This is a genomic window from Oscillospiraceae bacterium, from assembly GCA_025757985.1.
GTDB lineage: Bacteria > Bacillota > Clostridia > Oscillospirales > Ruminococcaceae > Gemmiger.
Genome location: CP107210.1, coordinates 2,874,128 through 2,989,470, shown reverse-complemented (window position 1 = coordinate 2,989,470; position 115,343 = coordinate 2,874,128). Strand labels below are relative to the sequence as shown.

The window sequence follows — 115,343 nt, the reverse complement described above, 5'->3', positions numbered from 1 at the left end:
TATATTCAATGCGCTCGCTTTCATATTGCATATACAGCACCTCCATTGTAGCTTACTTATATTATACTCATATTTTCATGATTTTCAATAGGCCGGAGTGAAAATTCATCTTTTATTCACTCGCTGTTGTGAAAATCACTTTTACTTCAACTCGTTTCCCTTCCGCACTTGCATTTCTGCAAGAAACGCGGGAGGGCTTTTTTGATTTCTTGCAATACCTCCTGATTTTTTCGGTCTAAGGCTTTTTCTCCGTATATTCAGTTGACAAAAAAATTTGTCGGAAATATTGAAAGGAGAAATATAGGCTATATAATAGTTGCAGAAGTGAAAAATCTCTCTTAATTGTCAATGATGCTGGTCATGCAGAAAGCTATAGCAAAGATCCTGACACTTATGAAAAAACGGTTAAAGAATTCATTCAAAAACATCTGTAAAAATGGACATGACTGTGGTATATGCGGTTGTCAAGCAAGGAACAAAAAAATTTACAAAAAAATAAGCCCTACAAGGGTTTCAGTCGGTTCCGAACCGATCTGAGCCTTGTAGGGCTTACTTGCGCTCTATACGTTCTTTTCTTGATTATGATTATGCTCCATGGGCATCCATTCTGTTACGCGGCGGATTAACTCTTCTAAATTTAACCGCCCGCTCAGGTGTGGTTTCAGGGCAATCCGCATCAAACGTGATTGGCATTTTCTTTGCCGCTTCCAGTTCTGCGAGTTCTTCTTTTGTAAATGCAAGTTCCTGTTTCAGTTCCATAGACATTTCACTCGTTTTTACCATAATAAAGCCCCCTTTCAAATTCGGTAGCCATTCGTGCCGAAATCAATCTTGTCACATCTGTTTTTGTACCGCTTTCTTCAATTCTTACTCGTTCAGTATTTTCAGATTCTTCACGTTGCGGAATCGGTATTGAAGTAGTGCCTGGAACCGCCCGCGATGACCAGTTTTTTATCCGTCTTGACATTCTTGAAAGCCTCGACCAGATATCGAATGCCCTTCTCCGGCACCAGACGCCCGAGGAACAATATGTAGGAGTCTTTTTTCAGCCCAAACTTATCTGTAATCAGTTTTGCTTCCCGAATCTCTGGCCTATTCACACCATTGGGGATGAAGTGAGTTTCTCTGTCATAGGTTTCCTTGAAATAGTCCTGCACGCCTTTGCTCAGAACAATGACCTCGTCCGCATATTTCACAGCGTTCTTTTCGCCTTGGTGGATAAATTTAGAGCCAAGTCCTGATTGCCATTTCTCGCGCTGCCAATCAATGCCATGGACGGTAACTACAACTCTTTTCCCAAACATCTTCGGCAGCCATGCAAAGAACGCCGGCCCTTCGGCATGGATGTGCACCACATCGTATTTTCCAAATGCACTATAAAGTGCCGCAAATGCGGAGGAGCTGACTGCCGCAAGTCCCCCTGATGTCAAGATAGGGACAAAAAATTTCTCAAAAAAGCAAAAAAAATAAGCCCCACAAGGCTTTTCTGACAATTCTTTGAATCATCAGAGCCTTGTAGGGCTATCCGTTATCTTATGCTATTTTGTTTTCACACTGCCTGTAATGGGGTGTTCTCCATTGTTTCCTTAAACTGCTCAACTGTCATTTTCGCTTTTGCCGCAGCACGCTCCAGCGGTAAATCACCCTCTCGAACAAGCTGAACCAGCATCCGAATCTCGCCAATTCCGATGCCTTCGATTCTGCCTTCCTGACGGCCTTCTTCACGACCTTCGGCTCTTACGCCTTGACTAAGATTGCACACTTCAAGCACCTCTCTTTCCAGTTCTTCGCTCATTGCAACGCCAAACTCTTCTTCCAGAATCTTCTTTTTCTCAGAACCTGATCTTGTGGAAGATAGCAGCACTTCCATAAATTTCAGGATCGAAATTCATTTTAATCTCAAACCCATCCCGGAGGTGGAACAGGTCACTGCCTGACCTGTCCCGCCGGGACGGTTCTCTTAACAACACCATATAGATTTTTTGTACGCCGCCGCCCGCCATCGAGCAGAGTTTTTACACCTAATTGGGGATGAAACAGCTCATGAGCGGTGGCGGCGTGATCCTCATCGGTACGCAGCTGATTCCTCTGCTCTCTGGTCTGTTCGGCTAAGCACCCGCGATAGGAGGTACTCCCGCCATTGTTCGATAATATCTTTGCAGCCATCGAAAAATGGATGCGGGAACTTCTGACAGGAATGGTGGAGTCCAACATGAGTACGATGTTCACGGATGTCAATGAAAAGACAAGTGAGATCGCGGCTCAGGTTGGACGCACTCCACAAAACTGGAACAGCAGCGTTTTCAGTATGATTCAGAACTTATCAGAGTCGGTGGTGGTTCCGATTGCCGGAATCATCATCACTCTGGTACTCTGCTATGAGCTGATCTCGATGCTGACCGAGCGAAACAACCTGCATGATGTAGATACATGGATACAGGTTATCGTAAAGAGCCTTGGATTCACGCAGAAATTCCGGGCTGAAAATGATATTTTTGCTGTTGAACTTTTCTCTTACACTTGCCGTATAGCCCACAGGAATCGTGGACTTGATAACCATGATGGCGTTTGGGTTATATTCCATAACCAACTTGATTACAGCTTCAACCGCAGACGTATCAAAGTGCTGGGTCTTGCTGTCATAGTTAGTAGGAGCCGCAATCACAACAAAATCCGCATCGCTATATGCTGCCTTTGCATCCAGCGTTGCGGTTAAATTCAAGTCCTTTTCTGCCAAGTATTTTTCAATATAATCATCCTGAATCGGAGATTTCTTGTTGTTAATCATATCGACCTTAGCCTGCACAATATCGACTGCAACCACCTGATGGTGCTGCGCGAACAGCACTCCCAACGAAAGACCTACATATCCCGTGCCGGCCACAGCGATTTTATAATTTTTCATAGTTCTGTTCTCCCTCACTAATTTTTTATTTGACAAAACAGCAAACAAGCCCACGGCGGATCACTCAATGGCAATCCACCGTAGGCTCGATTCGTTCTCCTTAATTTTTTACTTGCTGCTCATTTTGTGGGTCAAAACAGAGCTGCACCAAAACCTCCCACCTATAACCTCTGGATTTCAGCTTCTCCGCAGCCTGTCAGCAAATAAACACTTTTGTTGAACGAGTCGAGCCGTTGAAACACTTTATTTATCGTGGTTTTTCTTGGTTGACCCTATGCGGTTGTCAAGCAAGGAACAAAAAAATTTACAAAAAAAAATAAGCCCTACAAGGGTTTCAGTCGGTTCCGAACCGATCTGAGCCTTGTAGGGCTTACTTGCGCTCTATACGTTCTTTTCTTGATTGTGATTATGCTCCATGGGCATCCATTCTGTTACGCGGCGGATTAACTCTTCTAAATTTAACCGCCCGCTCAGGTGTGGTTTCAGGGCAATCCGCATCAAACGTGATTGGCATTTTCTTTGCCGCTTCCAGTTCTGCGAGTTCTTCTTTTGTAAATGCAAGTTCCTGTTTCAGTTCCATAGACATTTCACTCGTTTTTACCATAATAAAGCCCCCTTTCAAATTCGGTAGCCATTCGTGCCGAAATCAATCTTGTCACATCTGTTTTTGTACCGCTTTCTTCAATTCTTACTCGTTCAGTATAGATTTGTCCATATTGCTCTTTCTTGGCATCATGCCGTCCTTTAAATCGATGACTTTTTTCTGCTGGCAATCCCTTTGCCTCTCATTGTCTTCACTTCTTCAAGGTAATAGTCACCATGATAGAATTTAGAAACATCCATATCAAGAGCTTCAATTACTCGGCACGCCAAGCCAAAAGAAGAAGTCAAAATGTTTCTTTCCCCAGATTCCAGCCTTTGATATTGACGTAATGTTATTTTTGCGCGATCAGCAACCTCTTGTTGCGTCAGCCTTAATATTTGTCGTTTTTCCGATAAGACAGCCGCTGCCGTTGGAATTATCGTTTGAAAGCCATCTAAAATTCCGGCACTCATAGTATTAGCTCCCTTCATCACGTCCATTTGGACGTATTATACGACCAAATGGACGTGATGTCAAGTTGTACACTTTTGAGGCGAGAGGGCACTTTGTTCATCTTTTTCAAGCGAAATGATAACTGCATTTTTCTCGGCATCATACCGTCCTTTAAACTGATGGTCTTTTCCTGCCGCCAGACCATTTGCTTCCAGCAACACCTGAATGAACTGTATTCCGTTAATCATCATCCGACACTGCCCATCGGTCAGTAGCTTGTCCGGGACCTTAAAGGACATGGGATGCTCCGCAGCACACGGCGTGATTGCAATAGACTTCCGATCTTTCCTCTGCAAAACGCAGATATAGGCCGGACTTCCAAGAATACGGATAACATCTTTCCCAACATTCATTCTCCGGCTTTCCGCCGGAATTGTCACTCGCAGGTTCATAACTCGCCCAGAATTCATGTCGGCATTCCTCTCCCGTCAGACTCATAACTCGATTGCTGCATATTCACAGATTGTTCCGACAAATGGGGTAGCACTGTATTTTCCGGTGGTTCGCTTTTCTGTCTCATTGGTGGCTTCGGCGCTGTATTCTCTTCCTGCACAGGCTCATCCAATACCGCAGAGCCCTGATACCCAATAAAATCCTCGAACAGGTTCATCTGATGACCAGCGATGTAATCATTATAAGATTTCCCGATCCGATCCTTATAGACATCCGGGAAGAACTTTATCTGTTTCTTCTTCATCTCACCAGTAAGCGGGTCCGTGTATTCCTGTGGTTTCGGGGTGAACATGATTGCTTCTTCCAAATCGAACAACATACAAAGGCCCTGATCCGAGTTCGCTACCCGTCCGAGTATCTTATAGCGGCATTCTCGGTTCCAACTCATAATTTTGAAGATATTTTCCACAAATTCCAAAGAGGTAATATCCTTATTCACCCAGTTTTCGTCCTTCTGTCTTGCCCATTCAACAGATGCACTGTCCTCTTCCGGGCACATGATCAGCGCAAGCCGCTTCTTGTTTGGATGCAGAATTGGAAGAACATACTTAATTCCTTCAAAAAGACGGATACAGGCCATATTGAATTTCATAACGCCATACTTTATGCTCACTGCTGGCTTATTCAGCATGGAAAATTGTGTACGCGGCGGCAACTCATAGCCATCGAACTTTTCGTACTCCAGTTCTCTTTTATGTTCTTTCCGTATCTGTGCAAGTTCACGAATCAAGGAGATTTCCCGAACGCTCAGTTCCTGCGCCCTGCTTTTTTCTTCCATTCTATAAGTTCCTCCTACATCGACATCAAAAGGTCATCCAGTTCACGTTGAACTTCATTTCTGCTTGGAATTGCACCAATCATGGGATTTTCTACGACTTGGCCGGATTCCATCACATCACTAACTGTAATGCTCTGAACCCATTTACTCCGATATAACCGGCATTTCAGATTCATCGAACAATTTTCTTGTTCATACTGATTTTTCCCAGTCAAAATCCGGGACTCATCTAATTCAAAAATCAGAAATTTTGCATTTCCCTGACCCCGGCAGATACCACGGCACTGATAGCGGCAATTCCTTCTCCAGTTCAATGTTTGGAAGACCAGTCCAGAAAATGCTCTGGCTGAAAAAGCACTATGAACGTCATTGTCATCTCTCCAGCGCATCGTCGTTGAACAGCCATGATCGCTCTTTCGCAAAATCACGACCTGCAGAATAGGGTGATAGAGCAATTCCACATACTCGCAGTCGTCCAACCGGGTGTGGCAAGCCTTGCTGAAACGGATTCCATTTTTAGAAATCGTCATAACCGGACTGCTCTGGTTGATAAAGCAAGCACCTGAAACCGTCATATATTCAGATTGAAGTGCCTTTCCCAGTATTGCCCCAGCCCTCATCTCTGCTATATCGTTCAGTTTCATCACTTCTTCCGGCAGATAGGTGCTCAGGCAAAGGCTGCGGATGCTTTCGGCATTGATACCGTTCCAGTTCGGATGGATACCCACAAAGCCTTTCAATGTTCCCTGCTGGATCACCACAATATCCTGCACACCGCACTTCTTCCTGCTGGATGCCACCAGATGTGCAGCCCGTGCAATTTCCGGCGAAACGATTGCTTCGTGATGTTCTGGAACGTAGGCAGAGCAGCGATTCCCGTTATTCTTTGTAACTTTGCCCAACTTGTAGTCCACCACGATGCTCTTCCGGGCTTCCAGATCACCCCAGCGACGTTCGTTTTTCATGATGTTTGCCACCATCATGCCATTCCACTCCTGCTTGCCACGCAGGGTGCTACGCTTCTTCTGCGTCAGCACTGCCGCAATTTGATCGCAGTTATAACCATAGATAAACGCCAGAAAGATAAAACGCACCGTCTTTGCTTCTTCCGGCTCAATTACCAACTGTCCATCTTTGGTATGCCGATACCCCATCAGGTCGGCCACCGGGTACTGGCCTGTCATAATGCGCTGGTCATACGAAAGGATCATGCGGCGGCTCTTATTGCCCGATTCCCAGTCTGCCAAAAGAGCCTGAATGTCAAGACTGTATTGACTGCTTGGATTCAGCGTGTAGATGTTTTCCGTTTCAAAGTACACGCCAATGGGATGTGCCGGGTGCATGGTTTTCAGGGCCGCGATCTGCGTCATGCAATCTGAAAAATTCCGAGCAAAACGTGAAATGCTGGCACAGATAATCAAATCCATCTTCTGGTCTTTGGCATCTCGCATCATGCGTTTAAACGCATCGCGTTTCCGCAGCGATGTGCCGGATTTTCCTTCATCGCTGTAAATGTCCTGCAAATTCCAGTTTTCCGTTTCTGCAATCTTTTTGGTGTAATATAGAGTCTGGTTTTCAATTGAAGAAATCTGTTCTTCGCTAGAGGTACTGACACGGGTATAAACCGCCACACGCTTCAGGTCGCTGTCGTAAATAGATGGGGTTGGTTTTGCCGGGCGAAAATAATCTTTTGCCGTTTTCTCGTAGTGATCTGTCTGCTTATGGATTCTGTCACGAATCTCTGCTTTTCGCCTTTCAGATTCCAGATGTCGGCTCTGCCAATCTGCCCCACTCGGCAGCACCTCAACGTATTCTGCTGGGATGTATTCTGCATTCATTTTTTATTAGCCTTTGTTATTTCATTTTCCAGTCGTGCTCTCCACTCAAAATAGTCTTTCCTGCGGATTGATGTGTATTTTTCAGCCAATTCTTTTAGACTCCGCCGCTGGTTATCAACATCAAGAATAGTGTCGATTCTTTGATCGTCATCGTCTGTGACAATGTCCACTCGCATCGGCAAGTCAAACAGATATTTCAGCAGGAAACAAAAATCACAGGTATTTGCTGCAAGGTAGGCTCTTGTCTGTGAGAAAACTAGATTGACAACACCATTTTTGCAATTTTTGAGCAGATGCACCATTTCCGGGCGTTTGTAAATTTCCTTATTCCCGGTGATATCGATGTAAACACCAATCAGCCTTTTATCGGCATCATCCCTGAATTTTTCGGCATAATAGGAACTATGATAGGCTACTGCTGCATCTTTGGAGCGTTCCCACAGTTTTGCAAGTTTCACATAGCCACCGACCTTATACTTGCGATCCATTCATAGCACCTTCTTCCGGCTGAACGCTCCAATACCATTTCCGCTTTTTCTGATAGCAGTGGATTCCCATTTCTGTTTTTACCATCCGCGCAACTCGTTTGCTGACACCCTCATTGTCCAGACGGCAATAAATTTCATTCGCGCTCATATCACCTTTTTCAAGAAAATGCTTAATCCAATAGACCGCTTTTTGCTGTTCCGATTCAAATTCGGGTTTTCTATCTGGTTTCTGATTTTCAAAAGATTGCGGCCTGCATTCCAGCCACTGAAAGCCCTTGTCGGCGGAAATGGAAAAACGGATGTCTTCTGCCGTAGGCGCAAGACTGTTTTTGATTTGATGTACGATTCTTATATCAGGATTCTCGGTATCTCGCTCCACCTGCAGGACGCTTCGTGCTGCTGCCACAACATCAATACTGCCAAGACTGCGGTACAGCCCTTTGGAGCCTTCTTTTTTGTTGAGGTGGCCAATCAGAACGATGGCACAGTCATAGCCAGCAGCCCACATTCCAAGACGGCGCATCAGTTTTCGTGCCCTGCCGGCAATCTGCAAATCCGAATCACTGCCAAGATAAGCTTGAATCGGGTCAATCACGACCAATCGCGGTCGAAATTCAATGATTGCCTGACGGATACGCTCATCATCCAATGTAAGGCCGTTATAAACTTCTTCATTGATGAAAGCAATCTTCCTGCAGTCTGCTCCGCAGCGTTCCAGACGGGGCTTAATCGTGTCTGAAACGCCATCCTCTGAGCACTGATAAATCACTTTTTGCGGCGCACCAATTTTGCATCCGTCCGGGGTCTTACCTCCTGTTGAAAGTTCCGCAATCAGATTCATCATCATAGTGGATTTCCCATCACCGGGATCACCTTGAAGCAGTGTGATTTTCCCGATTGCGATAAACGGATACCACAACCACCGTACATCCGTTGACTGAACTTCGCTATACAGTGTCAGCAGCCGTTCCATTTCGTTTTCCCCACTTTATTTTCGCAGCTTGATTTCATGTTTTTATTATACTCTTTTCAGATGATTTTTTCTGTAAACCACCTGTTTACACGTGCTCCAGAATGTAAACAGGTGGTTTACATTTTGCTTTCAGAATACACGATTGATGAGGGTGAACACTTATGTACTCTGAACTCTTTATTCTCTTCTTGTTATTACGACTAAAAGCGTAAATAATGGTAATGTCTTATGCGGGCGTAAGAAAGGAATGTTTTCTATGTCCGTTAATCGCATTGCTTTAGGTAAACGAATCAGTTTTTATCGTTTAAAGTTCAGCATGACTCAGGAAAAGCTTGCCGATTTGACCAACTGTAGTCGTGAATATATTGCCTATCTTGAAAACGGAGTCAAGACCCCCAGTTTGCCAATCTTGGTTGATCTCGCCAATGCTCTACATATTTCTGTCGATGCGTTACTGGTTGACAGTCTCGATTATTCTCTTTCTTCCTCTGATTCCGATTTACATCGCCTCTTATTAGACTGCAACGAAACTGAGCAGGAAATTATTATCCGCACGGCGAGGGAGTTAAAGGCCACTCTTGTCAGCCTTGGAATTTAACATCCATCCGTATTAAAATCACAAAATAAAAAGGCCCGCATAAGCCGCAGACGCACCCTCGAATCATCTTGGGTGCTGTCTGTGGTTTATGCGGGCAGTTATTGTGTTAGCTTATTCTCTTACTATCAAGCAGGCATATTATTGCTGCGTTCGCTCCGCTTCATTCCCATAAAAGGAGGGACAGAAGCACGGCTCAACCCTTTCTCATGGGCTTTCATTAACTGATACTCGTGCGTAGCCACTGCATCAATAAATTCACGCTGCTTCGGTGTTGCATGGTAATAATCTGTTTTAAAGCGTTTGCATACGCCAAATAAAACATTCAAATATTCCATTGTATCATTGCTCATAGGAGCAACCTGCAGTTCAAGTTCTTGATCTTTCATACTGAACCCTCCAATCTTTAAGATAAGTAGGTACTGAAAATTTCTTGTGCGCCTTCATCAGCTAGCATAAGCAGCTTTGGGCCTCCCGAATGTGGCTGAAAAATCGGAACTGCATGAAAATCTTTGATGTAGTGATCATATAGTTCATCTGTTTTTGCTTCAAAGGTAACAATGCCGCCATGCCCACTATCAATTGACAATTGAATACCATAAGCAATCATCATTCGGCCAATACCTGCGTATTTACGCACTGTGCTAATTGTCGGATTACTCTCAGGATGCGCTTCAATATTCGCAATAAAAACTGATATTCCGTGATCATCTTCCCGATATGCACCCAATGCTACAATTTCGCCAGCATCTGTTTTCGCTACATACTTTTCTAGCTTTGGATCGCGGATAAATTCACTCGTCCAATCAGATTGCCACTTTTCCTTTGTAGAGGTCAGGTCTTCGTTGGTTGCCGATTCAATATCGATCTCAATCTGTTTTCCGGTCGCAGTTTCTACCACATAGTACTGGAGAACCATTTCCTCCACACTCCCTTCTATAGCTATTGTAGCATGAACTTTCCAAAAACGCAAATATCATTTCTTACCCTGTTTCGTAACTTTTCAATGTGTCCTCAAATGTAAAACGAATTTTCACGCGCTCATCGTTGAAAACCTCAATGCGGTCAATAAAGGTTCCCACCACATTCTGCGACAGATGCATCACATCGCCAACTTCTCCCACCGTATTCATCACGGCTTGCAAACTATCCGTATCCTTTTTCACAGGCTGGAAAATTTGATCTTTTTCGGTACGAAGTCGTTGAATCTGCTCCATTCTTTCATCTTCCTGCACTCTGTAGGCATCTCTCTGCCGGATGAATTCTTCCTTGCTCATATTTCCGTCGGCATACTGCTCATACAGTGCAACACGAAGTTTTACGAGCTCTGCCTTTTCTGCACTCAGCTTTTCTTCCTGCCGTTCCAGTGCGGAAAAACAGATCAACGCTTTGCGTTCCCGTTCGTGCAGGATTTCCAGTATATGCTCCGCCTGCTTTATCTGCACTGTCAGCGCGTTTCGGACAATCTCTTCCAGCAATTTCTCAGAGATCGGGATTCGCTTGCAGGGACTGTCCACCGCTGTGGCTGAGAATCTGCAGTTAAACGAGGGGCCAAGCTTCTTGAGAACACGATATTTCATCAATTTCCGGCAATAGCCACAGTAGACCTTTCCCTTCAGCGGATACTGGCGTTTTGTGTAGTTCCCTGCCTGATGATTTCCATGCTGCAGCATAATGACCTTTTGCGCCTGTGCAAATTCTTCTGGGGTCACAATAGCGGCATGGCTGTCCTCGATTCGTATCTGCTGTTCCAAGGGAGCGCGCAGGGCCCGATGTTTGCACGGAACAGGCATAATGAATTTCGCGCCCACGTAGGTTCCCTTATACTTCTCATTTTTCAATATATGGTAAACCATTCCGCTTGTCCAGTGGCTGCGCTGCAAGTCCCATGCTTTCTGCTCGCTGTACACATGGTTTTCCGACACATGATACACTGCCGGGGTTGGAATCTGCTTTTCATTCAGGATTTTTGCGATGGTCCCCGTCCTGTTTCCCTGCAATGCCAGTTCAAAAATCAGGCGCACATACTGGCTGGCTACCGGGTCTAGGATCAGCTTATGGCAGTCATTCAGGTCCGGCAGGAATCCAAACGGGCGGTATCCTCCGAGATACATTCCTTTTTTCTGCATCACATGGTCGGCTGCCGCGATTTTAGCAGAAAGGTCTCGGCTGTAGGATGCGTTGATGATGTTCTTAATGGCTACTTCCAGTCCGCGTACATCGTTTCCGATCTGCATTCCACTGTCATAACCATCGTTGACAGAGATAAAGCGTACGCCCAACAGTGGGAAGATGCGCTCCATATAATCGCCCGCCTCAATGTAATCACGGGCAAATCGGGAAAAATCCTTTACGATAATCGTTTTTATCTTGCCATCCTGTGCGTCCTGAATCAGCCGCTGAAACGCCGGGCGGCTTGTGGAGGTACCGGAGTAGCCATCGTCCACATACTCCTGACGCGGCTCTGCGGCCAGTTCCGGGCGAGCCATGATGTACCCCTCTACCAGTCCGCGCTGGCCCTGAATGCTGTTGCTCTCAGCCTTATCAGCACCCACATCCTCGTCCGCAAGAGAAAGCCGGTAATAGGTTCCGATCATCTGCTGCTCACCGCCTTTCAAACGTGTAGATCAATTCTGCCTTTACGATTTCTGCTGCACGATTTTCCAGATTTCTCATACGGCGTACCCACTCCATCTGATTTTCTTCTTTCAGTTTTTCCGATACGCCCTCCCGCTGGCTCAGCTGCTCGATCAAAACCTCATATCGTTCCACTGCCTGCTCTTCCACATTTGCTATAACAGTATCCAGTTTTCCGCTCAGCAGCAAGCTCTGGTAATAGGCCGGTTTTCGCAGTTTCAGGTACGCCTTGTGCAGCATCCCCCAGCGGCCAATCGGACGGGTCCGTAGCAGTTTCAAGGCTGGCAGATAATAATCACCCACCAAAACATATTTCATTCCTGTCCGGGCATCATAGATTTTTTCTTTCATTGTCTGTCCTCCTTTTTCGTTAGAACGCAAATTCCGTGTAAGTATTTTTCTTGTGATCCACTTCAATTTTCTTTACATACTGCTGCAGATTATCTGCCGTTAAAAGAACCTCTGTGTTGCCTGCGTTTTGCTTTTTCTGCTGCAATTCTTCTTGAACAACGACCAGTTCTTTCTCTCTTTCAGATTTTGTCTGCTTCAGTAATACGATTTCATTTTCTACACCTTGCTTCAGTTCCAGAAATTTCTCCTTTGAAAGTTTTCCGAGAACATACTGCTCATAGCCGCTGCGCTTCTGCGATTCCAGCCGAACGATATTGCCCGACACCTGTTCCATTTCACGGCTCAATGCAACTTTCTTTATTTCAAGGTTGCTTTTTCCCGAATTCTTCTGCATCAGCTTTTTCAAGTTCTTATGTTCTTCTAACCGCTGGTACAGTTCCTTATGGATGCCGTTCCAGAGGTCTTTCTCTGAGATGGAAACACGGCAAAATTTACAGTAAAAATACAGCGAGCCATCCCTTTGCCAATGGCAAACCAGCTTTTCTCCGCACTCTTTGCAAAATATCCGGCCTTTGAAGATGTTCGGATTGTTCTTTCTGCGCTGTTTGCACCATGTTTTCCGTTCCTCCCTGACCGCTTGCTCAGCTTCCCGCAACGCGGAAACTTCATCAAACAGTTCCCAGCTGATAATCGCCGGATGGTTGTCCGGCACCATCCGCCAGCTTTCCCGTGGATTTTCTCCGATTTTTCGATACGTTTCATCGTAGGCGATGCGGTTATACACCATGGTTCCTGTGTAGATTGGATTTTCCAGCACCTTTGTCACGAAAACAGTCTGCCATGCTGGGTCCTTTACCCGCAAGGTGTTTTTCAGGTATCCCAGCTGACAGCGGCGTGTAAAAGGTGTCTGGATTCCCTGCGCAGACAGCTTCTTTGCAATCTCGCGCTCTTTCATGCCGGATTTCTTCCAGAGAAAAATCCGAACTACCACATCGCTGACTTCCTCATCCAGAACCAAATGATTCTTCTGATCCTTTTTGTAGCCAAATGGAACCGGGGTATAGATTTCTCCTCGTGCTTCCTTGGAACGAAAGCACGACTGAATCTTCTGGGACAGGTCTTTCGAGTACATTTCGTTGATCATGCTCTTGATCGGCACCAGCATCCCATCCCGGCTCTGGCTGTTCAAGCTGTCATAATTATCGTTGATGGCTATAAATCTTACGCCAAACAGTGGAAACACTTGCTCCAGATACTGACCTGTTTCCACGAAATTACGACCCAGTCGGGAGAAGTCCTTTACCACAATGCAGTTGACTTTCCGCTCCTGCAGTGCTTTCAACAGCCGTTCAAATTCCGGGCGGTCAAAGTTCATCCCTGTGCACCGCTTGTCCGCAAACACATCCAGCAGCATCAGATCATCCCGATGGTTGATATACTCTTTGATATAAGAAATCTGCACTTCCAGCGATTCCGTATCCCGAAGTACATCATCAAAATCGGACAGTCGTGCGTAAATTGCGGTTTTCCAGATACGGTGCGGTGCGTTTTCCGCTTCCCGCTGCGCCGCACTTACCTTCTTGCTTACTCTTGCCATAAGTCACAGCCTCCTTTTAAGCAGACACTTCACGCTGCCCCATCTGCTTTTGATGCAGTTCTTCCAGCAGGTCCGCAATTTCATCGTGGAATCGGAACGTAATTTCTACTCGATTGCCCTCATACACTTCGATTTTCTCAATCAGTTCCACGACCATCGGACGGGTGATCTCTTCCAGTTTCCGATACTTACGGTACACGTCCAGAAATGGATACGCATTCGGGGCAGTCTGTAAATTTCGCTGTTCCGCTTCCAGTTCTGTGATTTTGTGGTCATACTCTTCAATCCGCTTGCTGTACAGTTCGTTGTAGTTCAGAAAATCCTCCCGTGTGAGGATTTCCTCTGCGTAATCCCCATACAATTTTTCCTTAATGCCCTGGGTATGGGCCTTTTCTGCAGTCAGCTGCCGAATCTGCCGTTCGATACGCCGCACACGGTAGGGTTCCTGCTGGGCCTGCCGGATGCTTTCTACAAACTCTGCTTCCTCCATCACGATCTGGATCTGCATCTGGAGCGCATTCCGCACAATGTTATAGAGCTTTTCATCCCGTAGGTTATGGCTCGTGCAGCTGCCCTTGTTCTGCTTGCTGCCGGAGCACTGATAATAGATATACCGCTTTCCCTTATAGCTGGCCGACCTGCGCACCAGCCGGCTGCCGCAGTCCCCACAGTAGAGAAAGCCTGCAAACAGGGCCACCGTTTCGGCATCGTTCGGCCTGCGTGTTTCGGTTTCCAGAATCCGCTGCACCAGTTCAAACTTCTCTGCCGGAATGATTGCTTCATGGGTGTTGTCCACGATTACCCAGTCCCGCATCGGCACGTTCATTTTCTTTTTGGAGCGATAGTCCAGTCTCCTTGTCTTTCCCTGCACCAGTTTTCCGATATAGACCTCGTTGTGCAGAATGCGGTCCACCGCCTTGGCAGACCACGGCGGCTCATCGCTCTTGCGGAAGTGCAGGCTCAGCTTTGCACCGCTCTGCAGCTTTCGTGCAGCTGGGGACGGTACCATTTTCGCATTCAAACGATTTGCGATGCTCTGATTATTCATGCCACTGATCTTCCAGCGGAAAATATCTTGCACTGTTTCCGCTGCCAGTTCGTCCACGATCAGCTTGGTATGATTGCCGGGGTCCTTCTGGTATCCATACGCTGCAAAGCTCCCCACAAAATCGCCGCGCTTCCGCTTTACCGCAAGCTGACTCTTGATTTTGACGGAAATATCCCGGCAGTAGGCATCGTTGAGCAAGTTCCGCATCGGAACCATGATGGAATCGCTGGTCTTCCACGCAGATTGGCTGTCATAATTATCCGTCACTGCAATCAGCCGGACCCGCATGACCGGGAAAATACGTTCCAGATAGCGTCCCACTTCAATATAGTTTCGCCCGAATCGGGATAAATCTTTGACCAGAATGCAGTTGATGGTTCCTTGCTCCAGCTCCCTGAACAGGTTTTGGAACGCAGGCCGTTCAAAGTTCGAGCCGGAGTAACCATCGTCCACAAACTCATCCACGATGCACAGTTCCGGGTGGTCTATGGCATAGGCTTCCAGTAGTGTGCGCTGGTTTGCAATGCTGTCGCTCTCTGTCTTATCGCCATCCTCACGAGACAAGCGCAAGTACAAGGCTGTACGGTATCGGGTTGTATTTTGCTGTGTTCTCTTCTGCAAATTCATATCAGGGTATAACAAAAGCCTTCCACCTCCTTAACGAATCGGCAATACTGTTCGTCAGAGAAGCGAAAGGCTCCACATTTTCTATGTAGAACAAGCCTACCGAGCAAGTTCTGCTCAGTTTGCACATTCCTATTTTCTTACCCGTAAACAGCTTACCAGAATCATCATCTTTTGTCCAGTGCTTTATCGCATTAAAGTGTGAAATTTTTCTGCGTGTTTTTTCAGCAGCTTGCCGAAAGTTTCTCTGCCTTTTCAGCTGGCCGATTGAAAACACCTGCCAATGCACTCAGACAGTGTACTGCTCCCTCTCGGTGCGAAATTCAGCTTCACAATAATTCCGTTGTCCAGATAGCAATAAGGATTTCGGACCTTATCCAGCAGATTTTTCAGCCTTTCCTCCTGCGGCAGTCCGTGTTCCACTGCATCCTGCGGCAGTTCCTCCAGTTCAGACTGTTCAATCGTGCGAATGTCCCGGTTCTTCATCTGGTGGACCTGCTCCAGCCAATTCATTCTGCCGTTTTCTTTCAATCGCGTTCCTCCAATTCAAGCCAGAAGTGTTTTCAGCAAGTTCAATTTTGCCTGTCCTATATCCTTTCTCATGCTGGGGCCTGTGCAGGCAATCGGGGTACACAGTTCCAGCAGACGGTCATAGATACGGGCGTGTGCGGTATCCTGCGGATTCTTCAACTCCGTCAGGGTCAGGTTCGTGGTAACGATCAGTGGTTTCCTGCTGCGGTAACGGCTGTCGATAATGTTGTAAATCTGCTCCAGCGCATATTCCGTGTCCCGCTCCATGCCGAAATCGTCAATGACAAGCAACGGATAGCCGCAGAGCCTGTCCACGACTTCATTCCGCCCGGAAAAGGCGTTATTCAGTTCATTCATGATTCGGGCAAAATTCGTCATGCAGACGGCCACTTCCTGTTCCATCAGGGCATTGGCAATGCAACCCGCCATAAAACTCTTGCCTGTACCAACACCGCCCCAGAGCAGCAGCCCCACATTCTTTTCCCGCATTTCCGGCCAGTGGGCCACATACCGCTGTGCCAGCTGCATCTGTGGATTTTGCCCGTGATCGTCTGCAAATGTCCAGTGCTGCATCGCCCAGTCGGTAAAACCCTGCAGCTTCAGCCGCTGCACTTTCTCGTAATGCATCCTTGCACGTTCTTCTTTCTCTTGCTTTTCCCTTGTAGCCTGCCTGCACCGGCATTCAGCCGGATGGCGGTCACGCCCAAACAGTTTTTTGCCATTCGGAAAGAACGCTTCCTTGGGAGTTTTGCAGCTGCCGCAGTACAGCAGCCCATCTTCTGCAACATAGTCCTGCGGTTCCATAGAGATCGTCATAAGCCTGTCCATCGCTGTCTGGATCGTTTCCGTCATAAACTTTCCTCCTTGTTGTAGGTATAGTCCGGGATGCCTGCTCCCGGTTTCTGTTGTCTTTTCTTCCGTGCTGACCAGCTACGCAGGGTCGCCGCATGGTCTGCGTACTTCCTGCCTGTAGACTGCATATAGATTGAAAGGTCATCAATCAGGGAATCTAACTCTGCAATTTCCATTTTCAGTTCTGAATAATCTTCCAGATAGACATTCCGATAACGCCCATATGCTTCTTTGGTTCTACTCAGTTGGTTCAATCTTAGGTTGTTCTTATTTATTTGGTTCGATGTGCAGTTTTGCGCAATCGTATTGCTCACTTTTGAGCAATCAGGCTGCTCATTTTTGACCATCTCGACTGCGCATTTCTGCGCAGTCCGGGGAACGCCGAGAAATATCTGGTTTGGCTTGGAAAAGCCATTGGACCGCCGTTCGATCAGCCGTGCGGCTTCCAGTTCCCGCAGGGCACGGGTGACACTGGAAATGCTGCTCTGAAGATCTTCCGCCAGCCCTGCCAACGGATAGAGCACATATGCCCGGCCCTGCACATCCACCCAGCCATTCTTCTGCGAAAGGGTCATGCGGTCCAGCAGCAAAACATATGTTAGCCGCGCTGTATGGGACAGGCTCATCTGCAGCAGAAATTTCGGATAAGGAAAATACGCGGGCAGTGGGGTTTGTGCCTTGATGTACTCTTTACTCAAACTTCCTCCTAATCGTTTTCAAAAGTCCTTGCCAAATGGGAAAGTCCTGCATGGGCTTACACATCCGGCAGGGTTCCGGGGTGCGGGGTGGAAGACCCTGCTGATTACAGGCTCATATCATAGCTGCGCTTCTTACGTTTCGGTTGACGTACGCGCGGTTCCTGTCGAGCCTGCTCCTGCCTTGCCTTTTCGCGGACTTTGGTCTCCCACTCGCGTTTCCATGCAAGGTCGGATTTCATCTCATTGGTTTTTCGGAAGATGCTGTACACATTATCCGATGCAATTTCCAGACGCTTGGATTCTTCCCGCAAGGGAGCATATGCCTTTTTCCTCTCCGCGATTTCTTTGGTCAGTTCTTCTTTCCGTTTTTTTAAAGATTTCAGCGATGGCAGCTTTCCATCGTTTTCTTCCCGGAAGTATTTCACGGATTCTGCATAGGCATCCAATTCCTTGGAATGCTCTGCACGGAATTTTTTCTTGAGAATTGCTTTCGTAAATTGCTGCTGAACCTCTTTTGTAGAAAGGTACTGCCCCGCATAATGAATCTGTTCATTGATTTTGTACAGTTCATCCTCTGCCTGTGACAGTCGTTCATACGCTGCCTGCGCATTGGCCTGCGCAGTTTTACACAGATTGTTCAGTTCTGTCAGGTCGTTGATGTTATTCTCCTGTACCCATACCAGCGTTTCAGCCATTTTCTGCAAATTGCTGATAGAACTCTGGCGGAAGTTATCACTATTGCTCTTCATGGTCAGACGGTACACGCCGATGGTCACAGACTTCTCCTGCTTCTCATCGTATTCGTTGTCCTCGTCATAGCCGTAGTAACCAGCCAGCTTCAGAACACGGTCGGCGATGAAGTCTTTACGGGTACGGTTGGATTCCACAATAGCTTCAATCAGATTTTCTGGCACGTCTGCATAGTTTGCCAGCAGCTGCTTGGTATCTTTCGGAAGGCAGTATCCGCCGCCCGATGTCAAGTCTTGGACAACTTTTTTCACAAATAAATTTGAAAAATCGCAAAAAAATAAGCCCTACAAGGTTTTCAGTCGGTTCCGAACCGATCTGAGCCTTGTAGGGCTTAACTGTTTTCTCTATATGATTTTATCTTAGACTGCCTGCAGTGGAGTGTTTTCCATCACTTTCTTAAACTGCTCCACTGTCATTTTTGCCTTTTCAGCGGCACGTTCCATTTTTAAATCGCCGTCTCGAACAAGCTGCACCAGCATCCGCATCTCACCAATGCTAATGCCTTCTTCTCTGCCTTCGGCCTTTACGCCCTGACTAAGGTTACACATAACAAGCACCTCTCTTTCCAGATCTTCGTTCATTGCAACGCCAAATTCTTCTTCAAGAATTTCCTTTTTCTCAGTAGCTGCTCTGGATGAAGAGAGCAGCACATCCATAAATTTCACAATACCTGTATAGTTTTCTGTACCCGACTCTCCCAGACAAATCGTTACAACGCTCATCAAATCATAGTTTTCTGATTTTTCAACAGCATTTCCAATCAACTGCTCTGGCCGAATGGAATAACGAATCAGAGTATTCTGAAACTCTTTAGTTGGATGTGTACAAACCCAGATAGAGTACACTTTTCGGATTTTCCCATACTCTGAGTTCGTGAATATCGGGCCGTGCTGTGCAGAGATCATTCTGCTGCAATAATAGATTGCACGCTTCGTCAAAGGGTACCCCGGATTAAAAGCGGTCTGCGCTTCTACATTGATAATAAGACGTATCACATCTTTCTGTTCAGCAGAACCTTCTGATGCTGGTGCGATTGCATCGAACCGAACATCATAATTGATGGTTCCCTCAGTCAGCGTAGAATCCTCATTATTGCTACCAGCAATTACGTCAGAAGTTTTCTTGGGTCTGTTTGTATCATCAACATGAACGCCAACTGTACCCACTTCTGGAGTTCCTTCGATATACTTCTCTGCAATTTCGTCTACGGAGCAGGCGCTGTACTCATTCACGCAGTTCTTCATAATCTGCGCCAGAATCTGTTTGTTGGCCAGCAGCTTCTTGGCAGCCTTATCATAACTCAAATCGTATTCCGTCTGCGTTATCGCATGAGCAAGCTGATTTTCCATCGGCATTCACTTCCTTACAGCAGGGTCAACAGGAGCATATACTATCCCTATTGTGCTTTCATCTTACCATAAAACACCTTGCATATCAAGCAGGCAGATGTAAACTTTTCAGCATAGATTTGTCCATATTGCCCATTCTGATTTGAATTCAGGCCAGCAAAATATTTCAATAGTGCCACACCTGTATTCCAGATTTTTCCGTCTTTTCTAACATTCCCGTTCATCTTTTTCAAGCGATATGATAACTGCGTTTTTCTCAGCTTCATACCTTCCCTTAAACTGATAGTCTTTCCCTGCAGCAAGACCATTTGCCTCTAATAACGCCTGGACGAACTGTACTCCATTGATCCTCATCCGGCACTGTCCGTCGGTCAGCAGCCTGTCCGGGACCTTAAAGGACATTGGATGTTCGGCAGCACATGGCGTAATTGCAATAGACTGCCGATCTTTCCTCTGCAAAATGCAAATATAGGCCGGACTTCCAAGAATACGGATAACATCTTTCCCCACATTCATTCTCCGACTTTCCGCCGGAATCGTCACCAGCAAATTCATAATTCGCTCAGAACTCATGTTGGCATTCCTCTCTCAGCAATCTCACCGCTCTGCTGTTCTATACTTTCAGACTGTTTTGCTAAATCCGGCAGTAATATATTTTCAGAGATTTCGCTTTCTTGGGACATCGACTCTTTTGAAAATGAATCTTCCTCCCGTACTGGCTCATCCAATACTGCTGACCCCTGATATCCAATAAAATCCTCAAACATGTTCATCTGATGATCTGCAATGTAGTCATTATAAGATTTTCCGATGCGATTCCTATAAGTATCCGGGAAGAATTTCATCTGTTTTTTCTTCATTTCGCCAGTAAGCGGGTCCGCATATTCCTGTGGCTTCGGTGTGAACATGATTGCTTCTTCCAGATCGAACAACATACAAAGGCCCTGATCTGAATTAGCCACTCGTCCAAGCACTTTATAACGGCATTCCCGATTCCAGTTCATGAGCCTGAAGATATTTTCTACAAATTCCAATGATGTAATATCCTTATTCACCCAGTTTTCGCCTTTCTGTCGTGCCCATTCAACAGACGCGCTGTCCTCTTCCGGGCACATAATCAACGCAAGCCGCTTCTTATTAGGGTGCAAAATCGGAAGGACATACTTGATTCCTTCAAAAAGCCGAATGCACGCCATATTAAATTTCATAACACCATATTTTATGCTTACTGCTGGCTTATTCAGCATGGAAAACTGGGTGCGCGGCGGAAGTTCATAGCCATCGAACTTTTCGTACTCCAGTTCTCTTTTATGTTCTTTCCGTATCTGTGCAAGTTCACGAATCAAGGAGATTTCCCGAACGCTCAGTTCCTGCGCCCTGCTTTGTTCTTCCATTCTATAAGTTCCTCCTACATCGACATCAAAAGATCATCCAGTTCACGTTGAACTTCATTTCTGCTTGGAATTGCACCAATCATGGGATTTTCTACGACTTGACCAGATTCCATCACATCACTAACTGTAATGCTCTGAACCCATTTACTCCGATATAACCGGCATTTCAGATTCATCGAACAATTTTCTTGTTCATACTGATTTTTCCCAGTCAAAATCCGGGATTCATCTAATTCAAAAATCAGAAATTTTGCATTTCCCTGACCCCGGCAGATACCACGGCACTGGTAACGGCAATTCATTTTCCAGTTCAACGTTTGAAGAATCAGGCCAGAAAACGCTCTGGCTGAAAAGGCACTATGGACGTCATTGTCATCTCTCCAGTGCATCGCTGTTGAAAAGCCGTGATTGCTCTTTCGCAAAATCACGACCTGCAGAATCGGATGATAGAGCAGTTCCACATACTCGCAGTCGTCCAACCGGCTATGGCAGGCCTTGCTGAAACGGATTCCATTTTTAGAAATCGTCATAACCGGGCTACTCTGGTTGATAAAGCAAGTACCTGAAACCGTCATATATTCAGATTGAAGTGCCTTTCCCAGTGTTGCCCCAGCCCTCATCTCTGCTATATCGTTCAGTTTCATCACCTCTTCCGGCAGATAGGTGCTCAGGCAAAGGCTGCGGATACTTTCAGCATTGATGCCGCTCCAGTTCGGATGGATGCCCACAAAGCCTTTCAATGCTCCCTGCCGGATTACCACAATATCCTGCACCCCGCACTTTTTGCTGCTGGATGCCACAAGATGTGCAGCTCGTGCGATTTCTGGGGAAACAATCGCTTCGTGATGTTCCGGGACATAGGCAGAGCAGCGATTGCCGTTATTCTTCGTGACCTTGCCCAGTTTGTAATCTACCACAATGCTCTTCCTAGCTTCCAGATCACCCCAGCGGCGTTCATTTTTCATGATGTTTGCCACCATCATGCCGTTCCACTCCTGCCTACCGCGCAGGGTGCTGCGCTTTTTCTGTGTCAGCACTGCCGCGATCTGATCGTAGTTATAGCCCTGGATAAACGCCAGAAAAATAAACCGCACCGTCTTTGCTTCTTCCGGCTCAATTACCAACCGTCCATCCTTCGTATGCCGATATCCCATCAGGTCGGCCACCGGGTACTGGCCTGTCATAATACGCTGGTCATACGAAAGGATCATCCGGCGACTCTTGTTGCCCGATTCCCAATCTGCCAGAAGTGCTTGAATGTCCAAACTATATTGGCTGCTTGGATTCAGCGTGTAGATGTTTTCAGTTTCAAAGTACACGCCAATGGGATGTGCCGGGTGCATGGTTTTCAATGCTGCAATCTGCGTCATACAATCCGAAAAATTTCGCGCAAACCGCGAAATGCTGGCACAGATAATCAAGTCCATCTTCTGGTCTTTGGCATCTCGCATCATGCGCTTAAACGCATCCCGTTTCCGCAGTGAAGTACCCGATTTTCCTTCATCGCTGTAAATATCCTGCAAATTCCAGTTTTCCGTTTCTGCAATCTTTTTGGTGTAATATAGAGTCTGGTTTTCAATGGAAGAAATCTGTTCTTCGCTGGAAGTGCTGACACGGGCATAAACCGCCACACGCTTCAGGTCGCTGTCGTAAATCGACGGTGTCGGTTTCGCCGGACGAAAGTAATCTTTTGCCGTTTTCTGCCCCTGTTCTGTCTGCTTATGGATTCTGTCACGAATCTCTGCTTTTCGCCTTTCAGATTCCAGATGTCGGCTCTGCCAGTCTGCCCCACTCGGCAGCACTTCAAGGTTTTCTACCGGAATACACTCTACGTCTTTTGGATTATACTGTCCTTCCACGTTCATTTTTTTCAGCCTTTGTCATTTCATGTTCCAGTCGGATTCTCCACTCAAGATAATCTTTCCTTCGGATCGATGTATATTTTTCAGCCAAATCTTTCAGGCTCTGCCGCTGGTTATCAACGTCAAGAATGGTGTCGATTCTCTGGTCATCATCGTCTGTAACAATATCCACTCGCATCGGCAAGTCAAACAGATATTTCAGCAAAAAACAGAAATCACAGGTATTTGCTGCAAGATAGGCCCTTGTCTGCGAGAAAATCAGATTTATGGAACCATTTTTGCAATCTTTGAGTAGATGCACCATTTCCGGGCGTTTATAAATTTCCTTATTCCCTGTGATGTCAATATAAACACCAACCAGCTTTTTATCGCTATCAGTTTTAAACTTTTCAGCATAGTAGGAACTGTGATAGGCTACTGCTGCATCCTTAGAGCGCTCCCACAATTTTGCAAGTTTCACATAGCCGCCAACTTTATACCTGTGGTCCATTCACAGCACCTTCTTCCGGCTGAACACTCCAATACCATCTCCGCTTTTTCTGGTAGCAGTGGATTCCCATTTCTGTTTTTACCATCCGTGCCACTCGTTTGCTGACACCCTCATTGTCCAGACGGCAATAAATTTCATTCGCGCTCATATCGCCTTTTTCAAGAAAATGCTTAATCCAATAGACCGCTTTTTGCTGTTCCGATTCAAATTCGGGTTTTCTATCTGGTTTCTGATTTTCAAAAGATTGCGGCCTGCATTCCAGCCACTGAAAGCCCTTGTCGGCGGAAATGGAAAAACGGATGTCTTCTGCCGTAGGCGCAAGACTGTTTTTGATTTGATGTACGATTCTTATATCAGGGTTCTCTGTATCCCGTTCCACCTGCAGGACACTTCGTGCTGCTGCCACAACATCAATGCTTCCCAAACTGCGGTACAACCCTTTGGAACCTTCTTTTTTATTAAGGTGGCCAATCAGAACGATGGCGCAGTCGTAGCCAGCAGCCCACATTCCAAGACGGCGCATGAGTTTCCGTGCCCTGCCTGCAATCTGCAAATCCGAATCGCTGCCAAGATAAGCCTGAATCGGGTCGATCACAACCAATCGCGGTCGAAATTCAATGATTGCCTGACGGATGCGCTCATCGTCCAATGTAAGGCCGTTATAAACTTCTTCGTTGATGAAAGCAATCTTCTTACAGTCTGCTCCGCAGCGTTCCAAACGGGGCTTAATCGTGTCTGAAACACCATCCTCTGAGCACTGATAAATCACTTTTTGCGGCGTACCAATTTTGCATCCGTCCGGGGTCTTACCTCCTGTTGAAAGTTCCGCAATCAGATTCATCATCATGGTAGATTTTCCATCGCCGGGATCACCCTGCAGAAGTGTGATTTTCCCGATTGCAATAAAGGGATACCACAGCCACCGTACATCCGTTGACTGAACTTCGCTATACAGTGTCAGCAGCCGTTCCATTTCATTTTCCCCACTTTAGTTTCACAGTTTGATTTCATGCTTTTATTATACGCTTGTCAGATGTTTTTTTCTGTAAGCCACCAGTTTACATGTGCATCGAAATGTAAACCAGTAGTTTACATTTCGCTCTCAGAATACACGACTGCTAGAGGTGTACCCACCGAATTCTGAGCTATGCATTTGGCTTTTTTCTATTGTTATAGTGCTAAAAATCAAAAATAATAGTATTAACTTATGTGGGCATTTGAAAGGAATGTTTTGTATCCACCCCGTTGAAGATGACCTGTAACTTATCTTCTCTGCAGATTCTCCGATCTAACGCAGACCGCTTCTCGGCATCCGAAATGCAGATAATCTTATCACAGAATGGTGCAGCCACCCTTTCAATAGCCGTGTACATTGCCTTTTTTCTTGCCGAGCATCGCATATTAAACGCCCACCCATGTGGATTATATACGCAGTGATTCTTCAGACCAATATCTGCGACACGAGCAATTGCTCCGGCTTTGCTGGAATGAGCATATACGATATCAGGGTTATATTTCCTTATCAGTTTTCTAACAGCTTTAATTGCCTTTAAGTCACTCGCCCCAATGGCTCTGGTCATTTCGATCTGTTCAAAAGAATCAACCAATCCTCTATAATCTTCCTCACGGAAATCCTGTGAGCAAACCAGTATATTCTCAAATTTTTCCTTATCCAAATACTTGAGAAGCATTCGGATGTAGCGATCCACGCCACCTGCAGCCTGTGCCACATGTAGTATTCTGATTTTATTCTTCCTCATCCCTCAATGCTCCCCACTGCTTTATTTATTGTCAACCAAATAAGTTCCGAACCCAGTTTGTTTTATTGCACGACAGCAAGCCTGTATACAGATTGCAGCAACAATCTATACGCAGGCTCGCCTTCGTACCTCCTTATTCTGTTTTCTGCTCTATCAGCTTTCGCTGTGGTGGGTTAAGTATAGAGCGCAACCAGAAGCCATTAGCACCTGAAATCACGCTGGCCGTAACGCACCATGACAGGCAGAAACAGGTTGAGGTGAAAAGGTCAAGCCGCGTAAACCCGCATGAAATCAGGCTTTTCTCTGGTTGCCCATATGCGGTTGTCAAGTAAGGAACAAAAATTTTTGTAAATAAATAAGCCCTACAAGGTTTTCAAATCGGTTTTGAACCAATTTGATCCTTGTAGGGCTTATCTCTTAATTTTTATGGACGAAGACCCTTTACAAGAGTCTGAAATTCCTGTTCTGTATCCACAAAGTGGTAAGGCGCATACTCACCATACGCTGTTGGTCTGCTGATTGTTACAAGCTGTACTCCCTTATATCCAACCTCTCTGTTCAATTCTCTTTTTAATTCCACCAGATGCTTCCCATGCGTTGTTTTTAGAGCAAAACAACCATGCGCATTACGATCTTTTGCTACCAAATAGCACATTATTCAGCACCTCCTTAAATTCATGTTCATTCCGAATCAATCCATTTTCATACTTTTCACGCATTATCTTCCCTGTTTCCACGGGATAACTCTTTTTATACAGATAATCGTGAAGCCAGTTATTTAATTGCCTATCAAACAACGTATTAAATTGGATTTCTATGGGGTAATGTCTTCCACTTTTCTGATAGTACACATGGACACCCCTGTAACCATCATCCACTGCCTTTCCTTTTGCCATATCAGCAATCCGGAACGGTGAAAACTCTTCTTCTAATATTTGATCGTAGCTATCACAAAAAGCCCGGAAGCCCAGAATATCATTAAACACTTTTCGTGTCTGATGATCCGGATAGTAACGATCATACTTCAAAAGTATAGAATCCAAGCTCTTAACCCTGTAGTCTAGCGCAATATTAGAAAGGATTTCCTGTTCATCCAACCACTCAGTCATCGAAATCAGTTCAGCAATTAACAAATCCTTATCAAAATAATGCAAGTTCTTCTTCAACGGAATTTCCAAATGCGACTCAAATGATAGTGCATCTAAAATTCCCACCGATAAGCCATTCATTTTCAGCAATTGCTCATTCATAGAGATGCCTCACTGCTTATTAGGATTCTTATTGTTATCGGTTTTCAACTAATTGAGCCTCGTATAGCCTATCTGCTTATTCGATATAGTTTTAGTGACCAGCTGTTCTTAGCAGCCTTATCATCACTCGAATTATACTTCGTCTAAGTTATCGCATAAGCAAGCTGGTTTTCCATCAGCATTCACTTCTCAGCAACAGGTTCAACGGGAGTGTACACTCTCCCTATTGTGCTTCCATCTTACCATAAAACGCTTTGCATATCAAGCTTGCAGATGTAAACTTTTCGGCATAGATTTGTCCATATTGCTCTTTTTTCGGCATCATGCCGTCATTTAAATTGATGTTTTCCCCTGTCACCAAATCATTTGCCTTCAATAGTTTTCAATTCTTCAAGGTAATAGTCACCATGATAGAATTTAGAAACATCCATATCAAGAGCTTCAATTACCCGACAGGCCAAGCCAAAAGAGGAAGTCAAAATATTTCTTTCCCCAGATTCCAGCCTTTGATATTGACGTAAAGTTATATCGGCTCGATCAGCAACTTCTTGTTGCGTCATCCTTAATATTTGTCGTCTTTCCGATAAGACAGCCGCTGCCGTTGGAATTATCGTTTGAAAGCCATCTAAAATTCCGGCACTCATAGTATTAGCTCCCTTCATCACGTCCATTTGGACGTATTATACGCCCAAGTGGACGTGATGTCAAGTTGTACACTTTTGAGGCGAGAGGGCACTTTGTTCATCTTTTTCAAGCGAAATGATAACTGCATTTTTCTCGGCATCATACCGTCCTTTAAACTGATGGTCTTTTCCTGCCGCCAGACCATTTGCTTCCAGCAACACCTGAATGAACTGTATTCCGTTAATCATCATCCGACACTGCCCATCGGTCAGTAGCTTGTCCGGGACCTTAAAGGACATGGGATGCTCCGCAGCACACGGCGTGATTGCAATAGCCTTCCGATCTTTCCTCTGCAAAACGCAGATATAGGCTGGACTTCCAAGAACACGAATAACATCTTTTCCCACGTTCATCCTCCGACTTTCAGCCGGAATTGTCACCAGCAAATTCATAATTCGTCCCGAATTCATGTCTGCATTCCTCTCTCAGCAATCTCATTGCCTGATTGTTGTACGTTTTCAAGCTGTTCCGGTAAATCTGGCGAAGGTATATTTTCAGATTCTTCACGTTGTGGAATCGGTATTGAAGTAGTGCCTGCTTCCCGTTCGGGCTCATCCAATACAGTAGAACTCTGATACCCAATGAAGTCCTCAAACATGTTCATCTGATGATCTGCAATGTAGTCATTATAAGATTTTCCGATACGGTTCTTATAGGCATCCGGGAAGAATTTCATCTGCTTTTTCTTCATTTCACCAGTAAGCGGATCTGTATATTCCTGTGGCTTCGGGGTGAACATGATTGCTTCTTCCAAATCAAACAACATACAAAGACCCTGATCTGAATTAGCCACCCGTCCAAGCACTTTATAACGGCATTCCCGATTCCAGTTCATGAGCCTGAAGATATTTTCCACAAATTCCAATGATGTAATATCCTTATTCACCCAGTTTTCGTCCTTCTGCCGTGCCCATTCAACAGATGCGCTGTCCTCTTCTGGGCACATAATCAGCGCAAGCCGCTTCTTGTTTGGGTGCAGAATCGGAAGAACATACTTGATTCCTTCAAAAAGCCGGATGCAGGCCATATTAAATTTCATAACGCCATACTTTATGCTCACTGCTGGCTTATTCAGCATGGAAAATTGTGTACGCGGCGGAAGTTCATAGCCATCGAACTTTTCGTACTCCAGTTCTCTTTTATGTTCTTTCCGTATCTGTGCAAGTTCACGAATCAAGGAGATTTCCCGAACGCTCAGTTCCTGCGTCCTGCTTTTTTCTTCCATTCTATAAGTTCCTCCTACATCGACATCAAAAGATCATCCAGTTCACGTTGAACTTCATTTCTGCTTGGAATTGCACCAATCATGGGATTTTCTACGACTTGGCCGGATTCCATCACATCACGGGCCGTAATGCTCTGAACCCACTTATGCCGATACAGCCGGCATTCCAGGTTCATCGCGTATCCATCAGCCTGTTCATAATGATTTTTCCCAATCAAAATCCGAGACTCATCCAACTCAAAGAGCAGGAATTTTGCGTTTTCCCGTTCCTGGCAGATACCACGGCACTGATAGCGGCAATTCATTTTCCAGTTCAATGTTTGGAAGACCAGTCCAGAAAATGCTCTGGCTGAAAAGGCACTATGGACGTCATTGTTGTCTCGCCAGTGCATCGCCGTTGAAGAGCCATAATCGCTCTTTCGCAAAATCACGACCTGCAGAATCGGATGATAGAGCAGTTCCACATATTCGCAGTTGTCCAGCCGGGTGTGGCAAGCCTTGCTGAAACGGATTCCATTTTTTGAGATTGTCATAACCGGGCTGCTCTGGTTGATAAAGCAAGTACCTGAAACCGTCAGATAATCAGATGACAATGCCATATCCGACTTCTTTCCAAACCGCATTTCCGTCATATCGTTCAGTTCGGCCACTTCTTCCGGCAGATAGGCATTCAGGCAGAGGCTGCGGATGCTTTCGGCATTGATACCGTTCCAGTTCGGATGAATACCCACAAAGCCTTTCAATGCTCCCTGCCGGATTACCACAATATCCTGCACCCCGCACTTTTTGCTGCTGGATGCCACAAGATGTGCAGCTCGTGCGATTTCTGGGGAAACAATCGCTTCGTGATGTTCCGGGACATAGGCAGAGCAGCGATTGCCGTTATTCTTCGTGACCTTGCCCAGTTTGTAATCTACCACAATGCTCTTCCTAGCTTCCAGATCACCCCAGCGGCGTTCATTTTTCATAATGTTTGCCACCATCATGCCGTTCCACTCCTGCCTACCGCGCAGGGTGCTGCGCTTTTTCTGTGTCAGCACTGCCGCGATCTGATCGTAGTTATAGCCCTGGATAAACGCCAGAAAAATAAACCGCACCGTCTTTGCTTCTTCCGGCTCAATTACCAACCGTCCATCCTTCGTATGCCGATATCCCATCAGGTCGGCCACCGGGTACTGGCCTGTCATAATACGCTGGTCATACGAAAGGATCATCCGGCGACTCTTGTTGCCCGATTCCCAATCTGCCAGAAGTGCTTGAATGTCCAAACTATATTGGCTGCTTGGATTCAGCGTGTAGATGTTTTCAGTTTCAAAGTACACGCCAATGGGATGTGCCGGGTGCATGGTTTTCAATGCTGCAATCTGCGTCATACAATCCGAAAAATTTCGCGCAAACCGCGAAATGCTGGCACAGATAATCAAGTCCATCTTCTGGTCTTTGGCATCTCGCATCATGCGCTTAAACGCATCCCGTTTCCGCAGTGAAGTACCCGATTTTCCTTCATCGCTGTAAATATCCTGCAAATTCCAGTTTTCCGTTTCTGCAATCTTTTTGGTGTAATATAGAGTCTGGTTTTCAATGGAAGAAATCTGTTCTTCGCTGGAAGTGCTGACACGGGCATAAACCGCCACACGCTTCAGGTCGCTGTCGTAAATCGACGGTGTCGGTTTTGCCGGACGAAAGTAATCTTTTGCCGTTTTCTGCCCCTGTTCTGTCTGCTTATGGATTCTGTCACGAATCTCTGCTTTTCGCCTTTCAGATTCCAGATGTCGGCTCTGCCAATCCGCCCCACTCGGCAGCACTTCAACGTTTTCTGCTGGGATGTATTCTGCGTTCATTTCTTTTCAGCCTTTGTCATTTCATGTTCCAGTCGGATTCTCCACTCAAGATAATTTTTCCTTCGGATCGATGTATATTTTTCAGCCAATTCTTTCAGACTCTGCCGCTGGCTATCAACGTCAAGAATAGTGTCAATTCTCTGGTCGTCATCATCTGTAACAATGTCCACCCGCATCAGCAAATCAAACAGATATTTCAGCAAAAAACAGAAATCGCAGGTGTTTGCTGCAAGGTAGGCTCTTGTCTGCGAGAAAATCAGATTGACTTTTCCTTTTTTGCAGTCTTGAAGCAGATGCACCATTTCCGGGCGTTTATAAATTTCCTTATTCCCTGTGATGTCAATATAGACACCAACCAGCCTTTTATCCGCATCATCCCTAAACTTTTCAGCATAGTAGGAACTGTGATAGGCTACTGCTGCATCCTTAGAGCGTTCCCACAGTTTTGCAAGTTTCACATAGCCACCAACCTTATACTTGCGGTCCATTCATAGCACCTTCTTCCAGCTGAACACTCCAATACCATCTCCGCTTCTTCTGGTAGCAGTGGATTCCCATTTCCGTTTTTACCATCCGCGCCACTCGTTTGCTGACACCCTCATTGTCCAGACGGCAATAAATTTCATTTGCGCTCATATCGCCTTTTTCAAGGAAATGCTTGATCCAGTAGGCAGCTTTCTGTTGCTCTGTATCAAATTTAGGTTCGGCGTCCGGCTGTTGTTTTTCAAAAAGCTGTGGCCTGCATTCCAGCCATCGAAAGCCCTTGTCGGCAGAAATGGAAAAGCGGATGTCTTCTGCCGTAGGCGCAAGACTGTTTTTGATTTGATGTACGATTCTTATATCAGGATTCTCGGTATCTCGCTCCACCTGCAGGACGCTTCGTGCTGCTGCCACAACATCAATACTGCCAAGGCTGCGGTACAGCCCTTTGGAGCCTTCTTTTTTGTTAAGGTGTCCAATCAGAACGATGGCACAGTCGTAACCAGCAGCCCACATTCCAAGGCGGCGCATGAGTTTCCGCGCCCTGCCTGCGATTTGCAAATCCGAATCGCTGCCAAGATAAGCCTGAATCGGATCGATCACGACCAATCGAGGCCGAAATTCAATGATTGCCTGACGGATGCGCTCATCGTCCAATGTAAGGCCATTATAGACTTCTTCATTGATGAAAGCGATCTTCCTGCAGTCTGCTCCACAGCGTTCCAGACGGGGCTTTATCGTGTCTGAAACGCCATCCTCCGAGCACTGATAAATCACTTTTTGCGGTGTACCGATTTTACAACCGTCCGGGGTCTTACCTCCTGTTGAAAGTTCGGCAATCAGATTTATCATCATAGTAGATTTTCCATCGCCAGGATCACCCTGTAGCAGTGTGATTTTCCCTATCGCAATAAACGGATACCATAACCACCGTACATCCGTTGATTGAACTTCGCTATACAGTGTCAGCAGCCGTTCCATTTCGTTTTCCCCACTTTATTTTCGCAGCTTAATTTCATGCTTTTATTATACTCTTATCAGATGATTTTTTCTGTGAACCAGCAGTTCACTTGTTGCTCAAAATGTGAACTGTTGGTTCACATTTTGGTCTCAGAAGCCATCTCTGCTAGAGGGAAAAAATAAGAATTCTGACTTCTATGCAAATTGCCTATTTGGTTCCTCTTGATTCATTTCTCTATAAGTCAAATAATTAAAGTATCTTATGCGGGCATTTGAAAGGAAGATCACTATATGTCCGTAAATCGTACTTCTCTAGGAAAACGAATCAGCTTCTACCGTTCAAAATCGAATCTGACGCAAGAAGTTCTTGCCGCAAAAGTCAACTGCAGTCGTGAATACATTGTCCAAATCGAAAATGGCACAAAGGTTCCAAGCCTTTCTGTTCTTGTCAAAATTGCCAACACGTTATCCGTTTCCGCGGATGAGCTTTTGCTCGACTGTCTTGAATATTCATCTTCCTCTGCAAACTCTGAAATTCATCGCTTGCTGTTGGACTGTAATGAAACTGAACAGACTGTCATTATCCGCACGGCAAAGGAGTTAAAGGCCACTCTTGTCAGCCTTGGAGTTTAACATTATTTCGCAGTAAAAAGCACAAAATAAAACGGCCCGCATAAGCTGCAGACGCACCCTCGAATTCTCCTGGGTGCTGTCTGTGGTTTACGCGAGCCTTCGATTTTTTGCTTCTGAAATTCTGTATTTACCTTAAATCAAGAAATCGCTGCACTTACTTTTCCTCATAACTGTTCAATGCATCCTCAAATGTAAAGCGAATTTTCACGCGTTCATCGTTGAAAACCTCAATGCGGTCAATAAAGGTTTCTACCACATTCTGTGATAAGTGCATCACATCGCCTGCTTCTTCTACAGTACTCATGACAGTCTGCAAATGATCGGTGTCCCTCTTCACAGGCTGAAAGACTTGATTTTTCTCGGTACGCAGCCGTTGGATCTGCTCCATCCGTTCATCTTCCTGCACTCGGTAAGCATCTCTCTGTCGGATGAACTCTTCCTTACTCATGTTTCCATCAGCATACTGCTCATACAGTGCAACACGAAGTTTTACGATCTCTGCCTTTTCTGCACTCAGCTTTTCTTCCTGCCGTTCTAGTGTGGAAAAGCAGATTAAGGCTTTGCGTTCCCGTTCGTGCAGGATTTCCAGTATATGTTCCGCCTGCTTTATCTGCGCTGTCAACGCATTTCGGACGATATGTTCCAGCAGTTCCTCGGAGATCGGGATTCGCTTGCAAGGGCTGTCCACCGCAGTGGCCGAAAATCTGCAGTTAAAAGATGGTCCGAGTTTCTTGAGAACACGATATTTCATCAGTTTCTGGCAGTAGCCGCAGTAGACCTTGCCTTTCAGCGGATACTGGTGTTTTGTGTAGTTCCCGGTCTGATGATTCCCGTGCTGCAGCATAATAACCTTTTGTGCCTGCTCAAATTCTTCCGTGGTCACAATGGCGGCATGGCTGTCCTCAATTCGTACCTGCTGTTCCAAGGGAGCGCGCAGAACCCGATGCTTACAGGGAACCGGCATAATGAATTTCGCGCCCACATAGGTGCCCTTATACTTCTCATTTTTCAGAACATGATAAACCGTCCCGCTTGTCCAATGGCTGCGCTGCAAGTCCCATGCTTTCTGCTCGCTGTACACATGATTTTCCGCCACGTGATACGCTGCCGGAGTTGGAATCTGCTTTTCGTTCAGGATTTTTGCGATGGTGCCTGTTCTGTTGCCCTGCAATGCCAGTTCAAAAATCAGGCGCACATACTGGCTGGCTACCGGGTCAAGGATCAGCTTATGGCAGTCGTTCGGGTCCGGCAGGAATCCGAATGGGCGGTATCCTCCGAGATACATTCCTTTCTTCTGCATCACATGGTCGGCTGCTGCGATTTTAGCGGAAAGGTCCCGGCTGTAGGATGCGTTGATGATGTTCTTGATGGCTACTTCCAGTCCGCGCACATCGTTTCCGGCCTGCATCCCACTGTCATACCCATCGTTGACGGAGATGAAGCGAACGCCCAGCAACGGGAAGATGCGCTCCATATAATCGCCTGCTTCAATATAGTCACGGGCGAACCGGGAAAAGTCCTTTACGATAATCGTTTTTATCTTGCCATCCTGTGCATCCTGAATCAGCCGCTGAAATGCAGGACGGCTTGTAGATGTGCCGGAGTAGCCATCGTCAACGTACTCCTGACGCGGCTCTGCAGCCAGTTCCGGGTGAGCTATGATGTACCCCTCTACCAGTCCGCGCTGGCCCTGAATGCTGTTGCTCTCAGCCTTATCAGCACCCACATCCTCGTCCGCAAGAGAAAGCCGGTAATAGGTTCCGATCATCTGCTGCTCACCGCCTTTCAAACGTGTAGATCAATTCTGCCTTTACGATTTCTGCTGCACGATTTTCCAGATTTCTCATACGGCGTACCCACTCCATCTGATTTTCTTCTTTCAGTTTTTCCGAAATGTTCTCCCTCTGGCTCATCTGCTCGATCAAAACCTCATATCGTTCTGCTGCCTGTTTTTCCACGTCTGCCAAAACAGTATCCAGTTTTCCACTCAGCAGCAGGCTCTGATAATAGGCTGGTTTTCGCAGTTTCAGGTACGCCTTGTGCAGCATTCCCCAGCGGCCAACCGGACGAGTCTGTAGCAGCTTCAAGGCTGGCAGGTAATAATCATCAACCAAAACATATTCCAGCCCAGTCCGGGCATCATAGATTTTCTCTTTCATTGCTTTGCTCTCCTTTTTCATCACAGTAAAAATTCCGCGTGAGTAATTTTCCTGCGGTCCACTTCAATTTTCTTTACATACTGCTGCAGATTGTCTGCCGTTAAAAGGACTTCGGTGTTTCCTGCGATCTGCTTTTTCTGCCGCAATTCTTCTTGAATCAACGCAAGTTCTTTCTCTTTTTTGGATTTTTCCTGTTTTTGTTCTACGATTTCATTTTCCAAGTTCTGCTTTAATTCCAAGAATTTCTCTTTTGAAAGTTTTCCGAGGACATACTGCTCATAGCCGCTGCGCTTCTGCGATTCCATCCGAACGATATTGCCCGACACCTGTTCCATTTCACGGCTCAATGCAACTTTCTTTGTTTCAAGGTTGCTATTTCCCGAATTCTTCTGTATCAGCTTTTTCAAATTCTTATGTTCTTCCATCCGCTGGTGCAGTTCCTTATGGATGCCGTTCCAGAGGTCTTTCTCTGAGATGGAAACATGGCAGAATTTACAGTAAAAATACAGTGAACCATCACTTTGCCAATGGCAAACCAGCTTTTCGCTGCACTTTTTGCAAAATATTCTGCCTTTGAAAATATTCGGATTATTCTCTCTGCGCTGTCTGCACCACTTTTTCCGCTCATCCCTGATCGCTTGCTCAGTTTCTCGCACTGCGAAAACTTCATCAAACAGTTCCCAGCTGATAATTGCCGGGTGACTGTCCGGCACCATCCGCCAGTCTTCTCGTGGATTTTCTCCGATTTTTCGATACATTTCATCGTAGGCGATGCGGTTATACACCATGGTTCCCGTGTAGACCGGATTTTCCAGAACCTTTGTCACGAAAGCTGGCTGCCATGCAGGGCCCTTTACCCGTGAGGTATTTCTCATATAACCCAACTGACAACGGCGTATAAAAGGTGTTGGGATTCCCTGAGCAGACAGCTTCTTTGCAATCTCACGCTCTTTCATGCCGGATTTCTTCAAGAGGAAAATCCGCATCACCACATCGCTGACTTCCTCATCCAGAACCAAATGATTCTGCTGATTTCTCTTGTAACCGAACGGAACCGGGGTATAGATTTCTCCCCGCGCTTCCTTGGAGCGAAAGCACGACTGGATCTTCTGGGACAGGTCTTTCGAGTACATCTCATTGATCATGCTCTTGATCGGCACCAGCATCCCATCCCGGTTCTGGCTGTTCAGGCTGTCATAGTTATCGTTGATGGCTATAAATCTTACGCCGAACAGCGGAAACACCTGTTCCAGATACTGGCCTGTTTCCACGAAATTGCGGCCCAAACGCGAGAAGTCCTTTACCACGATGCAGTCGATTTTCCGCTCCTGCAGTGCTTTCAGCAACCGCTCAAATTCCGGGCGGTCAAAGTTCATCCCTGTGCACCGCTTGTCCGCAAACACATCCAGCAGCATCAGATCATCCCGGTGGTTGATATACTCTTTGATGTAAGAAATCTGCACTTCCAGCGATTCCGTATCCCGAAGTACATCATCAAAATCGGACAGTCGTGCGTAAATTGTGGTTTTCCAGATACGGTGCGGTGCGTTCTCCGCTTCCCGCTGCGCCGCACTTACCTTCTTTCTTACTCTTGCCATATGTCCAGCCTCTCCTTTCATGCAGATACTTCACGCTGCCCCATCTTCTTTTGATGCAGTTCTTCCAGCAGGTCCGCAATTTCATCCTGGAATCGGAACGTAATTTCTACCCGATTGCCCTCATAGACTTCGATTTTCTCAATCAGTTCCACGACCATCGGACGGGTGATCTCTTCCAGTTTCCGATACTTACGGTACACGTCCAGAAATGGATACGCATTCGGGGCAGTCTGCAGATTTTTCTGTTCCGTTTCCAGTTCTGTGATTTTACGGTCATACTCTTCGATTCGCTTGCTGTACAGTTCGTTGTAGTTCAGAAAATCCTCCCGTGTGAGGATTTCGTCTGCATAATCCCCGTACAGTTTTTCCTTAATGCCCTGGGTATGGGCCTTTTCTGCTGTCAGCTGCCGAATCTGCCGTTCGATGCGCCGCACACGATATGGTTCCTGCTGGGCCTGCCGGATGCTTTCCACAAACTCGGCTTCTTCCATCACGATTTGAATCTGCATCTGAAGCGCGTTCCGCACGACGTTATAGAGTTTTTCATCCCGCAGATTATGGCTCGTGCAGCTGCCCTTGTTCTGCTTGCTGCCGGAGCACTGATAATAGATATACCGCTTTCCTTTATAGCTGGCCGACCTGCGCACTAGCCGGCTGCCGCAGTCCCCACAGTAGAGAAAGCCTGCAAACAGGGCCACCGTTTCGGCATCGTTCGGCCTGCGAGTTTCGGTTTCCAGAATCCGCCGCACCAGCTCAAACTGCTCTGCCGGAATGATTGCTTCATGGGTGTTGTCCACGATTACCCAGTCCCGCATCGGCACGTTCATTTTCTTTTTGGAGCGATAGTCCAGTCTCCTTGTCTTTCCCTGCACCAGTTTTCCGATATAGACCTCGTTGTGCAGAATGCGGTCCACCGCCTTGGCAGACCACGGCGGCTCATCGCTCTTGCGGAAATGCAGGCTCAGCTTTGCACCGCTCTGTAGCTTTCGCGCAGCCGGGGACGGCACCTTTTTCGCATTCAATCGGTCTGCGATGCTCTGATTATTCATGCCACTGATCTTCCAGCGGAAAATATCTTGCACTGTTTCCGCTGCCAGTTCGTCCACAATCAGTTTGGTATGATTGCTGGGGTCCTTCTGGTATCCATAGGTTGCAAAACTTCCCACAAAATCACCGCGTTTCCGCTTGACCGCAAGCTGACTTTTGATCTTGACGGAAATATCCCGGCAGTAGGCATCATTGAGCAAATTCCGCATCGGGACCATGATGGAATCGCTGGTCTTCCACGCAGATTGACTGTCATAGTTGTCTGTCGCAGCAATCAGCCGGACCCGCATGACCGGGAAAATCCGTTCCAGATAGCGTCCCACTTCAATATAGTTTCGCCCGAATCGGGATAAATCTTTGACCAGAATGCAGTTGATGGTTCCTTGCTCCAGCTCCTGAAACAGCCTTTGAAACGCAGGCCGCTCAAAGTTCGAGCCGGAGTAGCCATCGTCCACAAACTCATCCACGATGCACAGTTCCGGGTGGTCTGCAGTATAGGCTTCCAGCAGGGTACGCTGGTTTGCAATACTGTCGCTCTCTGTCTTATCGCCATCTTCACGGGATAAACGCAAATACAAAGCTGTACGATAACGAGTTGAATTTTGCTGCGGTTTCTTCTGCGAATAGATATCAGGGTATAACAAAAGCCTTCCACCTCCTTAACGAATCGGCAATACTGTTCGTCAGAGAAGCGAAAGGCTCCACATTTTCTATGTAGAACAAGCCCACCGAGCAAGTTCTGCTCAGTTGGCACATTCCTATTTTCTTACCCACAAACAGCTTACCAGAATCATCATCTTTTGTCCAGTGCTTTATCGCATTAAAGTGTGAAATTTTTCTGCGTGCTTTTTCAGCAGCTCGCCGAAAGTTTCTCTGCCTTTTCAACTGGCAGACTGAAAGCACCTGCCAATGCGCTCAGATAGTGTGCTGCTCCCTCTTGGTGCAAAATTCAGCTTTACAATAATTCCATTGTCCAGATAGCAGTAAGGATTTCGGACCTTATCCAGCAGATTTTTCAGCCTTTCCTCCTGTGGCAGTCCGTGTCCCACTGCATCCTGCGGCAGTTTCTCCAGTTCAGACTGTTCAATCGTGCGGATGTCCCGGTTCTTCATCTGGTGGATCTGCTCCAACCAATTCATTGTGCCGTTTTCTTGCAATCGCGTTCCTCCCATTCAAGCCAGAAGTGTTTTCAGTAAATCCAATTTTGCCTGTCCTATATCCTTTCTCATGCTGGGGCCTGTGCAGGCAATCGGGGTACACAGTTCCAGCAGACGGTCATAGATACGGGCGTGGGCGGTATCCTGCGGTTTTTTCAACTCCGTCAAGGTCAGATTCGTGGTAACGATCAGCGGTTTCCGGCTGCGGTAGCGACTGTCGATAATGTTGTAAATCTGCTCCAGCGCATATTCCGTGCCGCGCTCCATGCCGAAATCATCAATGACAAGCAACGGATAGCCGCAGAGCCTGTCCACGACTTCATTCCGCCCGGAAAAGGCGTTATTCAGTTCATTCATGATTCGGGCAAAATTCGTCATGCAGACGGCCACTTCCTGTTCCATCAGGGCATTGGCAATGCAGCCCGCCATAAAACTCTTGCCTGTACCAACACCGCCCCAGAGCAGCAGCCCCACATTCTTTTCCCGCATTTCCGGCCAGTGAGCCACATACCGCTGTGCCAGCTGCATCTGTGGATTTTGCCCGTGATCGTTTGCAAATGTCCAGTGCTGCATCGCCCAGTCGGTAAAGCCCTGCAGCTTCAGCCGCTGTACTTTCTCGTAATGCAGCCTTGCACGTTCTTCTTTCTCTTGCTTTTCCCTTGTAGCCTGCCTGCACCGGCATTCAGCCGGATGGCGGTCACGCCCAAACAGTTTTTTGCCATTCGGAAAGAACGCTTCCTTGGGAGTTTTGCAGTTGCCGCAGTACAGCAGCCCATCTTCTGCAACATAGTCCTGCGGTTCCACAGAGATCGTCATAAGCCTGTCCATCGCTGTCTGGATCGTTTCCGTCATAAACTTTCCTCCTTGTTGTAGGTATAGTCCGGGATGCCTGCTCCCGGTTTCTGTTGTCTTTTCTTCCGTGCTGACCAGCTACGCAGGGTCGCCGCATGGTCTGCGTACTTCCTGCCTGTAGACTGCATATAGGCTGAAAGGTCTTCGATCAGAGTATCCAACTCTGCAATTTCCATTTCCAGTTCCGAATAATCTTCCAGAAAAACATTCCGATATCGCCCATACGCTTCTTTAGTTCTATTCAGTTGGTTCAATCTTAGGTTGTTCTTATTTATTTGGTTAGGTGTGCAGTTTTGCGCAACCGTATTGCTCACTTTTGAGCAATCAGGCTGCTCATTTTTGACCATCTCGACTGTGCATTTCTGCGCAGTAGATGGGAAGCTTAGGAACACCTGGTTTGGCTTGGAAAAGCCATTGGACCGCCGTTCGATCAGCCGTGCAGCTTCCAGTTCCCGCAGAGCGCGGGTGACACTGGAAATGCTGCTCTGAAGATCTTCCGCCAGCCCTGCCAGCGGATAGAGCACATATGCCCGGCCCTGTGCATCCACCCAGCTGTTCTTCTGCGAAAGGGTCATGCGGTCCAGCAGCAGAACATATGTTAGCCGCGCTGTATGGGACAGGCTCATCTGCAGCAGAAATTTCGGATAAGGGAAATACGCGGGCAGTGGGGTTTGTGCTTTGATGTACTCTTTACTCAAACTTCCTCCTAGTCGTTTTCAAAAGTCCCTGCCGAATGGGAAAGCCACCTGTGGGCTTACGCATCCGACAGGGTTCCGGGGTGCGGGGTGGAAGACCCTGCTGATTTACAGGCTCATATCGTAGCTACGCTTCTTGCGTTTCGGTTGACGCTCGCGCTGTTCCTGTCGAGCCTGCTCCTGCCTTGCCTTTTCGCGGACTTTGGCCTCCCACTCGCGTTTCCATGCAAGATCGGATTTCATCTCATTGGTTTTTCGGAAGATGCTGTACACATTATCCGATGCAATTTCCAGACACCTGGATTCTTCCCTCAGGGGAGCATATGCCTTTTTCCTCTCTGCGATTTCTTGCGTCAGTTTTTCTTTCCGCTTTTTCAGAGATTTCAGCGATGGCAGCTTTCCATCATTTTCTTCCCGGAAGTATTTCACGGATTCTGCATAGGCATCCAATTCCTTGGAATGCTCTGCACGGAATTTTTTCTTGAGAATTGCTTTCGTAAATTGCTGCTGAACCTCTTTTGTAGAAAGGTACTGCCCCGCATAATGAATCTGTTCATTGATTTTGTACAGTTCATCCTCTGCCTGTGACAGTCGTTCATACGCTGCCTGCGCATTGGCCTGCGCAGTTTTACACAGATCGTTCAGTTCTGTCAGATCGTTAATGTTATTCTCCTGTACCCATACCAGCGTTTCAGCCATTTTCTGCAAATTGCTGATTTTGACCTTTAGCGCATAGGCCAGATTTTCCTGTGCCTTAACGTTCTCCTGCAGGTCCACAACGAGCCGTAGCCTGGTTCTGGTTGTAAAGATCAGTATGGGTTCTTCCTTGTACCGCAGATTCTTCTCGGCGTTCTGAACAAAGAATCCTTCCAGACATTCTCTTTTGCAGCTTTCTCCCAGAGAACGCTCCGATATGAACTTGTTCCGTTCCGGCGGCAGATAGCTATAATGCCCACGTTGTGTTTTGACAAAAATGTTATATTCTTCCTGCAGGATGTCTTGAAAATCTTCATACGAGATTGCTTTCTCACGAGCAGCGGCAACAGCATCCCGGATAAGCTGCTTCTGTGTTTGAAACTTTGTCGGGTTGGGCGTAAATCCTTCCGTTTCGATTTCCTGCTTTTTCTCATCCAGCCGCCGCTGTGCCCAGTACTCCGCTTCGGTCACACCCGTTCTGGATGGTGACAGTAAATCGACCTGATGCAGAAATTCGCGTTGGCATAAATCCATGAGGGATTTCTGCAGGTGTTTCAGGTACTCGTTCGTCACATGGTGCTTGTACCCTGCCTTGCAGTCAATGGGCCGCTCCATAAAGGGCTGCTTAGGCACATCCCGTTTTCGCAGACTGTTGATTACGATATGTACATGAATATTGCCACTGCCATTATGACCGTCCATGTGCGTACAGACCAAAGCCTGATGCCCCGGAAAATTTACTTTTGCGTATTCCAGTCCAAGCTCCTGCGCCCGTTTACCCGTCAAACAATTTTCTGTGTTGTCCCGTGGGTCAAAGCTGATGATGTAATGATGGCTTTTGATTTCATCCTTGTTTTGGTTCTTCTGGTATTCGCGGTTCAGCTGCTGACAGGCAGCATCGAAAGAGTAGGGTTCGCAGTTCAGACCGTTCAGATAAAACTCATCCCGCATGATGCGATTTCCGTTCTGGTCAAGGATCGGAGTTTTCCGAAGCTCATCATGCTTGAAAATCAGATACTCCAGTGCAGCACCATAGTTGGAACTCTTACTTGCGATATGCTTTAAGATTGCCATAGTTCTTTCCTGCCATTTCTGCGACCTGCTCCCGCATTTCAAAAATACAGGAAATCGCATGGTTGATGTTTTCTTGCATCGCACGGGACTGGATACCGCCGCTGTTGAAGAACGCCGCGATCTGGTTCAAGTTGTTCCCGATGGCGGCAAACTCCCGTGTAATTGCTTCGATCTCGTCCGGGTGAACATAGAACACATACGAGGTATTCACGCGGCCTTTCATCAGCATCTGTGCTGCAAATTCAGAGAGGGTCATTCCGGCATCTTCTGCCTGCTGGTGTAAAAGTTCATGTACTGTTTCTGTTACTCGTGCGGAGATTACTTTTGTCTTTACGATCGATTTCACTTTCTTCTTCGTTCTTGGCATTGAGTCTCCTTTCTAAAATCAAAAACTTGATTTTCCCGGCAGTGCATCTGCACTCCGGCTGTGACCTGCTGTAGCAGGCCACCAATGGGCAAAATCATGTGATTTTGCTCGATGTGAGGGTATGGGGAGCACAATCCCCATCAAGATGCCGCCGTGGAGAAATCGCCCGTAGGAGCGGTTTCGTATACAAAGGCGAATCTTGCTCTTAACTACCGTCCACTCTGTCCCAGCCCGTTCCTGCCCGATTCTCTCCGACGTTTTTCTGGTAAGACGCGCAGAATGCACATTCAGTACCAGAGGTATCTTACTGGGGTGGCTCATTCAATTTTCAAAGTACGATGTAGCTTTGTAAAGAATTAGGGATTTTCGGAAGTGAAGCCACAGCGAATGACACAATATTTGAAAGTATTCCCTACACTCTATACAAACTTTAAGGGGTGTTTTTAAACCGGGCTTTTGCAGAATTCAAAGAAAATTCATTTTTCCAACATTCCCCTCTACCTATAACAATCTAAAATGGATGTTTGGCAACCAGTTTTTCAAATTTTGTTGAACTGCCTAATTTTAGAATATAGATTTTGTTCATTTCCCACTTATAGAACTAGAGGAAATCAGTTTTGCAAAAGATTTTGAAAGCCCCTACACTAATAGGAATCCGCAGAGCCGTTTTGGAATACAGTTCTGAAAAAATTTATAATTTTAAATAAAAAGAAAAACGGCAAAGTTCAAAATCGAACCTTACCGTCATCCATAGAGATGTCTTATAAAGTAAAAATACTGCGGCAGACAGGTGTTGCGCCTGCTCATCGTGAACATATTGCTATTTTAACATTGTGTTGTTCATGCACGGGTAACCTTGACACATCCGTATCAGGACGATTTATTAAAAGCTTTCTTCATCTTTTCTTTCGCTTCATCCGACGCATCGATCAGTCCAAACCGATAGAACATTCCATAAATATAAGTCACACCTCGGATGTCACCCAGAGCTTTCGGGCGGTCCACCACTGCTCCCACCTCTTTTGTATTGTTCAGTGCCAGCAATACCGAACTCCAGACCAGGCTTTTACTGTTCTCCCTGCGGTCGATCCAAAGCTCTTTTGTGTATTGCCCATTCCGGCCTTTTCGTATTTCATAGGTAAAAGGTAAACCTGAGTACGTTTTGAAACGCACACCTGCATAAAGAAGAACCACCTCCCACAGATGCTCTTCTGTCGGCTCGGTTCTCAGTTTTCTTACCGCTCTGTATCTCCTCTGCCGCTCTGCTCCTACGCTGATTTTCTCTTTATCTGCTGTGTTTGGAAAGTACACGCCTTTTTCATAAGGCAGGTACGATGTGACGGAGGCTTTGGATAGGTCAAGGACTGTTGCCGTTGAGAGAATGGAAGTTTTATAGTCCTGCGTTTTTCGATACCTCTCAAACGTGTCCTGTACCTTCTCCGCCACTTCTGATTCATACACACCGGCTGTGATGAGCAGCTTTCTCACTTTGATTGGGTTTAGGTTTAGCACATCGGCGATGGATTGGAGGGAGCAGTCCTCCTCATAGAGCGCCACAGCCGCATCCATCTGATCTTTCAGATTCTTCCCGGCATCGTATTCCGACTTTAACTTTTTCCGGCCGCCGCCAGGCTTTCTGGCTTTATATGCTCTTTTCTCTCCCATAATTATTCGTGCAGTTCCAGCGGCAGTCCATCCGGGTCGTGGAAGAATGTCATCTTCTTGCCAGTGTAATCATCCACACGAATTGGCTCACATTCAATTCCTACCTCCGCCAGCTCCCTCACCGTCTGCTCCACACTGTCTACGCAGAATGCAAGGTGACGCAGACCGCAGGCCTCTGGGCGGTTCACACGCTTCGGAGGATTTTCCTCAGCAAAAATCTCCAGCTCTGTGTTTTCGTTAACACGCAGATCCAGCTTCCAGTCTTTACGCTCTGGGCGATAGTTTTCTCTGATGACAGAGAATCCCAGCTTGTTCACATAGAAATCCTTTGCAGTTTCGTAGTCAGATACGATGATTGCAATATGATGTATTTTTGATAAATTCATTTTTTTCACGCTCCATTTCTTTTATTTTCGTTACAAACTATATTGTAGCCTTCAAAAAATACCGTGTGCGCTTCAGCTCCCGGAGGAGTCTGTGTTCCACACACGGCATTTTGTGGGTTCTTGTTTTATTTCAGTTTTGCGAGGATTTCATCGGCACTCATGCCTTCGGCCAGCAGCTTTTTCAGAACGGACTCCGCTTCTGTCTTTTTTGCTTCTTCTGCAGCTTTGGCGTCTGCCTTTGCCTTCTTCGTTTCCAGCATTGCCACTTCTTTTTCGGCCTTCTTCAGAGCAGTCTTCTTCACTTTCAGGTCAGCCTTCAAAGTGTCAATGTTTGCGGTGATAGATGCGATTTCCGCTGTGAGCGCTTCCTTTGCGGACTGCTTTTCTGCAATCTGCGTTGCGAAATCAGCAGTCACAGTTTTGGGCTTATTCTTGCTACCTTTTGTTCTGGGCATAGGATACAAACCTCTTTCCAATTATAATAACTAAAGTATATCACTCTGCGGGTCTACGAGCAATATCTATCATACCATCAAATTGGCATTTTCCTTAACCTTATTCAGTACCATATCCGATAAAGCACCTTGGCTATTCAGATGGATTGCTAAAATAATATATTCTGTCAAAAACATATCTGTATACATTTTAAATGTATCTTTGTTTGCATTGATGCTGTTCATTCGAGCCGCAACATTACCATGGAAATTGTTGCAACGAGAAGCATAGAGAACACCAAAAAGAACGAACGACATATTTTGTTCATTTTACGTTTACGGTTTAGTCCCAGGGGTCTGGCACTTTTTTTGTCGGAGCCTTTCTTCAATAAACTTTGTTACAATTTTCTCATATCCTCCCGGGTCTTTTCTATAATTTTCTGTATGATCTGCCCCATGAACTATATATAACTGCTTTTCACCATTACAACTATCGTATAGTTTATAAGCCATAGATAAAGGTGCCTTCATATCTTCGTCACCGTGAATGATTAAAAGAGGAATATCGGTATGTGCTAAAGCCTTACACGCATCTGCGTCTGATAAATCAAAACTCCCCCAAATCTTTGTTCCTACATTAAGCATAGTAGGAACTAGATTTTTGGGTATGTATTTTGATATTTGCTTGTTATTATTCTGCTTTATCACGTCCAATGTAGATGTAAAACCACAGTCATCAATAATTCCATATACTGAATCAGGCAACTCCAAATCACTGCTCATCATCACAATTGATGCTCCCATTGAAACTCCCATAAGAAAAATAGGATTTTTATCTCCAAAGCGATTTTGTGCCCATTCTACCCAATCAAGACAATCATATTTTTCTAGCACTCCTAATGTTGAGAATTCCCCTTCACTATCTCCCTGTGCGCGTAAGTCACATAGTAGAAGATTCCAATTGTGTTTTTGTGTAATTCTATATATTGGCACGCCATCCAAATAACTGTGCCCCCACAATCCATGAAAAAACACAATTAAAGGCGCACCTTTTTCTCTTTCATAATAATGACCTATCAGTTTTGTATTATCAAATGCTTGTATCATAACAGTTTCATTTGATTGATTTTTTTTTATATGCATCTATGAGAATTCTATATTCATCATCGTCTGCAGTACCTAAATCTGACCATGGAGTAGTTCTTCTTTCGCAGGTTCGCTGAAATACCAATCGGCTTCCAAATATAACTCCGACCATGCATATAGCAAATCCAACAACAACTGTTATGAAGTATACTTTTTTTCTCTTCACTTTTGATTTCATTCCTTTTACATAACATTATTGCTTCATTTTTCGTGTTCAAATAGTTATTTTCGTAACTCAAGTTGGTATTTCTGGCAAATTTACAATTTATAAATACCTCCATCTATCACACAGCAATTTGAACTGTCCAAAATCTTTTTTACGTATATCCTCTATATTCCAGTTTAGACAGTCCATCCAGTAGGATCGGTGCTGCCTGTCGGTTTCCTGTAAAACCAACAATTCCACACATAGGTTTATCCCTCTCTTCTTTGTTTTACTTTCCCTCTATTATGCAAAACGGCTCTGGATTACTGCCCAGAGTCGTCCTTGACTTTACGCCTTATATCCCTTTTCGCAAATCACGTTGACCACTTCGTCAACATACTTCTGGCAGGTGTCGTGGTCAGGTGCTTCCACCATAACACGCACGACTGGCTCAGTGCCGGATTCACGAACCAGAATACGGCCAGTATCGCCCAGTGCCTCAGCAACTTTAGACACGGCTTCCTGCACGGCATGGTCATTCTGTGCAGCCTTCTTATCGGTCACACGGACATTCTCAAGCACCTGCGGATAAATCTTCAACGGTGCTGCCAGTTCGCTCATCGGCTTCTTCTTCGCCAGCATGACTTCCATCATCTTCAGACTGGTCAGAATGCCATCGCCAGTGCTTGCATACTTGGAGAAGATGATATGGCCGCTCTGCTCACCACCGATACGGCAGCCGTTCTTTGCCATGTACTCGTAGACATACTTATCGCCCACAGCGGTCTTGGCATAGCCGATGCCCTGTTCATCGAACGCTTTGTACAGACCAAAATTGGACATAACGGTCGTGACCACAGTGTTAGTCAGCAGCTTGCCGCGCTCCTTCATGTAGCAACCGTAAATGTAAAGGATATGGTCGCCAGTGATGACATTGCCTTTCTCATCCACGCACAAGCAGCGGTCGGCATCGCCATCGTATGCAAAACCGACATCCAAGCCCTTCTCCACAACAAACTTTTGGAGGCCCTCGATATGAGTGGAGCCAGCATTATTGTTGATGTTCAGACCATTCGGATGGTTATTGATGACGTAGGTATCTGCTCCGAGGGCATCGAACACAGACTTGGCGATATTCCAGGAACTACCGTTGGCGCAGTCCAGACCAACCTTGACGCCCTTGAAAGAGTAGATACCCAGAGAGATCAGGTAGCCCATGTAACGGTTACGGCCAGAGATGTAATCCACAGTACAGCCGATATGCTCACGATGAGCAAAAGGCAGTTCTGGCCAGTCCTTATCGAACACATTGAGCTTGCCATCGATGTAATCCTCCACCAGCAGCAGGGTCTCTTCGGGCATCTTCTCGCCGTAGCAGTCGATGAGCTTGATGCCGTTGTCGTAGAACGGGTTGTGGCTGGCCGAGATCATGATGCCGCAGTCAAAGTCATCCACGCGGGCGATGTAGGCCACAGAGGGCGTCGTGGTGACATGCAGCAGATAGGCATCTGCACCAGAAGCAGTCAAGCCAGCAACCAGGCTGTATTCAAACATGTACGAGCTACGACGAGTATCCTTGCCGATGACAATACGGGCAGGATTGCTGTCACCATTGCGCTCACGCAATGCGTTATAGTACCAACCTAAGAAACGCCCCACTTTATAAGCATGATCAGAAGTTAATGTAATTCCGGCTTCTCCACGGAAGCCGTCTGTTCCAAAATACTTACCCACTTTTAATTACCTCAATTTCTTCTCTTGTAAAAAACCAAATTCACTTACTGCAATATAATTCTTTCAGTATTTCCACTGTATGTGTCAATCCTTCTTCAACTGTAAATGTGTCTCTATAACCCAATTTTTTGATTTTGCTATTATCCAGTGCCGAATTATTCATTGGGTTAAAGGATTTTTCTTCTATATCAGAAGGGAGTTCCATTAATAATTTCACCTGTCCAGCCTTTGCAGTAATCTCGGCCATTTTCCTTATTGTGGTTACTTCGTCATGTCCTATATTATAAGCCTCCCCACACTTTCCAGCTTGAAGAACTGTTAAAATTTGAATTGCACAATCTATGGAATAGCAATAAGACCTTTTCTGTGAACCATCACTTTTCATCACAAGATTTTCTCCATTTGCTGCTTTATATGCAAAATCCGAAGAAATTCGCTTATCATTTCTTTTGGCAGAAGGACCGTAAATATGACCAGGTCTAGCAATCACGGAGTTCACATTATATTCAGTACAGTAAGCCTTACATAGTAACTCAGATGCCCTTTTCGCTATTGGGTAAGAAGACCTGATGTTATCAATATCTACCTTTCCGTACACTCCTTCTATAAAAGACTCGCTTGTATCCTTTTTACCATAAACTTCACTCGAAGATATATAGAGTAATCTCTCTACACTGTTCTGTTTTGCAAATTCCAGCAAATTATGCAATCCATCAAAATTAGATAAAATAGTTTCAACTGGTTTTTGCGTATACAGCTCGGGGCTAGCCAATCCAGCCCCACAGATAATATAATCTGGGGCTATTTCCAAATTTGGTTTTTGTAATGCATCATAAGCAACATAGTCAACATTATCCAAGTTTCCAAATCTATCTTTAAATTGCTCGATGTTTCTTGCTCCAACATATATTTTACCTGTTTTACCACAGGTTAAAAGGACATCTATTACTGTAGAACAAATTAGCCCTAATCCACCTGTAACAAAAAATGTTTTACCATGTAACATACTTAAATTATTTCTGTCTACTGCTTTTTTTAAATCATGAATATACTTCTTAGAATCTAATAATCTCATCATTTGCCTTATTTTTTAATCCAGTCATCGTTTTTTGCATTTAGCAATGCTTTAAAAATCTCAATATCTTCAATCGTAGTTATTTTTATATTTTTTTCCGACCCTTTTGAGAAATATGTTGTGTAGCCATACTTTTGCATCAAAGAGCATGATGCAGCCATATTGGTTACTCCATCCACAATTGCTTTATTATGAACTTCCCATAATTCATCAAACCTATACGAATGAGGTGTTTGTGTTCTCCATAACTCATCTCTATTAAGTGCAGCATTAGACTCAATGCCATCCTTAGACACAAATACAACCTCTGTTGTCGGAATAACCGTAACAGCAGATCCATAACGTTTCTGTTTTACTAAGTTATCCGTTATTACATCTTGTGGAAGCATCGGCCTGTTTCCGTCATGTACAACAACAACAATATCTTTTGTCGATGTATTGTCTTCTTTTATTGCCTTTAAGCCATTATAAATTGACTCTTGTCCCGTCGCACCGCCAGTAACAATCCTTTTTAGCTTTGTAATATTAAATTGCTTTGCATAGGCTTCAAGCACCGCACTCCATCCTTCCAAGCAGGACACATAGATTTCATCAATACTAGGATGCTGTTGAAACGCTTCAAGCGTATAAATAATGATTGGCTTGTTCTCCACCGTCAAGAACTGTTTAGGCAAGTCTTGATGCGTTCTAGTTCCTGTTCCACCAGCAGTTAATATAGCAATAGTTGACATTTAAAACTCCTCCTCATACCAGAAACATTATATATTCCACTACAATATGCGTAGCACAAATGCGATTATTCTACAACTTGATACGCAATTTTATCCTTTAGTAAAGTACTGCATTTTCCACTGTTGGATTTCCAGTTCGGATTAGGAATTCTCCAATCATCATTATAGATAGATGCTAATATTTCTTCAGCATTATAAGGAACAGATACTTTTACTCCATCGGCCTCAATATACTTTGTTTTATCTACCCTCGGAAGTGTTACAAGATAAACACTATACTCTGAATTTGAAGAATACTTAACTCCATCCAATTTATCATACGAATACTGGATCATCTTATTTCCATCATAGAACTGACCAAAGAAATCTATTGTCAGCTTATCTACTTGATAAGTCTGCTCAGTAACAAGACCTTCAAATACGAATTCTCTTATTTTTCTAAAACCCGACTTTGCCATTACCTTTTGTAAATCACTCCATGAGAAATCTTCTGTAATGACCACTGCAAAATCAATATCTAAATCCCATTTGATGAGTTTTTTATCTCTTACAATTCCAAGTAATGTCCCAGCGTATGCATAGTACAGTCCACCAGACGTGTTCATTGTGTTTTCAACTAAGTTCAAATACTTAACACCATTATTTTGTATTTCTTCCTGTTGATGCTGCATTTTTCTTTCTATCTTTTTTTGTCCAACCAATTTTTCATAGTTGTCGCCAATAAATGGAATCGCTTTTATTTTATGCCATATCTGTTTTAGTTTCCTCATAACTAACTCCCCCTTAGTGAATAAACACATGCTTTATTTTAAAGAAAATTCTTTTTAACTCTTTTACATTAATAACAATCAGGATTGCCATTATTGTAATTTCAATAGGGACAATAGACAAATAGCTTTCCACAAACGCCTGAACAAATAATAGCATCCACGTTACTATAATTATAAAATAATCTTTAATCCAAATATCTTTACCTACAGCCCTTTTTCTTACCGCATATATAATATACGAGCAAATCACTGTTGCAATTGTAGCTCCTTGAATCCCCATCAAATAAACCAAAATGATGTTCATTACAATATTTGTGGCAGCACCGATTATAGCGGACCACATCATCGCTTTTGAATCTTTCTTTGCTGCCAATATCGGTCCTAACAAACCAGAAGCACAATTAAGCACAGAACTTAGCAGTAGAAAAGGAACGTACTGCCAGGCAACATAAAATTCTTTTGCGTATAATATATGAGCCAATGGTTTTGACAGAATAATCAAAAAAGAACACGCCGCACACATTAGCAAATTAATTGATGAAAATGTATTCCCATAAAATTTCGAGGTATCCTCTTCGCCATATTCCTTAACAGCAGATATCTGCCACGCCTGTGTAAATATTCCTTGCAGGGTATTTATAATCTGTGGAATTTTATATGACACAGACAACAGTCCATTTGAGGCCACCCCTAACATAAAAGCAACTACATATTTATCAGCTGCGCTATTAATCCACCATCCAACAGCAGTTGCAATCAAAGGAACCGAGTACATTAGCATCTCGTGTTGAGTTTTTTTATCAATTTCTGTTACATCAATGTACTTCCACACTTTAATACGAATTGCTAAATAAATAGCCGAAATTAGTTGAGCCAGAATATTTGAGAAAAAGAATCCAATTAATCCCCACTTTAAAACCAACAAGAATAGAATATTGGTTATTATCGTCACAAAGGTTCCAACTACCCCTGCTATTCCCATGTCTTTAACGCGTTCCAACCCTTTTGAAAATTGGATCAAGAGTTGGTTAACGGCATATGAAACATAATACAGGAATATGTATATTTCTAAGCCACTGATCCCGGGCAATAGATTTATACGCTTCAATATCCACATGCATATTCCAAAAAGAATTGCGCTAATAGAAATAAACTTCATTCCTATTGTTGCAATCGTTTTTTTATTGACTGCACAATCCATAGAGAACCGCATTACCGCATCAACGATATTTAAAGTTAAGATTGGGAAAAGAAGCGTAGCCGTTGAAACTGCTAAATCATACGAACCATATTCAGTAGTAGAAAGAACGCTTGTATATAAAGGTACAAGTAAAAATACCAGTATTTTTGACGAAAAGTTTGCTATCATCAAAACGCCAATATTTTTAAATAAGTATTTGAATTTATTCTCCATCGAAGTTCCTTTAAGTATCTATGCTCCTCTTAAAATCATCAAAGCTTTCATAAATAGGCTTAACATTCTTTAAATCGCTGATAATTTCTGAAATGTTATCTCCATCCACTTTGATTCCAGCATAGATTTGATCCTTTCCTTCAAATTTCCATAGCTGGTTATACCAATTCATATCATTTTCCGTTAGTTCTCTTTGCAAATATGACTTGGTCCGCTTATAATATATTTTCGCATAACTATCAAGTCGTTTTATCTGACGTTCATAATAATCATCCAACGTACAAACAACTTTAGCCGGATTTCCTGCAACAACTACATTGTCAGGAATATTTCCTGATACAACAGCACCTGCCCCGATAATAACATTATTTCCAATTTGACTTCCCATCAAAATAATGGACTTCATCCCAACAAAAACATTATCACCGACTTTTGTAACTCCAGCCTTTCTTGGCATACAATGATATTCCGGACGTAAAACTGCATAACTATAGTCATGTGCTAAGATAATAACTTCTGCTGTAATTCTACAATTCTTTCCAATTTCAATAAATGGAAGGCTAGTTTCATCAACAACAGTATTCATTGGATTATAGAAGATTGTTCCTTCTCCTATCTTTGCCCCCCCCCGACGAAGGAAGTTAACATAAGCCTCAGAACAGTACTTATTAGGGTAAATTAGTTTTTTTATTGCTTCCTTAATTTTCACAATAGACACTCCTATTTTTTTCTTTCAAATATTCGGTTATCGGTATCAATAACAAAGCCACTTGGCAAACAAAGTAACTTTCTGTATTATCTGTTAAATAGGTAATAAACAGATATAGAATCAACGCCATATATATTGTAGCGGCTTTTTTCCCATATTCATTCATAAATTTAACCGGAAAATAGATCAAATTAAGAGCATACCAAATCAAAGAACCAACAAATCCAAAATTGATATATATTTTAAGGATGTCATTATGAACGCCTCGCACCGCTGCCATATACATAACTTCGCTTCTATCCATATTTTCCACAACTTTTGCAACGCCTGCCATTCCCCATCCCATTTGTGTTGGTGAGAGTTTAGTTCTTCGGACAAAATATGCATAAATCAAATCTCGTCCCATATTGTTGATGCCATGTTCATTCAGTATTGCAAAGAATTCATTATTATATACTATAAACAAATATCCATAGCAGACCAAAACACCAACTATTCCAATTGTAAGCAATTTACGACGAGACAGTCCTTTTTTATGTACAAACAAGGAAAACAATCCCGCCGCCGCAATGCCTGCCATACCTATTCTTTTTGATCCCAAAATGAATGAAATAACAAGAAAGACTAATTTCCCTGTGTTATGTTTTTTTCTCTCGGCAAAAAACAAATAATATATAATGCACAGTCCTATGGCAAAAGTCAGTTCATGAACTTCAAAATAATTTGATGCACCCTCACTAAATGCAAAAGCACCTAAAAAGCTCTCAACGATTCCAGCAACTCCTACATGAAAAATAGCACTTATAAAAATAAGAATTTCATCCACGATAAAAGTATTTGTAATACACTCTATCGCTTCATCTCCACACAGTTCCCATATTCCAATAACAACTGCATAAATGCAAAATCGATCCAAGAACGCTGCTAAAGATCTAGTCCAATATCTTATGCCATACATTGCCGGCACAGGACTTGTAAATACAGCAAAGCATTCTACCACTATCATCAACACTACAAGAGGCAAAAGAATTGTCAGAAGTCTTTTTACTTCATAATCGGAAACCTTTCTTGGGCGTGATAATGCATACGCCACTAGAAACAAAGCTGATATATATTTAGAGTAATACAACAATTGATATGCTACTCCACCTGATATTCCAAACAATTTTGAACTTTGTCCAGAAAATAGGGTAAGTAAAAGCGTTATGGCACATAGCAAATGTGTTTTTTTAACTGTTAATCTACTTTTCATTTACGCTTAAACCCCTCTATGCTTTTAATCTAACCAACAGTTCGCAAACACTATATAATCGGGCCTTTAAAAACCAAATCAACAATCTTCGTGTAAATTTTTCTTTTTTGACTTCCACGCTATTTATTATTTTATGAAGTTGTTCATCCTTACATATAGCTTTGAACGCCGATTTCTTTTTATCATTACTCATATCCGCTTGAATAATCATTTTCATTGCAGCAATTGTATTAGAAATAAATGGACCCGAAAAGCGTTTTTTTACCTCATCGTTATAATTTAGTTCATCACATGCATCTATGCAGGCATTATAGAATCTCTTTATTCTATTGAATCGATCTGCCTTATACGTATGTGTCAATGACGTACTATTCTCACAATAGTAATAGAATGCCTCTGGAATTATAGTAACTTTTTCTACATTTCTGTACAATCGCAACAATGAATATACATCCTCAGATATAATGTCCCGTTCCGAAGTAAATCTCCAGTTGCTTTCTAATATCAACTTCATAGAATACATACAAAAACATGCGCTTAACCATAAATTCGTACTCTTCCCTGTTGCAGGATTATCAGAAACCAAATCAGGTAAAAGCACTTCTTGAACCTCAGAGCTCACATAGCTTTCTTTATCTATTGTAGGTATATACGTTCTGACGATTTTTCCTTGTGCATTAACATCGTAGTGGCCAAACAAAACCATATCACTATTGTTTTTCTGTGCGGTATTATATGCCTTTTCTATTGTACTTGGATCAATATAATCGTCGCTATCAAAAAAGCAAATGTATTCTCCAGAAGCATTTTCTATTCCCGTATTACGGGCATATCCAAGTCCTGCATTAGCCTTATGGATAACTTTTATTCGGCCATCTTTCTTAGCCCACTCTTCGCATTTTTGAGGGCAATCATCCGGTGACCCATCATCTACAAGAAGGATTTCTAGGTTTCTGTATGTCTGATTTATAACGCTCTCAATGCATCTATCAAGATACTTTTCCACATTGTATATTGGTAAGACAATGCTTACTAATCCTGCTTTCATTTATATATTCCTCGCTACATCAATTCTTCATGTTCTTAATCACTTTTGCCGGACTCCCAACTGCCACACAATAATCTGGTACGTCTTTAGTAACCACCGAATTGGCTCCAACCACGCAATGTCTGCCAATCCTCACATTGCCTACAATCACTGCATTGATTCCAATGTAAGAACCTTCTCCAATGGATACTTTCTGTCCTCTTTGTACAATTCCTTGATCAATCACTGGAACATCTACGTCACGGTACTCATGATCACAATCGGTTATGTACACGTTTGGAGAAAGGAGTACTTTTTCTCCAATTTCCAAAGAATTAGCAATAGAGATTCGGCATCGTTCACCAATTTCGGAGCCTTTGCCAATTCTCACTGTACCCCCCCGACCAGATTTGGGCATATGGACGTACCGTCACACAATCTTCCAAGGTAATATGGTGTTTTCCTTTTAGGCTGCAATGCTTACCAATATAAACGCTCTGCCCAGCGGTTATGCCAAAGATTTTTGCTCGCATCAATCCAAGGATTTCCTTGGCTTTACCTTTAAGTCTCATCCTTAAGATACCTTTCTAATTAATTTATTCGGGTACAAGAAAAACTCCATCCACTTTGTTTTCTTCATAATCCATGCAGCTATAATCGGACCTGCAAAGCTAATTCCAAGTCCCAGCACCACATGTGCCACAGCATTCGTAACGCCAACCTTCAGTAGAACAGATCGCAGCGGTGCGGCAAACAGTGTATGCATCAGAAAAATCGGCATTGTGTACTTTGCAAGAAAGTCCATACCCCTACTGAACATTTCCTCAAAATCAGCCACCATCAGGATAACCGCCACACAAGCCAATAATCCCATTATGAAAGAGATCATACTGCCGCTAATTTCCGCCGTATATACCACAATGCTCAGAATTATAAACAGCAACCCGAATATCGTCCCTTGTGCTCTTTTGCCCTTCATCTGCACATTAAACGTGCAAATACCCATACCGAGCACAAACCAGATTTCGTTTGAGAGAACCGTCGATACAGCGTAAATGCTGTACCCCCCCCCCCAGTTAAAATCAAGACTTTTGCAGCCAGCGCAACTATCAATCCTACTGCAGCTGCTTTCACATCGCTAAAAGTCGGCGTGACCAGAAAGATAAAAAACAATGCGTATAGATACCAATATGGAGCAGTCGGATGGAGGAACAGTGTATCACCGAGACCACCAATCTGGTCGTTAACACTACTTGAGAACACCTTTTTCAGCACCCACGTAGCAGTCGTAAAAGTGGCATAGGGTACGCCGAGTGCCAATGCTTTTTTTGCCACATTCTTGCACCAACTACCCACACTGTTTACCTTGCTGTACTTCTGATACAAGTATCCGCTACAAATAAAGAACAGCGGCACATGGAAGTAATAAATTGTCGTATTGAACCACTGGTATAAACCATTTTCAGGCAGAATATTTGACTTCGTCATGCTCTGGAAGAAATGGCCCAGTACAACCAATATACAGGCAATAACTTTTACATCATCGACCCATTTTTCTCTTGTTCTTGCCGCTGTCTTTTCACTCATTACTTCGTCTCCATCTGCTGTGCGATATCAGCATCCACGATTTCCTCGCCGGTCTTATGCTTCAGCTGTTCTTTGGAAGCCTCACTCAGACCGTTGTTGATCACACAATTCATATCGCAGGTGCTGCACTTGTCCAGTTCTTCCTTAGTGACCTTGCCATCACGGTAGTCACGGCAAATCTTCAGTTCGTACATGCTATACGGATGCTTGGTGAAGAGAGCCTTGAACTTGTGAACCAGAACCCAGGTAGCAGGTTTCCAGATGTACTTATGCATAGCAGGGCTGACAGAGCCAATCATCCAGCAGTCACGGTCGCAGCAACGAACCTTCTTGCGGACTTCCTCAGCCTGCGGACTGTTCCACAGTTCGTCCCAGCTCTGGGTATTCAGGTTGCCCATGACTTCTTTATCCTTGGTACCATTACAAGGCATAACATCGCCATACGGGTCGATGAAGAAGGTATCAAAACTCATGTCGCAAGGCAGCAGACGCTTCTGGCCGTAAATGTAGTTGATCAGACCGTGGTTAAAGTAGGCACGGAACCATTTTTTCGGGCTGTTGCTGCGGAGCAGTTCGTTGACCAGATTCTCGAAATTCTTTGCGACCATCGGACGGTCATGGATGATATTTTTTGCCTCAACAAAGTAGAAACTGTTATGCAGAGAAGCCGTGGCGAACTCCATACCCATCTCGTTGGAAATCTTGTACAGCGGAACCAGGTCAGGAGCATTCTTGTCCTGGACGGTCATACCAAAACCGACATCCTTCATGCCCATCTCACGCAGTTTCTTCAGCGTACCGTATCCACGCTGGTAGCCGTTCTGCAGGCCACGGATCTCGTTGTTGGTCTGCTCCAGACCTTCGATAGAGATACGAATACCAATCTGCGGAAACTCTTTGCACAGATCAACGATACGATCCGTAAAGAAACCATTCGTAGAAATAACGATACGGTCAGATTTCTTATACAGTTCACGCACAATATCCTTCAGGTCAGAGCGGATGAACGGCTCACCGCCGGTGATGTTCGTAAAATACATCTTCGGCAGTTTCTTGATGGTTTCGATGCTGATTTCCTCTTCCGGTTTGGAAGGTGCTTTATAACGGTTACACATAGAGCAACGGGCATTGCAGCGATAAGTGACGATGACCGTACCATTTAACTTCTTTTCTTCAGACATGATTAACTCTCCTAACTCTCTCTTTTAAGAATGTTTCGATTTTATTTAAGAACCACTTGGCACACACCGAGAACACAACCGAGCCACAAATAACTGCAACTGCTGTGAAGATATATGCCAGCAGACCATTTCCAAACAGATGAACAAGGTGTAACTTTTCAAGCACACGATAAATTACCATGTGGCACAGGTAAATCTCGAAGCAGATACCGCCAAGGAACTTGGCGACTGGATTGACCAGTACCCCCCCCCGATTGCATCCGATGGTATAAACCAGTGCGGCCACGCAGAAGAACAACATTGTAAGTGTAGAACTACCTATTGCAAAATAAACAACTGTAGCAATCAGCAAAAATACTCCGGCGATAACTTTGTACTTCGATGCAAGCTCGGACAACTCCTTTCGATAGAGGAAGATCAGTCCACCAGCAATGAAATAAACTGCACAATACAGAATGTTTGTCCTTGCACTGAAATTCACTAGCACTCTATCTGCAATGTGGCTTTCATCAAAGAAATATGTGCTGCATACGAAGTTGTAGATTACAGCACAGGCAAGTGCCAACCACGCGCGTTTCTTGTTTTCCAGCAGGAAGCAAAAAAACGGAAACAACAGATAAAATACGAAAATCACTGCCAAAGTCCAACTTACACCGATAACCGATATGTTCATATTCGGCAAAAGACCCTGACAAAGTGTCAGGTTTGCAAAGACCTCATACAATGCACTTTTACTGGGTGACATTACAAAGTCCAGCGCACAAAGCAATGCGAAGTACGGCCAAATTTTACTGTATCTTTTGGCGTAGAACTCTCCCACACTGATTTTCTGATCCTTGAATTTCTGGTAATAGCCACAGCACATACCAAAGCCACTGAGCATCATAAAAAGGAAAACGAGGTTTGTGAAAGACGGAATAAGCTGCTCAAACACAAATCCTCCTATCCCATATTCTCCATTTGTGAGGATGTGCATCAGCGCAATGCCGATAATGGCATACGCCTTCAAGCCATCTACTCCTTCATACCTTTCTTTCATTCCGCAAGCATCCCCCACAGTGTTTCGGTATACTTTTCCTCAGAGCACTCATTCTCAAGGAAATCCTTAAACTTTGCTGCACAGATATCTGCATCGTTTGTATGCAGAAGATAATACTGAATTTTGTCCACCCAGTCCTCTACGGTATTCTTACATAAGGCTCCGCATCCATCTGACAAATATCCTTCTGTCGTAACCGTATCGGATGTTATAATCATTTTATTATTTGCAGCCGCCTGAAAATAGACGGTCAATCCTGCCGGTGCTTCTGTATCCAGTGGCATGGCAATAAGTTGTGACTCGCACAAAAACTCCATAAATTCGCTTTCCGGGATATCCGTTTTAACGCAGACATTATCCCCCATAGCGCCTAAGAACTGTTCTTTCAGAGCACTCGGCATAACACAATTAAACGTCACCTTTGGAAGCTTTTTCGCAACTTCAAATAGCAGTTTCCAATCCCGGCCATTTCTACCACCACAAAAAACCGTATTTACCTTGGTTTCTACTCGCTTATTCAAAGTATAATTTTGATGATAGACATCATGCAAAAGCGTAAAATTCACTTTTGTATTCAAAATCTCATTAATATAGCGGCCGTACTCCACAGTCGTAACTGTTGCCGCAAAAGAATTTGAACACAACGCCTTTTTATAAAGATACTTTGCCACCTTGTTTTTCGTTGTATTTTTATCTTTCAACAAAATATTGATTGCTATAACTTTAATTTTCTTGTTGGTCAGTTTACTCAACCACCAACACAACACTCCCATAAAGTCATACCAGCATACAATGGTGTCACCTGATTTTGTACGTTTTACGGTTGTACTGCACACTGAGAGCATTTGCTTGATAGAAGTGCAGCGCCACTCGGGATAAATTTCCTTGTACTCTTTTTCAAATGCCGCAGTCAAAAACGACATATCTTCCAATTTCTTGGGTTTATCATATAAAACATAAATCATGCTTCACCTCTATAAACCTTCATAATTTTCTCGTAATACTCATCGATTGTATCGAAGCTGATGTCTTTGCAGTTCTTGCTATACTGCTCACACAGCTTCTTATCACCCCAGAGCTTCTGGACCTTCCTTTTCAGGTCTTCGGCATTGCCGCTCTCAAACAGTTCACCAGTTTTACCGACCCGAATCAGTTCCGGGATACCACCTATCTCAGAGCCTAGCACCGGCGTGCCGTACATTTGGGATTCCATCACGGAGAACGGACAGTTCTCATACCACTCAGACGGATAGATAGAGAACCGTGCCTCACGGATGAGTTTTTCCAGTGCCTCACCCCTCTGGAATTCTACATTCTTGATGTTGCTTACACCATTGATGGTATCTTCCAGCGGTCCAGTACCGGCAAAGATGAACTGCACATCCGGCAACTCCTTGCAGACCTTGATGAGTGTGCCAATGCCTTTCTCCTCGGAGAAGCGGCCAAAGTACAGCGCATAGTCCATTTGCTGATACTTACAAAGGGTTACCCCCCCCCAGATAAATCGGGACGAGTTTGTCGCAGTAAGCCTCAAGGTCGTCTCGTTCAAGGTTCAGACACGCCTTTGCATAGTTATCCGTCTCTTCCGGATTGTTCCAAAGTTCCCTGATAATCGAGGCCAGCTGCTTGGAATCTCGGCTTGTGAACAACCGTCCATCCACACCATCTGTGATCAACTCAGGAATACCACCAATATTTGCGCCGATGACAGGCGTGCCGCGCTGCTGACTCTCCATAACGGAGAACGGACAGTTTTCATAGACTTCCGAAGGACAGATAGAGAACTTTGCTTCTCGAATCAATTTGTCCAGTGCGCCACCCGTCTGGAAACCTACATTCTTAACATTTTTCAGCTGATTGACCTTGTTTTCCAGTGGGCCGGAACCAGCAAAAATAAACTGAATATCCGGCAACAGGTTGCAAGTCTCAACCAGTGTGTTGATTCCCTTCTCCTCGGAGAAACGGCCGAAATAGAGGACGTAGTCTTTCTTCTCAACGTCTTTAGGTTCTACCTTCTCCACGAAGTTGTGCATTGCAATCGTCTTGGTTGCAAACAGCGGATTGGTGTCCATCTTAGTTTTCAGGAACTCCGAGCAACAGATGATTTTGTCAATGTACTTGTATGCTCCGTTCCACTTCCAGAACTCTGCCTCCATCATGCCAACGATAGATTTTGCAGTAGAATCGTGAACACATTTTCCCTTTACACAATTCATGAAATGACCGCCGAGGCACTTCTCACAGTTCTCATGTGTGATAGGGTTCTTTAATTGATGGTTCGGGCAGACCAACTGGTAGTCATGTGCCGTGAAGATGATCTTACAATCTCTTCCGGTCTCCTTGCGCCACTTCACGATTTCCAGAATGATGGAAGGTGTCAGCTGGTAGTTGAAGTTGTTCAGGTGACAGACATCCGGCTTGAAGTCGTCCAGCACTTTCCGCAGCTGTACTCTTGCTTCCTTGCTGTAAATCGTCTTGATCGGGTAGGTCAGCTTGCTCAGTTTGCTGCCGCCGTGGAAGTCCATACCAGATGTATAAGCATTGACCCGGTTGCCCACGCAGCGGCCTTCATGCTCCATACCGAAATACTGAACCTCATGTCCGTGCTGCTCTAGCGCCTCACCCAGCTTAAATATGTAGGTTTCTGATCCACCGTTTGGATATAGAAATTTATTTATTATCAATACTCTCATCTATTATTATCTCCTGTACAGTTTCATCGTTTTCTTTACAACTTCATCCCAGTTGTATTTTGCACAGATAAAGTCAGCTGCCTGCTTCTTCATTTTCATAACCATTTCAGGATGGTCACAGGCATCTTGCAATTTTTCTTGCAAGTCCTCTACATTCGTCTTTTGGAAGATTAACGCCTTATCTTCCACAACCTCTGCGCACTCTGGAATATCGGAAACCAGACAGCAATTGCCATAGCTCATTGCCTCCAGAAGACTTAATGGCATTCCTTCCAGATCAGACGGCAGCGTGTAGATGTAAGCGTTGCTGTATAGTTCATCCAGCATCGCTCCCTGCACAAATCCGGTAAAGAGAATCCGATCGTCACCCTTCGCCAGTTCTTTCAATTCCTTCATAAAGGAATCCGTATCGCTGGAACCGCCTGCGATGACCAGCTTTTTATCTGTCTTGACATTCTTGAAGGCCTCAACCAGATATCGAATCCCCTTTTCTGGCACCAGACGACCGAGGAACAATATGTATGAGTCTTTTTTCAGCCCGAACTTATCTGTAATCAGACTTGCTCCCCGAATCTGCGGCCTATTCACGCCATTAGGGATAAAGTGTGTTTCTCTTCCATAAGTTTCCTTAAAATAGTCCTGCACTCCTTTGCTCAGAACAATGACCTCGTCTGCATATTTCGCAGCATTTTTTTCGCCTTGGTGGATAAACTTAGAACCAAGTCCTGATTGCCATTTCTCGCGCTGCCAATCAATGCCATGGACGGTAACAACAACTCTTTTCCCAAACATCTTCGGCAGCCATGCAAAGAACGCCGGCCCTTCGGCATGGATGTGTACCACATCGTATTTTCCAAATGCACTGTAAAGTGCGGCAAAGAACGATGAACTTACAGCTGCAAGTCCGCGCCGTTCAATGGTCGGAACAGCCTTCTGACGGATTCCCTCGTACTCCGTTTTACCAGCATCGTCATACTCTGCACCGCTCACGTGATGACCTGCTCTGTTGTAGCAGGTCACGTCACAGCCATTCTGTGCCATTCGGGTGCAGAGCTCTTTGACAACGATTTCTACTCCGCCTTCTCTCGATAATCGCTTCTGTCCGAACATTGCAATCGCAAGTTTTTTACTCATAAATCTTTCCCACAATCCCACTCAATTTCTTCATCAATATCTCGGCCAACACAAAGAGCGGATAGGCTCGCTTGCCTGTCCGCTGGCTGTCATCCCACCCTCATGGTCGAGATTTCTTCCTGTGCGGCATTTCTGCCACCCAAAAAGATCAGTCGTTCATTCTTCGGGTAAGAAAATATGAACTTCGGGTTGCGGAGCCTTTCATTCTCTGCCGTACCCTTGTCCCTATTATGACAGCCGCGTATTATATCTCTAGCCCCAGTGCCCGCAACAGCGATTTTGTACTTCTTCATGTTATTTACTCCTCCGGCCCTCATCGGGCATATCCTCTAATTTTCTATGTACACATTCATATTGATGGTCTTTCTCTCTAATTTCCGCTGTGTGATAACCACACAATCGGCTAAGTGTTTTCTTATGCTGTCGTATCCAATTACCCCAGCAATCATATTTTCCTTGTTTTCTACTCCATAAAACATCCGTTGAGTACACTCGTCTCTATTTCTCTATAGCCGAAGTGTTGATTTATACAGTCGAACCCCATATACCCTACAATGACATTTTTTCTAAGTGTTAGATTGTTGAGGCGAACCCTATCGGCGCATGAGTTTTGTTAAAACTGTACATATCATTCAATTCTCACCACTCATTGTTCGTTATGAACAAATCATTCTCTCTCACCGCACAAAACATGTATTTATCATCACCATACAAGCTCTACTCAACAGCTGTTTTATGAAGTAGAAATCATCTGTTTTTCTCTAATTTTCATGACTCAACAAACCGTTATGATGTAGGTGTCATTAGCGGGTCAGATAGTTTACTCAACAGCAGTTTCAGACGTTAATGATAAACTCATGGATTTTTGTTGTTTTCTCCTGTTTTTCGCCATTTCCTCATAGCATCTGAAAAAGTTGTGCCAATTTTGTGCCACAGGGGTCAAAAGTTCAGCGTTTTGTATAAATATCTGATATTTGCAGTTCATACAGCTGTGAATTTTAACCAGTTTCTGCAACGCAATTAGTGTGCAAAACGGTTTTTTTCGATGTTGCTACGCCAATATGGTTTGTTGGGTAGACATTTGTATGAACTGAAACAAGCCCACGGCTCACTGCTCAACAGCAACTAACCCGTGGGCTCAAATTGTTCTTTAAGCATTTTTCATTCGTTTTTACAGAGTGCCACATGTGTATAGCAAGCACCGCTGATAACCTTCACAATTCCTCTTTCTGATACTTCAACAAATGAGATACTTGAAGGACAATTCAAGCCTCTAAAAAGTATCATCCATTTTGAGAATGGATGATACCTATTTCCACAGAAGCCCATATATAATATGTATAGATATAGTACCACACAATGCGACACATTTCAACAGAACGAGTTATATCAAACCGTACCCGAACACATTTTTGTCACTTTCACCATATTGGGCACACTTTTTCCTATAGAATAGCTGAAACATATAAAAGTAATGTTACATCATTACAAATCGAACAAGGAGGAGCATTATGTCAAAGCACGGAGAAAACATCAGAAAGAGGAAAGATGGTCGTTGGGAGGGTCGCTATATTAAGGGACGAAACTCTGATCGGACCGCAATCTGGGGGTACATTTATGGGCATTCTTACAATGAAGTAAAGGAAAAACTCACCATCAAAAAAATGGAGGTGCAACAATTTGCACTAAATGTCGAAAATCCAACTTTTTCAGAGCTTTCTCTAACCTGGGAAAGCTCCATTTTTTTAGGTGTCAAATCTTCTACAGCAGCACACTATCACTACACACTCCAACACTACATTTTGCCTGTGCTTGGTCCATATCGTGTTCAAGCTTTGAATGAAAGCATTCTAGAAAGCAGCCTTCTGGAAATTATCGCTCCTGCAGACCAAAACCATAAGACACTAGGCAACGCAATGGGCAAGGAGTGCCTGACGCTTGTTCGGAGAATTTGCCGCTATGCGGTACATTTACATATTATGCATCCCATTGAAATTGATCTCAAACTTCCAGCTGTGAATCCATCCAACGCTTCGGTTCTAAATACTGTGGAACAAAAATCTGTTTGTGCTTTCGTTCGCTCTTCGCCAACACCCAGAAGGCTTGGTATGCTGCTGATGATGCAGATGGGTCTGCGTATCGGAGAAGTGTGCGGGCTGCAATGGGGTGATTTCGACTTGCAAAACGGTGTTCTCTCTGTTCGGCGCACGGTTAAGAGAATTTATATGGCACCCGGAAAAACCACCTTGGTAACGCAATCTCCCAAAACGCAAAGTTCCGAACGCGATATCCCTATCCCAACGGGGATCCTCAGCCTACTAAAAGAAGAATATGTCGGACAGAGTAAAGAAGTTTGGTTTCTATCTGACACTGACCTTAGGCCAGTTGAACCGCGCTGCTATTACAAGAGCTTACAAGGATATTTAAAGCAGGCTCAAGTTCCTGTTGTCCGTCCACATGCGCTGCGGCATACATTTGCAACGACCTGTCTGCAAGCTGGCTGCAATGTGAAAACGCTGAGTGAGTTGATGGGTCACTCGAATCCTGATATCACGCTAAAACGCTATGCGCATTCTTGCTGGGAGTGGAAGCAAAATGAAATGAATCGAATTTACGGGTGAGTGGTCGAAGGAGGAGTCAGTTTTATATAAAGTCACATATTATCAGCATTTCTGGAAACCGAAACTCGCAGGCCGAACGATGCCGAAACGGTGGCCCTGTTTGCAGGCTTTCTCTACTGTGGGGACTGCGGCAGTCGGCTGGTTCGCAGGTCGGCCAGCTATAAAGGAAAAAAGTACATTTACTACCAGTGCTCCGGCAGCAAACAGAACAAGGGCAACTGCACGAGCCATAATCTGCGGGATGAAAAACTCTATAACATCGTGCGGAACGCGCTTCAGATGCAGATTCAAATCGTAATGGAAGAAGCCGAGTTTGTGGAAAGCATCCGGCAGGCCCAGCAGGAACCATATCTTGTGCGGCACATTGAACGGCAGATTCGGCAGCTGACTGCAGAAAAGGCCCATACACAGGGCATTAAGGAAAAATTGTATGGGGATTATGCAGACGAAATCCTCACACGGGAGGATTTTTTGAATTATAACGAACTGTACAGCAAGCGGATTGAAGAGTATGACCGCAAAATCACAGAATTGGAAGCGGAACAGCGAAATTTACAGACTGCTCCAAACGCTTATCCGTTTCTGGATGTGTACCGTAAGTATCGAAAATTGGAAGAAATCACCCGTCCGATGGTCGTGGAACTGATTGAGAAAATCGAAGTCTATGAGGGCAATCGGGTGGAAATTACGTTCCGATTCCAGGATGAAATTGCGGACCTGCTGGAAGAACTGCATCAAAAGCAGATGGGGCAGCGTGAAGTGTCTGCTTAAAAGGAGGCTGTGACTTATGGCAAGAGTAAGCAAGAAAGTAAGTGCGGCGCAGAGGGAAGCGGAAAACGCACCGCACCGTATCTGGAAAACCGCAATTTACGCACGACTGTCCGATTTTGATGATGTACTTCGGGATACGGAATCGCTGCAAGTACAGATTTCCTACATCAAGGAGTATATCGACCATCGGGATGACCTGATGTTGCTGGATGTGTTTGCAGACAAACGCTGCACGGGAACAAATTTTGACCGCCCGGAATTTGAACGGCTGCTGAAAGCACTGCAGGAACGAAAAATCGACTGCATCGTGGTAAAGGACTTCTCCCGACTGGGCCGCAATTTCGTGGAAACTGGTCAGTATCTGGAACAGGTGTTTCCATTGTTCGGCGTAAGATTTATCGCCATCAATGATAATTATGACAGCCTGAACAGCCAGAGCCGGGATGGGATGCTGGTGCCGATCAAGAGCATGATCAATGAGATGTACTCGAAAGACCTGTCCCAGAAGATCCAGTCGTGCTTTCGCTCTAAGGAAGCGCGGGGAGAAATCTATACCCCGGTTCCATTCGGCTACAAAAAGGATCAAAAGAATCATTTGGTTCTGGATGAGGAAGTCAGCGATGTGGTAGTTCAGATTTTCCTCTGGAAGAAATCCGGCATGAAAGAGCGCGAGATTGCAAAGAAGCTGTCTGCGCAGGGAACCCAGACACCTTTTACACGCCGCTGTCAGCTGGGATACCTGAAAAACACCTTGCGGGTAAAGGACCCAGCATGGAAGACTGTTTTCGTGACAAAGGTGCTGGAAAATCCAATCTACACAGGAGCAATGGTCTACAACCGTATTGCCTACGATGAAACGTATCGGAAAATCGGGCAGAATCCACGGGAAGGCTGGCGGATGGTGCCGGACAGCCACCCGGCGATTATCAGCTGGGAACTGTTTGATGAAGTTTCCGCGTTGCGGGAAGCTGAGCAAGCGGTCAGGGAGGAACGGAAAACATGGTGCAAACAGCGCAGAAAGAACAATCCGAACATCTTCAAAGGCAGAATCTTTTGCAAAAAGTGTGGAGAAAAATTGGTTTGTCATTGGCAAAGTGATGGTACGCTGTATTTTTACTGTGCATCTTGCCATGTTTCAATTTCAGAGAAAGACCTCTGGAACGGCATTAACAAGGAGTTGCACCAGCGGATGGAAGAACACCGTGATTTGCAGAAGCTGGTACGGAAAAGCTCTGGAAAAAGCAAACTCCAATCAAAAGAAATAGCTACAAAACGTGAAATTGAACAGGCGTCAGGCAATATCGTTCGACTGGAATCACAGAAGCGCAGCGGCTATGAGCAGTATGTTCTCGGAAAACTTTCAAAGGAGAAATTTCTGGAACTGAAGCAAGGTGTAGAAAATGAAATCGTATTACTGAAGCAGACAAAATCTGAAAGAGAGAAAGATCTGGCCGTTGTTCAAGAAGAATTGCAGCAAAAAAAGCAGATCGCAGGAAACACCGAAGTCCTTTTGACGGTAGATAATCTGCTGCAGTATGTAAAGAAAATTGAAGTGGACCGCAGGAAAATAACTTATACGGAATTTGTGTTCTAATGAAAAAGGAGAACAGACAATGAAAGAGAAAATCTATGATGCCCGGACAGGAATGGAATATGCTTTGGTGGGTGATTATTATCTGCCAGCCTTGAAACTGCCACGGACCCGTCCGATTGGCCGCTGGGGGATGCTACACAAGGCGTACCTGAAACTGCGAAAACCAGCCTATTACCAGAGCTTGCTGCTGAGCGGAAAACTGGATACTGTTTTAGCAAATGTGGAAGAGCAGGCAGTGGAACGATATGAGGTTTTGATCGAGCAGCTGAGCCGGCGGGAGCACGTATCGGAAAAACTGAAAGAAGAGAACCAGATGGAATGGGTACGCCGTATGAATAATCTGGAAAATCGTGCTGCGGAGATTGTAAAGGCAGAATTGATCTATACGTTTGAAAGGCGGTGAGCAGCAGATGATCGGAACCTATTACCGGCTCTCTCTTGCGGACGAGGATGTGGGAACAGATAAGACCGAGAGCAACAGCATTCAGGGCCAGCGCGGACTGGTAGAGGGGTACATCATGGCCCGCCCCGAACTGGCAACAGAGCCGCGTCAGGAGTATGTGGACGATGGCTACTCCGGCACATCTACAAGCCGTCCTGCGTTTCAGCGGCTAATTCAAGATGCACAGGACGGAAAGGTGAAAACAATTATCGTAAAGGACTTTTCCCGGTTCGCCCGTGACTATATCGAAGCAGGCGATTATATGGAGCGAATCTTCCCGTTGCTGGGCGTTCGCTTCATCTCCGTCAACGATGGTTACGACAGTGGAATGCAGATCAGAAACGATGTATGTGGACTGGAAGTAGCCATTAAGAACATCATCAACGCATCCTACAGCCGGGACCTCTCCGCTAAAATCGCAGCAGCAGACCATGTGATGCAGAAAAAAGGAATGTATCTCGGAGGATACCGCCCGTTTGGATTCCTGCCGGACCCGAGCGATTGCCATAAGCTGATCCTCGACCCGGTAGCCAGTCGATATGTGCGGTTGATCTTTGAACTGGCATTGCAGGGCAACAGAACAGGCACCATCGCAAAAATCCTGAATGAAAAGCAGATTCCAACTCCGGCAGCGTATCATGTGGCGGAAAGCCATGTGTACAGCGAGCAGAAAGCATGGGATCTGCAGCGCAGCCATTGGACAAGTGGAACGGTTTACCATGTTCTGAAAAATGAGAAGTATAAGGGAACCTATGTGGGCGCGAAATTTATTATGCCGGTTCCCTGTAAGCATCGGGTCCTGCGCGCTCCCTTGGAACAGCAGGTACGAATTGAGGACAGTCATGCCGCCATTGTGACCCCGGAGGAATTTGAACAAGCACAAAAGGTTATTATGCTGCAGCATGGGAAGCATCAGGCCGGGAACTACACAAAACACCAGTATCCCTTGAAAGGCAAGGTCTATTGCGGCTACTGCCAGAAGCTGATGAAATATCGTGTACTCAAGAAGCTTGGCCCCTCGTTTAACTGCAGATTTTCAGCCACAGCGGCGGACAGTCCCTGCAAGCGAATCCCAATCTCTGAGAAAGTACTGGAAGAGATTATCCGAAACGCGCTGACAGCGCAGATAAAGCAGGCAGAGTATGTACTGGAAATCCTGCACGAGCGGGAACGCAAGGCGTTGATTTGCTTTTCCGCACTGGAACGGCAGGAAGAAAAGCTGAGTGCAGAAAAGGCAGAGATTGTAAAACAGCGCGTTGCACTGTATGAGCAATACGCCGACGGGAATATGAGTAAGGAAGAGTTCATCCGGCAGAGAGATGCCTACAGAGTGCAGGAAGATGAAAAGATGGAGCAGATTCAAAGGCTGCGTACCGAGAAAAATCAAGCTTTCCAGCCTGTGAAGAGGGACACCGATCATTTGCAGACTGTCATGAGTACTGTAGAAGAAGCAGGCGATGTGATGTACCTATCACAGAATGTGGTAGAAACTTTTATTGACCGCATCGAGGTTTTCAACGATGAACATGTGAAAATTCATTTTACATTTGAAAATGTGTTGGCAGACTATGCCGAATGAGTCGTAGCCAGAATCAATGCAGTAAGCAGAGTTTTTCTTGTAAGAACATGAGATTCATGGTATCATAGAAGCAATAAAAAGTCTGTGTGTGGCTACGCGAAAGGAGCAGCAGAGATGAAAAAATTGAACATCCCAGTTGGTATTTCGGACTTTGAGAAGATTCGGAACGGTGGGTTTTATTATATTGACAAATCTGGCCTGATTGCGGAAATTTTGGACGAAAAAGCAGAAGTGACACTTATCACTCGACCACGGCGTTTCGGTAAGACGCTTGGCATGAGTATGTTAGAAAGCTTCTTTGACATCCGTAAAGACAGCAAAGAACTGTTTGATGGGCTGGAAATTGCAGAGCATCAGGTATTATGTGATGAGTGGATGAACCAGTATCCGACAGTCTTTGTTTCATTCCGACAGGTAGACGGTCTGGATTTTACTGGGGCATACGATATGCTCACAATGGTGATAGCGGATTTGTACAACAAACATCTTTATTTGCTTGATAGTAAAAGTGTTACAGAATTCCAAAAAACAGCGTTTGAGCATCTTGCACATGGCAATGGTTCTATAAAAGAAGTTAAGAACAGCCTTATGCTTTTGACAACGATGATGCAGAGCTATTATGCAAAGCCTGTAATTCTTCTTATAGACGAGTATGATGTCCCTGTAGCAAAAGCGAATAACAACGGTTATTATAATGAAATGCTCGATGTTATGAAAGGCTTGATGCAGGCTCTAAAAGACAATCAAGCACTTCAGTTTGCAGTTGTTACGGGCTGCTTAAAGATTGCGAAAGAAAGCATTTTTACGGGAACAAATAATTTTGTATCGGATACTATCACAAATTCTCGTCTGAACGAGTATTTCGGATTTGTACAGAGTGAGGTTGACCTGTTGCTAAAGGATGCTGACTTGACAACGCAGGCTGAGAGCATCAAGAAATGGTATGATGGATACCATTTCGGAGCCTTTGATGTTTACTGCCCGTGGGATGTAATGAATTATTTGCTGGAACTGCAGCGCAATCCGAAAGCTAAGCCTATCAGCTACTGGAAAAACACCAGCGATAATGCCATCATCCGTTCCTTTATTGACTATGCAGGCAGTACCATCACAAATAAACTTGAAACGCTGATGGCTGGTGGCTGCATCGTTCAGCGTGTGGATGAAAACCTGACCTATGATTATCTACATTCCTCAGAAGACAATCTTTGGAGTACGCTGTACCTGACAGGGTACTTAACCAAGGCGCGTGAAGAAGATTATAAGGGTGAGTTGCCGGATGGCATGGTTGCCCTTATGATTCCGAACGCAGAAATCAAAGAGATTTTTGAAACAACAGTCATCAAATGGTTCGATGACAGTACGAAGAAGTGGAATCGAAATGCTTTGTTCGATGCAGTCTGGAACGGTGATAGCGAGGGCATTACCAAGGAAATGAATGCTCTGCTCCGGCGCACCATTAGCTACCATGACTACCGGGAAGACTTCTATCATGCTTTCCTTGCGGGCATCTTCACAGGTGCCGGATATATGGTGGATTCCAATAAGGAGCATGGAGAAGGCCGAAGTGATGTGGTCGTTTACGATTCCATCAATGCCCGCGTTGCAATCTTTGAAGCAAAGTACACGAAGGGTTTGGAAAATCTGGAAAGTGAATGCGATATAGCCTTGCAGCAAATTGATGATCGGATGTATGCAAAGGAGTATGAGGATGATTACGATCAGATTCTTTGCTACGGTATTTCGTTCTTTAAAAAGCGCTGCATGGTAAAGAAAAAGTGATTCACAACAAATCTTAACTTGAATTCTGTATTATAACTTAAAATGAGTTAAAATACAGAAAAAGAATTATAAGAGAGGCTCGCATAAACCACAGACAGCACCCAAGATGATTCGAGGGTGCGTCTGCGACTTATGCGGGCCTTTTTATTTTGTGATTTTAATACGGATGGATGTTAAATTCCAAGGCTGACAAGAGTGGCCTTTAACTCACTCGCCGTGTGGATAATGATTTCCTGTTCAGTTTCGTTGCAGTCCAATAACAGACGATGCAATTCGGTGTTGGAAGTTGAAACGGAATAGTGAAGACTGTCTATCAACAAATCATCAACGGAAATGCAGAGGGCGTCGGCAATATCGACCAGAGTGGCAACGCTGGGGTGTTCTGTGCCTTTTTCAATTTTGGCCAGAAATTCACGACTGCGATTGATTTTAGAGGCTAAGCCTTCCTGGGTGATATTGCCACACTGCATTCTGAAATAACCAATACGTTTTCCCAAAGCAACATAATTGACGGACATAAGTAAATCTTCCTTTCGAATGCCCGCATAAGAGTACTTTTATTATCTGGCCTATGAAAAAACGAATCAAGAAGAACGAAAAGAGCAGCCAACATAGAAGTCAGAATTTTCGTTTTTCCCCTCTAGCAGAGATGGCTTCTGAGGCCAAAATGTGACCCAGTAGGTCACATTTTAAGGAACAAGTGACCTGCTGGGTCACAGAAAAATTATCTGACAGGTGTATAATAAAACCATAAAATTGAACAGCACGATAATGTGAGTGAGAACGAAGTGAAAAAGTTACTGACGCTGTACAGCGGGGTTCAGTTAACGGATATACTTTCATTTGTATAGAGAAAATGATGAAAATGTGGCTCAGAATTTGGCGGGGCCACCCCTAGCGGTCGTGTGTTCTGAGGCAATTTTGTGAAGTGTTACATCACAATTTGCTGCACATGTGAAGTGCCACTTCACAGAAAAAAATCATCTGATAAGAGTATAATAGAAGCATGAAATCAAGCTGCGAAAATAAAGTGGGGAAAACGAAATGGAACGGCTGCTGACACTGTATAGCGAAGTTCAGTCAACGGATGTACGGTGGCTGTGGTATCCCTTTATTGCAATCGGGAAAATCACACTTCTGCAGGGTGATCCCGGCGATGGAAAATCTACCATGATGATGAATCTGATTGCGGAACTTTCAACAGGAGGTAAGACCCCGGACGGATGCAAAGTTGGTACGCCGCAAAAAGTGATTTATCAGTGCTCAGAGGATGGTGTTTCAGACACGATTAAGCCCCGCTTGGAACGCTGCGGAGCAGACTGCAGGAAGATTGCTTTCATCAACGAAGAAGTTTATAACGGCCTTACATTGGACGATGAGCGCATCCGTCAGGCAATCATTGAATTTCGGCCTCGATTGGTCGTGATCGATCCGATTCAGGCTTATCTTGGCAGCGATTCGGATTTGCAAATTGCAGGCAGAGCGCGGAAACTCATGCGCCGCCTTGGAATGTGGGCTGCTGGTTACGACTGCGCTATTGTTTTGATTGGACACCTCAACAAAAAAGAAGGTTCCAAAGGGCTGTACCGCAGCCTTGGCAGTATTGATGTTGTGGCAGCAGCACGAAGCGTCCTGCAGGTGGAGCGAGATACCGAGAATCCTGATATAAGAATCGTACATCAAATCAAAAACAGTCTTGCGCCTACGGCAGAAGACATCCGCTTTTCCATTTCTGCCGACAAGGGCTTTCGATGGCTGGAATGCAGGCCACAGCTTTTTGAAAAACAACAGCCGGACGCCGAACCTAAATTTGATACAGAGCAACAGAAAGCTGCCTACTGGATCAAGCATTTTCTTGAAAAAGGTGATATGAGCGCGAATGAAATTTATTGCCGTCTGGACAATGAGGGGGTCAGCAAACGAGTTGCACGGATGGTAAAAACAGAAATGGGAATCCACTGCTATCAGAAAAAGCGGAAATGGTATTGGAGCGTTCAGCTGGAAGAAGGTGCTATGAATGGATCGCAAGTATAAGGTTGGCGGCTATGTGAAACTTGCAAAACTGTGGGAACGCTCTAAGGATGCAGCAGTGGCCTATCACAGTTCCTACTATGCTGAAAAGTTCAGGGATGATGCGGATAAAAGGCTGGTTGGTGTCTATATTGACATCACAGGGAATAAGGAAATTTATAAACGCCCGGAAATGGTGCATCTGCTCAAAGATTGCAAAAATGGTTCCATAAATCTGATTTTCTCGCAGACAAGGGCCTATATTGCAGCAAATACCTGTGATTTCTGTTTTCTGTTGAAATATCTGTTTGACTTGCCGATGCGAGTGGACATTGTTACAGACGATGATGACCAGAGAATCGACACCATTCTTGACTTTGATAACCAGCGGCAGAGCCTGAAAGATTTGGCTGAAAAATATACATCGATCCGAAGGAAAGATTATCTTGAGTGGAGAATTCGACTGGAAGATGAAATGACAAAGGCTGAAGAAAAATGAACGTAGAACATATCCCAGCAGAAGATGTGGACATGCTGCCGTGTGGAGCAGACTGGCAGAGTAGGCATTTGGAGTCCGAAAAGAGAAAAGCTGAAATTCGGGACAGAATCCATAAGCAGGCAGAACAGGGCCAGAAAACGGCAAAAGACTACTTTCGTCCGGCGAAACCGACACCGTCGATTTACGACAGCGACCTGAAGCGTGTAGCCGTTTATGCCCGTGTCAGCACATCTAGTGAAGAACAGATTTCTTCCATCGAGAATCAGACCCTTTATTACACCAAAAAGATTGCAGAAACGGAAAACTGGAACCTGCAGGATATTTACAGCGATGAGGGGAAATCCGGCACATCGCTGCGGAAACGGGATGCTTTTAAGCGAATGATGCGAGATGCCAAAGACCAGAAGATGGATTTGATTATCTGTGCCAGTATTTCACGCTTCGCCCGAAATTTTTCGGATTGTATGACGCAGATTGCAGCCCTGAAAACCATGCACCCGGCGCATCCCATCGGTGTGTACTTTGAAACGGAAAACATCTACACGCTGAATCCAAGCAGCCAATATAGTTTGGACATTCAAGCACTTCTGGCAGATTGGGAATCGGGCAACAAGAGCCGCCGGATGATCCTTTCGTATGATCAGCGCATTATGACAGGTCAGTACCCGGTGGCTGACCTGATGGGGTATCGGCATACTAAGGATGGTCAGTTGGTGATCGAGCCGGAAGAAGCAAAGACGGTGCGGTTTATCTTTCTGGCGTTTATCCAGGGCTATAACTACGATCAGATTGCGGCAGTGCTGACACAGAAAAAGCGCAGCACCCTGCGCGGTAGGCAGGAGTGGAACGGCATGATGGTGGCAAACATCATGAAAAATGAACGCCGCTGGGGTGATCTGGAAGCTAGGAAGAGCATTGTGGTAGATTACAAACTGGGCAAGGTCACGAAGAATAACGGCAATCGCTGCTCTGCCTATGTCCCGGAACATCACGAAGCGATTGTTTCCCCAGAAATCGCACGAGCTGCACATCTTGTGGCATCCAGCAGCAAAAAGTGCGGGGTGCAGGATATTGTGGTAATCCGGCAGGGAGCATTGAAAGGCTTTGTGGGCATCCATCCGAACTGGAGCGGCATCAATGCTGAAAGTATCCGCAGCCTTTGCCTGAGCACCTATCTGCCGGAAGAGGTGATGAAACTGAACGATATAGCAGAGATGAGGGCTGGGGCAACACTGGGAAAGGCACGTCAATCTGAATATCTGACGGTTTCAGGTACTTGCTTTATCAACCAGAGTAGCCCGGTTATGACGATTTCTAAAAATGGAATCCGTTTCAGCAAGGCCTGCCATAGCCGGTTGGACGACTGCGAGTATGTGGAACTGCTCTATCATCCGATTCTGCAGGTCGTGATTTTGCGAAAGGGCAATCACGGCTTTTCAACGGCGATGCACTGGGGAGATGACAATGACGTTCATAGTGTTTTTTCAGCCAGAGCATTTTCTGGGCTTGTCTTTCAAATGTTGAACTGGAAAATGAATTACCGCTACCAGTGCCGTGGTATCTGCCGGGGTCAGGGAAATGCAAAATTTCTGATTTTTGAATTAGATGAGTCCCGGATTTTGACTGAGAAAAATCAGTATGAACAAGAAAATTGTTCGATGAATCTGAAATGCCGGTTATATCGGAGTAAATGGGTTCAGAGCATTACGGCCCGTGATGTGATGGAATCTGGCCAAGTCGTAGAAAATCCCATGATTGGTGCAATTCCAAGCAGAAATGAAGTTCAACGTGAACTGGATGATCTTTTGATGTCGATGTAGGAGGAACTTATAGAATGGAAGAAAAAAGCAGGACGCAGGAACTGAGCGTTCGGGAAATCTCCTTGATTCGTGAACTTGCACAGATACGGAAAGAACATAAAAGAGAACTGGAGTACGAAAAGTTCGATGGCTATGAACTTCCGCCGCGTACACAATTTTCCATGCTGAATAAGCCAGCAGTGAGCATAAAGTATGGCGTTATGAAATTTAATATGGCCTGCATCCGGCTTTTTGAAGGAATCAAGTATGTTCTTCCGATTCTGCACCCAAACAAGAAGCGGCTTGCGCTGATTATGTGCCCAGAAGAGGACAGCGCATCTGTTGAATGGGCAAGACAGAAGGACGAAAACTGGGTGAATAAGGATATTACCTCTTTGGAATTTGTGGAAAATATCTTCAGGCTCATGAACTGGAATCGGGAATGCCGTTATAAAGTGCTTGGACGGGTGGCTAATTCTGATCAGGGTCTTTGTATGTTGTTTGATTTGGAAGAAGCAATCATGTTCACCCCGAAGCCACAGGAATATACGGATCCGCTTACTGGTGAAATGAAGAAAAAGCAGATGAAATTCTTCCCGGATGCCTATAAGAACCGTATCGGAAAATCTTATAATGACTATATTGCAGACCATCAGATGAATCTGTTCGAGGATTTTATTGGGTATCAGAGTTCTACTGTATTGGATGAGCCCGAACGGGAAGCAGGCACTACTTCAATACCGATTCCGCAACGTGAAGAATCTGAAAATATACCTTTGCCAGATTTACCGGGACAGCTTGAAAACGTACAACAATCGGGCAATGAGATTGCTAAGAGAGGAATGCCGACATGAATTCTGGGCGAGTTATGAACCTGCGAGTGACAATTCCGGCGGAAAGCCGGAGAATGAATGTTGGGAAAGATGTTATCCGTATTCTTGGAAGTCCGGCCTATATCTGCGTTTTGCAGAGGAAAGATCGGAAGTCTATTGCAATCACGCCGTGTGCTGCGGAGCATCCCATGTCCTTTAAGGTCCCGGACAGGCTGCTGACCGATGGGCAGTGTCGGATGATGATTAACGGAATACAGTTCATTCAGGTGTTGCTGGAAGCAAATGATCTGGCGGCAGGAAAAGACCATCAGTTTAAAGGACGGTATGATGCCGAGAAAAATGCAGTTATCATTTCGCTTGAAAAAGATGAACAAAGTGCCCTCTCGCCTCAAAAGTGTACAACTTGACATCACGTCCACTTGGTCGTATAATACGTCCAAATGGACGTGATGAAGGGAGCTAATACTATGAGTACCGGAATTTTAGATGGCTTTCAAACGATAATTCCAACGGCAGCGGCTGTCTTATCGGAAAAACGACAAATATTAAGGCTGACGCAACAAGAGGTTGCTGATCGCGCAAAAATAACATTACGTCAATATCAAAGGTTGGAATCTGGGGAAAGAAGTATTTTGACCTGTTCTTTTGGCTTGGCGTGTCGAGTAATTGAAGCTCTTGATATGGATGTTTCTAAATTCTATCATGGTGACTATTACCTTGAAGAAGAGCTGAAGACAACGAGAGGCAAAGGATTTAGCAGTAGGAAAAAGCTATCGATTTAATGGACGGCATGATGCGGGAAAATCCGATATAGACAAATCTATGTTGAATTTTTTACATCTGTCAGCTTGATATTCGTAAATCTTTTCGGCTATGAGGGTGTTTCATTCCGTAGGAATGGGAGCGGTACAGGTTGAGAGTTTCTACCCATGCGAACAGATTTGCTTTGGTGGAGCTGGAGTTAAGCACTTTTCCGTGCCTCGTATCTGATGCGTTTCTGAAATTGGAAAATATTGAACCCGATAAAATAAAAGTTTCCGAAACGGGAAAATAATTTGATGTTCTGCGTATGATATTCAGGATAACTATGAAAAGATTGTCCTGACACTGGATCGTTTTTTACTCGGAAATTACGATGGTATAAAAGTTGTGAATGTCATCGCCTGGCTTTTGGGATGAGGAATCTGCATCTGGGTTTGTACACACCAAACCAAGGAGTTCCAAAACACTCTGGTTCGTTATTCCATTCGACCAGAGCAGTCACAGAGAAAAGGAAAATTCTTGAAGAAGAATTTGGCGTTGCAATGAACGAAGAACTGGAAAGAGAGGTGCTTGTTATGTGCAACCTTAGTCAGGGGGTAAAGGCCGAAGGCATTAGCATTGGTGAGATGCGGATGCTGGTTAAGCAGGTGAGAAAGGGCCGTGTGACGATTGAAGAAGCAGCGGAAGACGCTGGAATGACAGTAGAAGAGTTCAAGAAAATCTTGGAAAATACGCCACTGCAGGCGGTATAAAATAAGAATTATATAGAGCAAACAGTCAAGCCCTACAAGGTTTAGATCGGTTTGAAACCGACTGAAAGCCTTGTAGGGCTTATTTTTTTGTAAAATTTTTTGTTCCTTACTTGACAACCGCATATGGGCAACCAGAGAAAAGCCTGATTTCATGCGGGTTTACGCGGCTTGACCTTTTCACCTCAACCTGTTTCTGCCTGTCATAGTGCGTTACGGCCAGCGTGATTTCAGGTGCTAATGGCTTCTGGTTGCGCTCTATACTTAACCCACCCACAGCGAAAGCTGATAGAGCAGAAAACAGAATAAGGAGGTACGAAGGCGAGCCTGCGTATAGATTGTTGCTGCAATCTGTATACGGGCTTGTTGTCGTGCAATGAAGAAATCGAGGATATGGATTAGTGTAAAGATAAATGATGAGGAGTATTCAGTATTTTCAAAATGTACAAGTCAATGACTCAATCATGGTATAGAAAAGCCGTGGAAGAAGGTTCCTTCCACGGCATGATCTTTATACTACTTTTTCAATAAGGCACTGATGTTTCTTCGTTTTCTTGTCATAGTTGATAGCTACCAAGAGAAGATTTCCTGTATAGCCACGCAGCGAATCCGGATATTTTTTTTCCTTAATCTGCTGCATCGCAGTCTCCGCCGTTTGGTTCCACTTCAACTCCACAACAAGCGCCGGATAGTCATTTCGGTACTCCGGTTTTGGTACGAAAACGAAGTCTGCGAAGCCCCTGCCCGCGGGCAGCTCTCGAACCGGCTTAAAGTAATATTGCATAGCGCTCAGGTATGCAATCGCCAAGACGCTGCTCAAGGAGTTTTCATTGTTGTACTGGATGGCAGAAACATAGTCATCATGGATTTTCTCAACCTGAGTGGCTACTGCATCGCCATCCATATCCAATGTCGCATCCAGCAACTTCTCAGACTCCTGCTGGAACAGCAACATCTCATTCCAATGCTTGCTTTCCACCGCAAGTGTCAATTCCTGCCGGATTTCCTCATTCGGAACGAACGCTGTTTTTCGGTTCTGGTCATATCCCAAGTAGCCAAGATGGATCATATATGTCAAAACATCATCTTTGCTTTGGATATTAACGGTATCGTTCTTGAAGGTAGCCGTGTTTACTTTAACTTCCCCACCGGAAAGCATTTCAATGATTGCCGTTTTCAGCCCATCATAGTTCATGTTGATAAGGGGAACGATTGCTTCATAGGAAGCCGTTTCCGACCAGTAGCTCTTAAACTCTCCCTTCAGCATAACGCTGACAACAGCTCTGGGATTATAAACTTGGTAATCCCGCAGCAAGTAACCATCGTACCACTTTTTTACCTTGTCAAAGTCTTTGTGGTACTCCTCGCAAAGATTCTTAACTTCTTCTTCCGTAAAGCCAATGAAAGGTGCCAACGTGCCGGCACTGACCATGGTAAACTCATCGAAGTTATTCAAGGCCGACTGCGTTTTTTCCTTTTTGATTGGCAGAATGCCGGTGAGGTATGCAAGCTGAATGTATTTTGTCGGCTCTGTACCTTTGAATAAGCCTCTCAAGAAATAGATATATTCTTCTTGAACAGCCTTATTGGTTGCTTCATCTCGGATCAGAATATCCCATTCATCAATAATCACAATAAATTTCTGACCGGTCGAGTTTCTGATGCGCGACAAAGCGTCCGCCAATGTCAACACTTCGTTAGGAAGAACTTCAGGGTAGTACTCTTTTAGTTCCTCCAAAACCGATTGCGTAATGTAGGATATAATACTTTTGATGTCTGCACAGCTGGACAAAAACCATTGTACATCTATATGGATCACATCATACTTGTTGAGATGCTTTTTGAAGTCGCTACTCTTGCCGATTGTAAGCCCATCGAACATCTTTTCTGAATCGCAGCCTTTGCTGTAATAGGCTGCCAGCATATTAGCCGTATAGGACTTACCAAATCTCCGGGGGCGGCTATTGCAGATATATGCTTCTGGTGTATCAAGAACGCTGTTGGTATATTCCAGCAGACCCGTTTTATCCATATAAATTTTTGAATTCAGTGCAACTTGAAACGCACTATTATCCGGATTCACGAATCTTCCCATTTCGCCAAAGCCTCCTTCAGAAGTCATTTATTTCTAACCATTCAAATGACATTAGTATAGTCATATAGTACCATTTATCGATACAAATAGCAAGTTGGAAATTTCCCTACCCTATATATAATAGTACAAAAGCGCCGCAGCAGGGATTTCTTTCATAGCATGATCTATCATCGCAGACACCTCATCTGCTATGACGAATTAAATTTTGCCACATGGAATCCTGCTTTCTGCATATAATCTTCAAAAATATATGCAGATAAAACTCGAAAGGCGCAATAAGCCACAAATTGCGATAATTTTCCTTCGATGAACCTGTCAGATGTCATCTGTTTGAACCATTCGGAATTCCCGAATAGTTGCCATCACGGTCTATTCTTCATCCGAATTATAATATTACCATTTACTGATTCAAATAGCAAATCTAGCGTCATTCCATAACGATACAATAATGCCGTGGAAGTATTTCCTCCACGGCACGATCTGTCGTTATAGCTGTGCGTTTCTCTCCCTCTGCAAATTCCAGACAGGCAACCCTTCCCGGCGCTTTGCCTCGCATCGCTTTGCAGCCATGCGATATGTTTTCTCGCATCTTGGCACGCTCGTGGAATCCAGTCATGGCGCTGCTTCCCCAATGCGGTACAGCAGAGGACGCTATTCACTTTTTCGGAGGTTTGGAACCTCCTAATACATAAGAGAACAGCGAATCGGATTTTTTCCACAACTTTTTCAATTTTCTTTTTTTACCAGAAATATATCCACACGCATATCTTTCCACAAACCGGGGTGGATCTTAATCCCACGCACTTTCTGATACTCATAGGCTGTCACAAAGTCAACCGCAAAACTCAAAAGTGGTATCTTTTCATCCAGCACGCTCACCTGATTTTCTTGACAGCTTTCCAGCCATTCCACCAACTTACGCTTTCTTTTGGTTCGGCTCATGTTCAAAAAGAAATCCTGTGGACGACATATTGTCGCGCAATCGGGTCCAGCACTTTCTTTATCCTGCTTGCCGATTTGCTCTTTCTCAATATCATAGGGAACGCCACTTTTATAGGTAACCATCGCTATCGGCTGCCTTTCCGATTGGATAGGCATGATCTGCTGCACATTCATCAACTGCAACATCCAAATGTAGCGGTTATTGCTTTTTACAATCCGGTTGGTATACCTGTCCAGAAAGCCCGGCTCTATTTTACCATCCGGAAAAGAGGCATCATCGCTGAGTGCAGCCTCGATGCTGTGCATATCTAACCTTGCTTTAGGACGCTGTTCCTGTATGGAACTTTGCAGTAAGCCTTCGACATTTATAATCTCATTGTTGATTTCCGTACTTTTGCTTAAGAAATCATCCATAGTTATGCTTCGGCTTGCCCGCTGGCTGACAAGATCGTCCAATTCCTCATTCAGCGCAGAGAGCTTGTGCTCCAGCTGGTTTCCATCATTCGGTGTGCCGGTAGTGTTCAGATTTGCATCCAACGTCCGCAAAAGACTCAGTATATCCTCGGCATTTTCTTTCCAAACAGTACGGAACACTTCCCTTGCCATCAATTCCAGCTTCCATTCAGATGCGTATGGTGCCGGACAAGAAATGCCATTCAGTGCTCTGGCGGCATCTTTCTTTTTGAACATTTTCGACCGTGCACAGATAAGCCGCATATTTTTCCCACCGTTGGCCGTTTTATCGTAGCCTTCGATTTGGAATCGCATCCCACAATCGCAAAACAGAATTTTCGTCCATTTGTTCTGCGGAAAGGACACACCAAATTTATGGGTACGACCATCTTTTCCTTTGACAAATGCAGCTCGCTTACTGCGGATCTGATTGCAGGTTTCCCATAGCTCCTCTGAGACGATTGGCTCAAAGTTTCCCTTTACAAGAACAAAGTCCTCCTCGCTGTGATTGATGCGGTTATGGCTGAGGAAGTCATCAATATGGGATTTATTATAGGTCATATAGCCCTTGTAAGTGGGCTTGCGGAGTACCCGTGATACCTTGCTCGCCGTCCAGCTCAGGCCACCACCGCCATCCTTGCGGTTTTCTTCTATAAGCATTTTGGCAACAGTCGTTTCTCCGTGCCCCTCGGCGTACAGATTAAAGATTCTGCGCACCGTTGCCGCCTGTTCCTCATTGATTACATATACAATATCTTTGAATCATTTTTTTCTCTTTATCGTTGATCATGGATATCACCTCTGTTTCTAGTATAACTTATTTTTGAATGAAAAAAGAGCGATATTTTGCTCTTACTATATTTGTTTCTTAACTAAAAGGAAATTACCAATATTTTGATGTTTAATACCATACTCAAGTTTGATTGTATCATGGTTCATCCTTGACCCGTTAGAAGGCAACGCATTTAATCCGAATAGCTCATTTAAAATAATATTATTCCTTTACAATTCTACAAACTTGAAGTTGTCTGATTAGCAATTATCTTTTGCAATTTATAACTGCATCAAAAAGAATACCAGTACACTCGAGAGTATTGTTACTGTCCCCATTATGATAAACATCATGGAAGTAAAACTTTTTGAAATTGGTCTATCAACATAACACTTTTTAGGATTGTTTGGATTATAATAAACTGTCATCTTACTGTTGATAGGCCACAACTGCTCCGCAAATTGACGCAAATTGGCAATAGCTCCAGTTTTTACATGTAGCCATCCTTTTTCATCTTCATAGACTTCTGATTTCATCGGTACAGGTACTCCTGATAGTTGCGTTGTTATAATTCCTCGAAATTTTTTCTTTGCTTTATAACAAGTTCCATTCACAAAGTACTCAACGATTGGGTACACTCTTCCATTTCCAGGAAACCCATATTGTTTAACAATACCGTCTGTCTTTTTTGTACACAATTTATTCTGTCTTTTTACAATGATATTGAAAGTAACTCCTAGTAGAACTAATATTACACCAAGACCTCCAACTGTCATCAATTCTAACCATGCAATTTGTATTTCAGCCATAGTTTCATCACCTCAAATTCCAGTTTTCTTGATTCTGCAAACATGAATTTGTAATTACATTCCATACATATTGGCATTCTTTACAATCACTCTATCTCCTTTTTCTAATTGTTCCTTAGAAACTCCTCTTAACCCAAGTCCAACATGTTCTGTTTTATATCCACAACCATTTGATTTTCGTTCTTTTGTATGTATATCGATGTTAGTAATTATAGTCTCTAATACACCTCCATTTGTTTTATAAACACACGCATTTTCTCCTTCTCTACACATTCCTGTTGATATGTTTCCTGTGACAACTGTTCCAACCCCCATAATTGTAAATACATCATCAATAATCAATTCAAAGTCTTCTTTTAAACATAATGGAACATCTAATCTGTTCATATACTCTTTTTCTCGCTCTTTTTTGCTTTTACCAAATAATCCCATAGTGTTTCTCCTTTATAACTTCCGATTTATCTCACTGCCCATCTGCCCGGTAAACCACATCAAAATACTCGCAGACGCACTTCATGCTTTCGTCAAAGTTCCTGCCGATTTCCTCACACGCTGCGGCAAACGCCTTGCGGTGGGCCTTCTTCCACGCGGCAAGGGTGCTGTCCCCCTCGGCGGCGGCACAATCTGCCGTCACATCTTCAAACGGGACAACGTCCACCTTTGTGGTGCGGGTAATGCAGCGCGGCTGCATATCGCTGTCCAACACGACCGTGTAATCACCCGTGCGCGGCAGCAGTTGCATCTGGGCTTCAAACAGGTTGAACAACCCCGTGTTGGCGCGCTTTTTGCCGCAAAGAATGTTGTCCAGAATCTCGTCGGTGCCGTTGCTGTCATAAAAACAGACATTGTAGGCAGGAATCCTCAGCCCCGAATCCTTTACAAATTTCTCGATTTGATCCATAGTTTTCCTCAAAGCAAATCATCAAAGCCCAACTGCCCGTCACAGCTTGTGCGCTGCAGTAGCGGCGGGCGGCTGCAAAGCAGTTCCAGCGCCGCACCGGCGTCCACCAACCACGGGCGCACCTGCTCGTGGGAGAGCAGCAACGGCATACGGTCGTGGATGGGCGCTACCGAATCGTTGGGCGCGGTGGTCAGAATGATAAAGCAGTTCACACCACTTATATTATCATAAATGCCCGCCAAGTAAATCGGCTGTCCCGGCATTTGGAAAAAATATTTGTGCTTGGCGGCGTCCCATTCATAAAAGCCGGTGGCAGGGATCACACAGCGCTGGAAGGCAATACTGCGGCGAAACATCGGCTTTTCCGTCACGGTTTCGGCGCGGGCATTGATGATTTGCTGCCTGCCGCGGAAACCGGGCAGCCCCCATTGCTGGAACTCGCCCACAATCTTCTCCCCGCGTGAAACCAGCACCGGTGCCACCTGCGAGGGGCAAATATCTCCTGCCATTGGGAAATTGAGTTCGTTTCCCTCGCTGCGGCGCTGTGCATCGCGCACGATTTGGCGAATCTCTTTATATTCATCGGCAGAAAACTGATACCGTCCACACATACGCGATGCTCCTTCCTTATCCTACTACAATACCGGCGATCCTGAATTCGTCCTCCTCCCGCACAGGGATGGGGTCGTATTTTTTATTCAGGGAAATCAGCGCAATGCCGTTTTCGTCCTTGCGCAGCTTTTTGCAATAGCCTTGGTCGTTCAAGGTGCAAAGCACAATATCGCCGTTGTTGGCATCTTGTGCAGCCTTGACCCAAACGGTCTGCCCATTCACAAAGCGCGGCTCCATACTGTCACCAGCGATGCGGACACCGAACTCCGCCTTGGTGGGTACGGATTCATCCACTTCGGTCATCTCTTGGGCGTCATCATCCAGCCACTGACCGGTACCGGCAGAGGCAGGCTGTAAATAGACCGGCAGCAATCGCAGTGTCGGTTCCGGTTTCTCGGTAAACGCTGCCGTGTGCAGCAGCATGGATCGGTATTCCCCCAAACGCTGCTGCCCCGCCTGATTCAGCTTGGGTTCGGAATCCAGATACAAAACTGCCACATCCTCAAACCCTAAAGCCTTTGCCAGCGCCACACCCACGGTAACACGGGGTTCGCGCTCGCCGGCCTCCCACGACATCAAGGAACGTGTGGACACAGCCTTCTCGGATTCCGGCAGGAACTGCTGCATTTTCTGTACGACCATCTCGCGGGTCATCTTCTGCGCTTCACGCGCGGCACGAATACGCTTATTCCAGTTGCTCACGGTATATCACCTCAACTATATTGTACTGCTTTCTGTATGTAAAGTCAAGTGTACAATTACACGGATTTTCGTTTATAGTCATGTAAAATGCACTTGAAAGAGAAACATTGTGGTGTTACAATAGGCGTATAGGAGGTGGGAACAATATGGGACAGCGGCATATACTGCATTGCGATTGCAACTGCTTTTACGCAAGCGTTGAAATGCAGGAACACCCAGAACTGCGCGGAAAAAGCATCGCCGTGTGCGGCGATCCGGAGGCGCGGCACGGTATCGTTCTCACCGCAAGCTATCCCGCCAAGAGAATGGGCGTGAAAACGGCAATGCCCATTTGGGAGGCAAAGCAGCATTGCCGTGACCTGATCGTGGTTCCTGCCAGCTATGGCAAATACCAGAAATACAGCAGCTATGTGCGCGAGATTTTCCGTGACTACACCGACCAAGTGGAGAGTTTTGGCTTGGACGAGGCGTGGCTGGATATTACGGGCAGTCTGGGTTTGTTTGGGGACCCTGTAAAAATTGCCAAAGAAATCAGCGACCGCATTAAACGGGAGTTGGGAATCACCGTTTCGATTGGCGTTTCTTTTAATAAAATCACCGCAAAACTCGGCAGCGATTATAAAAAGCCTGATGCCATAACGGTCATCGAGCCTGATAATTATAAGCAAATTGTCTACCCGCTGCCGGTGGGTGACCTTTTGTATGTGGGCAATGCCACACAGCGCAAACTCGGCAGTTACGGCATTCGCACCATCGGTCAGCTTGCGGAAACAAACCCTGAAGTCCTCAAGGGCTGGTTTGGTGTGATGGGTTACACACTCTCGGCTTTTGCGCGTGGATTGGACCAAACGCCGGTCGCCAAGCAGGATGCACATTCTGCCATTAAGAGTGTGGGCAACAGCGCCACCACGCCGCGCGATTTGACCACAGATGAAGATGTGTGGCTGATGTTGGTGCTGCTCTCCGAAAGCGTCGCTATGCGTATGCGCGACCTCGGCAGCAAGTGCAATGTGGTGGAGATTTATGTGCGGGACAATGAACTGTCCGGCTTTACGCGCCGCCGAAAGCTGGATAGCCCCACCAATGTAAGTATAGAAATTGCCCGCATCGCCTTTGATTTATTCAAGCGCAATTATTCGTGGCCGAAGCCCCTGCGCGGCATCGGTGTGCGCGGTGCCGACCTGTGCCCCGCAGACTGCGCAGTGCAATTAGGATTTTTTTCCAACGAGGAAAAGCGCGAGAAGCTGGAGCACATCGACAAAGCCGTGGACACCCTGCGCCAGCGATACGGTTACCGCAGTGTACAGCGGGCGGTAGTGTACACGGATCCCGTTTTGGGCGGCATTAACGCCTACGACGACCACAACATCCACCCGGTCGGGTATTTTCATACGGCATAGGAGGCATCGTAAATGATTCAACGAGAAAAGCGCTATGTGGAAGTCGATGTGCGCTTCAGCACCGAGGGACGATTGCGACCCCTGCAGATTATTTTTGATAAAGGGCAGGTCTACAAAATAGACAAGATTAAGGACATCTGCCGCCGTGCCGCCGATGTGGGCGGTGTTGGGGATCGCTATACCTGTATGATTCAAGGCAAAGAGCGCGAGTTATGGTTTGAAGATGGACGATGGTTTGTGGCGGCGAAGGTGATCAACGAAAAAACACATTAAGAAAATCATCCTGCCAGCCATCAACCTGCTATCGCAGTTCTTCCAGATGATAAATGTAATCCAGCGATTTCAGTGCTTCTATAATCTCATGGTGCGTCTTATACTTCTTCAGTTCGCTGCTGCAAATTGTAACGGTAATCGTATATACGCTTAGTCCGGAGCCCACATAGGCGGGGTTCGATTCAATATCATCAATTCGCAGCCCTAAGCGGCGGCTGACTGTAACAAAGTCGCGCAGATACTCGATGTTTTTAAGCTCTAAATGGATTTCAAAGTGGTTGGAACGGTTCTTCAGATACACCTCAATGGTGGGAAACGCCGACAGGATACACAGAAGGAATGCAAACACAATCAGTGTTACCGTGTAAAGCCCTGCACCTATTGTAAAGCCCAAGGCGGCGCAAGACCACAGCGCCGCAGAGGTAGTAAGCCCTTTGATTTGACCGCGTGAGCTAAAAAGAATTGATTTTCCGCTGATGGAAGCCGCTGAAATCATGGTGGCCGCAGACAAAATCGGTATGTCGATTGCCTGAGTCTGCATCAGGTATATGTCAAGTATCATGCAGATGGTAGATGAAAACGAAATCAGCACAAAGGTTCTAAGTCCAGCAGAATGTCGCTTGCTGGATCGTTCACAGCCTATAACGGAGGTCAGGAAAACGGCAAGGGCGATTCTCAGGCAGATGGAAAGCACGTTAATTTCCTGTGACCAACTGCCAAGGTGCTGCGCAATGGGGTCTGACATTTGAAGTGACATCAAAGTGTCCATATGTCTGCTTTCCTCCTTGTGTTTTGATACGATACTTGGGGGTAGCCTGTCAAGGCGTAATGTTCGTAAGCGGCCTCGTCATATGCCTGTTCATCCTCTAAAAAAGGATCGTTGTGCGCAGGCAATTCTTTTTGAATTGCCTGTATCTGGCGAATCAGGCGTTCGACCTCGTTTTCTGGTTCATGCTCGTCGCATTTGACCGTTTCAGTCACGATGTCATCCAACCTGTTGGAATACGACCCCGACAGGTACAGCGACAATTTTGCGCAAGCAGGTCCGATTAGTTCGTACAAGACGCTGGAGGCAAGGATAATTGTTTCCAGCGCGTCGCCCATTGCACCGCCCAAGGTGCGGGCTCCCATCGCGGCCAGTCCAATGGCAACGCCCGCCTGTGGAATTAAAGCCAGCCCAAGGTTGTTGCGAACTTTTTTGTTCTTTCCGGCAAGCAGGCAACCCAAGAAGGCGCCGCTGTATTTGCCGAGTATTCTTGTGACAAAGTAGACCACACCGACAGCCAGCAAAGAGGCCGAACCGATATGATCGGAGGAGCTGAAAATAGCACCCAAATCAAAGTTGAGACCAGACCGCACAAAGAACAGCAAGAGCAGCGGAGGGCTGAAGTAATTCAGCTGCTTAAAAAGCCTTTCGTCGTCGGAGGTATTGATGTAAATCATCGACATGGACATACAGCCCAGTAGCGACGAAACGCCCATCAGCGCACAAATTCCGCAGAATGCAAAGAGCAGCGCAATAGATACGATTAGGCGATTGTCGGTTGATCGCTTGTGAAGAAGAAACTTCAAAATCAAACCAAATACGCCGCCCAGCGCAAACGCGAACAGGTTCATTATTATCGGACGCAGCACATTTTGCGCCTGAAAATTGCCGGTCATGGAGGCCAAGGCGATGGAAATGGCGATGCTGTACGCGACAAGCCCCACCACATCGTCCAGTGCGACCACCTGCAGAAGGGTGTCTACAAAATCGCCCTTTGCGTGCGTCTGGCGAATCGTCATCATGGTAGACGCAGGTGCTGTGGCTGATGCCAGCGCGGCAAGAACGACGGAAAATACCATATCAAGACCAAGCACATAATGAGTAGCGATAAACACCGCAATGGATGCCAAGCACGCCTCAAGGAACGTAATAAGCAGCACCTTAACGCCGCTTTTTTTCAGTGTAGAAAAACGGAAGAACTCGCCCGTGCTGAATGCAATGAACGCCAAGGCGATGTCTGCAATGAAATCCATCCTCTCGATAAGACCTACCGGGATCAGGTTTAAGCAGTACGGACCCATCAAAATGCCGGCAACAATGTAGGCCGTGACATTGGGGAGTCTCAGGCGTTTGGTAATTCTTGTCATGGCAAACCCGCCAAATAACATTAAAGAAATCGATATAATCACTATCGAAACCGAGGATGTAATATTCAATTTTTCAATCAGGGGCGTGGTCACTGTCTCGCATTCCTTTCTTAAAAATCACTCGGTCAGGCATTCGCAGGCCAATTTCATACAATAAGATGTTATCCTTGTTCGTTTCTGAAATCTCGCACTGCTTTTGCGTTATCTGAGTTACAGATTATCTTTGATGTATTATCCTTCACGAGTATTGCTTGATCATTGCTTATGGGACGGACATCCAATTCCGAGAACTTTTCCAGTATTTCCTCCGATGCTTTTCTATAAACCTCATCAAGAAAGTGCGGCAAAATATAGTATTTTACCAGCTCAAGCCCGGCATCGTCTTGCTGTGAATACTCCGGCGGTTTTTTATCCATTGGCTCAATATAAGTAATCGTCGGCGCGCAAACAATAGCCCCTGCCGACTCGCCCACCATAAGTTTGCCGCGCTGCAGTTCTTTTTTCAGCAATTTGTCTGTTCCAGATTTTCGCAGCGCATCCATAAGGAAGAACGAATTGCCTCCTGAAAAGTAAATGCAATCTGCCTGCGCAAAGGTTGCCTTGATTGTATTCCTGTTTTCCTTAGAAATATCAATTTCTGTAACGATTGCTCCCATTTCACTGAGCAACTCCCGACCCGCCAGCACATACCGCGAAGCCCCTTCTTTGGCTGCGGCTGTCGGGATAAATGCAATTCTCTTATTTTGCAAATTTTCTTTAATAAGAGTCCCCACGATGCAAAAACGTGAGCATAAAAACAAATTCATAATCCATATTTCCTTTTTTGGTAATCTGATGTCCTTTTCGGGTCGTTCTGATTGAATATCATTGCCAACGCTTTTAGTAAAACGAGAAGAGCACTGTATGGTAACAGCGCTCTTCTCGTTGCGTTGAGAGAAACTTGTGTTATTGGGGCAGGCAGAAAAGGATTCATATGTCTTATGTAATATGCCGTATAAAGACTTACCGAATCAGCACAACAGCAACATCATTTACATTGGTTCCTGTCGGACCGGTAAAAAGCAATCCTTTCGCCGCCTTCAGCGCCGTGTAGGAATCATTTTGGTTGAGAAAATCCACCGGGTCGATTTGCGCCGCCCGCAAGGTTGTCAGCGTGTCACCGTCCACATAGCCGCCCGCCGCATCTGTCGGTCCATCGGTACCGTCTGACCCAACACTAAAAACCGCCGCATTGCAGCCCGAAATGCCGGGTGACGCCGCCAGCGCCAATTCCTGATTGCGCCCGCCCTTGCCGTTGCCGATGATTTTGACCACCGTTTCGCCTCCGGCTATAAACGCCATGGGTTTGTCGGGGTGCTGATGTGTTTGGGCAATTTCCGCAAGGAACAGCCCCGCCTCCCGCGCCTGACAAGCCAGCTGATCGGTCAAAAGGATCGGCGCATAGCCAAGTGCCTGTGCAGCATCGGCAGCTGCCGCGCAAAGCTCCCGTACGCTTCCTGTAATGCGCGTTGTTACGTTATCTATTTGTTTGGGTGTCTCTTTGCGAAGGCAAGCCAGTGCATCGGCGGACAGATGTAAGCCGTACTTTTTAACGACATTCTCCGCATCCTTGCAGGTAGACGAATCGGCACAAGCTGGTCCGCTTGCAATCATATCCAGCGGGTCACCCAAGACATCGCTCAGGACGACGCACAGCACCTGTGCCGGGGCGCACGCCATAGCAAAACGCCCACCTTTTACGGCAGACAACCGCTTGCGAATGGTGTTGATCTCCACGATATCGGCACCGCATCCCAGCAGCTGCTGTGTGATATCCTGCAATTCATCCAAAGGGATCAAAGGCTTTTCCAGCAGGGCGCTTCCCCCGCCGGACAGAAGAAACACCACCGTATCCTGCGGCGTTAACCCATGAACAAGGTCAAGCGCTGCCTGCGTACCCCGGCAAGAGCCGTCATCCGGGACAGGGTGTCCGCCCTCAAAGCAGCGGATATGGGCAATCGGTCCTTTTATATGCCCATACTTTGTAACAACCACGCCATCCGCAATACGATCCCCCAGGCAGTCAGATGCCGCGTTTGCCATCTGCCATGCCGCTTTTCCTGCTGCCACCAGAACGATTTTTCCGGTTCCAAAGCGATACCCTTGCAGTGCACGCACTACGGCGACATCCGGCAAAACCGCGTGAATTGCCGCAGAAACGATAGATTCCGTATGTTGATGAAGTAATTGATTCATGAGCTGTACTCTCTTCCTTTGCTAATTGCAGGTTTGCAAATATCTCTGTTTTATTAAGCTGCTGGGATATAATGTTGCCGTTATCACCAATCAGAATCGATAGACCCTGCAACTAATGCGTATATTCCACAGCATAGACTTTGCCGTCTATACCCGTAGCAATAACAAGGCTATCGGTTGCTTCCGGAGTCGCCCAAAAGACTCTCTCTGGGTAACCGGCCGCGTCGATACGCCAAAGGATTTCTCCATTATCTGGATAAATCATCGTCAGCGACAAAAGCACCATAAAGCAGTGATAAACCACTGACCCAATGCGCTTACGGGCCTTGACGCCCAGGGATTTCTGTTTCATTTTATTCTCCTCCCTGTTCGTTGCGGAATTTATACTGGATCAACGACACAACCATAATCAGTGCAAAGAATATCCATGCCAGAGCGGATGCATAGCCCATGTTGTAGCTACTGAAGGCTTGTTCGTAGATGTAATACATCATGGTACTGGTCGAACCCAAAGGACCGCCGGCTGTCATAATAAAGATGGATTCGAACATATTGAACGCTTCGATTACCAGAAGAATCATGACAACAAACGTTGTGTTCGACAAAAGCGGCAATGTGATGCGGAAAAACTTCTGGATTCCGCTGGCGCCGTCCAGCTCCGCTGCTTCGTACAGGGTTTCGGGTATCGTCTGAAGACCGGCAAGGAACATAATCATATAGTAGCCGCCCATCTGCCATACACGCATGATGACAAGTGCCGGCTTGCTCCACGCTGTATCACCCAGCCACATGGGTACGTCATTCAGTCCGATCGCCATCAGGAAGTTGTTGATCAAACCCATATCCGGGTTGAAGATCCACAGCCAAACCATACTGACCGCAACCGTTGAGGTGATGCTGGGCAGGAACAGCGCCACGCGGTAAATATTGTTCACCCAACTGGTCTTTTTGTTGATCAGTATAGCCAGTAAGAGGGAAAGCGCCAGAACGATGGGAACCAGCGTGACGACAAAGTAAAGCGTATTGCCAAAGTACTTATAAAAATACTGGTCCTTCGTGAAGGCTCGGATATAATTGTCAAAGCCAACCCATTTTGGCGTGCTGACCAGATCATAGTCTGTCATGGACAGATAGAAGGAATACAAAATTGAGCCAAAGGTGAAAATGCTAAACCCAATTAGGGCCGGTGAAACAAACAGCCATCCCAAACAGGCTTCGCGTCGTTTCAGCGTCATAAACCGTTTTTTCGGTTCCTTTACTGTCGGATTCATCTGTGTCCTGTGCTCCTTTCAAATCCTGTCAACAAATACATGTTGTTATGTTGTTATAACGACTGTATCGATTTTTTATTGCGTCCTGTGGAACGGACGCAATAAATTGGTTTATTTTTCCAACGTGACATTAAAAACATAATTATCTCCGCGATATACGGATTCCGTATATTCAAACGGAACTCCCGCACCGTCATACGCAGTTCGCGTAATTCTCAGCACAGGCGCGCCGGCTTTGATCTGGAGCTGCTTTGCTTCCTTTGCCTTTGCCAAACCGGATTGAATGCTCTGGATTGCCTTTGCAGGCTCACAGCCGTAACGCTGTCTAAAAAGCGTATAAAGCGACTTGCTCATATCATATGTTTCGATCCCTGCGAATCTGGCGAACGGCAGGCAAACCGTTTCAACCGCCATAGGCACTGCATCCGCACAGCGCAAGCGAGAAATGATGTATACCTTTTGGGTGCCATCCAATTCCAATGCGTTGGCGACCGGTTCACTCGGAAATTCCAAACTCTGTGAAATCAGTGAAGTGGAAGGTTCCATACCAATGCTGCGCATTTCATCGCTGAAACCAATCAAGTGGTTCAATTGCATTCCGGCTTTTTTTGCCGCTACAAAGCTTCCCTTCCCTTGTATTTTGTAGATGTAACCACTCTGCGCCAAGCCATCTAACGCTTGTCTTACCGTAATACGGCTTACGCCGAAAGTCTCGCCTATGGTTTCCTCTGTGGGCATTTTGTCGCCCTCTGCCAACTTTCCTGACTCAATGAGTGACCGATAATAGCTAATGATCTGAGAATATCTTGGTGCAGCTTTCATAATTGTTTGTACCCTTCCCTCTTAGCTTATTCAGTTTTCCCTCATCTACTTGTTATGACAACATAATAACATCATCCTCTTCTGTTGTCAATGCATTTTCACACACATAGGTCAAGTTTGTGAAATACTGCCAATATAAGCAGTGCCGTTTTATACAAAAAGGCAGTCTTATTGTCAGCGCATTATCTGTAAATACAACTTTGCAAAAATGAGCATTTTGAAATATCATTCTCATATGAGATTGCGGCACAATTCCCCAAATTCTTTGTTACCCCCGCTGTATCACCCGATACAGCGGTATTTTTATTGTCAAAAAAGGAGTTATTACAATGTCTAACGAAAACAAAACCCGTATTCTGTATGTTCAGCCGGGCAAATATCCGGAGGAACGGTTCGTTGCAAATGAGCTGCGCCCCCTTCAGCAGCTTGTCGCTGGGTAGCGGGTTATATTTCTTCCGTCCGCAATCTCCAAGAAAGAACGCCCATTCTCTCTTGAGATATTTCGGCATACGGGGCATCTGCATCACCTCCTTGCCCGCGCCTGTTTTTGTAGGTTTACTTTTGAAAATAGAAAAACGCCCAACATCTCCCGAAACTGTTCGCTTTCGGGGCGATTTTGGACGTTTTTATTAGATATGAGGGGCTTTACGACGGTGGGGAATATAACTTTGTCGCTTATGGTGGGAAAGCCCGCTATTTGCTGCTTTGTGGCAATAGAAAAGCGCCGTATTGCTACGGCGCTTTTGTCTCGCTCGGAAGATAGAGCGAATAGGTTGCTGTTCAGTTATCTGTTGTGCTTTCTCTTGCTGGCAACAACGGCTGTTCCAATGGCTGCACTACCGCTGACAAGCATAAGGACAACCAGCAAAGCAGGGTTGCTGGTGTCGCCGGTCTGCGGAATGGTGTACTGAGGTGTGGATGTTGCAACAGGTGCCGGAGTGGCCGTGGCAGCGGGTGCCGGAGTGGCCGTGGCAGCAGGTGCCGGGGTAGCCGTGGCAGCAGGTGCCGGGGTAGCCGTGGCAGCAGGTGCCGGGGTAGCCGTGGCAGCAGGTGCCGGGGTGGTCTTGTCGGCGTCCTTGTATTGCAGGGCAGCAATCGCATCTTCAATAGCCTTTGCCATAGCGTCAACCTCTGCCTGCTCGGTAATGTTCTTCCCACGGGCAACGGCATTGACGGCGGTTTCCACAACGGAGAAATCTTTGTAGTCATCCTTTTTCAAAGCCTTTGCCTTGGCGAGGGCTGCATCAACCTTGGTGTAGTCGGCGTCCTTGTACTGCAGGGCAACTGTAATTTATATTCTCAGTATCACTATAATCAGTCTAATTATTATCAGTATTAGTTCCGTGTGATTTTCAAGAATCCAGAAGTGTGAAAATCACATATCAAGAATCACCTTTTTCACAGCTCTTGTCATTTATCGTTGCTGCGAAGTTTTTTACATAAATCAAATTCGGTCTACCAAGCCCCTGTCGCTTGCGCTCGATAAGCCCTGCCTGCTTTTCCAGTTCCACCATCAGGCGCGTGGCTTTCTGGTTGGCACAGTTCAGTGCATCCATGATTTCCTCCACAGTGAAGATAATGTAAACCTTGTTCTGTGCATCTAACCATTGATTTTTCAGCGACAAACTCATTCGATCCAGCAGAATCCCATACAGTACCTTGGCATCGGTGGACAGCTCCCTGAAGTTCGGCTCTGTAAATAGCGCTTTGGGTATGCGGTAAAAAGAGAACTGCTCGGCTTGAGCGCCGTAAAAATATTCGTATTGCATCTCACTTCTCCTGCCTAAAAATGGGTGCATTTAAGAAAACCCACAAAACTACATTTTGTAAGTTATTACATATTGTATTTTTCTTATCTTTCCAGTTCTTCTTCGTGTTGTGGACGCTGGCGGCTAGACCGCTTATGCTCCCAATTCCGCAGCAGTGATATGATGACATTTTGCATCTGCTGCGGTGTATAGCTGGATGGGAAGTATTGCTGCACATCCGACTGATTTAAGAAGAACTTCTGTCGCTGGTTCGGCTTTTCTTCTGTCAGTAGGGTATGCAAGTAGTTCTCCGTCAGCGTTCCATTTCGGCTCATATCCTTTAGCGTCCGAGACTGAACCAAAGACGGTGTAGCATCACAAATATCCATTTCTTCTTTGAGCCATGTCTGGTGTTCCTCTGTCATATAGGAGATTTCGACCGCTGGGTTGAATGCGATGCGACCGTCATCGACCATTTGCAAGATGGATGGAATTAGATACGTCAAACGAATGTAACGATGTATTTGATTACGGCTTTCATCAACTTCTTTACCCATAGCATCAAGTGTTCTCAACTTTGTCCCAAGTTGGGACGAAGTTGCTTTTCCTTGATGTTTCATCGCTTCCATGCGCATTTTATAAGCAAACGCCTTCTCACTTGGCAACACATGCTCACGCTGGATATTGCTGTTGACCATCAGGATCGTGGCTTCGTCATCGTCTATGTATTCCACTCTAGCAGGGATGCTTTCGATGCCGAGTTCCTTACAAGCCTCCCACCGGCGATGTCCGCTTATCACTTCATAGCCGACACCAACCTTTGGTCTGACGATGATGGGCGTAATGATGCCGCTCTCTGAAATACTGTCTACCAATTCACTGAATTCCAGATCATGTCGGATATGGAACGGATGATTGGAGAATGGATGCAACTTATTTATTGGAATAGTTTCCTCTTTGCTTGCTCTGTAAGCAGACGTTGTTTTCTTTGTCATGCTGCGTACTCCTGCGGTTTTTTGATAGCTCTTAAGTACCCCGATTTGACCCCAAAAATGTACCCAAAAATCGTATACTTTTTGCCGAAAATGTACCCAAAGGGCATTTTTGCATAAAAAAAGCCCCTAATCACTGTAGTACAGCGATTAGGGGCTTGCTATGATTTATAGAACGACCTTAACCGTCAGGTCTTTCCATTGTTTCGGCCAAAGCACGCAGCCACGCGAATTTCGATAAGAACGAGCCTTATCGTAATCCACATTTAATTGTAAAAATCTACGTGATTCAAGAACGTGGATTTTTAATTGCTGCCTGAGCAGCAGCCAGACGAGCGATGGGAACACGGAAGGGAGAGCAGCTGACATAGTCCAGACCAACATTGTGGCAGAACTCAACGCTGGAGGGATCGCCGCCGTGCTCGCCGCAGATGCCCAGACCCAGGTTCGGGTTTGTGGCGCGGCCGTCAGCAGCAGCCATCTTGACCAGCTTGCCAACGCCGATCTGGTCCAGATGCTGGAACGGATCGCTCTCGTAGATCTTGTTGTCGTAGTAAGCAGTCAGGAACTTGGCAGCGTCGTCACGGCTGAAGCCGAAGGTCATCTGGGTCAGGTCGTTAGTGCCGAAGCTGAAGAAGTCAGCTTCCTTGGCGATCTCGCCGGCAGTCAGGGCTGCACGGGGGATCTCGATCATGGTGCCGACCTCATACTTCATGTCAACGCCGGCAGCAGCGATCAGGGCATCAGCCGTCTTGACAACAACATCCTTGACGAACTTCAGCTCCTTGACCTCGCCAACCAGAGGAATCATGATGTGAGGCGTGATCATCTTGCCGGTCTCAGCAGAAACCTTGATGGCAGCCTTGATGACGGCATTGGTCTGCATCTCGGCGATCTCGGGGTAGGTAACAGCCAGACGGCAGCCGCGGTGGCCCATCATGGGGTTGAACTCGTGCAGGCTGACAACAACGTTGTTCAGCTCTTCGGTGGTCATGCCCATATCGGCAGCCAGAGCAGCAATGTCCTCTGCCTTGGTGGGCAAGAACTCATGCAGCGGCGGATCCAGATAACGGATGGTCATCGGACGGTCGCCCATGATGCGGTACATAGCGGTGAAATCGGCCTCCTGGAACGGCTCAACCTTGGCCAGAGCAGCCTTGCGCTCCTCAACGGTACGGGCGCAGATCATCTCACGGACAGCCTTGATGCGGTCCTCAGCGAAGAACATGTGCTCGGTACGGCACAGACCGATGCCCTCGGCACCCATGTCAACGGCGTTCTGAGCGTCCTTCGGGTTATCAGCGTTGGTCATGACCTTCATCTGACGGTTGGCGTCAGCCCAGCCCATGAAGCGCTTGAAGTTGGTGTTCTCGGTGGAAGCAACGGTAGCGATCTGGCCCTCATAGATGTTGCCGGTGGAGCCGTCGATGCTCATCCAGTCACCCTCGTGGAAGGTGTGGCCGTTGATGGTGATGACCTTGGCGTCATAGTCGATGGCAACATTGTTGTCGTTGCCGCAGCCGGAGACGCAGCAGGTGCCCATGCCACGGGCAACAACGGCAGCGTGGCTGGTCATACCGCCGCGGACGGTCAGGATGCCCTGAGAGACCTGCATGCCGACGATATCCTCGGGGCTGGTCTCCAGACGGACCAGAACGACCTTCTTCCAGGCGTCGTCCTTGACCTTCTCCTCTGCATCCTCAGCAGAGAAGACAACGCGGCCGCAGGCAGATCCCGGAGAAGCAGCCAGACCCTTGCCGATAGCCTCGGCAGCCTTCAGGGCAGCGGCATCGAACTGGGGATGCAGCAGGGTGTCGAGCTGCTTGGGCTCAACGCGCAGAACAGCGGTCTTCTCGTCGATCACGCCCTCATCAACGAGGTCGCAGGCGATCTGCAGGGCAGCCTGTGCGGTACGCTTGCCGTTACGGGTCTGCAGCATGAAGAGCTTGCCATCCTCGATGGTGAACTCCATGTCCTGCATATCCTTGTAGTAGTTCTCGAGGCGGGTAGCGATCTCAACGAACTGATCGTAAACCTCGGGCATCTCCTCATGCAGCTTGCTGATGGGAGAAGGAGTACGGATACCGGCAACGACATCCTCGCCCTGAGCGTTGATCAGGTACTCGCCCATCAGCTTCTTCTCGCCGGTGGCGGGGTTACGGGTGAAAGCAACGCCGGTGCCGGAACGCATGCCGGAGTTACCGAAGGCCATCTGCTGCACGTTGACAGCGGTGCCCCACTCGTAGGGGATCTCGTTCATCTTACGATACACATTGGCGCGGGGGTTGTCCCAAGAGCGGAAAACGGCCTTAACGGCACCGATCAGCTGCTCCTTCGGATCCTGCGGGAACTGCTCGCCCTGCTTCTCGAGGTAGATCTGCTTGAACTCCTTGACCAGTTCCTTCAGATCGTTGGCGTCCAGCTCAACGTCCTGCTTCACGCCCTTGCGCTCCTTCATGGCGTCGATGCGCTCCTCAAAGAAGCTCTTGCCCAGCTCCATGACAACATCAGAGTACATCTGGATGAAGCGGCGGTAGCAGTCGTAGGCAAAGCGGGGGTTGTTGGTCTTCTTGGCCAGACCCTCAACAGCCTGATCGTTCAGGCCGAGGTTCAGGATGGTATCCATCATGCCGGGCATGGACTGACGGGCACCGGAACGGACAGAAACCAGCAGGGGGTTCTCGATGGAGCCGAAGGTCTTACCGGTCTGCTCCTCCAGAATGCCCATGTATTTGAAGATATCCGCCTTGATCTCATCGTTGATCTCGCGGTTGTCAGCATAGTACTGGGTGCAGGCCTCGGTGGTGATGGTGAAGCCCTGCGGAACCGGCATGCCGGCGTGGGTCATCTCAGCCAGACCGGCGCCCTTACCACCCAGAGTATTCTTCATGGTGGTCTGGTCGCCGCCGAAGGCGTCATGACCCTCTTTGAACAGGTACAAGAATTTCTTGCTCATAGTTACCTCCCAAATTGGTGACGTGTTTGCATCACATAAATCATGTTTGCATAGTCCATTATAACAGACCAAAGGACAGATTTCCAGTAGATTGTTAAAAAAATGCTCAATGTTTTCGCCGAAAAGTAGACAAACTTTTTTGGTTTGCCTATTGCAATTTGCACAAAAATCGTGTAAATTATAATGGGAAGAAAGTTTGAAATCTTTTTTGAATCTGTCTGGTTTTATCCCCTGCGGGTCCGGGTATGCGCCGGTGCGCCCGGCGCACAATATTTTTGGCATAATTCGGTCCCTGCGGCGTTTTTCGGCTTGCTAAAATGCGCCGCGTGATATACAATAGAGAAGTGTAAACGACCGCCGGGTGCCGCCCGGCGGAACAGCTGTATATAAAGGAAGATGTACTATGGCTACCGCAAAAGAAAAATTTGAGCTGGCGCAGCAGCGCTACGCTGCCACCTTTGAGCGCCATCTGGACAACGGCGTAAACTTTATCAGCCGCGATGTCTATATTGAGCCGGAGGTCGTCATTGCCCCCGGCGCCACGATCCTGCCGGGCTGCATCCTGCGCGGCAAGACCGTCGTCGGCGCGGACTGCGTCATCGGCCCCAACACCCTGTTGGAGGATACCGTTGTCGAGGCCGGCTCCACCGTAAACGCCAGCCAGTGCTATGACAGCCACATCGGCCCCAACAACAAGATCGGCCCCTTCAGCCATCTGCGCACCGGCACCAGAACTGCCGAGGGCTGCCATCTGGGTGCCTATGTCGAGACGAAGAACGCCGACTTTGCCGAGGGCAACACCGTCAGCCACCTGACCTACATCGGCGATGCCACCGTGGGCAAGTACTGCAACTTCGGCTGCGGCACTGTGACCTGCAACTATGACGGCGAGGGCAAGTTCCACACGACCATCGGCGATTACGCCTTCATCGGCTGCAACACAAACCTCGTGGCCCCTGTCACGGTCGGCGACCATGCCTTCACGGCAGCCGGCTCCACCATCGGCCATGACGTGCCGGCCGGTGCGCTGAGCATTGAGCGTGCCAAGCAGACCGAGATCAACGGCTGGGGCGAGCGCAAGCTGGAGAAGTATATCGCCAAGAAACAGAAACTGGAAGCGGAGAAGAAAGGGAAGTAAAGCGTTGCAGGGGGCGGCGTCCCAGACGCCCCGCGGCCTTCCCATAAGCAGCCGCTTATCTTACGCTGCCGGGCCGGGCATGCCCGGCCCCTACGGTACTTCACGATTTTTCAAAGGATATATCTATGTTTGGAATGACCTCCGGGGCAGACTGGCTCATTGCCGGGCTGGGCAACCCCGAACCCAAGTATGACGGGACCCGCCACAACGCCGGGTTTGAAGCACTGGACTATCTGGCCGCACAGTGGCACTGCGACATTGCCAAGGCCAAATGGCAGGGGCTGTACGGCACGGCGCAGGTGGGCGACCACAAGGTCGTGCTGCTCAAGCCGCTGACCTATATGAACCTGAGCGGCCAGAGCATCGCGCCCGCCGCCAACTTTTATAAGATCCCCGCAGACCATGTGATCGTACTGTGTGATGACATCACGCAGGAGCCGGGGCATCTGCGCATCCGGCCGCACGGGTCCGCAGGCGGCCACAATGGGCTGAAAAGCATCATTGCAAGCCTCGGCACAGAGAATTTTGCCCGCATCCGCATCGGCATCGGCGCCAAGCCCAACCCGCAGTATGATCTGGCCGCATGGGTACTGGGCAAGCTGCCCCCCGCCGACCGCAAGGCGATGACCGACCGTTACCCGGATATTGAGGACGCCTGCAGACTGCTGATGGACGGCAACCTGCAGTACGCCCAGAACAAGTACAACCACTGAGGGATGTGTTACCATGAGTGATTTACGAAAGAAAGCCATGACCCGTCTGGTGCTTTGCGCCGTCGCGCTGGTTGCCAGCATCATCTTCAGCGTGCTGCTGCTGACCGGCAACCTTGACGGCCAGACCGGCAGCGGTGACACGACCCCTGCGACGGGCGATACCACCTCTGCCGCAGCAGGCGTGGATGACCCGACTGCCGACAGTTTCCCCGCAGAGGCCACCGGCGACACCGCTGCGCCCCCTGCCGAGGAACAGCCCGCCGCCGAGCCGGAGCCCACCCCGGAGCCGACCCCCGTGCCCACCTTTGACGGCCTGAGCGTCCAGCCTGCCGTTATCTACAACGAGGGCGAGCAGCCGAGCTACACTGTCACACCTGACAACAACCTGAACATGCGTGCCGGCCCCGGCACCGATTATGACAAGGTGTCCAAGGTTCCCGCCTCCACCGTCGTGACCGCACTGGGCGCCAACGAGGACGGCAGCTGGGTCGTTGTGAACTATGACGGCAAATACGGCTGGCTGAAGGCCGAATTTTTGAGCTGATACAGCAATAGTCAGGCATAGGGCGGCCTGAGGACAGGCCGCCCTATGTTTGCTATGTATGTGGGTATTCTATGTTCAACGCACTTTTTACCAAAACCGAAGAATACAACAAGCTGGCGCAGGCGCTCGGGTCCCCGGGGGCTTGCGCCTTATTTGGCGTTCCCGGCGCAGGGCGCGCCCTGATCTACGCCGCGCTGGCGCAGGCGCTGGGCCGCCCGCTCTGCATTGTGACGCCCGGCGAAGCCGAGGCCACCCGCTTTGCCGGTGACCTGAACGCGCTGGGCATCACCGCAGCAGTGTTCCCTGCGCGCGATTATGTGCTGCGCCCCATTGAGGGGACCGGCCGCGAGTACGAGTACCGCCGTCTGGCTGTGCTGGGCGATCTGGTGGGCGGTCGGCTGCAGGCCGTCTGCGTGCCGGACGAGGGCCTGACCCAGTACACAACGCCGCGGGCCGAGTTCTGCACCAACACCCGTACCCTGCACCCCGGCGACACGCTGCCCCGGGCCGAGCTGACCGCCTTGCTGTACGGCGCGGGCTATGCCCGACGCGATCAGGTGGACGGGCCGGGCCAGTTTTCGATCCGCGGCGACATTGTGGACATCTACGCGCCCGACATGAAGCAGCCCGCCCGTCTGGAGTTCTGGGGGGACGAGATCGACACGATGCACAGCTTCGATCTGGCCACCCAGCGCCGGGACGAGCCGATCGAAAAAATCTATGTCTCCCCCGCGCGCGAGGTGCTGTTTGCCCAGCCCGCCGAGGCTGCCGCCCTGATACGCAGCTGCATCAAAAAGGCGCGCGGCAAGCGGCGCACCGCGCTTGAGGCCTGCACCGCCGCAGATCTGGCCCAGCTGGACGGCGGCGCGATGCCGGTGGACATGGACAAGTATCTGACGCTGCGCTATCCAGAGCCCGCCACACTGCTTGACTATTTTGATGACCCGCTGCTGATTCTGGAGGAGCCGGCCTCCCTGCGGGAGGCCGCACGCGCCACCGCCTACCGCCGGGGAGAGGAGTTCTCCGCCCTGATGGAGGACGGCGCACTCGCCCCCGGTCTGGACAAGCTCTACACCGAGGCCGGCTGGCTTTGGGCGCAGGCTGCCGCCCACTGCACGCTCTGCGCCGAGAACTTTGCGCGCAGCATGCCCGACACACCGCTGAAGGCCATCGTCAACGCACCGGCCCACACGCTGCCCGCCTGGGGCGGTGAGGTCGCTGCGCTGCTGGAGGATATACAGCCGCTGTGCAGCGGCGGCGCAGCCGTGACCGTTATGGCCGGTACCCCCCGCGCGGCGGCCGGCCTTGCCGCCGACCTGCGCACCAGGGGGCTGCAGGTCACCACCGATGCCGCCGCTGCGGGCACCGCCGGGCTGGTGCAGGTGCTGCCGGGGCAGCTTTCCGCCGGGTGCAGCCTGCCGTTTGCCCGGTACGCGGTCTTTACGGCCCGTGCGTTCGGCGTCAGCAGTGCGCAGAAAAAGAAAAAGCGCAGCAAGGATGCCCTGAACAGCCTGAGCGAGATCACCGTCGGCGATCTGGTCGTACACCAGAGCCACGGCATCGGCCGGTACGCGGGCATCCAGCGTATGACCGTGCAGGGTGTGCAGAAGGACTACCTGCGCATCGAGTACGACAAAAAAGATGTGCTGTATGTGCCGGTCACCCAGCTGGATCTGCTGTCCCGCTATACGGCGCCGGGCGACAGCGACAATGTCAAACTGAGCCACCTTGGCGGCACCGATTGGGCCAAGACCCGCAAAAAGGTCAAGGCTGCCACCGAGCAGATGGCCAAGGAGCTGATCGAGCTGTATGCCCGCCGCAAGCAGGCGCACGGCTACGCCTTCCCCTGTGATGACACCTGGCAGGGGGATTTTGAGCAGCGCTTTGCCTATGAGGAGACCCCAGACCAGCTGACCTGCGCGGCCGAGATCAAGCACGACATGGAGGAGCCGTGGCCGATGGACCGCCTGCTCTGCGGTGATGTCGGCTTTGGCAAGACGGAGGTTGCGCTGCGCGCCGCCTTCAAATGCGTGATGGGCGGCAAGCAGTGCGCCATTCTGGCCCCAACCACGATTCTGGCGTGGCAGCACTTCAACACGGCGCTGACCCGGATGGAGTCCTTCCCTATCCGCATCGGCCTGCTGTCCCGCTACCGCACCGCCAAGGAGCAGAAGGAGACGCTGCGCGGCCTGAAGGACGGCACCGTGGACATCGTGGTGGGCACCCACCGCCTGCTGTCCAACGATGTAAAGTTCAAGGATCTGGGCCTTGTCATCATTGACGAGGAACAGCGCTTCGGCGTCAAGCACAAGGAGAAGCTAAAGCAGAACTTCATCGGTGTGGATATGCTGACCCTGTCCGCCACGCCGATCCCCCGCACGCTGAATATGGCACTGTCCGGCATACGGGACATGAGCACGATCGAGCAGCCGCCCTTTGAGCGCCAGCCCATCGAGACCTATGTGCTGGAATATGATGAGGGCATCGTTGCCGAGGCTATCCGCAAGGAGCTGGCCCGCGGCGGGCAGGTCTACTACCTGCACAACCGGGTCGATAATATTGAGGAATGTGCCGCCCGGGTCGGCAGGCTCGTCCCCGGCGCGCGCATCGGCATCGCCCACGGCAAGATGACCGAGGAGCAGATCTCCTCTGTGTGGCAGCAGCTGCTTGACAATGAGATTGACATCCTCGTCTGCACGACGCTGATCGAGACCGGCGTTGATGTGCGCAACTGCAACACCCTCATCATCGAGAATGCCGACCGGATGGGCCTGTCGCAGCTTTACCAGATACGCGGCCGCGTGGGGCGTTCTTCCCGCAAGGCGTATGCGTATTTCACTTTTACGCGCGACAAGGTGCTGACCGAGGTCGCCGCCAAGCGGCTTTCCGCCATCCGGGAGTTCACCTCCTTCGGCTCCGGGTTCCGCATCGCCATGCGTGATTTGCAGATACGCGGTGCGGGCAGCCTGCTGGGCCACAGCCAGCACGGCCATATGGAGGCTGTCGGCTACGACCTGTATGTCAAGATGCTGGGTCAGGCCATTGCCGCCGCACGCGGCGAGGCCCCGCCCCCCGACAAGAGCGACTGCCTTGTGGATATTACGGTGGACGCCTTCCTGCCGGAGGAATATATCCCCGATGCCGCCGGACGCATCGAGGCCTACAAGCGGATTGCCGCCATTGAGACGACCGCCGATGCCGAGGATGTGCTGGATGAGCTGATCGACCGGTACGGCAGCCCGCCCAGAAGCGTGCAGGGGTTGGTGGATGTATCCCTTGTGCGGGTGACGGCGGCACGGGTCGGCATTGCCGAGATCGTCCAGCGCGGCGATCAGCTGATCCTCTACTCCGACATCGTCGGCCCGAAGCAGCTTGACAAGGTTATGGAGCAGTACCCCCACCGCGTTTTGTACAACGCCATCGGGCGGCCCTATCTCAGCCTGCGCGTCCAGAAGGGCGAAAGCCCGCTGGTGCTGCTGCGAGATGTTGTAACACTGCTGCCGGGGGCGTAAATAGCAAAAAGAAAAGCCGCTGTTTACAGTGCGTATGCTGTAAACAGCGGCTTATTTTTGTAGTAAGCGGGCTGAGCCCCTCCGGCCATCGCTGACGCTCGGCCACCTCCCCGCTATGCGAGGAGGCTTTCACGCGGGCAAAGCCCGCGCAAAGAGGCTCCTCACAAAGTGGGGAGCTGGCCGAGTTTACGAGGCCTGAGGGGCTTTCGTCCCCCTTTACTCAAACACATTTTCTGTATCTTCGGCTTCGTGTTCTACCGGGTTGCCCTCGCTGTCGATGCCGCGCTTATCCAGCGCGTAATGGACAAACTCCTGCGCCAGACCATAGAGGGTGGCAAAGACCGGCACGCCCACGACCATGCCGACGATGCCGAACAGATCGCCGCCGACCACGATCGAAAAGAGGATCCACAGTGCCGAGATGCCGATGGACGACCCGAGGATCTTGGGGCCGATGAAGTTGCCGTCCAGCTGCTGGATGATGAGGATCAGCACACAGAAGATGACCGCCTGCAGCGGATCTATCAGCAGCAGGATAAACACGCTTGGGATCGCGCCGATAAAGGGACCGAACACCGGGATGATGTTCGTAATGCCGATAAATACGCTGATCAGCACGGCAAAGTCAAGCCGCAGGATCGTCATGGCTACAAAGGTGATAACACCGATGATGGCGGAGTCGATGATCTTGCCCACAAAAAAGCCCGTAAAGTTTACATTGGCGTAGTGGCAGATGCGCAGCGTGTTGGAGGCCACCTTCTCCGGCAGGAAGGCGTGCGCCAGCGTGCGCAGCTGGTGCAGCAGATGGTCCTTGTCCGCCAGCATGTAGATGCTGGCCGCGATCGAGGTAAAGATTGCCACAAAGTTGGACGCCACGCTGCCGATGCTTGCCACGATCTGCGGCATGGCATCGGTGGCCATCGTATAGATTTCCTTGACCATGGCCTCGGAATCATCGAGCATTTTAGTGGCCTGCTGCAGGTCGATGCCGTACTCGCTCTGGACATAGAGCAGCATTTCCTGCACGCCCTGTATGTAGCTGGGGAAGTTCGTGAACAGCATACCGATGCTGTTTACGATCTGCGGCACGACCAGCCAGGCCAGCAGCATAAGCAGCAGGATCGCCACGGCGTAGGCCAGCAGGATGGCAAAGCCGCGCGTGCCCTTCTTCTCCTTGAACAATTTGATATAGAAGAATTTGACCATCGGGTCAAGGATATAGGCGATGACGATGCCGCCCGCAAACGGCGACAGAATGTTGATAAAAATGCCGATGCGCCCAAGGAAATACCCCAGATTGTTCAAAAGCAGGTAAAATGCAATACAGGCCCCGACCACGCAGAACCAGTCCAGCATAGACTCCGGCCTTTTGGACCAGATGTGTTTTTCGTTCAAATGCTCCGCCCCTCTTTGTCATAAAATCTGCGGAATGACCGCATTATTGACATTGTATGCCATACACGGGCGCATTGCAATAGATAAGGTGTGAATTTTCTTCGGGCGGCAGGGCAGCACCCGCTATTGCGGGGGCGGGTCTTTACGGGCGGGGGCACCGTCTGCATCAAGGCCGCGTGCGGTCAGCCCGGCCCCCACCGCCTGCCGGGCCAGCGCCGCCAGCACAGCCAGCGTCGGCACGCCCAGCACCATGCCGGGGATGCCGAACCACGCCCCGCCCACCACGATGGCCAGCAGCACCCCCAGCCCGGGCAGGCCGGTGGCACCGCCCAGAATACGCGGCGCAATAAAGTTGCCGTCCACCTGCTGGACCACAAAGATGATGATGGCAAACTCCGCCGCCTTCCACGGGGCCTCCAGCAGCAAAATCACAATACCCGGCACCGCGCCGAGGAACGGCCCCAGCACCGGCACAATGTTCGTCATCCCGACCAGCACCGCCAGCAGCGGGGCATACTCCAGCCCGAAGATCGACATGAGCGCAAAGGTCTCGCCGCCGACCAGCAGGGCATCGACCAGCTGCCCGCCGAGATAGCCGCTGAAGATACGGTTTGCCAGCCGGCAGACCGAAAGCACCCCCGCAGCCGCACCGGGCGGCAGGGCGGCCCGCAGGCAGCACCGCGCCGCCTGCAGTAGCTCAGCCTTGCCGGACAGCAGATAGATGCTGACGGCCAGCGTAACAAAGGCATCCGCTGCCGCCCCCGCCGCACCGGATGCAGCCTTGGCCGCTGACTGCGCCGCCGTGCGGGACAGCGCAGCCAGCCAGCCCTGCAGGGCGCGCCCCGCAGCCTGCACCAGCCGCCCGGCGGTGGCCGTGTCGATGCCGAAGGTTGCCTGCACCCAGGCCAGCAGACGGCGCAGCGTTTCCTCATACGCGCCCAGCCGCCCGGCAAAGGCGGTCAGGCTCTGCACCAACTGGGGCACGACCAGCGCCGCCAGCAGGGCCAGCACCCCAAACAGCAGCGCATAGCTGACCGCCAGCGCCCCGCCGCGCCGCCCGCCGAACAGCTTTGCTGCAAAAAAGCGGGTGGGAATGTCCAGCACATAGGCCAGCACCAGCCCCCAGCCGAACGGCGCAAGCAGTGCCAGCAGTCCTGCTGCGGCGCGCAGCAGACCCGGCAGCTGCCCTGCCGCCGCCAGCAGCAGCGCCGTGCCTGCCGCCAGTGCCAGCCAATCGCCCATTGTGCGGGGCGTGCGCTCCAACCAGTTTTTCATTGCAGTCCCTCCCCTTTTTATGTTACACTGTCTGTAACGCATATTTTACGGAAAGCCGGTGCTTTTATGAATATCCTCGTCAGCGCCTGCCTGCTGGGCATCGCCTGCAAATACTCCGGCGGCGACAACGCCTGCCCCGCCCTGCTGCAGGCCCTGCAGCAGAGCGGCCACACCCTGATCCCTGTCTGTCCCGAGGTCTACGGTGGCCTGCCCACGCCCCGCCCGCCGGCCGAGCGCTGCGGCGACCGTGTCCTGACCGAGGCCGGAGCCGATGTGACGGCGCAATACCGCCGCGGGGCCGAGGCCGCCCTGCAGCTGGCCCGGCTGTACAACTGCCGCACCGCCATCCTGAAGGCCAACAGCCCCAGCTGCGGCAGCGGCACGATCTACGACGGGACCTTCCGCCACCGCAGAATCAGCGGGGACGGCCTGACCGCAGCCCTTTTGAAGGCCAACGGGGTGCAGGTGTACAACGAGGACACCTTTGCGGCGCTGCTGTAAAATTTTTGTCAAAATCTTGACAGAACAACGGCAGAATGTTACAGTGTTCACAAGATGATCCTGCAGAAGGGAGTGTTTTTTATGTGGTTTGATACGATACTCTGGCTGGCTGCCATCGTTGCCTTTATCGCGGTCGAGGCCGCCACCACGGCCCTTGTCTCGGTCTGGTTTGCCGTGGGCGCGGCGGCGGCTATGGTCGTCAGCCTGTTCACCGTCAGCTTCGGCTGGCAGCTGCTGGTCTTTGCCGTAGTTTCCGCCGTGACGCTGGCGCTGATGGTGCCCGGCCTGCTGCGCCGCCGCGGCCATGCGCAGCCCCCTGTCACAAACGGCTCGCCGCTGACCATCGGCAAGCAGGGCGTTGTGCTGGTGGATATTGAGCCCGGCATGCCGGGCCGCGTGCGGGTGGACGGCCTTGACTGGCAGGCCCGCGCCGGTGTGCCGCTTGCCAAGGGTACGCGCTGTCAGGTCACCGCCGTGGACGGTGCCGTGCTTATCGTAGTTCCCGTGACCGCCGATGCGGCCGCGGTTTAAAAAAAGGAGGAGACTCTATGCTGTTCATTTTTGCCCTTTTGCTCATCGTTATTCTTGTGGTGCTGGTGCGCTGCATCGTCATCGTCCCCCAGTCCAACGCCTATGTCACCGAGTGGCTCGGCGTCTACAAGGACACATGGGGCGCGGGCCTGCACATCCGCACGCCGTTTGTTGAGCGCATCTCCCGCAAAGTCTCGCTGAAGGAGGAGGCCGCCGACTTCCCCCCGCAGCCCGTCATCACCCGCGACAACGTCACCATGATGATCGACACCGTCGTCTTCTTTCAGGTATTCGACGCGAAGATGTACGCCTACGGCGTGAACCGCCCGATTCAGGCCATCGAGAACCTGTCCGCCACGACCCTGCGTGACATCATCGGCTCGATGACGCTGGACGAGACGCTGACGAGCCGTGACCTCATCAACACGAAGATCACCGCCAGCCTCGACGAGGCCACCGACCGCTGGGGCATCAAGGTCAACCGCGTTGAGCTGAAAAACATCGAGCCGCCGGTCGAGATCCGTCAGGCGATGGAGAAGCAGATGAAGGCCGACCGCGAGAAGCGCGCGTCCATCCTGCTGGCCGAAGGTGAGAAGCAGGCCGCCATCACCCGCGCCGAGGGCGAAAAGGAATCCGCCATCCTGCGCGCCGAGGCCGTGAAGCAGCAGCGCATCCGCGAGGCCGAAGGTGAGGCCGAGGCGCTGCTGACCGTGCAGAAGGCGCAGGCCGATGCCATCCGCATGATCAACGAGGCGAACCCGAACCACAACTATTTGGCCCTGCGCAGCATGGAGGCCATGGAGAAGGTCGCTGACGGCAAGGCCACGAAGCTGATCGTGCCCAGCGACATGCAGAATCTGGCGGCAACGGTTTCCGCCATCAAGGAGATTTCCGGCGAAGTGACCGAATAAAATTCAGCATTCTGTTTTTCCTGCCCGCGGTGTTCTGCCGCGGGCAGTTTTTATTGTAGGGGTCGATGCTTGCATCGACCTGCATCCGCCCCTGCACGGCAAAATTCCGGCAAATCTTCTTGCGTTTTCCACAATTTAAGGGTATAATACAAGCAGAGTAGTATGTCTTTTTGCGCATACTATACAAAATATTAGCGAGGTGTATCAGTATGAAGGAACCTATGGTCATTACTATGGCGCGTGAGTACGCATCCGGCGGCAGTGAAATTGCACAGGCCGTTGCCGACAAGCTGGGTATCCCCCTGTACAACAAGGAGCTGATCACCCTTGCGGCCAAAAAGAGCGGCCTGACCGAGGAGGCCATTGCCGCCAGTGAGAACCAGCGCAGCGGCAGCCTGATCTACAGCCTGTACATGATGGGCAACACGATGCCGCTGGCCGATCAGGTCTATATCCTGCAGAGCAATGTCATCAAGGAGCTGGCCGCCAAGGGGCCCTGCGTTATTCTGGGCCGCTGCGGCGACTATGTGCTGCGTGAGCGGGAGAATGTGCTGCGCACCTTTGTCTATGCGCCGCTGGAGGCCCGCATTGAATTTGCCAAGACCCGCCCCGATGCCAAGGACATGCCCGACCGCCTGTGGGAGACCCAACTGGCCAAGCATGACCGTGCCCGCGCAAGCTACTACAATTACTATACCGAAAACCGCTGGGGCGAGGCCAAGAACTACGACCTCTGCCTGAACGCCACTCTGGGCCGCGAGGCCTGCGCCGATCTGATCGTGGCTGCTGCCAAGGCCATGCAGGCGGCCGAGAAATAACGCGGGCCCGCCCGCACAAAAAAAGGAGCTGCCGCCTATGCTGCGCTATATCAAGACCGGAATGATGCTGCTGAGCATCGCGTATATCGTCATCGGCATGATGCTGCTCGTCATGCCCCAGACCAGTCTGCTCTGGATCTGCTACGCCTTCGGGGCTGTTGTGCTGATCACCGGCATTGTCTGTCTGGTGCAGTATGCGCGCATCCGCGGCACAGGCTTCACCGCGCCGTTCATGCTGGTGGGCGGCGTCATTACGGCGTGCATCGGCGTGTTTACGCTGGTCAGACCGCAGGTGGTTGCCAGCTTCCTGCCCGTTGTGTTCGGCATCTTCATCGTTGTGGACGGCCTGAGCCGCGTCGGCACCGCCATCGACCTTGCCAAACGCAAGGGGCAGAAATGGGGGCTGCTGCTGTTGCTCAGCCTCGTTTCGGTTGCACTGGGCGTTGTGCTGGTGCTGCACCCCTTTGACGCCGCCATCGGCGTGACGATGCTCTGCGGCATCCTGCTCATTGTCGAGGGTGCGCTGAATCTGGGCTGCGTGCTGTATGCGGCCATGGAGCTGCGCACGCTGGACCGCATGGCCAACGCCGCCGCAAGCGCCGCAATGTCCGCCATCGGCGATGCACTGGACGAGGCCGAGGCCGCCGAGAGCGGTATTCCCATGGACGGCCCCGTCGTCTACAACGCCGAGAGCAAGGATGTGTCGGAGGACGGTGAATAACCGTTCCGTGACACCGTAGGGGCGCATTCTATATGCGCCCGCAGCGCCGTGCCATCAGCAAACGGGCACGGGCGGATATAGAATCCGCCCCTACAAGCTCCGTTTGCCCTTATCCTGTTTCCCGCGCGAAGGTTCGCAAGTTATTTTTAAAGGAGAGAACCCCCACCCATGTATGATCTGATCATCGTAGGCGCCGGCCCTGCCGGCATTTTTACCGCACTGGAGCTGCTGCGCAAAAGCAGCACCCCCCACAAGATCCTGCTTGTCGAAAAGGGTAAGCCCGTGGAAAAGCGGCACTGCCCCAAGGACAAGACCGGCGTCTGCGTCAACTGCAAGCCGACCTGCGCCATCACGACCGGTTTTTCCGGTGCGGGTGCGTTCTCGGACGGTAAGCTTTCGCTGTCCTATCAGGTCGGCGGCGAGCTGCCCGACCTGATCGGCGAGGATTTCGCGCAGGAGCTGATCGACTACACCGATAAGATCTATCTGGAATTCGGTGCCGACCCGAAGGTCGAGGGCATCTACGAGGGCCCCGACATCAAGGACATCCGCAAGCGTGCCATTCAGGCCGGTCTGCAGCTGGTTGACTGCCCCATCCGCCACCTTGGCACCGAGAAAGCCCAGCAGCTCTACCTCAATATCCAGAACCATCTGGCTGCCGCCGGTGTGGAGATGCTCTTCAACACCGAGTGCGAGAACATCATTCTGGAGGATTCCGTCTGCAAGGGCGTGCGCCTGCGTGAGAAGGACGGCACCCGCGATGTGCTGGCCAAGCAGGTCGTCATTGCCACCGGCCGCCGCGGCGCGGACTGGCTGGAGAAGATCTGCGCCGAGCACAACATTGCCCACAAGCCCGGCACCGTTGACATCGGCGTCCGTGTTGAGTGCCGCAACGAAATCATGGAGAAGATCAACAAGGTCCTGTATGAGGGCAAGCTGATCGGCTACCCGGCCCCGTGGCGCAACAAAGTGCGCACCTTCTGCCAGAACCCCGGCGGCTTTGTCGCGCAGGAAAACTACGACAACGATCTGGCCGTTGTCAACGGCCACAGCTTCAAGGAGAAGAAGAGCAACAACACCAACCTTGCGATCCTCGTCAGCCACAATTTCACCGAGCCGTTCAACCAGCCCATCGCCTACGCACAGAAGGTCGGCGAACTGACGAACATGCTGGGCGCAGGCCACATTCTGGTGCAGCGCTACGGTGATATTCTGGACGGCAAGCGCACCTGGGCCAATGAGCTGGCCCGCACCAATGTGCGCCCGACCTTGAAGGACGCCGTGGCCGGCGACATCACGGCTGCCATGCCCTACCGCGCCATGGTCAACATCATCGAGTTCATCAAGATGATGGACGAGGTCGTGCCCGGCTTTGCCAGCCCCGAAACGCTGCTGTACAGCCCTGAGCTGAAGTTCTACTCCAACAAGGTCAAGATGGACACCGACTTGGAGACGAACATCGCCGGCCTGCACTGCCTTGGCGATTCCTCCGGCTGGACGCGCGGTTTGATGATGGCCTCCGTCATGGGCGTCCTGATGGGCCGCAAGCTGATGGAGAAGCACGGCTTTTAAGGGTACGAGGAGTACGGGTGTTCTTTTCTTATAAGAAAAGAACCAAAAGAATTTGAAACATAAGCAAGGGGAGAGCGCCGGGTATGGTGCCCTCCCCTGTTTTGTTTGCAGCGTCTGGGACGCCGAGCCCTGCAACGACCCGAAAAACGCAAAAATCCAAAATATTTATTTCAAATCTTCTTCCCGTGTAACAACTCGGACACAACCGGGGTGTAAGCTGGTCACAAATGAAAAGTTGAAAGGAGCCTGTGTTATGAAACGACTAGCCTTTGTCCTTGCTGCCGCACTGTTCGCCCTGACCGCCTGCACCCCGGCGGCGGAAACTGCAACTGCCGCAGACCCCGCCGCCACACCCGAAGCCACCGCCGAACCGACAAGCAAGCCTGCTGCGGCGGAGACCGGCCCACTCTATACTTACAGCCACCGCTATGCGCAGGATGTTGTCTATGATGTCATGCCCGCCCTTAATGACCAGTTTGACTATAGCGGAACGAAAGTTTACAAAAACGACCTGAACGCCGGTCAAACTTCACTATTTTATTACTGCGATGATTGGTGCCTTGCCGACCCGTATGTGACAAGCAATGCAGTGTACCTGCTCACCTGCAACCGAGACTCCGAAAATAAAATCATTGCTTTGTCACCTGATGGCACCAAAACGCATGAGATTCCTTTTGACTCATACGCCTCGACCGTTGTCTTATACAGCGACCGTTATTTTTACTGCATAGGCGGTCTTGCCCCTTATGACACAGCAAGCGGGTTCCGTCTCGATTTGCAAACCGGTGAGACAACGCCTTGGGACTTGCCCGCCGAGACAGCCGCCGCACCGGATGCCGCCGGTAATTTTGCCGTGACCGCGCGGCTCATTTCAGACCACCCTGTTCCCTTCACGAGCGACCCGGAAATTTCCGACGCCCTTTTGCAGAACTCTATGCTCGAGTACGACCTGACGGATGCCACAACCGGAAAGCCCGCCACGAAAATTGCAGAGTTTCCGTATAGAGGTGCAGACGATGGCAGCGGCTATGTCTATTACACCTACCTTGGGAAATCCGGAGACGATTTCTACTTCACCGGCGAGCACTCCCGGTCGGAGGAGGAGGGCATTAAAATGTCCGTTCTGCGTGTAGGCGGCGACAGCACGCAGGAAGATTTCGGACTTATGGTGAATGTGAATGTGTCGCTTCTTGACCTGCGCCAAAACGGAGAACTACAGTGGCTTTTCACAATGAGCAGCAATCCGGGCACCCTCACAGTATACGACCTGCAAGGCACGCAGATTGCGCAGGTGGACCCGCCCGCCGGGGTGGAGTCCTACTATCCGATTTCCATGCTGGACGATGGACGGATTTTGTTGATCATTGGCTATGATCTCGACCACGACTACATGACCCGGTACGCTACCATCGATGCTGACGCCTTTTTGAGCGGCAGTACCGAGTATACCGAGATGGAATTTGTCGGATAAAGGGTTGCCCCCTGCGGCGGGGTGAGGGCACCCCGCCCTACAAGTCACGGTACGGTAGGCCGTAGGGCGGCATGCCCCATGCCGCCGGGCATCTTTCCGCCGCCGCAACGTTCCCGTGTTGTCGGGGACGGCGACCGCTGCAATGGTGGGCGCAGCTGCGGCGGCCAGAGGACTGGCCGCCCTACAACATGCCATTCATAAAATAAAGCCCCGCCCCGGCAATGTTTTCCACATTGCCGGGGCGGGGCTGTTCAAAATTTAGGACATGAACCGATCCTTCAGGTTTTTGAAGAAGTTCTTGCGCTTCTCATAGTTCTCGTCCTTCAGGCTGTCCTCAAATGCCTTCAGGGCTTCGCGCTGGGTGCGGTTCAGCTTTTTGGGAATTTCCACATCCACGATGACATACTGGTCACCGCGGCCACGGCCGTTCAGATACTGAATGCCCTGACCGCGCAGGCGGAACTTGGTGCCGCTCTGGGTGCCCTCGGGGATGCGCTGTGCGACCTTGCCGTCCACGGTGGGCACCTCGATCTCGGCGCCCAGCACAGCCTGAGAATAGGTAATGGGCACGCGGACATACACATCATAGCCGTCGCGCTCAAACACGGCATCGGGCTTGACCGTCACATGGACGATCACATCACCGGCAGGACCGCCGTTGGTGCCTGCATCGCCCTGACCGCGCAGTGCAATGTTCTGGTCATCGTCAATGCCTGCGGGCACCTTGACCTCCAGCGTCTTGCGGGCACTGGTCTTGCCGGTGCCGCGGCAGGTCTTGCAGGGGTTCTTGATGATGGTGCCGCGGCCGCCGCAGTGCGGGCAGGGCTGCTGGCTCTGCATCACGCCGAACGGCGTGCGCTGCTGGGTCACGACATAGCCGCGGCCACCGCATTCGGTGCAGGTCTCCGGGCTGGTGCCGGGGGCGCAGCCGTTACCGTTGCAGTCCGGGCAGGTCTGCTGCCGGTTCAGCGTGACCTTTTTGGCGCAGCCATGGGCTGCCTCCTCAAAGGTCAGGATGACATTGGCCTGAATGTCATGGCCCTTGCGCGGTGCGTTGGGGTTGCTGCGGGACGAGCCGCCAAAGCCGCCGAACCCGCCGAAACCACCGCCGCCGAACAGATCGCCGAAGATGTCGCCCAGGTCCACACCGCCTGCGCCGCCAAAGCCGCCACCGAAGCCGCCGCCGGGCTGGCCGGCCCCATAGTTGGGATCGACCCCAGCGAAACCGAACTGGTCATAGCGCTTGCGCTTGTCCGGGTCGGAAAGAACATCGTTGGCCTCGTTGACCTCCTTGAACTTTTCCTCGGCATCCTTATCGCCGGGGTTTAGATCCGGGTGGTACTTTTTGGCCAGCTTGCGGTAGGCGCTTTTGATCTCGGCATCGGTGGCGTTTTTGCCGATCCCCAGCACCTCGTAGTAATCTCGTTTTTCTGCCATAGAATCTATCCCCTCTATTTATGGGTTGTGAAAAGGCTTCCCGCTGAGGGGAAGCTGTCCGCGCAGCGGACTGATGAGGTGGGAGCTGCCGGCGATTGCCCATAAACAGGCTGCCACGGCAGCGCCGCCCCTCATCCGGCCTGCGGCCACCTTCCCCCGAGGGGGGAAGGCTTTATTTTAACTTTCTCTATAACCCCCAAGGGCCGCCGCCGGGTTTGCCCAGCGGCGGCCTTATTATGGGTTTGTTACAGCTTAGACCTCGTGGAAGTCGGCGTCAACGGCGCCGTCATCCTTGGGCTGTGCGCCGGCGTCGGGGCCGGGCTGTGCACCGGGCTGCT

General features: G+C 47.9%; 119 protein-coding genes and 7 pseudogenes (2 of these 126 running past the window's edge). 31 read left to right on the top strand and 95 right to left on the bottom strand.

What is annotated here, in order from left to right; translation table 11 throughout:
* From OGM67_14190 to OGM67_14175, 4 genes and pseudogenes are all read right to left on the bottom strand, one after another.
* Positions 1-31, bottom strand: partial view of a putative DNA binding domain-containing protein gene (locus OGM67_14190; GenBank protein ID UYJ34684.1) — the beginning only. Its footprint begins 1,280 nt before the window's first position; 31 of the gene's 1,311 nt are visible here — the first part of the coding sequence; it begins with the start codon at positions 29-31; its stop codon lies beyond the left edge, outside the window.
* A gap of 554 nt (positions 32-585) precedes the next feature.
* Entirely contained in the window at positions 586-783 is a 198-nt protein-coding gene (locus tag OGM67_14185) for a hypothetical protein (protein UYJ34683.1), read from the bottom strand.
* Positions 784-926: 143 nt separating this feature from the next.
* Positions 927-1,418 (bottom strand): annotated as a pseudogene (locus OGM67_14180) (glycosyltransferase family 4 protein).
* 131 nt (positions 1,419-1,549) lie between these two features.
* Positions 1,550-1,870: a hypothetical protein gene (locus OGM67_14175; GenBank protein ID UYJ34682.1), complete on the bottom strand. Its 321-nt coding sequence runs from the start codon at positions 1,868-1,870 to the stop codon at positions 1,550-1,552.
* A 158-nt stretch (positions 1,871-2,028) separates the two neighbouring features.
* Between OGM67_14175 and OGM67_14170 the strand changes: the two are divergent.
* Positions 2,029-2,112: pseudogene (locus OGM67_14170) on the top strand (Maff2 family protein).
* A gap of 64 nt (positions 2,113-2,176) precedes the next feature.
* Positions 2,177-2,434: pseudogene (locus tag OGM67_14165) on the top strand (CD0415/CD1112 family protein).
* On the opposite strand, the pseudogene OGM67_14160 reads toward OGM67_14165, so the two are convergent.
* The 9 genes and pseudogenes from OGM67_14160 to OGM67_14120 form a co-directional block, all read right to left on the bottom strand.
* Positions 2,432-2,905, bottom strand: a pseudogene (locus OGM67_14160) (3-hydroxyacyl-CoA dehydrogenase NAD-binding domain-containing protein). The pseudogenes OGM67_14165 and OGM67_14160 sit on opposite strands and share 3 nt — an antisense overlap.
* Before the next feature lie 406 nt (positions 2,906-3,311).
* The gene (locus tag OGM67_14155; protein ID UYJ34681.1) at positions 3,312-3,509 is read right to left on the bottom strand and encodes a hypothetical protein; all 198 of its coding nucleotides are present in this window, start codon (positions 3,507-3,509) and stop codon (positions 3,312-3,314) included.
* Complete coding sequence (locus OGM67_14150) at positions 3,493-3,678, bottom strand: hypothetical protein (protein ID UYJ34680.1); 186 nt, start codon at positions 3,676-3,678, stop codon at positions 3,493-3,495. Before OGM67_14150 ends, OGM67_14155 begins: the two co-directional genes overlap by 17 nt.
* The gene (locus OGM67_14145; GenBank protein UYJ34679.1) at positions 3,650-3,961 is read right to left on the bottom strand and encodes a helix-turn-helix domain-containing protein; all 312 of its coding nucleotides are present in this window, start codon (positions 3,959-3,961) and stop codon (positions 3,650-3,652) included. The genes OGM67_14150 and OGM67_14145 overlap by 29 nt, the downstream gene beginning before the upstream one ends.
* 60 nt (positions 3,962-4,021) lie before the next feature.
* Entirely contained in the window at positions 4,022-4,393 is a 372-nt protein-coding gene (locus OGM67_14140) for a hypothetical protein (GenBank protein ID UYJ34678.1), read from the bottom strand.
* A 14-nt stretch (positions 4,394-4,407) separates the two neighbouring features.
* On the bottom strand, positions 4,408-5,232 hold the full coding sequence (locus tag OGM67_14135) for a hypothetical protein (protein UYJ34677.1): 825 nt from the start codon (positions 5,230-5,232) through the stop codon (positions 4,408-4,410).
* 14 nt (positions 5,233-5,246) lie between these two features.
* Positions 5,247-7,070: a recombinase family protein gene (locus OGM67_14130; GenBank protein UYJ34676.1), complete on the bottom strand. Its 1,824-nt coding sequence runs from the start codon at positions 7,068-7,070 to the stop codon at positions 5,247-5,249.
* Positions 7,067-7,558, bottom strand: a complete 492-nt coding sequence (locus tag OGM67_14125; protein ID UYJ34675.1) for a hypothetical protein — start codon at positions 7,556-7,558, stop codon at positions 7,067-7,069. The genes OGM67_14130 and OGM67_14125 overlap by 4 nt, the downstream gene beginning before the upstream one ends.
* Positions 7,542-8,531 carry an AAA family ATPase gene (locus OGM67_14120; GenBank protein ID UYJ34674.1) on the bottom strand — a complete coding sequence of 330 codons (990 nt, stop codon included), beginning with the start codon at positions 8,529-8,531 and terminating at the stop codon, positions 7,542-7,544. Before OGM67_14120 ends, OGM67_14125 begins: the two co-directional genes overlap by 17 nt.
* Before the next feature lie 256 nt (positions 8,532-8,787).
* Between OGM67_14120 and OGM67_14115 the strand changes: the two genes are divergently transcribed.
* On the top strand, positions 8,788-9,129 hold the full coding sequence (locus OGM67_14115) for a helix-turn-helix domain-containing protein (GenBank protein UYJ34673.1): 342 nt from the start codon (positions 8,788-8,790) through the stop codon (positions 9,127-9,129).
* A 125-nt stretch (positions 9,130-9,254) separates the two neighbouring features.
* On the opposite strand, the gene OGM67_14110 is transcribed toward OGM67_14115, so the two are convergent.
* The 26 genes and pseudogenes from OGM67_14110 to OGM67_13985 all read right to left on the bottom strand — a co-directional run bounded on the left by OGM67_14110 (position 9,255) and on the right by OGM67_13985 (position 31,530).
* Positions 9,255-9,515 (bottom strand): hypothetical protein, encoded by a 261-nt coding sequence (locus OGM67_14110; protein UYJ34672.1) that lies wholly within the window; start codon positions 9,513-9,515, stop codon positions 9,255-9,257.
* Positions 9,516-9,532: 17 nt separating this feature from the next.
* Positions 9,533-10,054: a hypothetical protein gene (locus OGM67_14105; GenBank protein ID UYJ34671.1), complete on the bottom strand. Its 522-nt coding sequence runs from the start codon at positions 10,052-10,054 to the stop codon at positions 9,533-9,535.
* Positions 10,055-10,109: 55 nt separating this feature from the next.
* The gene (locus tag OGM67_14100; GenBank protein ID UYJ34670.1) at positions 10,110-11,723 is read right to left on the bottom strand and encodes a recombinase family protein; all 1,614 of its coding nucleotides are present in this window, start codon (positions 11,721-11,723) and stop codon (positions 10,110-10,112) included.
* Positions 11,724-11,730: 7 nt separating this feature from the next.
* On the bottom strand, positions 11,731-12,114 hold the full coding sequence (locus OGM67_14095) for a TnpV protein (GenBank protein ID UYJ34669.1): 384 nt from the start codon (positions 12,112-12,114) through the stop codon (positions 11,731-11,733).
* Positions 12,115-12,133: 19 nt separating this feature from the next.
* On the bottom strand, positions 12,134-13,711 hold the full coding sequence (locus tag OGM67_14090; GenBank protein ID UYJ34668.1) for a recombinase family protein: 1,578 nt from the start codon (positions 13,709-13,711) through the stop codon (positions 12,134-12,136).
* A 16-nt stretch (positions 13,712-13,727) separates the two neighbouring features.
* Positions 13,728-15,335, bottom strand: coding sequence for a recombinase family protein (locus tag OGM67_14085; GenBank protein ID UYJ34667.1), 1,608 nt, complete (start codon positions 15,333-15,335; stop codon positions 13,728-13,730).
* Between the two features lie 303 nt (positions 15,336-15,638).
* Positions 15,639-15,896 carry a hypothetical protein gene (locus OGM67_14080; protein UYJ34666.1) on the bottom strand — a complete coding sequence of 86 codons (258 nt, stop codon included), beginning with the start codon at positions 15,894-15,896 and terminating at the stop codon, positions 15,639-15,641.
* Positions 15,897-15,929: 33 nt separating this feature from the next.
* Positions 15,930-16,766 carry an ATP-binding protein gene (locus tag OGM67_14075; GenBank protein UYJ34665.1) on the bottom strand — a complete coding sequence of 279 codons (837 nt, stop codon included), beginning with the start codon at positions 16,764-16,766 and terminating at the stop codon, positions 15,930-15,932.
* Positions 16,763-17,464, bottom strand: coding sequence for a replication initiator protein A (locus tag OGM67_14070; protein ID UYJ34664.1), 702 nt, complete (start codon positions 17,462-17,464; stop codon positions 16,763-16,765). Before OGM67_14070 ends, OGM67_14075 begins: the two co-directional genes overlap by 4 nt.
* Positions 17,465-18,174: 710 nt before the next feature.
* Positions 18,175-18,432 (bottom strand): annotated as a pseudogene (locus OGM67_14065) (UDP-glucose 6-dehydrogenase).
* A 141-nt stretch (positions 18,433-18,573) separates the two neighbouring features.
* Positions 18,574-19,563 (bottom strand): Rpn family recombination-promoting nuclease/putative transposase, encoded by a 990-nt coding sequence (locus OGM67_14060; protein ID UYJ34663.1) that lies wholly within the window; start codon positions 19,561-19,563, stop codon positions 18,574-18,576.
* A 47-nt stretch (positions 19,564-19,610) separates the two neighbouring features.
* Positions 19,611-19,787, bottom strand: a complete 177-nt coding sequence (locus OGM67_14055; GenBank protein ID UYJ34662.1) for a hypothetical protein — start codon at positions 19,785-19,787, stop codon at positions 19,611-19,613.
* Positions 19,771-20,136 carry a hypothetical protein gene (locus tag OGM67_14050; GenBank protein UYJ34661.1) on the bottom strand — a complete coding sequence of 122 codons (366 nt, stop codon included), beginning with the start codon at positions 20,134-20,136 and terminating at the stop codon, positions 19,771-19,773. Before OGM67_14050 ends, OGM67_14055 begins: the two co-directional genes overlap by 17 nt.
* Positions 20,133-20,957 (bottom strand): hypothetical protein, encoded by an 825-nt coding sequence (locus OGM67_14045; GenBank protein ID UYJ34660.1) that lies wholly within the window; start codon positions 20,955-20,957, stop codon positions 20,133-20,135. Before OGM67_14045 ends, OGM67_14050 begins: the two co-directional genes overlap by 4 nt.
* Positions 20,958-20,971: 14 nt before the next feature.
* A complete protein-coding gene (locus OGM67_14040; GenBank protein ID UYJ34659.1) occupies positions 20,972-22,822 on the bottom strand; it encodes a recombinase family protein in 1,851 nt (616 codons plus the stop codon).
* Positions 22,800-23,309, bottom strand: coding sequence for a hypothetical protein (locus OGM67_14035; GenBank protein ID UYJ34658.1), 510 nt, complete (start codon positions 23,307-23,309; stop codon positions 22,800-22,802). Before OGM67_14035 ends, OGM67_14040 begins: the two co-directional genes overlap by 23 nt.
* A complete protein-coding gene (locus tag OGM67_14030) occupies positions 23,293-24,282 on the bottom strand; it encodes an AAA family ATPase (protein UYJ34657.1) in 990 nt (329 codons plus the stop codon). The genes OGM67_14035 and OGM67_14030 overlap by 17 nt, the downstream gene beginning before the upstream one ends.
* Positions 24,283-24,514: 232 nt before the next feature.
* Positions 24,515-25,069 carry a glycosyltransferase gene (locus tag OGM67_14025; protein ID UYJ34656.1) on the bottom strand — a complete coding sequence of 185 codons (555 nt, stop codon included), beginning with the start codon at positions 25,067-25,069 and terminating at the stop codon, positions 24,515-24,517.
* Between the two features lie 424 nt (positions 25,070-25,493).
* Entirely contained in the window at positions 25,494-25,724 is a 231-nt protein-coding gene (locus OGM67_14020; protein ID UYJ34655.1) for a hypothetical protein, read from the bottom strand.
* Positions 25,696-26,319: a RelA/SpoT domain-containing protein gene (locus OGM67_14015; protein UYJ34654.1), complete on the bottom strand. Its 624-nt coding sequence runs from the start codon at positions 26,317-26,319 to the stop codon at positions 25,696-25,698. The genes OGM67_14020 and OGM67_14015 overlap by 29 nt, the downstream gene beginning before the upstream one ends.
* 362 nt (positions 26,320-26,681) lie before the next feature.
* A complete protein-coding gene (locus OGM67_14010; GenBank protein UYJ34653.1) occupies positions 26,682-26,963 on the bottom strand; it encodes a helix-turn-helix domain-containing protein in 282 nt (93 codons plus the stop codon).
* Positions 26,964-27,023: 60 nt separating this feature from the next.
* A complete protein-coding gene (locus tag OGM67_14005; GenBank protein ID UYJ34652.1) occupies positions 27,024-27,395 on the bottom strand; it encodes a hypothetical protein in 372 nt (123 codons plus the stop codon).
* Positions 27,396-27,409: 14 nt separating this feature from the next.
* Positions 27,410-28,228 (bottom strand): hypothetical protein, encoded by an 819-nt coding sequence (locus tag OGM67_14000; protein ID UYJ34651.1) that lies wholly within the window; start codon positions 28,226-28,228, stop codon positions 27,410-27,412.
* A 14-nt stretch (positions 28,229-28,242) separates the two neighbouring features.
* Entirely contained in the window at positions 28,243-30,069 is a 1,827-nt protein-coding gene (locus OGM67_13995; GenBank protein UYJ34650.1) for a recombinase family protein, read from the bottom strand.
* Entirely contained in the window at positions 30,066-30,557 is a 492-nt protein-coding gene (locus OGM67_13990; GenBank protein UYJ34649.1) for a hypothetical protein, read from the bottom strand. Before OGM67_13990 ends, OGM67_13995 begins: the two co-directional genes overlap by 4 nt.
* A complete protein-coding gene (locus OGM67_13985) occupies positions 30,541-31,530 on the bottom strand; it encodes an AAA family ATPase (GenBank protein UYJ34648.1) in 990 nt (329 codons plus the stop codon). The genes OGM67_13990 and OGM67_13985 overlap by 17 nt, the downstream gene beginning before the upstream one ends.
* Before the next feature lie 270 nt (positions 31,531-31,800).
* Here OGM67_13985 and OGM67_13980 point away from each other — a divergent pair, with 270 nt between their 5' ends.
* Positions 31,801-32,142 carry a helix-turn-helix domain-containing protein gene (locus OGM67_13980; protein ID UYJ34647.1) on the top strand — a complete coding sequence of 114 codons (342 nt, stop codon included), beginning with the start codon at positions 31,801-31,803 and terminating at the stop codon, positions 32,140-32,142.
* Between the two features lie 154 nt (positions 32,143-32,296).
* Here the strand turns inward: OGM67_13980 and OGM67_13975 are convergent, their stop codons facing one another.
* The 33 genes and pseudogenes from OGM67_13975 to OGM67_13815 form a co-directional block, all read right to left on the bottom strand.
* Entirely contained in the window at positions 32,297-33,910 is a 1,614-nt protein-coding gene (locus OGM67_13975; GenBank protein ID UYJ34646.1) for a recombinase family protein, read from the bottom strand.
* Between the two features lie 7 nt (positions 33,911-33,917).
* Positions 33,918-34,301: a TnpV protein gene (locus tag OGM67_13970; protein ID UYJ34645.1), complete on the bottom strand. Its 384-nt coding sequence runs from the start codon at positions 34,299-34,301 to the stop codon at positions 33,918-33,920.
* Positions 34,302-34,321: 20 nt separating this feature from the next.
* Positions 34,322-35,920: a recombinase family protein gene (locus OGM67_13965; protein ID UYJ34644.1), complete on the bottom strand. Its 1,599-nt coding sequence runs from the start codon at positions 35,918-35,920 to the stop codon at positions 34,322-34,324.
* Positions 35,917-37,524 (bottom strand): recombinase family protein, encoded by a 1,608-nt coding sequence (locus OGM67_13960; GenBank protein UYJ34643.1) that lies wholly within the window; start codon positions 37,522-37,524, stop codon positions 35,917-35,919. The genes OGM67_13965 and OGM67_13960 overlap by 4 nt, the downstream gene beginning before the upstream one ends.
* A 303-nt stretch (positions 37,525-37,827) precedes the next feature.
* A complete protein-coding gene (locus OGM67_13955; protein ID UYJ34642.1) occupies positions 37,828-38,085 on the bottom strand; it encodes a hypothetical protein in 258 nt (85 codons plus the stop codon).
* A 33-nt stretch (positions 38,086-38,118) separates the two neighbouring features.
* Positions 38,119-38,955 (bottom strand): ATP-binding protein, encoded by an 837-nt coding sequence (locus OGM67_13950; protein UYJ34641.1) that lies wholly within the window; start codon positions 38,953-38,955, stop codon positions 38,119-38,121.
* Positions 38,952-39,653, bottom strand: a complete 702-nt coding sequence (locus tag OGM67_13945; GenBank protein UYJ34640.1) for a replication initiator protein A — start codon at positions 39,651-39,653, stop codon at positions 38,952-38,954. The genes OGM67_13950 and OGM67_13945 overlap by 4 nt, the downstream gene beginning before the upstream one ends.
* Before the next feature lie 105 nt (positions 39,654-39,758).
* Positions 39,759-41,420, bottom strand: coding sequence for a relaxase/mobilization nuclease domain-containing protein (locus tag OGM67_13940; GenBank protein ID UYJ34639.1), 1,662 nt, complete (start codon positions 41,418-41,420; stop codon positions 39,759-39,761).
* Complete coding sequence (locus tag OGM67_13935) at positions 41,392-41,787, bottom strand: plasmid mobilization relaxosome protein MobC (GenBank protein ID UYJ34638.1); 396 nt, start codon at positions 41,785-41,787, stop codon at positions 41,392-41,394. Before OGM67_13935 ends, OGM67_13940 begins: the two co-directional genes overlap by 29 nt.
* Positions 41,788-42,657: 870 nt before the next feature.
* Positions 42,658-43,452, bottom strand: coding sequence for a hypothetical protein (locus OGM67_13930; protein ID UYJ34637.1), 795 nt, complete (start codon positions 43,450-43,452; stop codon positions 42,658-42,660).
* 2 nt (positions 43,453-43,454) lie between these two features.
* Positions 43,455-43,838: a VOC family protein gene (locus tag OGM67_13925; GenBank protein ID UYJ34636.1), complete on the bottom strand. Its 384-nt coding sequence runs from the start codon at positions 43,836-43,838 to the stop codon at positions 43,455-43,457.
* Positions 43,839-43,963: 125 nt separating this feature from the next.
* Positions 43,964-44,293, bottom strand: a complete 330-nt coding sequence (locus OGM67_13920; protein UYJ34635.1) for a hypothetical protein — start codon at positions 44,291-44,293, stop codon at positions 43,964-43,966.
* 69 nt (positions 44,294-44,362) lie between these two features.
* Positions 44,363-44,518 carry a hypothetical protein gene (locus OGM67_13915; protein ID UYJ34634.1) on the bottom strand — a complete coding sequence of 52 codons (156 nt, stop codon included), beginning with the start codon at positions 44,516-44,518 and terminating at the stop codon, positions 44,363-44,365.
* Positions 44,519-44,608: 90 nt separating this feature from the next.
* Positions 44,609-45,379, bottom strand: a complete 771-nt coding sequence (locus OGM67_13910) for an alpha/beta hydrolase (protein ID UYJ34633.1) — start codon at positions 45,377-45,379, stop codon at positions 44,609-44,611.
* Between the two features lie 7 nt (positions 45,380-45,386).
* Positions 45,387-45,596, bottom strand: coding sequence for a hypothetical protein (locus OGM67_13905; GenBank protein ID UYJ34632.1), 210 nt, complete (start codon positions 45,594-45,596; stop codon positions 45,387-45,389).
* 315 nt (positions 45,597-45,911) lie between these two features.
* Entirely contained in the window at positions 45,912-47,297 is a 1,386-nt protein-coding gene (glmM, locus tag OGM67_13900; GenBank protein UYJ34631.1) for a phosphoglucosamine mutase, read from the bottom strand.
* 40 nt (positions 47,298-47,337) lie between these two features.
* Positions 47,338-48,375, bottom strand: coding sequence for an NAD-dependent epimerase/dehydratase family protein (locus OGM67_13895; GenBank protein ID UYJ34630.1), 1,038 nt, complete (start codon positions 48,373-48,375; stop codon positions 47,338-47,340).
* A gap of 5 nt (positions 48,376-48,380) precedes the next feature.
* Positions 48,381-49,103 (bottom strand): 2-C-methyl-D-erythritol 4-phosphate cytidylyltransferase, encoded by a 723-nt coding sequence (locus OGM67_13890; protein ID UYJ34629.1) that lies wholly within the window; start codon positions 49,101-49,103, stop codon positions 48,381-48,383.
* Positions 49,104-49,168: 65 nt separating this feature from the next.
* Positions 49,169-49,873 (bottom strand): LicD family protein, encoded by a 705-nt coding sequence (locus tag OGM67_13885; protein UYJ34628.1) that lies wholly within the window; start codon positions 49,871-49,873, stop codon positions 49,169-49,171.
* Positions 49,874-49,886: 13 nt separating this feature from the next.
* On the bottom strand, positions 49,887-51,287 hold the full coding sequence (locus OGM67_13880; protein UYJ34627.1) for an oligosaccharide flippase family protein: 1,401 nt from the start codon (positions 51,285-51,287) through the stop codon (positions 49,887-49,889).
* Positions 51,288-51,573: 286 nt separating this feature from the next.
* A pseudogene (locus OGM67_13875) lies at positions 51,574-51,744 on the bottom strand (acyltransferase).
* A 241-nt stretch (positions 51,745-51,985) separates the two neighbouring features.
* Positions 51,986-53,248, bottom strand: coding sequence for an O-antigen ligase family protein (locus OGM67_13870; GenBank protein ID UYJ34626.1), 1,263 nt, complete (start codon positions 53,246-53,248; stop codon positions 51,986-51,988).
* A 16-nt stretch (positions 53,249-53,264) separates the two neighbouring features.
* Positions 53,265-54,296 (bottom strand): glycosyltransferase, encoded by a 1,032-nt coding sequence (locus OGM67_13865; GenBank protein UYJ34625.1) that lies wholly within the window; start codon positions 54,294-54,296, stop codon positions 53,265-53,267.
* A gap of 19 nt (positions 54,297-54,315) precedes the next feature.
* Positions 54,316-54,693, bottom strand: a complete 378-nt coding sequence (locus tag OGM67_13860; protein ID UYJ34624.1) for an acyltransferase — start codon at positions 54,691-54,693, stop codon at positions 54,316-54,318.
* Positions 54,694-54,849: 156 nt separating this feature from the next.
* Positions 54,850-55,254, bottom strand: a complete 405-nt coding sequence (locus OGM67_13855) for a hypothetical protein (GenBank protein UYJ34623.1) — start codon at positions 55,252-55,254, stop codon at positions 54,850-54,852.
* Positions 55,251-55,862, bottom strand: coding sequence for an acyltransferase (locus OGM67_13850; protein ID UYJ34622.1), 612 nt, complete (start codon positions 55,860-55,862; stop codon positions 55,251-55,253). Before OGM67_13850 ends, OGM67_13855 begins: the two co-directional genes overlap by 4 nt.
* Entirely contained in the window at positions 55,862-57,043 is a 1,182-nt protein-coding gene (locus OGM67_13845; GenBank protein ID UYJ34621.1) for a radical SAM protein, read from the bottom strand. Before OGM67_13845 ends, OGM67_13850 begins: the two co-directional genes overlap by 1 nt.
* Entirely contained in the window at positions 57,036-58,082 is a 1,047-nt protein-coding gene (locus tag OGM67_13840) for an acyltransferase (GenBank protein ID UYJ34620.1), read from the bottom strand. The genes OGM67_13845 and OGM67_13840 overlap by 8 nt, the downstream gene beginning before the upstream one ends.
* Positions 58,079-59,047, bottom strand: coding sequence for a glycosyltransferase (locus tag OGM67_13835; protein ID UYJ34619.1), 969 nt, complete (start codon positions 59,045-59,047; stop codon positions 58,079-58,081). The genes OGM67_13840 and OGM67_13835 overlap by 4 nt, the downstream gene beginning before the upstream one ends.
* Positions 59,044-59,553, bottom strand: a pseudogene (locus OGM67_13830) (glycosyltransferase). The gene OGM67_13835 and the pseudogene OGM67_13830 overlap by 4 nt, the downstream one beginning before the upstream one ends.
* A 4-nt stretch (positions 59,554-59,557) precedes the next feature.
* On the bottom strand, positions 59,558-60,775 hold the full coding sequence (locus tag OGM67_13825) for a glycosyltransferase (GenBank protein ID UYJ34618.1): 1,218 nt from the start codon (positions 60,773-60,775) through the stop codon (positions 59,558-59,560).
* A gap of 6 nt (positions 60,776-60,781) precedes the next feature.
* The gene (locus OGM67_13820; GenBank protein UYJ34617.1) at positions 60,782-61,909 is read right to left on the bottom strand and encodes a glycosyltransferase family 4 protein; all 1,128 of its coding nucleotides are present in this window, start codon (positions 61,907-61,909) and stop codon (positions 60,782-60,784) included.
* A gap of 89 nt (positions 61,910-61,998) precedes the next feature.
* On the bottom strand, positions 61,999-62,202 hold the full coding sequence (locus OGM67_13815) for a hypothetical protein (protein UYJ34616.1): 204 nt from the start codon (positions 62,200-62,202) through the stop codon (positions 61,999-62,001).
* A gap of 1,218 nt (positions 62,203-63,420) precedes the next feature.
* Between OGM67_13815 and OGM67_13810 the strand changes: the two genes are divergently transcribed.
* The 6 genes from OGM67_13810 (at position 63,421) to OGM67_13785 (ending at position 70,698) form a co-directional block, all read left to right on the top strand.
* Positions 63,421-64,530 carry a site-specific integrase gene (locus OGM67_13810; GenBank protein UYJ34615.1) on the top strand — a complete coding sequence of 370 codons (1,110 nt, stop codon included), beginning with the start codon at positions 63,421-63,423 and terminating at the stop codon, positions 64,528-64,530.
* Between the two features lie 90 nt (positions 64,531-64,620).
* Complete coding sequence (locus OGM67_13805) at positions 64,621-65,301, top strand: recombinase zinc beta ribbon domain-containing protein (protein ID UYJ34614.1); 681 nt, start codon at positions 64,621-64,623, stop codon at positions 65,299-65,301.
* Between the two features lie 16 nt (positions 65,302-65,317).
* On the top strand, positions 65,318-66,895 hold the full coding sequence (locus tag OGM67_13800) for a recombinase family protein (protein UYJ34613.1): 1,578 nt from the start codon (positions 65,318-65,320) through the stop codon (positions 66,893-66,895).
* Positions 66,896-66,914: 19 nt separating this feature from the next.
* Complete coding sequence (locus OGM67_13795; GenBank protein UYJ34612.1) at positions 66,915-67,298, top strand: TnpV protein; 384 nt, start codon at positions 66,915-66,917, stop codon at positions 67,296-67,298.
* 7 nt (positions 67,299-67,305) lie between these two features.
* The gene (locus OGM67_13790; GenBank protein ID UYJ34611.1) at positions 67,306-68,916 is read left to right on the top strand and encodes a recombinase family protein; all 1,611 of its coding nucleotides are present in this window, start codon (positions 67,306-67,308) and stop codon (positions 68,914-68,916) included.
* A 114-nt stretch (positions 68,917-69,030) separates the two neighbouring features.
* The gene (locus OGM67_13785; GenBank protein UYJ34610.1) at positions 69,031-70,698 is read left to right on the top strand and encodes an ATP-binding protein; all 1,668 of its coding nucleotides are present in this window, start codon (positions 69,031-69,033) and stop codon (positions 70,696-70,698) included.
* 173 nt (positions 70,699-70,871) lie between these two features.
* Here OGM67_13785 and OGM67_13780 read toward each other — a convergent pair whose 3' ends face one another.
* Positions 70,872-71,216, bottom strand: coding sequence for a helix-turn-helix domain-containing protein (locus OGM67_13780; protein ID UYJ34609.1), 345 nt, complete (start codon positions 71,214-71,216; stop codon positions 70,872-70,874).
* Between the two features lie 526 nt (positions 71,217-71,742).
* On the opposite strand from OGM67_13780, the gene OGM67_13775 reads away from it, so the two are divergent.
* The 7 genes from OGM67_13775 to OGM67_13745 all read left to right on the top strand — a co-directional run bounded on the left by OGM67_13775 (position 71,743) and on the right by OGM67_13745 (position 77,353).
* Positions 71,743-72,732: an AAA family ATPase gene (locus OGM67_13775; protein UYJ34608.1), complete on the top strand. Its 990-nt coding sequence runs from the start codon at positions 71,743-71,745 to the stop codon at positions 72,730-72,732.
* Positions 72,716-73,207, top strand: a complete 492-nt coding sequence (locus OGM67_13770; protein ID UYJ34607.1) for a hypothetical protein — start codon at positions 72,716-72,718, stop codon at positions 73,205-73,207. The genes OGM67_13775 and OGM67_13770 overlap by 17 nt, the downstream gene beginning before the upstream one ends.
* On the top strand, positions 73,204-75,027 hold the full coding sequence (locus tag OGM67_13765) for a recombinase family protein (protein UYJ34606.1): 1,824 nt from the start codon (positions 73,204-73,206) through the stop codon (positions 75,025-75,027). Before OGM67_13770 ends, OGM67_13765 begins: the two co-directional genes overlap by 4 nt.
* 14 nt (positions 75,028-75,041) lie before the next feature.
* The gene (locus tag OGM67_13760) at positions 75,042-75,860 is read left to right on the top strand and encodes a hypothetical protein (GenBank protein UYJ34605.1); all 819 of its coding nucleotides are present in this window, start codon (positions 75,042-75,044) and stop codon (positions 75,858-75,860) included.
* A 14-nt stretch (positions 75,861-75,874) separates the two neighbouring features.
* The gene (locus OGM67_13755; protein ID UYJ34604.1) at positions 75,875-76,246 is read left to right on the top strand and encodes a hypothetical protein; all 372 of its coding nucleotides are present in this window, start codon (positions 75,875-75,877) and stop codon (positions 76,244-76,246) included.
* A gap of 60 nt (positions 76,247-76,306) precedes the next feature.
* The gene (locus OGM67_13750; GenBank protein ID UYJ34603.1) at positions 76,307-76,621 is read left to right on the top strand and encodes a helix-turn-helix domain-containing protein; all 315 of its coding nucleotides are present in this window, start codon (positions 76,307-76,309) and stop codon (positions 76,619-76,621) included.
* Positions 76,622-77,143: 522 nt separating this feature from the next.
* Positions 77,144-77,353, top strand: coding sequence for a hypothetical protein (locus tag OGM67_13745; protein UYJ34602.1), 210 nt, complete (start codon positions 77,144-77,146; stop codon positions 77,351-77,353).
* Between the two features lie 508 nt (positions 77,354-77,861).
* Here the strand turns inward: OGM67_13745 and OGM67_13740 are convergent.
* From OGM67_13740 to OGM67_13710, 7 genes are all read right to left on the bottom strand, one after another.
* Complete coding sequence (locus OGM67_13740) at positions 77,862-79,445, bottom strand: ATP-binding protein (GenBank protein UYJ34601.1); 1,584 nt, start codon at positions 79,443-79,445, stop codon at positions 77,862-77,864.
* A 726-nt stretch (positions 79,446-80,171) separates the two neighbouring features.
* On the bottom strand, positions 80,172-81,557 hold the full coding sequence (locus OGM67_13735) for a recombinase family protein (protein UYJ34600.1): 1,386 nt from the start codon (positions 81,555-81,557) through the stop codon (positions 80,172-80,174).
* Positions 81,558-81,893: 336 nt separating this feature from the next.
* Positions 81,894-82,421, bottom strand: a complete 528-nt coding sequence (locus OGM67_13730) for a hypothetical protein (protein UYJ34599.1) — start codon at positions 82,419-82,421, stop codon at positions 81,894-81,896.
* Positions 82,422-82,475: 54 nt separating this feature from the next.
* Positions 82,476-82,853 (bottom strand): hypothetical protein, encoded by a 378-nt coding sequence (locus OGM67_13725; protein UYJ34598.1) that lies wholly within the window; start codon positions 82,851-82,853, stop codon positions 82,476-82,478.
* Between the two features lie 31 nt (positions 82,854-82,884).
* Positions 82,885-83,322, bottom strand: a complete 438-nt coding sequence (locus tag OGM67_13720; GenBank protein ID UYJ34597.1) for an ASCH domain-containing protein — start codon at positions 83,320-83,322, stop codon at positions 82,885-82,887.
* Positions 83,323-83,330: 8 nt separating this feature from the next.
* The gene (locus OGM67_13715; protein UYJ34596.1) at positions 83,331-83,933 is read right to left on the bottom strand and encodes an SOS response-associated peptidase; all 603 of its coding nucleotides are present in this window, start codon (positions 83,931-83,933) and stop codon (positions 83,331-83,333) included.
* 16 nt (positions 83,934-83,949) lie between these two features.
* Positions 83,950-84,636 (bottom strand): LexA family transcriptional regulator, encoded by a 687-nt coding sequence (locus OGM67_13710; GenBank protein UYJ34595.1) that lies wholly within the window; start codon positions 84,634-84,636, stop codon positions 83,950-83,952.
* A gap of 146 nt (positions 84,637-84,782) precedes the next feature.
* On the opposite strand from OGM67_13710, the gene dinB reads away from it, so the two are divergent.
* On the top strand, positions 84,783-86,036 hold the full coding sequence (gene dinB, locus OGM67_13705; protein ID UYJ34594.1) for a DNA polymerase IV: 1,254 nt from the start codon (positions 84,783-84,785) through the stop codon (positions 86,034-86,036).
* Positions 86,037-86,048: 12 nt separating this feature from the next.
* Entirely contained in the window at positions 86,049-86,309 is a 261-nt protein-coding gene (locus OGM67_13700) for a hypothetical protein (protein UYJ34593.1), read from the top strand.
* A gap of 28 nt (positions 86,310-86,337) precedes the next feature.
* Here OGM67_13700 and OGM67_13695 read toward each other — a convergent pair whose 3' ends face one another.
* From OGM67_13695 to OGM67_13665, 7 genes are all read right to left on the bottom strand, one after another.
* Positions 86,338-87,078, bottom strand: a complete 741-nt coding sequence (locus OGM67_13695) for an MgtC/SapB family protein (GenBank protein UYJ34592.1) — start codon at positions 87,076-87,078, stop codon at positions 86,338-86,340.
* A complete protein-coding gene (locus OGM67_13690) occupies positions 87,066-88,535 on the bottom strand; it encodes a cation:proton antiporter (protein UYJ34591.1) in 1,470 nt (489 codons plus the stop codon). The genes OGM67_13695 and OGM67_13690 overlap by 13 nt, the downstream gene beginning before the upstream one ends.
* A 68-nt stretch (positions 88,536-88,603) precedes the next feature.
* Positions 88,604-89,248 (bottom strand): Type 1 glutamine amidotransferase-like domain-containing protein, encoded by a 645-nt coding sequence (locus tag OGM67_13685; protein ID UYJ34590.1) that lies wholly within the window; start codon positions 89,246-89,248, stop codon positions 88,604-88,606.
* A gap of 196 nt (positions 89,249-89,444) precedes the next feature.
* Positions 89,445-90,677 (bottom strand): glycerate kinase, encoded by a 1,233-nt coding sequence (locus tag OGM67_13680; GenBank protein ID UYJ34589.1) that lies wholly within the window; start codon positions 90,675-90,677, stop codon positions 89,445-89,447.
* Between the two features lie 112 nt (positions 90,678-90,789).
* The gene (locus OGM67_13675; protein UYJ34588.1) at positions 90,790-91,029 is read right to left on the bottom strand and encodes a hypothetical protein; all 240 of its coding nucleotides are present in this window, start codon (positions 91,027-91,029) and stop codon (positions 90,790-90,792) included.
* A gap of 1 nt (position 91,030) precedes the next feature.
* Positions 91,031-91,912, bottom strand: coding sequence for a sugar ABC transporter permease (locus OGM67_13670; GenBank protein UYJ34587.1), 882 nt, complete (start codon positions 91,910-91,912; stop codon positions 91,031-91,033).
* 147 nt (positions 91,913-92,059) lie between these two features.
* Complete coding sequence (locus OGM67_13665; GenBank protein ID UYJ34586.1) at positions 92,060-92,770, bottom strand: GntR family transcriptional regulator; 711 nt, start codon at positions 92,768-92,770, stop codon at positions 92,060-92,062.
* Between the two features lie 329 nt (positions 92,771-93,099).
* Here OGM67_13665 and OGM67_13660 point away from each other — a divergent pair, with 329 nt between their 5' ends.
* Positions 93,100-93,210, top strand: coding sequence for a DUF3846 domain-containing protein (locus OGM67_13660; protein UYJ34585.1), 111 nt, complete (start codon positions 93,100-93,102; stop codon positions 93,208-93,210).
* A 344-nt stretch (positions 93,211-93,554) separates the two neighbouring features.
* On the opposite strand, the gene OGM67_13655 is transcribed toward OGM67_13660, so the two are convergent.
* From OGM67_13655 to ppdK, 4 genes are all read right to left on the bottom strand, one after another.
* Complete coding sequence (locus OGM67_13655; GenBank protein ID UYJ34584.1) at positions 93,555-93,989, bottom strand: LPXTG cell wall anchor domain-containing protein; 435 nt, start codon at positions 93,987-93,989, stop codon at positions 93,555-93,557.
* Positions 93,990-94,152: 163 nt separating this feature from the next.
* The gene (locus tag OGM67_13650; GenBank protein ID UYJ34583.1) at positions 94,153-94,539 is read right to left on the bottom strand and encodes a replication initiator protein A; all 387 of its coding nucleotides are present in this window, start codon (positions 94,537-94,539) and stop codon (positions 94,153-94,155) included.
* 83 nt (positions 94,540-94,622) lie between these two features.
* A complete protein-coding gene (locus OGM67_13645) occupies positions 94,623-95,513 on the bottom strand; it encodes a ParB/RepB/Spo0J family partition protein (GenBank protein UYJ34582.1) in 891 nt (296 codons plus the stop codon).
* A 286-nt stretch (positions 95,514-95,799) separates the two neighbouring features.
* Positions 95,800-98,466 (bottom strand): pyruvate, phosphate dikinase, encoded by a 2,667-nt coding sequence (gene ppdK / locus OGM67_13640; GenBank protein UYJ34581.1) that lies wholly within the window; start codon positions 98,464-98,466, stop codon positions 95,800-95,802.
* A 403-nt stretch (positions 98,467-98,869) separates the two neighbouring features.
* Here ppdK and OGM67_13635 point away from each other — a divergent pair, with 403 nt between their 5' ends.
* From OGM67_13635 to mfd, 4 genes are all read left to right on the top strand, one after another.
* The gene (locus OGM67_13635; GenBank protein ID UYJ34580.1) at positions 98,870-99,604 is read left to right on the top strand and encodes a UDP-N-acetylglucosamine diphosphorylase; all 735 of its coding nucleotides are present in this window, start codon (positions 98,870-98,872) and stop codon (positions 99,602-99,604) included.
* 125 nt (positions 99,605-99,729) lie between these two features.
* Positions 99,730-100,317: an aminoacyl-tRNA hydrolase gene (gene pth / locus OGM67_13630; protein ID UYJ34579.1), complete on the top strand. Its 588-nt coding sequence runs from the start codon at positions 99,730-99,732 to the stop codon at positions 100,315-100,317.
* Positions 100,318-100,330: 13 nt separating this feature from the next.
* Positions 100,331-100,861 carry an SH3 domain-containing protein gene (locus tag OGM67_13625; protein UYJ34578.1) on the top strand — a complete coding sequence of 177 codons (531 nt, stop codon included), beginning with the start codon at positions 100,331-100,333 and terminating at the stop codon, positions 100,859-100,861.
* Between the two features lie 71 nt (positions 100,862-100,932).
* On the top strand, positions 100,933-104,373 hold the full coding sequence (gene mfd / locus OGM67_13620; GenBank protein ID UYJ34577.1) for a transcription-repair coupling factor: 3,441 nt from the start codon (positions 100,933-100,935) through the stop codon (positions 104,371-104,373).
* Positions 104,374-104,589: 216 nt separating this feature from the next.
* Here mfd and OGM67_13615 read toward each other — a convergent pair whose 3' ends face one another.
* Both OGM67_13615 and OGM67_13610 read right to left on the bottom strand, forming a co-directional pair.
* Positions 104,590-105,768 carry an AI-2E family transporter gene (locus OGM67_13615; protein UYJ34576.1) on the bottom strand — a complete coding sequence of 393 codons (1,179 nt, stop codon included), beginning with the start codon at positions 105,766-105,768 and terminating at the stop codon, positions 104,590-104,592.
* A gap of 123 nt (positions 105,769-105,891) precedes the next feature.
* Complete coding sequence (locus OGM67_13610; protein UYJ34575.1) at positions 105,892-107,043, bottom strand: AI-2E family transporter; 1,152 nt, start codon at positions 107,041-107,043, stop codon at positions 105,892-105,894.
* A 66-nt stretch (positions 107,044-107,109) separates the two neighbouring features.
* On the opposite strand from OGM67_13610, the gene OGM67_13605 reads away from it, so the two are divergent.
* From OGM67_13605 to OGM67_13575, 7 genes are all read left to right on the top strand, one after another.
* The gene (locus OGM67_13605) at positions 107,110-107,544 is read left to right on the top strand and encodes a DUF523 domain-containing protein (GenBank protein ID UYJ34574.1); all 435 of its coding nucleotides are present in this window, start codon (positions 107,110-107,112) and stop codon (positions 107,542-107,544) included.
* Between the two features lie 54 nt (positions 107,545-107,598).
* Positions 107,599-108,075, top strand: a complete 477-nt coding sequence (locus OGM67_13600; protein UYJ34573.1) for an NfeD family protein — start codon at positions 107,599-107,601, stop codon at positions 108,073-108,075.
* Between the two features lie 17 nt (positions 108,076-108,092).
* Positions 108,093-108,986, top strand: a complete 894-nt coding sequence (locus OGM67_13595) for an SPFH/Band 7/PHB domain protein (GenBank protein ID UYJ34572.1) — start codon at positions 108,093-108,095, stop codon at positions 108,984-108,986.
* Positions 108,987-109,195: 209 nt separating this feature from the next.
* The gene (locus tag OGM67_13590; protein UYJ34571.1) at positions 109,196-109,804 is read left to right on the top strand and encodes a cytidylate kinase-like family protein; all 609 of its coding nucleotides are present in this window, start codon (positions 109,196-109,198) and stop codon (positions 109,802-109,804) included.
* Between the two features lie 37 nt (positions 109,805-109,841).
* Positions 109,842-110,525, top strand: a complete 684-nt coding sequence (locus OGM67_13585; protein UYJ34570.1) for a DUF308 domain-containing protein — start codon at positions 109,842-109,844, stop codon at positions 110,523-110,525.
* Between the two features lie 168 nt (positions 110,526-110,693).
* Complete coding sequence (locus OGM67_13580; protein ID UYJ34569.1) at positions 110,694-112,097, top strand: FAD-dependent oxidoreductase; 1,404 nt, start codon at positions 110,694-110,696, stop codon at positions 112,095-112,097.
* A 253-nt stretch (positions 112,098-112,350) separates the two neighbouring features.
* Complete coding sequence (locus tag OGM67_13575) at positions 112,351-113,568, top strand: hypothetical protein (GenBank protein UYJ34568.1); 1,218 nt, start codon at positions 112,351-112,353, stop codon at positions 113,566-113,568.
* A 258-nt stretch (positions 113,569-113,826) separates the two neighbouring features.
* Here the strand turns inward: OGM67_13575 and dnaJ are convergent, their stop codons facing one another.
* Complete coding sequence (dnaJ, locus tag OGM67_13570; GenBank protein UYJ34567.1) at positions 113,827-115,005, bottom strand: molecular chaperone DnaJ; 1,179 nt, start codon at positions 115,003-115,005, stop codon at positions 113,827-113,829.
* Between the two features lie 252 nt (positions 115,006-115,257).
* Positions 115,258-115,343 carry the end of a molecular chaperone DnaK gene (gene dnaK / locus OGM67_13565; protein UYJ34566.1) on the bottom strand. 1,747 nt of this gene lie beyond the right edge of the window, so only the last 86 of its 1,833 coding nucleotides appear in the window; its start codon lies off the right edge, out of view; the stop codon is at positions 115,258-115,260.

Excerpts from the sequence above, each read along its gene's own strand:
- OGM67_14185 (UYJ34683.1), bottom strand. The coding sequence starts at position 783 with ATGGTAAAAACGAGTGAAATGTCTATGGAACTGAAACAGGAACTTGCA.
- OGM67_14175 (UYJ34682.1), bottom strand. The coding sequence starts at position 1,870 with ATGGAAGTGCTGCTATCTTCCACAAGATCAGGTTCTGAGAAAAAGAAG.
- OGM67_14155 (UYJ34681.1), bottom strand. The coding sequence starts at position 3,509 with ATGGTAAAAACGAGTGAAATGTCTATGGAACTGAAACAGGAACTTGCA.
- OGM67_14145 (UYJ34679.1), bottom strand. The coding sequence starts at position 3,961 with ATGAGTGCCGGAATTTTAGATGGCTTTCAAACGATAATTCCAACGGCA.
- OGM67_14140 (UYJ34678.1), bottom strand. The coding sequence starts at position 4,393 with ATGAACCTGCGAGTGACAATTCCGGCGGAAAGCCGGAGAATGAATGTT.
- OGM67_14135 (UYJ34677.1), bottom strand. The coding sequence starts at position 5,232 with ATGGAAGAAAAAAGCAGGGCGCAGGAACTGAGCGTTCGGGAAATCTCC.
- OGM67_14130 (UYJ34676.1), bottom strand. The coding sequence starts at position 7,070 with ATGAATGCAGAATACATCCCAGCAGAATACGTTGAGGTGCTGCCGAGT.
- OGM67_14125 (UYJ34675.1), bottom strand. The coding sequence starts at position 7,558 with ATGGATCGCAAGTATAAGGTCGGTGGCTATGTGAAACTTGCAAAACTG.
- OGM67_14120 (UYJ34674.1), bottom strand. The coding sequence starts at position 8,531 with ATGGAACGGCTGCTGACACTGTATAGCGAAGTTCAGTCAACGGATGTA.
- OGM67_14115 (UYJ34673.1), top strand. The coding sequence starts at position 8,788 with ATGTCCGTTAATCGCATTGCTTTAGGTAAACGAATCAGTTTTTATCGT.
- OGM67_14110 (UYJ34672.1), bottom strand. The coding sequence starts at position 9,515 with ATGAAAGATCAAGAACTTGAACTGCAGGTTGCTCCTATGAGCAATGAT.
- OGM67_14100 (UYJ34670.1), bottom strand. The coding sequence starts at position 11,723 with ATGATCGGAACCTATTACCGGCTTTCTCTTGCGGACGAGGATGTGGGT.
- OGM67_14095 (UYJ34669.1), bottom strand. The coding sequence starts at position 12,114 with ATGAAAGAAAAAATCTATGATGCCCGGACAGGAATGAAATATGTTTTG.
- OGM67_14090 (UYJ34668.1), bottom strand. The coding sequence starts at position 13,711 with ATGGCAAGAGTAAGCAAGAAGGTAAGTGCGGCGCAGCGGGAAGCGGAA.
- OGM67_14080 (UYJ34666.1), bottom strand. The coding sequence starts at position 15,896 with ATGAATTGGCTGGAGCAGGTCCACCAGATGAAGAACCGGGACATTCGC.
- OGM67_14075 (UYJ34665.1), bottom strand. The coding sequence starts at position 16,766 with ATGACGGAAACGATCCAGACAGCGATGGACAGGCTTATGACGATCTCT.
- OGM67_14060 (UYJ34663.1), bottom strand. The coding sequence starts at position 19,563 with ATGGAAAATCAGCTTGCTCATGCGATAACGCAGACGGAATACGATTTG.
- OGM67_14055 (UYJ34662.1), bottom strand. The coding sequence starts at position 19,787 with ATGAACGGGAATGTTAGAAAAGACGGAAAAATCTGGAATACAGGTGTG.
- OGM67_14050 (UYJ34661.1), bottom strand. The coding sequence starts at position 20,136 with ATGAGTTCTGAGCGAATTATGAATTTGCTGGTGACGATTCCGGCGGAA.
- OGM67_14045 (UYJ34660.1), bottom strand. The coding sequence starts at position 20,957 with ATGGAAGAACAAAGCAGGGCGCAGGAACTGAGCGTTCGGGAAATCTCC.
- OGM67_14040 (UYJ34659.1), bottom strand. The coding sequence starts at position 22,822 with ATGAACGTGGAAGGACAGTATAATCCAAAAGACGTAGAGTGTATTCCG.
- OGM67_14035 (UYJ34658.1), bottom strand. The coding sequence starts at position 23,309 with ATGGACCACAGGTATAAAGTTGGCGGCTATGTGAAACTTGCAAAATTG.
- OGM67_14030 (UYJ34657.1), bottom strand. The coding sequence starts at position 24,282 with ATGGAACGGCTGCTGACACTGTATAGCGAAGTTCAGTCAACGGATGTA.
- OGM67_14025 (UYJ34656.1), bottom strand. The coding sequence starts at position 25,069 with ATGAGGAAGAATAAAATCAGAATACTACATGTGGCACAGGCTGCAGGT.
- OGM67_14020 (UYJ34655.1), bottom strand. The coding sequence starts at position 25,724 with ATGTGCTATTTGGTAGCAAAAGATCGTAATGCGCATGGTTGTTTTGCT.
- OGM67_14015 (UYJ34654.1), bottom strand. The coding sequence starts at position 26,319 with ATGAATGAGCAATTGCTGAAAATGAATGGCTTATCGGTGGGAATTTTA.
- OGM67_14010 (UYJ34653.1), bottom strand. The coding sequence starts at position 26,963 with ATGAGTGCCGGAATTTTAGATGGCTTTCAAACGATAATTCCAACGGCA.
- OGM67_14005 (UYJ34652.1), bottom strand. The coding sequence starts at position 27,395 with ATGAATTTGCTGGTGACAATTCCGGCTGAAAGTCGGAGGATGAACGTG.
- OGM67_14000 (UYJ34651.1), bottom strand. The coding sequence starts at position 28,228 with ATGGAAGAAAAAAGCAGGACGCAGGAACTGAGCGTTCGGGAAATCTCC.
- OGM67_13995 (UYJ34650.1), bottom strand. The coding sequence starts at position 30,069 with ATGAACGCAGAATACATCCCAGCAGAAAACGTTGAAGTGCTGCCGAGT.
- OGM67_13990 (UYJ34649.1), bottom strand. The coding sequence starts at position 30,557 with ATGGACCGCAAGTATAAGGTTGGTGGCTATGTGAAACTTGCAAAACTG.
- OGM67_13985 (UYJ34648.1), bottom strand. The coding sequence starts at position 31,530 with ATGGAACGGCTGCTGACACTGTATAGCGAAGTTCAATCAACGGATGTA.
- OGM67_13980 (UYJ34647.1), top strand. The coding sequence starts at position 31,801 with ATGTCCGTAAATCGTACTTCTCTAGGAAAACGAATCAGCTTCTACCGT.
- OGM67_13975 (UYJ34646.1), bottom strand. The coding sequence starts at position 33,910 with ATGATCGGAACCTATTACCGGCTTTCTCTTGCGGACGAGGATGTGGGT.
- OGM67_13970 (UYJ34645.1), bottom strand. The coding sequence starts at position 34,301 with ATGAAAGAGAAAATCTATGATGCCCGGACTGGGCTGGAATATGTTTTG.
- OGM67_13965 (UYJ34644.1), bottom strand. The coding sequence starts at position 35,920 with ATGAAAGGAGAGGCTGGACATATGGCAAGAGTAAGAAAGAAGGTAAGT.
- OGM67_13955 (UYJ34642.1), bottom strand. The coding sequence starts at position 38,085 with ATGAATTGGTTGGAGCAGATCCACCAGATGAAGAACCGGGACATCCGC.
- OGM67_13950 (UYJ34641.1), bottom strand. The coding sequence starts at position 38,955 with ATGACGGAAACGATCCAGACAGCGATGGACAGGCTTATGACGATCTCT.
- OGM67_13940 (UYJ34639.1), bottom strand. The coding sequence starts at position 41,420 with ATGGCAATCTTAAAGCATATCGCAAGTAAGAGTTCCAACTATGGTGCT.
- OGM67_13935 (UYJ34638.1), bottom strand. The coding sequence starts at position 41,787 with ATGCCAAGAACGAAGAAGAAAGTGAAATCGATCGTAAAGACAAAAGTA.
- OGM67_13930 (UYJ34637.1), bottom strand. The coding sequence starts at position 43,452 with ATGGGAGAGAAAAGAGCATATAAAGCCAGAAAGCCTGGCGGCGGCCGG.
- OGM67_13925 (UYJ34636.1), bottom strand. The coding sequence starts at position 43,838 with ATGAATTTATCAAAAATACATCATATTGCAATCATCGTATCTGACTAC.
- OGM67_13920 (UYJ34635.1), bottom strand. The coding sequence starts at position 44,293 with ATGCCCAGAACAAAAGGTAGCAAGAATAAGCCCAAAACTGTGACTGCT.
- OGM67_13915 (UYJ34634.1), bottom strand. The coding sequence starts at position 44,518 with ATGAACAGCATCAATGCAAACAAAGATACATTTAAAATGTATACAGAT.
- OGM67_13910 (UYJ34633.1), bottom strand. The coding sequence starts at position 45,379 with ATGATACAAGCATTTGATAATACAAAACTGATAGGTCATTATTATGAA.
- OGM67_13905 (UYJ34632.1), bottom strand. The coding sequence starts at position 45,596 with ATGAAATCAAAAGTGAAGAGAAAAAAAGTATACTTCATAACAGTTGTT.
- OGM67_13895 (UYJ34630.1), bottom strand. The coding sequence starts at position 48,375 with ATGATGAGATTATTAGATTCTAAGAAGTATATTCATGATTTAAAAAAA.
- OGM67_13890 (UYJ34629.1), bottom strand. The coding sequence starts at position 49,103 with ATGTCAACTATTGCTATATTAACTGCTGGTGGAACAGGAACTAGAACG.
- OGM67_13885 (UYJ34628.1), bottom strand. The coding sequence starts at position 49,873 with ATGAGGAAACTAAAACAGATATGGCATAAAATAAAAGCGATTCCATTT.
- OGM67_13880 (UYJ34627.1), bottom strand. The coding sequence starts at position 51,287 with ATGGAGAATAAATTCAAATACTTATTTAAAAATATTGGCGTTTTGATG.
- OGM67_13870 (UYJ34626.1), bottom strand. The coding sequence starts at position 53,248 with ATGAAAAGTAGATTAACAGTTAAAAAAACACATTTGCTATGTGCCATA.
- OGM67_13865 (UYJ34625.1), bottom strand. The coding sequence starts at position 54,296 with ATGAAAGCAGGATTAGTAAGCATTGTCTTACCAATATACAATGTGGAA.
- OGM67_13860 (UYJ34624.1), bottom strand. The coding sequence starts at position 54,693 with ATGCCCAAATCTGGTCGGGGGGGTACAGTGAGAATTGGCAAAGGCTCC.
- OGM67_13855 (UYJ34623.1), bottom strand. The coding sequence starts at position 55,254 with ATGAAGGGCAAAAGAGCACAAGGGACGATATTCGGGTTGCTGTTTATA.
- OGM67_13850 (UYJ34622.1), bottom strand. The coding sequence starts at position 55,862 with ATGAGTGAAAAGACAGCGGCAAGAACAAGAGAAAAATGGGTCGATGAT.
- OGM67_13845 (UYJ34621.1), bottom strand. The coding sequence starts at position 57,043 with ATGTCTGAAGAAAAGAAGTTAAATGGTACGGTCATCGTCACTTATCGC.
- OGM67_13840 (UYJ34620.1), bottom strand. The coding sequence starts at position 58,082 with ATGAAAGAAAGGTATGAAGGAGTAGATGGCTTGAAGGCGTATGCCATT.
- OGM67_13835 (UYJ34619.1), bottom strand. The coding sequence starts at position 59,047 with ATGATTTATGTTTTATATGATAAACCCAAGAAATTGGAAGATATGTCG.
- OGM67_13825 (UYJ34618.1), bottom strand. The coding sequence starts at position 60,775 with ATGAGAGTATTGATAATAAATAAATTTCTATATCCAAACGGTGGATCA.
- OGM67_13820 (UYJ34617.1), bottom strand. The coding sequence starts at position 61,909 with ATGAGTAAAAAACTTGCGATTGCAATGTTCGGACAGAAGCGATTATCG.
- OGM67_13815 (UYJ34616.1), bottom strand. The coding sequence starts at position 62,202 with ATGAAGAAGTACAAAATCGCTGTTGCGGGCACTGGGGCTAGAGATATA.
- OGM67_13810 (UYJ34615.1), top strand. The coding sequence starts at position 63,421 with ATGTCAAAGCACGGAGAAAACATCAGAAAGAGGAAAGATGGTCGTTGG.
- OGM67_13800 (UYJ34613.1), top strand. The coding sequence starts at position 65,318 with ATGGCAAGAGTAAGCAAGAAAGTAAGTGCGGCGCAGAGGGAAGCGGAA.
- OGM67_13795 (UYJ34612.1), top strand. The coding sequence starts at position 66,915 with ATGAAAGAGAAAATCTATGATGCCCGGACAGGAATGGAATATGCTTTG.
- OGM67_13790 (UYJ34611.1), top strand. The coding sequence starts at position 67,306 with ATGATCGGAACCTATTACCGGCTCTCTCTTGCGGACGAGGATGTGGGA.
- OGM67_13785 (UYJ34610.1), top strand. The coding sequence starts at position 69,031 with ATGAAAAAATTGAACATCCCAGTTGGTATTTCGGACTTTGAGAAGATT.
- OGM67_13780 (UYJ34609.1), bottom strand. The coding sequence starts at position 71,216 with ATGTCCGTCAATTATGTTGCTTTGGGAAAACGTATTGGTTATTTCAGA.
- OGM67_13775 (UYJ34608.1), top strand. The coding sequence starts at position 71,743 with ATGGAACGGCTGCTGACACTGTATAGCGAAGTTCAGTCAACGGATGTA.
- OGM67_13770 (UYJ34607.1), top strand. The coding sequence starts at position 72,716 with ATGGATCGCAAGTATAAGGTTGGCGGCTATGTGAAACTTGCAAAACTG.
- OGM67_13765 (UYJ34606.1), top strand. The coding sequence starts at position 73,204 with ATGAACGTAGAACATATCCCAGCAGAAGATGTGGACATGCTGCCGTGT.
- OGM67_13760 (UYJ34605.1), top strand. The coding sequence starts at position 75,042 with ATGGAAGAAAAAAGCAGGACGCAGGAACTGAGCGTTCGGGAAATCTCC.
- OGM67_13755 (UYJ34604.1), top strand. The coding sequence starts at position 75,875 with ATGAACCTGCGAGTGACAATTCCGGCGGAAAGCCGGAGAATGAATGTT.
- OGM67_13750 (UYJ34603.1), top strand. The coding sequence starts at position 76,307 with ATGAGTACCGGAATTTTAGATGGCTTTCAAACGATAATTCCAACGGCA.
- OGM67_13745 (UYJ34602.1), top strand. The coding sequence starts at position 77,144 with ATGAACGAAGAACTGGAAAGAGAGGTGCTTGTTATGTGCAACCTTAGT.
- OGM67_13740 (UYJ34601.1), bottom strand. The coding sequence starts at position 79,445 with ATGGGAAGATTCGTGAATCCGGATAATAGTGCGTTTCAAGTTGCACTG.
- OGM67_13730 (UYJ34599.1), bottom strand. The coding sequence starts at position 82,421 with ATGGCTGAAATACAAATTGCATGGTTAGAATTGATGACAGTTGGAGGT.
- OGM67_13725 (UYJ34598.1), bottom strand. The coding sequence starts at position 82,853 with ATGGGATTATTTGGTAAAAGCAAAAAAGAGCGAGAAAAAGAGTATATG.
- OGM67_13720 (UYJ34597.1), bottom strand. The coding sequence starts at position 83,322 with ATGGATCAAATCGAGAAATTTGTAAAGGATTCGGGGCTGAGGATTCCT.
- OGM67_13715 (UYJ34596.1), bottom strand. The coding sequence starts at position 83,933 with ATGTGTGGACGGTATCAGTTTTCTGCCGATGAATATAAAGAGATTCGC.
- dinB (UYJ34594.1), top strand. The coding sequence starts at position 84,783 with ATGGGACAGCGGCATATACTGCATTGCGATTGCAACTGCTTTTACGCA.
- OGM67_13700 (UYJ34593.1), top strand. The coding sequence starts at position 86,049 with ATGATTCAACGAGAAAAGCGCTATGTGGAAGTCGATGTGCGCTTCAGC.
- OGM67_13695 (UYJ34592.1), bottom strand. The coding sequence starts at position 87,078 with ATGGACACTTTGATGTCACTTCAAATGTCAGACCCCATTGCGCAGCAC.
- OGM67_13685 (UYJ34590.1), bottom strand. The coding sequence starts at position 89,248 with ATGAATTTGTTTTTATGCTCACGTTTTTGCATCGTGGGGACTCTTATT.
- OGM67_13680 (UYJ34589.1), bottom strand. The coding sequence starts at position 90,677 with ATGAATCAATTACTTCATCAACATACGGAATCTATCGTTTCTGCGGCA.
- OGM67_13675 (UYJ34588.1), bottom strand. The coding sequence starts at position 91,029 with ATGAAACAGAAATCCCTGGGCGTCAAGGCCCGTAAGCGCATTGGGTCA.
- OGM67_13670 (UYJ34587.1), bottom strand. The coding sequence starts at position 91,912 with ATGACGCTGAAACGACGCGAAGCCTGTTTGGGATGGCTGTTTGTTTCA.
- OGM67_13665 (UYJ34586.1), bottom strand. The coding sequence starts at position 92,770 with ATGAAAGCTGCACCAAGATATTCTCAGATCATTAGCTATTATCGGTCA.
- OGM67_13660 (UYJ34585.1), top strand. The coding sequence starts at position 93,100 with ATGTCTAACGAAAACAAAACCCGTATTCTGTATGTTCAGCCGGGCAAA.
- OGM67_13650 (UYJ34583.1), bottom strand. The coding sequence starts at position 94,539 with ATGCAATACGAATATTTTTACGGCGCTCAAGCCGAGCAGTTCTCTTTT.
- OGM67_13645 (UYJ34582.1), bottom strand. The coding sequence starts at position 95,513 with ATGACAAAGAAAACAACGTCTGCTTACAGAGCAAGCAAAGAGGAAACT.
- ppdK (UYJ34581.1), bottom strand. The coding sequence starts at position 98,466 with ATGAGCAAGAAATTCTTGTACCTGTTCAAAGAGGGTCATGACGCCTTC.
- OGM67_13635 (UYJ34580.1), top strand. The coding sequence starts at position 98,870 with ATGGCTACCGCAAAAGAAAAATTTGAGCTGGCGCAGCAGCGCTACGCT.
- pth (UYJ34579.1), top strand. The coding sequence starts at position 99,730 with ATGTTTGGAATGACCTCCGGGGCAGACTGGCTCATTGCCGGGCTGGGC.
- OGM67_13625 (UYJ34578.1), top strand. The coding sequence starts at position 100,331 with ATGAGTGATTTACGAAAGAAAGCCATGACCCGTCTGGTGCTTTGCGCC.
- mfd (UYJ34577.1), top strand. The coding sequence starts at position 100,933 with ATGTTCAACGCACTTTTTACCAAAACCGAAGAATACAACAAGCTGGCG.
- OGM67_13610 (UYJ34575.1), bottom strand. The coding sequence starts at position 107,043 with ATGAAAAACTGGTTGGAGCGCACGCCCCGCACAATGGGCGATTGGCTG.
- OGM67_13605 (UYJ34574.1), top strand. The coding sequence starts at position 107,110 with ATGAATATCCTCGTCAGCGCCTGCCTGCTGGGCATCGCCTGCAAATAC.
- OGM67_13600 (UYJ34573.1), top strand. The coding sequence starts at position 107,599 with ATGATCCTGCAGAAGGGAGTGTTTTTTATGTGGTTTGATACGATACTC.
- OGM67_13595 (UYJ34572.1), top strand. The coding sequence starts at position 108,093 with ATGCTGTTCATTTTTGCCCTTTTGCTCATCGTTATTCTTGTGGTGCTG.
- OGM67_13590 (UYJ34571.1), top strand. The coding sequence starts at position 109,196 with ATGAAGGAACCTATGGTCATTACTATGGCGCGTGAGTACGCATCCGGC.
- OGM67_13585 (UYJ34570.1), top strand. The coding sequence starts at position 109,842 with ATGCTGCGCTATATCAAGACCGGAATGATGCTGCTGAGCATCGCGTAT.
- OGM67_13580 (UYJ34569.1), top strand. The coding sequence starts at position 110,694 with ATGTATGATCTGATCATCGTAGGCGCCGGCCCTGCCGGCATTTTTACC.
- OGM67_13575 (UYJ34568.1), top strand. The coding sequence starts at position 112,351 with ATGAAACGACTAGCCTTTGTCCTTGCTGCCGCACTGTTCGCCCTGACC.
- dnaJ (UYJ34567.1), bottom strand. The coding sequence starts at position 115,005 with ATGGCAGAAAAACGAGATTACTACGAGGTGCTGGGGATCGGCAAAAAC.